The following is a 97,736-nucleotide window of genomic DNA, read 5'->3' as shown; positions in this document are numbered from 1 at the left end:
CATTTCAGAGGATAAATATCGGATGGATGTACTGGCCTCTTCCCGGCTAAAGCCGGTCCCACGTCGTCGCGCCAATATTGAGATCACTCCTGTGCGGTGCTTGCCCGCGATACAGTCGCTGCGGTTTATCAGATAAATCGCGTCGTTCTTATCGCGGGCAAGCACCGCTCCCACAGGTCATGCTCCACAACTTTAACCATTCAGCAAAAACCTCCTCACATCCCGCCTCACTTGTGGCAACTTACGCTTCATGCCACCGCAATTTGCTCACGAGGACGACCGTGCTCACACGCCCCGCTAAATCCTCATTGTCGAACCGCTTTGTTCCCGCTTCAGGCCTGGGTAATCCCCACCTGCAAACCTTGTGGGGGCCATTGTTGCGCAGGAACCTGCCGCTTGAGCGTCAGCGGGAACGGATCTGGCTTGCCGATGGGGATTTTCTCGACCTTGACTGGGCTGGCCCGCACCAGCTGGATGCGCCGCTGGTGCTGGTTCTGCATGGCCTGACCGGCTCGTCGAATTCGCCTTATGTCGTCGGTCTACAGCAAGCGATGGCCCGGGAAGGCTGGGCCAGTGTGGCGCTGAACTGGCGGGGCTGTTCCGGCGAGCCGAATCGGCTGTCGCGAAGCTATCATTCCGGAGCCAGCGAAGACCTGGCCTCGGTGGTCGCCCATCTGCGCGCATTACGCCCTTTGGCGCCGCTGTACGCGGTGGGCTACTCACTGGGCGGCAACGTGCTGCTCAAATATCTGGGTGAATCGGGGCCGGACAGCCAATTGCAGGGGGCTGTGGCGGTGTCGGTGCCATTCCGCCTGGACGAATGCGCCGACCGCATCGGCATGGGCTTTTCCAAGGTGTATCAGCGGCATTTCATGCGCGAAATGCTCACCTATGTCAGAGACAAGCAGCGACACTTCCAGCACGAAGGCATGAGCGAGGGTCTGGCGGAGCTGGCAGCGCTTGGCTCGCTGGAAAACATGCGCACCTTCTGGGACTTCGACGGTCGGGTGACCGCTCCTCTGCACGGCTTCACTGACGCCAAGGACTACTATCGCCGCGCTTCAAGCCGGTATTTCCTTGGCGATATCCGCACGCCGACGCTGATCATTCAGGCCGCAGACGACCCGTTCGTGTTCAAGCACAGCCTGCCCGAGCCGGAAGAGCTTTCACCGACGACTGAGTTCGAATTGCAGGAGAAAGGCGGTCACGTCGGCTTCGTCGACGGCTCCCTCAAGAACCCGGGCTATTACCTGGAGCGACGGATACCGCTGTGGCTGACGTCTGCTCACGACATGGGGCTTGTCGAGTCCTAACGACGTAGGACCGGCTTCAGCCGGGAAGGCGGTATTTCAGGCGACAAATAAAGTGTGGATGCACTGGCCTCTTCCCGGCTGAAGCCGGTCCCACCTCATATCCGGCTCCCTCACTACCGAGTCAATCCGGGGGCTTTGATATTCCAAATAAACCGCTTCGCGCGAGGCCACTACGCCGTTCATCTATATCGAACAGCCGATGGTCACGGCATGGTTTTGTCTGTCGAAATTTATCTGGATGCTGACACCCACGGGCCCAAACCCTCCAGGACGGAAAACCCGCAAAAGGTAACAATCGATTTTATAGATATTTCAGAGCAAGATTTTGCGCTGTCATTCGATAGATAAAAAGCTAGTCTGACATCACTACTTACAAGGTACTTGCAATGCAGTTACGCAATTCCTCCTCTCGCTACGGTCTGATCGGCATGGTGCTGCATTGGGGCGTCGCTGCAATCGTCTACGGTTTGTTTGCCCTGGGCTTATGGATGGTCGGCCTCGGTTATTACGACACCTGGCGTAAAGCCGGGCCTGACTTGCACAAGAGCATTGGCATTACGTTGTTCGCGATCATGCTGATCCGTATCGTCTGGCGCTTGCTCAGCCCTCCGCCGCCCACCTTGGCCAGTTATGGAAAATGGACTCGGATCGGCGCGCACCTCGGTCATCTGTTTCTGTATGTCGGGCTGTTTGCCGTGATGTTCGCCGGCTACCTCATTTCCACCGCCGACGGCGTTGGGATCCCGGTATTTGATCTGTTCGAAGTGCCTGCGCTGATCAGCGGTTTGCCTGACCAGGCAGAAACGGCGGGCTGGATTCATCTCTATCTGGCCTGGGTGCTCGTGGTTTTCTCGGGTCTTCATGGTCTTGTTGCACTGAAACACCACTTTATCGATCGTGATGTGACCCTCAAACGTATGTTGGGCCGCTCTTAATTGTTCAACCAAAACGGGAATAAACGCATGTTGAAGAAGACTCTCGCCGCTCTGGCACTGGGTACCGCTCTGTTGTCTGCCGGTCAGGCGATGGCCGCTGATTACACCATCGACAAAGAAGGCCAGCACGCCTTCGTCAACTTCAAGATCAGCCACTTGGGCTACAGCTTCATCTACGGCACGTTCAAAGACTGGACCGGCACGTTCAGCTTCGACGCTGCCAAGCCTGAAGACAGCAAAATCAGCATCGACCTGAAAACCGCCAGCGTTTTCACCAACCACGCTGAGCGTGACAAGCACATCTCCAGCAAAGACTTCCTGGACGTAGCGACCTACCCGGACGCGAAATTCGTTTCCACCAAAGTCGTGCCAACCGGCAAAAATGCTGACGGCAAGCTGACCGCTGACGTCACCGGCGATCTGACCTTCCACGGCGTAACCAAGCCAGTTGTGGTCAAGACTGTGTTCCTGGGCGAAGGCAAGGATCCATGGGGCGGCTACCGCGCTGGCTTCGAAGGCACCACTTCGATCAAGCGTTCGGACTTCGGCAAGATGATGGACCTGGGTCCACAGTCCGATACCCTGGACCTGGATATCAGCTTCGAAGGCGTCAAAGCCAAGTAAGCTTCCCGGTTGATCAGAACGCCGACCTCAGGGTCGGCGTTTTTGTTTGCGCGTGAAATACGCCGATCAACTGTGGGAGCGAATTCATTCGCGAAGACGGCGTCCCGAACGATAGATATGCCCCGGATGTACTGGCCTCTTCGCGAATGAATTCGCTCCCACAGGGGAAGCCGATGCGGATAATACGCACAAAAAAGCCCCGAACCAGTCGGGGCTTTTTCGTTCCGCCCTGGCTTAACCTTCGCGGTTGCGGGTCAGCAGGGCTGGTTTTTCACCGCGAGGGCGGCTTGGCAGCTGATCGAGTTGCTCAGGAGACGGGAAGCGATCGCTCTTCGACTCTTTGTGCATGATCTTCGGTTGCGGCTGGCTATCACGAGGGCCGCGAACGGCTGGCTCTTGACGGACTGGCTGATCATCGCGAGCCGGGCGGCGGTTACGCGGGTTCTCTTCGCGACGCGCCTGACCATCGCGCGGCGCACCGCTGCGTGGGCCATTGCGCTTGGCTGGAGGCGTACCAGTGGTTGCACCACCACTGCTGCGTGGACCACTTGGACGAGGACCACGAGCGGCCGGAGCCGTACCGGTTGCCGCGCCTGCGCCTGTAGCTGGAGCGCTAGGACGACGACCGCGACCCTGGTTTTTGTCCTTGTACGGGCTGACGTAATCAGCGCGATTGCCGAAGTTATCCACTTCGTCATCCAGGAACTCGTCCGGGGCACGATCTGCCGACGGGCGCGGGGCTGCCGTTGCACGTGGAGTCGAAGCGCGCTGTTCACGGCCCGGGCCACCGCCTTCACGCGGCTTCTGGGGTTCGCGAGGCTTACGGGCTGGACGCTCACCGGCAGCTGCTGCCGCTGGGGTTTTTTCCTTGCCTTTGTCCTTGCCCTTGTCTTTACGACCGCCACCACCGCCGCCGCCATTCGGGCCATCGCCACGAGGACCGCGCGGGTTACGCGGGTTGCGCACGTCTGGACGCTCGCGAACTTCCGGCTTCTCGGCTTCAACGGCTGTCATATCGAAGCCCATCAGGTCGCCATCGGCGATTTTCTGCTTGGTCATGCGCTCGATGCTTTTCAGCAGCTTTTCTTCGTCCGGAGCCACCAGGGAAATCGCTTCACCTGTACGGCCCGCACGACCGGTACGGCCGATACGGTGAACGTAGTCTTCGTCGACGTTTGGCAGCTCGAAGTTGACCACGTGCGGCAATTGGTCGATATCCAGACCGCGAGCGGCGATATCAGTAGCAACCATGATGCGTACATCGCCAGCCTTGAAATCAGCCAGGGCTTTGGTGCGCGCGTTCTGGCTCTTGTTACCGTGGATCGCCACAGCGGCCAGGCCGTGCTTATCCAGGTATTCAGCCAGGCGGTTGGCGCCGTGCTTGGTGCGAGTGAACACCAGAACCTGTTCCCACGCGCCTTGAGTGATCAAGTGCGCCAGCAGCGAACGCTTGTGGTTGGCTGGCAGGCGGAAAACCCGTTGCTCGATGCGCTCGACCGTGGTGTTCGGCGGCGTGACTTCGATGCGCTCAGGGTTATGCAGCAGCTTGCCAGCCAACGCCGTGATGTCGTTGGAGAACGTTGCCGAGAACAGCAGGTTCTGACGTTTGGCCGGCAGGCGTGCGAGGACTTTCTTCACGTCGTGGACGAAGCCCATGTCGAGCATCCGGTCGGCTTCATCGAGCACGAGGATTTCAACGTGGGACAGGTCGACGCTGCCTTGACCGCACAGATCGAGCAAGCGACCCGGGCAGGCCACCAGCACGTCTACGCCGCGAGCCATGGCCTGGACTTGTGGATTGGTGCCGACACCGCCGAAAATGCAGGCGCTGACGAACTTCAGGTCGCGGGCATACAGCTTGAAGCTGTCATGCACTTGTGCGGCCAGTTCGCGAGTCGGGGTCAGGACCAGTACGCGAGGTTGGCGCGGGCCGTGACGCTGGGATTTGTCCGGGTGACCGTTGGGGAACAGACGCTCCAGAATCGGAAGAGCGAAACCACCGGTTTTACCAGTACCTGTCTGGGCGGCAACCATCAGGTCGCGACCTTGCAACACGGCGGGAATGGCCCGCTGTTGCACCGGAGTAGGCTGGGTATAGCCCGCTGCCTCGATGGCGCGAACTAGAGCCTCGGAGAGACCGAGGGAAGCAAAGGACATGAGTAATCCTGTTTTAGTTAGAGCTTATGCTCAGAGGGAAATCTTGCCTGACGCAAAATCGCATTTAGGGACGCGATCCCGTCCGGTCCTGCGGGTCTTCAGGACATCTCGATACGTCAGCGCGTGTAAAAAAGCGCTTGAGGGCGTGATCGAGGAGCCTAATGCTAGACCGAGCATCCGGGCGTAAGCCTGGCGGGAAGGCCGGAGTATAACAGAGCAATCGCTTCGCGCTGCTTTCCTGCTGCTCAACGGTGTAGATAGCTTGGGATGTCATGGGACCGGCTTTAGCCGGGAGGGGGTCATCCGGCCAAGCCTATGTCGTGCCTGACCTGGCCTCTTCCCGGCTAAGGCCGGTCCCACGGCCGGTCCCACCAAGCTTTCTCGGGTTAACGAGGCAGCTTCAGATTGTTCCAGATCGCCAGGCTAGGATCGGCCTGGTTCAGGGTGTAGAAGTGCAGACCCGGCGCGCCGCCCTGCAGCAGACGCTCGCACATTTCAGTGATGACCTGCTCACCGAACGCTTGAATGCTCTGCACGTCGTCGCCGTAGGCTTCCAGCTGCTTGCGGATCCAGCGCGGGATTTCCGCACCGCAGGCATCGGAGAATCGCGCCAGCTTGCTGTAATTGGTGATCGGCATGATGCCCGGCACGATCGGCAGGGTCACACCTTTCTTCTGCACGCGTTCCAGGAAATGGAAGTAGCTGTCGGCATTGAAGAAGTATTGGGTGATAGCGCTGTCGGCACCAGCCTGAGCCTTGTGCACGAAGTTCTTCACGTCGTCATCGAAGTTGCGCGCCTGAGGGTGCATCTCAGGGTAGGCAGCGACTTCAATGTGGAAGTGACTGCCGGTCTCTTCACGAATGAAGGACACCAGGTCACTGGCGTAGCGCAGCTCGCCGCTGGCCATACCCATACCCGAAGGCAAGTCACCGCGCAGGGCAACGATGCGCTTGATGCCAGCATCCTTGTATTGGGTCAGCAGTGCGCGCAGGTCGTCCTTGCTGTCGCCTACGCAAGACAAATGCGGGGCAGCCGGGACTTTTACTTCGTTTTCCAGCTGCAGCACGGTGTTGATTGTGCGGTCGCGGGTCGAGCCACCGGCACCATAGGTGCAGGAGAAGAAATCGGGATTGTAACTGGCCAACTGACGAGCGACGGTCAGCAGCTTTTCATGTCCAGCGTCGGTCTTGGTCGGGAAGAACTCGAAGCTGAAGCGGCGGTCTTGGGACATGGTGGATAACCTTGGGAACTCGCAAACTTAGCGCCGCCCTCTTGTAGGAGCGCGCTTGCCCGCGATGGCGTCAGGTCAGTCAATAGATATGTCGACTATCAAAACGCATCGCGGGCAAGCGCGCTCCTACAGGGCTGCGGCCGTATCTGCGGAGCGGCTGTATAGGAGCCGCCCGCAGAAGGTCAATCAGTAACGATAAGCGTGCGGCTTGAACGGACCTTCAACGGTCACGCCGATGTAGTCGGCCTGGGTCTTGGTCAGTTTGGTTACCACGCCGCCGAAGCCGCGAACCATTTCCAGAGCCACTTCTTCGTCGAGTTTCTTCGGCAGTACTTCTACGGTCAGACGCTCGGCTTTTTGCGCCGGGGACAGATCTGCGTACTTCTGACCGAACAGGAAGATCTGCGCCAGAACCTGGTTGGCGAACGAACCGTCCATGATGCGGCTTGGGTGACCTGTGGCGTTGCCCAGGTTAACCAGACGGCCTTCGGCCAGCAGGATCAGGTAGTCGTCGTTCTGGGCATCGAATGCGCCAGGGCCGGTACGGTGAATCTTGTGAACCTGTGGCTTCACTTCTTCCCATGCCCAGTTCTTGCGCATGAAAGCGGTGTCGATTTCGTTGTCGAAGTGACCGATGTTGCAGACCACAGCGCGTTTTTTCAGCGCTTTGAGCATGTTCGAGTCACAAACGTTGACGTTACCGGTGGTGGTCACGATCAGGTCGATCTTGCCCAGCAGGGCTTTGTCGATGCTGGCTTCGGTGCCGTCGTTCTCGCCGTCGATGAACGGGGAAACCAGTTCGAAACCGTCCATGCAGGCTTGCATGGCGCAGATCGGGTCAACTTCGGTGACTTTAACGATCATGCCTTCCTGACGCAGGGACTGAGCCGAGCCCTTGCCCACGTCGCCGTAGCCGATGACCAGCGCTTGCTTGCCGGACAGCAGGTGGTCAGTACCACGCTTGATGGCATCGTTCAGGCTGTGACGGCAGCCGTACTTGTTGTCGTTCTTGCTTTTGGTCACCGAGTCATTGACGTTGATGGCCGGGATTTTCAGCTCGCCCTTGGCCAGCATGTCCAGCAGGCGGTGAACGCCAGTGGTGGTCTCTTCGGTCACGCCATGGACGCGGTCCAGGATCGCCGGGTATTTCTTGTGCAGCAGCTCGGTCAGGTCGCCGCCATCGTCGAGGATCATGTTGGCATCCCAAGGCGCGCCATCTTTGAGGATGGTTTGCTCAAGGCACCACTCGTACTCTTCTTCGGTCTCGCCTTTCCAGGCATAAACCGCGATACCGGCAGCAGCGATAGCAGCAGCGGCCTGGTCTTGAGTGGAGAAAATGTTGCACGACGACCAACGCACTTCGGCACCCAGGGCAACCAGGGTTTCGATCAGCACGGCGGTCTGAATGGTCATGTGGATGCAGCCGAGAATCTTCGCGCCCTTGAGCGGTTGCTCGCCGGCATATTTGCGGCGCAGGCCCATCAGGGCAGGCATTTCGGATTCAGCGATGATGGTTTCGCGACGGCCCCAGGCAGCCAGGGACATGTCGGCGACTTTGTAGTCGGAAAAATCTGCGGGCGTAGTTACAGCACTCATTAGAGAGTCTCCATTCGTAGTGTGCGAATGGGCGCCGTTGTGCGTTTAAGGCTCGACGGGACAACCCGGTCGAACAACGCCCCATCCGAGCCTGACAGGAAAACCTGCTGCAGCGCCCCTCGGACAGGTGGCGGGAACGGTATCAAGAGAAGATGACCGTTTTGAAACGGAGGGGATTATAGCTTTTCTTGAGCTACAAGTTGCAAGCGTCGAGCGACAAGAAGGGCCTTGGCCGCATTCAACTTGCAGCTTGCCGCTTGAAACTTGCCGCTGAGGGCTGTAACCCTATAGCCCTAACCCCACGGAGCCAGAGCCCCCCATGAATTTCCACACCCGCAAGTGGGTTAAACCTGAAGACCTCAACCCCAACGGCACGCTGTTCGGTGGCAGCCTGTTGCGCTGGATCGATGAGGAAGCGGCGATTTACGCCATCGTGCAATTGGGCAACCAGCGCGTGGTGACCAAGTACATTTCCGAAATCAACTTCGTCAGCGCCTCGCGTCAGGGCGACATTATCGAGCTGGGCATCACCGCCACGGAGTTCGGTCGTACCTCGATCACCTTGACCTGCCAGGTGCGCAACAAAATCACCCGCAAGAGCATTCTGACGGTCGAGAAGATGGTTTTCGTCAACCTCGGCGAAGACGGCTTACCCGCGCCCCACGGCAAAACCGAAATCACCTATGTGAAGGATCAGTTCAAGGAAGAGGCGATCGACGGCTGATGCCGCAACGGCCCGGTCTTATCTGAAAATGCGGTCTCCTGTGGGAGCGGTGCTTGCCCGCGATGAGGCTGGACGCGGTTCACTTGAGATCGCGCTGCCCCTATCGTCGGAATGCCGCCCAGACCAAGCACCGCTCGCACAGGGTTTTGCGTCGTCTATCAGCTTCCAGGCAAACATCGAGTCTCCCACTGAAAGATAGATCTCAGCACCATCAAGGCCGTGCCGTAGCCTTCATGAACTCGCCCAAGGGTTCGGCATAGAAACGCGCCATGTTAGTGGTGCCGTGCCCACGGGTCTCTGCGCTGGCTGGAATCAGCACCAGGCGCGCATTCTTCAACTTAGCCAAAGACGCTTGCATGGTCCCGGTTTCCGGCGGGTTGCGCTCGTCGTCTGCGCTGTTGATCGCCAGCACGGGTGCCTTGATTGCCGAGAGTTGCGGCGCTGGATCGTAATCTGCCGACGATTGCCACTGATAAATGAAGTCGTTCGCGTCACCCGGTAACGGAGCCGCCAGACGCTCATCGACCAGTTTGTCCGCCTGTGCCCGGGTGGGTGCCAGGGCCTGATAAGCCAGAGTGCCGCCGCTGGTGCCAAAGCCGAACATCACATTCGCCATGCGCAGTGAAGGCGGCGGGCTGCTGTAGTTGCCTTCGTTCCAGGCCGGGTCCTGCTTGATGGACTCGATCATCATGCGCCGCAGGATCCAGTTGCGAGCCGACATTGCCGTGGGTTGTGAGGCCATAGGCACCAGGGCATCCATCATGTCTGGCCAGCTCTGCCCCCACATCCAGGTCTGCATGCCGCCCATTGAGTTGCCCATGACCAGCCGCAAATGCTTGATGCCCAGCCCCTCAGTGAGCAGACGATATTGCGCCTGAACCATATCGGTGTAGTTGTACTGCGGGAATTTCATGCGCAAGCCATCGGAGGGCTTGCTGGATTTGCCGACGCCAATGCCGTCCGGCGCAATGATGTAGTACTTGCTGGCGTCCAGCGGCTGGCCGGGGCCAAACAGCACACCCGCGAAATCCTTGCCCAGCATGTCGCTGGCCGGCCGGTTGGTGCCATGCAGAAAGAGCACCGCCGGGTTCTTCGGATCGCCAACGGTGACGTAGCTCATCCGCAGATTGTCGAGCTTTTCACCGGTGTGGAAGGTGAAGCTGGACGCCGTCCACTCCCCTTCCACCGCCGCCGGATAACTCGCCGCATGGACCATGCCCATCTGCGCGATGATCAACAACGCAGCGCATAGGCCGCTTTTGAAACTTCGCATATCCGATTCCCCTTTTTTATTTTTATGAAGGTGCAACGGTTCTAAACAGCCTTGATCAGCCCTGGCGCGCCCGCAATTGGCGCAACCACTCAAGCCCTTCGGACGTATCGCCCTTGGGCCGATACTCGCAACCAATCCACCCGGTATAGCCCAAGCGGTCGATTTCTTCGAAAAGCCAGGCGTAGTTCAGCTCGCCCAGATCCGGTTCGTGACGATCCGGCACGCCAGCGATCTGAATGTGGCCCACGCCTGCGAAATCGCGACGCAGCTTGGAGATCACATCGCCCTCGACGATCTGGCAGTGATAGAAGTCGAACTGCACTTTCAGGTTGGCAGCGCCGACTTCCTTGCAGATGGCCTGGGCCTGATCCTGACGATTGAGGAAGAAACCCGGCATGTCACGGGTGTTGATCGGCTCGATCAGCACCGTGATCCCGGCCTGGGCCGCCTGTTCTGCAGCGTAGGCAAGGTTCTGCACATAGACAGCGTGATGGCGCTCGCGCAGGTCTTCGCTTGGCAGCAGACCGGCCATGACGTGGATCCGGTCATTGCCCAGCACGGCAGCGTATTCCAGCGCGCGGGCGATGCCGCTGCGGAATTCTTCTTCACGCCCGGGCAACGAAGCAATGCCCCGCTCGCCTGCCGCCCAATCACCCGGCGGCGCGTTGAACAGCGCCTGCACCAGCCCGTTTTCACTCAGGCGTTGTTTGAGTTCCTGAGCGCTGTAGTCATACGGGAACAAGTACTCGACCGCAGCGAAACCGTCGGCGGCAGCCGCGGCAAAACGGTCCAGAAACTCATGTTGCGGGTAGAGCATGCTGAGGTTGGCAGCGAAGCGAGGCATGTGAACTCCAGTCTTTTCAGATCAGACGAATGGCCAGATCACCAGGGTCGCGAGGAACCCGAGTGTGCCCAGAATGGTAACCAGCAAGGTCCAGGTGCGCAGGCCGTCGGCAACGTTGAGGCCGGCCAGCTTGGTGAACATCCAGTAACCGGCGTCGTTGATATGCGACATTGCCAGACCGCCACCGCCCATGGCCAGACACAGCAGCGCCAAGTGGTTCGGGGTCAGGTTCAAGGTCGCGATCAGCGGGCTGAGGATGCCGGCAGTGGTCACCAGCGCAACGGTGGTCGAACCTTGTACCGCACGCAGCAACAGCGTGAGCAGGAAGCCCAGCGCCAGAACCGGCAGACCGGTGGTGCGCAGCGCTTCGGAAACCACCGCGCCGATACCGGTATCCACCAGCACTTTACCGAACACGCCGCCAGCACCGGCAATCAGGATCACCATGGCCACACCCGGCAGCGCCGAGCCGATCACGTCGGACACCTGAGTACGGCTCCAGCCGCGACGCGAACCCAGCAACCAGGCGCACAGCAGGGTATCGAGCAGCAAGGCAACCAGCGGCGCGCCGAGCACGGTCAGAATACTGCGAAGCGTCGAGTCCACCGGCAGCATGGTGGTGGCCAGCGTACCCAGCAGAATCAAGACGATCGGCAGAAGGATCAGCGCGATGATCAAGCCAAAACCTGGCGCCGGAGCCGGTGGCAACGAAGCCGCCAGGCTGCTGGCGCTCTCTTCCAGACCCAGCTTCTGGGCGTGCGCCGCTTCGCTGGTATTGGAGTAGTCGTCGTTATGCCAAGCGGCGAGGTCGGCGTTGGTGATATGCGGGCCATAGACTTCAGCGCGAATATCGTCGGTCATCGGGTAGACCTTGCGCGTCATGCGCCCGGCAATGAAGTAGCCAATCAGGCTCAACACCGCAACCATCGGGATGCCGAACATCAACACGCGACCCAGGTCCGCACCCAGTTGCCCCGCAGCGGCAACGGCACCCGGATGCGGCGGCAGGAAGGCATGCACCGAAAGCAGCGCGGCACACATCGGCAGGGCGAATAGCAGCAGCGGTTTGCGGGCTGCACGGGCGACGCCGTAAGCCAGTGGCATGAGAATGATCACGCCGACTTCGAAGAACACCGGGATACCGACGATGAACCCGGCAACGGTCAGCGCCAGCGGGGTGCGCCGGTTACCGAAGCGTTTGATCAGGGTTTTCGCCAGCGCCTCGGCACCACCGGACAGCTCGATGATCCGCCCGATCATCGCACCCAGGGCAATGATGATCGCGATGTGGCCCAGGGTTTTGCCCATGCCGCCTTCGATGGTGGCTACCAGGTCTGCCGGTTTCACACCCGCGACCAGCGCAACGATGATGCTCACCAGCATCAACGCCACGAACGGCTGAAATTTGTACTTGAGGACCAGGAACAGCAACAGCGCGATGCCCGCGCCGGCAATCAACATAAGCATTAGTGGCGTCATACTTTTTGAGTCCTGTTGTTATTGTTTTCCGGCTTGGCCGGGGTGTTGCCAAGAGTCGCGAGTGCGGCTCCCGATCAACTGTTAAGAACTAAAACCTTGGGTGCCGAACCTGGAGCGCTAACCGCCGATAACTACCACTTCGCGCCAAACACCTCGCGCAACTCGTCCAGAGCGGCCTGATCGAGTGGCGCAGGTTTCGGGTTGGTCATCAGCCAAAGGCGGGCGGTCTCCTCCAGTTCTTCCAGGGCGTACGCGGCCTTGGCAACCGACGTCTCCCAGATCACCGGGCCGAGCCGTTCGAGCATCACGCCGCGCACACTGTTGGCCAGTTGAGCCACGCGCTGGGCGACTTTCGGCGAGCCTGGGCGCTGGTAGCCAATCAGCGGAATCTGCCCGACTTTCATCACCTGATAAGGGGTCAGGGGCGGCAGGATGTTGTCTTCCTGCCAGACGCCCGCGAGGGTCAGCGCCACCAGATGCGTGGAGTGGGTATGCACCACGCCGCCCACGGCTGGATTGCGGTCGTAGACTTCACGATGCAGCGCCAGCGTCTTGGAAGGCTTGCTGCCCGACACCCATTCACCGGCCAGGTTGACCTTGGCGATTTCAGTCGGATCAAGGCGGCCCAGGCATGCGTCGGTGGGCGTGATCAGCCAGCCATCGTCCAGGCGCGCGCTGATATTGCCAGCGCTGCCCACGGTGTAGCCGCGACCATAGAGCAGCCTGCCGATGTCGCAAATCTCTTCGCGGAGCTTGTTTTCCGGGCTCATACAGACTCTCCCGCCAGTTGCTTGAGCGCCTTGCTGAAGAAGTCACGGCCACCGAAATTGCCGGACTTGAGGGCCAGCGCCAATGGCTGCGAGCCGCTGCTGACGGTTGCCGGAACACCCGGATCAATCTGTCCACCGATCTGCAGCAATTGCACGCCCAGTGCCTGAACCACAGCACCAGATGTTTCACCGCCAGCGACCACGAAGCGGCGCACGCCTGCGTTCAGCAAGCCTTTGGCGATCTGGCCCAAGGCGTCTTCGACCATCGCGCCAGCGCGCTCAACGCCCAGCTGCTGCTGCACGGCTTTGACTTCATCCGGCGAACTGGTGGCGTAGATCAATACGGTTTCGCCAGCTTTGCGAGCGAACTCCAGCGCCTGCTCAACCACCGGACGGCCAGCAGCCAGCTCCAACGGATTGATGCGCAAAGCTGGACGTTTCGCCTCAAGCCAGGCCGCGACCTGACCGTTGGTTGCCACCGAGGCGCTGCCAGCCAACACCACTTCGCCACCAGCAACCGGCGCAAGCTGGGCAGCATCGATGTCGCGCAACTTGCCGGCCTTGCGGAAGTTACCCGGCAGGCCCAGCGCCAGTCCCGAACCACCGGTCAGCAGTGGCAAGTCGGCGCAGGCTTCGCCCAGGGTGTAGAGATCGGCATCAGACAAAGCATCAGCAATCGCCATTTTCACGCCATCGGCGCGCAGTTCGGCAATCTTGCTGCGCACGCCTTCGACGCCCTTGGCAATGCTGTCGTAGCGCAGCAGACCGACTTTCTGCTTGGTCTGCGATTGCAGCACGCGCACCAGATTGGCGTCGGTCATAGGCGTCAGCGGGTGGTTTTGCATGCCGCATTCATTGAGCAACTGGTCTTGAACGAACAGATGACCACGGAAGATCGTCCGGCCGTTTTCCGGGAATGCCGGGCAGGCCAGAGTGAAATCGCTGCCGAGCTTTTCCAGCAGGGCTTCACTCACCTGGCCGATGTTGCCAGCGGCGGTGGAATCGAAGGTCGAGCAGTACTTGAAGAAGATCTGCTCGCAGCCACGCTCGCGCAGCCATTCCAGCGCAGCGAGGGATTCCGCGACGGCTTCGGCGGCAGGCGTGGTACGGGATTTCAGGGCAATAACGATGGCATCGGCGTCCAGGCCAGCGGCCATTTCGGCCGTTGGGATGCCAATGCTTTGCACGGTGCGCATACCGCCGCGCACCAGCATGTTGGCAAGGTCAGTGGCGCCGGTGAAGTCGTCGGCGATGCAGCCCAGCAGCGGGCGCACAGGAGAATTACTCATCTAGCGCTCCTCAGGCCTGGTCTGGCTTGGCTTTCGGCAGTTCGATGCCCGGGAAAATCTTGATCACGGCGGAGTCATCTTCACGACCGTAACCGGCGCTGGAGGCCTGCATGAACATCTGGTGAGCAGTAGCAGACAGCGGCAGCGGGAATTTGCTGGTGCGGGCGGTATCCAGAACCAGGCCCAAGTCCTTGACGAAGATATCCACAGCCGACAACGGCGTGTAATCCGCTTTCAGAATGTGTGGCACGCGGTTTTCGAACATCCACGAGTTGCCGGCGCTGTTGGTGATCACTTCGTACAGAGCGTCGGCATCAACGCCTTCACGCAGGCCCAGGGCCATGGCTTCGGCGCTGGCAGCGATGTGAACACCGGCCAGCAGCTGATTGATGATTTTGACTTTCGAACCCAGGCCGTGAACGTCGCCCAGGCGATAAACCTTGCCTGCCATGCCATTGAGGATGTCTTCAGCCTTGGCGTAGGAGTCAGCCGGGCCGGAGGTCATCATGGTCATCTGGCCAGCAGCGGCTTTGGCAGCGCCGCCAGAGATTGGCGCGTCGAGGTACAGCAAGCCCTGATCCACCAGACGCTGGCCCAGTTCAACAGCGAAGGTCGGTGCAACCGTGGCGCAACCGATTACCAGACTGCCGGGACGCAGCGCCGCAATGGCACCGTTCTCACCGAACAGTACGGTTTCGGTCTGCTCAGCGTTGACGACGACAGTGATGATCACTTCACAGGCAGCGGCCATTTCAGCTGGAGATGCGCAAGCCACGCCGCCTTCGGTGGCGAACTGCTCGGTCACGCTGCTGCGCACATCACAGGCATGCACATTGAAACCACTGCGCAGCAACGAGCGGGCAATGCCCAAACCCATCGCACCCAAGCCAATAACGCCGACATTCTTGGTAGTCATGCTGTCTTCCTCGGATGGTTGCCGATGCTCGTCACTGCCAGCAATCGGTCGGAATTGTTCTGATCTGTGAATCCGATAGTGAATCAGTGAACAGATAATGTGAAGTGGTTTTTTATATTCACATGGATTCACATCCGGATCACGCTGTTGTAGGAGCGCGCTTGCCCGCGATTCGGTCTTTCTACAACTCAAGTGTTGGCTGATTTGACGCAATCGCGGGCAAGCGCGCTCCTACGGGCGCAGATCCAGGCTCGAAGCCAGTATTGGAACGGACGACATTTCTATAGGAGTGAGTTGCTCGCGATGGCGTCTGGCCAAGCAACAAATTCGTCGCAGGCACACCGCATCGCGGGCAAGCACCGCTCCCACAGGGGGGGATGCGTGACTCTTATTTTTTGCTCTTGATCTCAACCAACCGGCCATTAATGAACCGCAGGTTGCGGTACATGCCGTTGTCTGGCCAAACCTGAAATCCGTGCGACGACCGGGGTGGCGGCTCCACCTTGCTCGCGAAAGCTTCAGGTCAGGCAATGATTTATAGACAGGCACACCGCATTCGCGAGCAAGCTCGCTCCCACAGGGCTACGCGCTAGAAAGTGGAGCGGCTTACCGGCTATTTCCCACCGGCGCCAGCAACAACTCGACCCGATGCTTGCGAATGCCATCCGCCGCCGCTTCAGCCAGGGCCGCATCGCTGATGATGATGTCGAACTGTTCCAGCGCGGCGATTTTGTACATACCGAAGGTGCCGTATTTGGAGCTGGTCGCCACCAGAACGGTTTGCGAGGCAGACTGCATTGCAGCCTGTTTGACTTCGACTTTGAGCGCAGAGGGCGTCGTGGTGCCGCGCTGCAAATCCCAGGAGCTGGTGGACATAAAGGCGATGTCGGTAGCGAGCTGGCGCAACGTGGCCGCAGCCAGGCCGCCGACGCAGGAGAGGTTGGGGTGATCAAGCAGGCCGCCGGTGTGAATCACGTCCACGTTAGTGGCGTCGGCCAGTGCGTTGACGATGCCGAAATCGTTGGTGACCACGGTCATGCCCGACAGCGCCGCAATGTGCGGGACGATTTCCAGGGTGCTGGTGCCCGCATCGAGGTAGATCGTCATGTCATCGTGCAGCAGACCGGCAGCCAGTCTCGCCATGCCCTGCTTCTGCGGCAGTTCGACCACCGCTTTGGACTGATGGCTGGGTTCGCTGTGCAACTGACTGGCGATGCGCACGCCACCGGTCACCGAATACGCGCGGCCTTCCTGCTCTAACAGCGCAATGTCGCGGCGGATGGTCATGTGCGAGCAATCAAACATTTCCACCAGTTGGTGCACGCTGAGCACCTGATGCTTGCGCAACTGGCGCAGCATCAACTCCCGACGCTGGTCAGGAATCATCGGTGTGCCGCCTGTTACGGCGATCTCCTCTTTGCTGGACATGCGTGCTCCCAAGCCTCGATAAAACCGCCAGCACTCGCCAGCGGTCGTCGCATCTTAGCCAATCGAGCCATCCATGGCAGCACTAGCGGCTCAGTGATCGGTATTTAGCGTCTGCGGCTCACCACGGGTCACCGCCTTCACCAACTTGCCGATGCTCAAGCCCTGCAGCAGGATCGACGACAACACCACGATGTAGGTGATGCTCAGCAGCAGGTCGCGCTCCGGGCCTAGTGGTAAGGCCAGAGCCAGCGCTACGGAAACACCGCCGCGCAAGCCGCCCCAGGTCAGGATGCGAATGGTGCCTTTGGGCACGGTGCGCCAGCGCCGAAGCAGCAGAATGGCGGGAGCAACGGTGACGAAACGCGACAGCAGAATCGCCACCGCCAAAAGACCGGCCGCCAGCAAGTGCGACCAGGAGAACGGCAACAGCAGCAGTTCCATGCCGATCAGCGCGAACAGCAGCGCGTTGAGCATATCGTCGAGCAGTTCCCAGAAACCGTCCATGTAACGACGGGTCATTTCGTTCATCGCCAGGTTACGGCCCAGGTTGCCGATGATCAGACCGGCGACGACCATCGCAATCGGGCCTGACACATGCAGCTCAGTGGACATCGCCGAGCCGCCGATCACCAGAGCGAGAGTCAACATCACTTCGATCTGGTATTGCTCGATGCTCTTGATCATCAAGTACACCGCGTAGCCGATCAGCCCGCCGAACAGCACGCCGCCAATGGCTTCGTGGACGAACAGCATCGCCGTCTCCCCCACCGTCGGGGTTTCGCCCAATTGCGCGATGCCCAGCAACACGGTGAAAACCACAACCGCGGTCCCGTCGTTAAACAATGATTCGCCGACGATGGTGGTTTTCAGCGGTTTGGAGGCGTTCGCGGTACGCAACACGCCCAGTACTGCGATGGGGTCAGTGGGCGAGATCAACGCGCCGAACAGCAGGCAGTACAGGAAGCTCACGTGCCAGCCGAACAGGCCAAAGATCCAGTAGGCCAAGGCGCCGATCACAGTGGTGGCGATCAACACACCGAAGGTTGCCAGCAAGCCGATGGGCCAGCGGTAGCTCTTCAGGTCCGACAGATTGACGTGCAGAGCGCCTGCAAACAGCAGAAACGACAGCATCCAGTTCATCAGCAGATCACCGAAATCGATCTGGCTGATCAACTGTTGCACACGCTCTTCCAGACCCGGAAAGCCCATGAAGCTCAGGCCTTGCAGGATCAGCGAAAACATCAGAGCGGTGACCATGACGCCAATGGTGGGCGGCAGGCCGACGAAGCGGAAATTCACATAAGTGAGCAGCGAGGTGAGGCAGATAAAACCAGCAGCGAGTTCAAGCATCGGTATTCCTGTTATTGCGATTCAAAGCGTACCCGGGGGTGAGTCGATTCTTTAACGGGCAGAGGTTTGATGGGCGGCTGACGCAAGCAGACACATATTTGCGGGGAGACATTGACCGCAGACACGCCCAGGCGTTGCAAATCTGTGCCTGAAGACGGCAATCGGCTATTATCGCCATCCGTTAATGGGAATCATCCGCAGATGCAATCCGAGTTCACGCGAACCTGTGGGAGCGGTGCTTGGTCTGGGCGGCATTCCGACGATAAGGTTTCGGTGATCCATCTGAAGATCGAGTCCAGCCTTATCGCGGGCAAGCACCGCTCCCACAGGATTCAATTGAAGCCGCAGGAACTGAATGACTGAAGCTCCCCCCCTCCCCCCACGCATCCTCATCGTCGACGACCACCGCAAGATCCGCGATCCGTTGGCGGTGTATTTGCGTCGGCATTCGTTCGATGTGCGCACGGCCGAGGATGCGGCCGGGATGTGGCAGTTGCTCAAGCAGCAGTCATTCAATGTGGTGGTGCTGGACGTGATGCTGCCGGATGGCGATGGTTTTGATCTGTGCGCCCAATTGCATCGCCGCGCGAACCTGCCGGTGATTCTGTTGACCGCCCGTGATACCTCGGCAGATCGGGTGCGCGGGCTGGATCTGGGCGCGGATGACTACGTGACCAAGCCTTTCGAGCCTCGGGAACTGGTGGCGCGAATCAACAGCGTCCTGCGCCGCCGAGGGGTTGCGCCGCAACACGCAAGCTCGCTGGCAGACAGCGAACCCACCGCCGCCATGCTGCGCTACGACTTCGCTGGCTTGAGCTTTATCACTGCCACCGACATGCTGGTGCGGGCCGACAGCACTCAAGTCCAACTCAGCACCGCCGAAAGCCGGCTGCTCAGTGTGTTCCTCAGACATCCCAACCTGACCCTGGACCGCCAGCGCCTGATGGACCTGACTGCGCGCCCCGGCAACGAAGTGTTCGACCGTGCCATCGACCGGCAGATCAGCCGCCTGCGCCGCAAACTGGCGGACGATCCACTCCAGCCGCAACTCCTGCGCACCGTATGGGGTGGCGGTTACATGCTGGCCGCCGATGTCAGCGTGCAACCACTTTGAGACTGCTGAGCCGCTGCTGGCCGCGACGCATGACCCATCAGCTGGGCCTGCTTTTATTACTGGCATTGCTGGCCTCCAACGCCATTGCGATGTTGTTTCTGCAACGCACCGGGGCGCTGATCCATCCGCTGTCGCGCACGTTGACCCTTGAGCGCTTAGTCACCGCCTATCACGTTGCCCATGAGCTGTCGGCCGCCGACGCCTCGCGGGTATTGGCGACGATGGATACCGCAGACGCACGCTTCTGGATTGCCCAACAACCCGAGGTCAGCCCCTTTGATATGCACAAGGAAGAGCGCCGCCTTGCCCGCGACTTGCGCGAACGGCTGGCGTTGACGCCGGACATGCCGGTGAACATTCAGCTGGAACGCACCACCGGTGGCCCGGCTCGGGAGCAGGTATTTCTCCGTGCGGGCTGGGCACCTCTGCGGCTGCGCACCAGCCTGATTTTGCCCGACGGACAGAGCCTGAACTCCTTGCAGCACCCGGCGGGCGCCTATGAGTGGAGTCGCTTGCTGGCGTATACCCTGCCGGTGACGACCATTCCGGTGTTGCTGATCGTGATTTTCTTCATGCGCCGCGTGGTGCAGCCGGTCAAGACCCTGGCCGAAGCAACGGAACGGGTCAGCCGTGGCGAGTGGATTTCGCCTCTGCCGTTGAGCGGCCCGCAGGAAGCGCGGGATCTGACCACGGCCTTCAATGTGATGCAGGAACGGATCGCCCGCCATGTCGAGGGCCGCACGCGCATGCTGGCGGCGGTCAGTCACGATCTGAATACGCCGATCACCGAGTTGCGTTTGCAAGTGGAGTTGATCGAAGACGGGCCACTGCGTGACGACATGCTGGAAAGCCTCGACGAGCTGCGCGCCATGGTCGCCGAGACCCTCAATTTCGTGCGCGGCGATGCGGTGCAGGAGCCCACGGTGACGGTGTCCCTGAACGAGATGCTCGACGATCTGGCCCGGCGCTATCGAACTATGGAGCAGCCGGTCACGTGGCAGTCCGGCGAAGCGATCAGCTGTCGTTGCCGGCCATTGGCGCTCAAGCGGGCGCTGACCAACCTGATCGATAACGCGCTGCGTCATGCGGGAGATGCGCAAATCCATATGGTTCGCGAGGAAGGCGGGATGGTTCGGCTGGAGATTCTCGATCATGGACCGGGGATTGATCCGGCCTGGCTGACTCAGGTGTTCGAGCCGTTCGTGCAATTGGGACGTGGCGGTGCGGATGTCAGTCAAGGTGGCGGGCTAGGCCTGGGGTTGGCCATAGCCCGCGCGTGTATCCAGGCGCACGGTGGGGAACTGGCCCTGGAAAATCGGCCTCCCGCTGGTTTATGCGCCGTGGTGCGTCTGCCCGCAGCGCCTGAGCCGGCGTGAAACCCGATGGGGTGATCCACATGGTTGGAATCCTATTTCTGTTGGAGCGAGGCTTGCCCGCGAACCAGCCGACGCGGTTAAGCATGCACACCGCGTTATCGTTCTTCGCGGGCAAGCCTCGCTCCAACAAATGGACCTCAAAACCGCACTGTCGTCGAAGCCCACAGGGTGCGGCCGTAGTTCACGGTGCCGTAGGTTTCATCATCCAGGCGCTTGTCGGCCACGTTGTAGAGCGCGGCATTGAACGAGACGTTTTTGGTTAGCTCATACGAGCCGCCAAAATCAGCCGTGGTGTAGCCCGGTGACGATTCGGCGGTGATGGTGTTGCCGTACTCTTCGCCGTAGTAATTCACCGAGGCCCACAGTTGGGTCTTGTCCGACAGCTTCCAGTCGCTGCGCACATTGGCTTTCTGCTTCGGCGTCAGGGCCAACGGTGCGCCAGCGTTGGCACCGGATTTCTGCTCAGAGTCGGTGTAGGTGTAGTTGGCCTTGAGCGCCAGATCAGAAGCAACGTCCCAACGGCCGTTCAACTCAACGCCGCGAATGACCGCCTTGTCGACGTTTACCCGCTCCATGATGATGTAGCCGTTAAAGCGCTCTGCGGTGGTGACGGTGGACAGCTTGTCCTGGAAGTCGTTGTAGAACACCGTCGCGCCTGCCGACAGGTCGTTGCGGTTAGACCACAACGCCGACAGCTCATAGTTGGTGCTGGTCTCTGGCTTGAGGTCCGGGTTACCGAGCATCGCGTAAGTGTTGCGACGCAGTACGGCATAGTCCTGGATCACGGCGCGCAGTTCTGGCGCCTTGAAGCCGCGGGCAACACCGCCTTTGAAGGTCCAATCGTCGGTGGCGTTCCATACCCCGTAAACGCGCGGGCTGAAGTGCACGCCGTACTCTTCGTGATGGTCCATGCGCAGGCCGGTAGTCAACGAGAACGTATCGGTCATTGCCCATTCGTTTTCGGCGAACAGCGCTTTCTGCACCACGGAATATTCGTAATTCACCCGGTCGCCCAGGCCCTGGTTCCAGTCGGTGACGGTGGTTTCGTTCCATTGCAGGCCGGTGGTGGTGATGTTGTGCTCGGTCGGCATCACCAGTTTGGCGTCCAGTACCGAGTTCTTCACCGTAGGCTTGCGGCCCAGCACGTCGGTCTGGGTTGCGCTGGCCAGACCTTTGCGGGAGGACTCCTCCTGGGCGAACGAGATATCGGACGTCGCCCAGTCCCAACGACCCTGGTGAGAAATCGACCAGTGATCGCGGTTGTTTTCCTGCTCGCGAGTCGCCCAGTTGGCGCTCAGGCCATCGCCGTTCTTCAAGCGTGTGGCACCGGCTTCCAGCAGGATGTCATGATCGATGGTCGGGGTGAAGGCCAGGCGCGCGGTCAGGTCCTTGTGGTCGGCCTTGCTGAAACCGTTGGTGGTCTCGACATCGTCATCGGCCTGACGATCCAGATAACGACCCCAGACTTGCAGCCCCAAGGTGTCCTGAATCAACGGACCATTGAGGTAAAACTGGGTCTGCCGGGCATTGCCCTGATCGCTGTGCTGGCGTGCCGAATAATCGTAAGTGACCGAACCGCCCCACTCCGAGGTGACCTTGCGGGTAATCACGTTGATCACGCCGCCGATGGCGTCCGAGCCGTACAGCGAAGACATCGGGCCGCGCACCACTTCGATCCGCTCGATGGCTTCAGCCGGTGGAATGAAGCTCTGTTCATAACCCGAGTTGCCGTTGACCCGCGACTCACGGGCGCTCTGACGTTTGCCATCGACCAGAATCAGCGTGTAATCGGCAGGCATGCCACGAATGGAGATGTCGGTTTCGTTGGCGCCGCCGTTGACCGTGACGCCTTCTACATCGCGCAGGGCGTCAGTCAGATCGCGAAACGAGCGCTTGCGCAGTTCGTCACCGGTAATGATCGTCACCGACGCTGGCGCATTTTCCACACTCTGTTCGTAACCGGCGGCTGTTACGGTCACTTCTTCGAGGGTCAACGGCACGACGGCGCTCTGCTCGGCTTGAGCGCAGGTGCTTTGGGCGATAAGGCACGCCAGGGCGACCATCGTCATAGCGACGGCTGGCCGCAAACGAAAAACAGAATGCATGGAGCTTCCTTACGAGTCGGGCTTCGAGAAACGCAAATCGTAAGGATTCTTATTAAGAAAGGTTGGACAAGGTGTGACAGGGTAGATAACCCTGTAGGAATGGCGCCGCTCTGCCTCGGAGCACGCACAGATCCGTGGGACCGGCTTTAGCCGGGAAGGCGGCAGCTCTGCCGATGCAAATGTATTGAATGTACCGACGTCTTCCCGGCTAAAGCCGGTCCCACAAAAAAGCATTCGCAGCCTTGGGCAGCTCCTACAGACTGTGTGAATCATCTATCCTCACCGCCTTCACGCGTTCACATCAGGGAGATTCACTTGCTGGCTACGGTGTTGGTGTTGATCGCGGCGTTACTGCACGCCACTTGGAATACCCTGATCAAGTTCAGCGGTGAGCGCCTGCTGGTGATTGCCAGCATGGACTTTGTGGCGCTGCTGTTCGCGGTGCTGGCGGTGGGCTTTGTGGAGCCGCCACCTGCTGCCATCTGGCCATGGATAATTGCCTCCGCACTGTTTGAACTCCTCTACCGGTATTTGCTGATCAAGGCCTATCGCGTCGGTGACCTGGGCCTGGTCTATCCGTTGATGCGCGGGTTATCGCCATTGGTGGTGTTGGCCCTGACTCTGATTTTCGCTGGTGAACAACTTAGCACCCAGCAAATGCTCGGCATTCTGCTGATTCCATGCGGTATAGTCTGCCTGCTCTGGCAAGGTGGGGGTGGTGAGCGGCTGCCGTGGTCGCTGTTGCCGGTGGTCGCGCTGATCGGGCTGTGCATCGGCTGTTACACCTGGATTGATGGCCAAGCCCTGCAAATGGGCGCGCACCCATTGGACTATCTAGTGTGGCTGACCCTGATCAGCGCCTGGCCTTTCCCGATGCTGGCGGTGGTGTACAAACGCCCGGCGTTTACCCTGTTCTGGCGCGAGCAATGGCGGCTGGGGTTGAGTGTCGGCCTGTGCGTGTTACTCAGCTACGCTTTAGTGCTCTGGGCGATGCAATTGGGTTCGGTGGCAGAGGCAGCGGCGTTGCGCGAAGTCAGCGTGATTCTGGTGGTGTTGTTCGGGATGCGCTATTTAAAAGAACCTTTCGGTCGGCCCCGGCTCTTAGCTTGTGGCCTGGTCCTGCTGGGTATGCTCGTGATGAAACTCAAACTATAAGGATTCTGCTATGACGGTTGCTTTCTGGTGCGTATTGATCGCGATTATTCTGCCGATCATCTGTGCGGGTATCGCCAAGTTTTCGAGCGGCAAGTTCAATGGCAAGCACAATCACAACCCGCGCAATTTCCTGAACAATCTGGAAGGTCTGCCAGCCCGCGCCAATGCCGCGCAGCTGAACAGCTTCGAAGTCCTGCCCGGCTTCGCCGCCGCCGTGATCATCGCCCACATTGCCGGTAACGCGCAGCTGGTGACCATTGATGTGGTCGCGGTGCTGTTCATCACCAGCCGCCTGCTTTACATCATCTTCTATCTGGCTGATTGGGCGGCGTTGCGCTCACTGGCCTGGCTTGTCGGCCTGGGGTTGATCGTCGGCCTGTTTGTGGCCTCGGCCACGCCAATGCCTGCGTGACTGCGGCAATTCAGCGCTGGACTACGCCGATCAGTCGAGGATACTGGCCGGCGTTATCCTCGGGCTGGGTTGATCAAGATGTGGAAGAGACTGAGCGTAGTCCTGCTGACCTGCATGACGTTGAGCGCTTGCGGCGGTGTGGACCCTGACTCGCCACTGGGTCAGCGCAAGGCGATCTTCAAGCAAATGCTCAAGACCAGCGAAGACCTGGGCGGCATGCTGCGTGGACGTGTGGCGTTCGATGGTCAGCGCTTCAGCGACGGCGCCCTCAAACTTGATGGCCTCGCCCACGAACCCTGGAAGCATTTCCCACAAGTTAAAGAGGCGGATCACACCAGCGCCAAGGACGACGTCTGGCAGAAGCAAAAGCGCTTCGAGGAATTGGCCCGCTCGCTGGAGTCAGCGACCGGTGAGCTGGTAACCGCCAGCAATGAACGCCCCTTCAAAAACAGCACCCTGACACCGGCGGTGAGCAAGGTCGAAGCGGCGTGCGAGGCGTGCCATAAGGAGTTTCGCAGTTATTGATTCCATCGGGCGATGATGGACCTGTGGGAGCAAGCTTGCTTGCGAAGGCGGTATTCCAGACGCCAGAGATGTACCGACTGTTCAGCCGTCTTCGCGAGCAAGCTCGCTCCCACAGGGGCTTACGCGGCATTTCAGACGATAAATATCGGGGGCTGTACTTGACCTCTTCCCGGCGCAGTTATTGATTCCATCGGGCGATGATGGACCTGTGGGAGCAAGCTTGCTTGCGAGGCGGTATTCCAGACGCCAGAGATGTACCGACTGTTCAGCCGTCTTCGCGAGCAAGCTCGCTCCCACAGGTGCTTACGCGGCATTTCAGACGATAAATATCGGGGGCTGTACTTGACCTCTTCCCGGCGCAGTTATTGATTCCATCGGCCGATGATGGACCTGTGGGAGCAAGCTTGCTTGCGAAGGCGGTGTTCCAGACGCCAGAGATGTACTGACTGTTCAGCCGTCTTCGCGGGCAAGCTCGCTCCCACAGGGGATGTGTTATGGCGTGTGCTCAATCCTCCGGCAGGATCTCTTCCAGCTCGGTCTGGGCGTCTTGCAGTTCTTTACGAGACTCGGCCAGTTTGTCCTTACGCTTGTTGATCCGCTCCGGGTCGCCTTTGGCCATGGCTTTGTTCAGGTCGGCCTGACGGCGGCTGACCTCACGCTTGGCATCCAGCACTTTCTGTTCACGCTGTTTGAGCAACGATGCTTCCGTGCAATTGGCCTTGGTCTCGCTCAGGGCTTTTTCCAGTCCAGCCTGCTGTTCTTTGTTGCCATCAGCCTTGGCCTGTTCAAGTTTTGTACTGATCTCCTGACTCTTCGCCAGGCAGCCATTGGGCTCAGGCGCCTGCTCGGCGGCCAGCAGCGGAGTCGCCAGCAGGCCGCAGCAGGTCAGCAGGACCAGCGGGGAAAAAACTTTCATATGAACTCCTTTTGATAACCATGACGTCCGGGCGTGACAATGAAAGGCCCGGCACAAAAACTAAAACCCTTGAATACCCTGCGAGCGTAACTGCTCACTCAATGCCTGAACCTCAGGATGCGCAAAGAAGGCAACCAGTTGCGCGGCACGACCTGAGCCTACGCCCGGCTGTGCCTGCCATTGTTCAGTCGAGCGCCCGGCCAAGGCCAGCCAACCCTCGCTCAGATCGGCATCCCCCGCAGGCGGCAGCCCGATAGCCTTTAGCCACGTTGCAAACGGCTGTTGCCGGGCACCCTGCAAGCTGTCGAGTAGTTTAGCGCTGCTGCGCGCTCCGAGGCCGGGAATGTTAGCAAGCCGATCCTTATCCAGGGTCAACCAATCCACTAGGCCGTCGATTCGCCCAGCGTTTACCAGCTTCTCCCAGGTTCCCGGGCCGACTCCCACAAGCCCCAGCCCTTTCTTGCCACTGAGCCAGTTCAATCGCGCGCGGAACTGACTTTCACAGCCAGGCGTAGCACGCCAGCAACTCAGACCATGGAAATCTTCAGTCCGTGGGACCCACAGCTCGGCGCGTTCGACATTGCGTGTCACCACGCTGTCCAGACGCGGAATCGTCAGCCCCGCCAGGCTCACTGCGATCTGGTCGCCAGGACGAATATCCAGCGCCTGCCAGCGTTGCAACGAGCCCACGCTGATGCGGCTGATCTGTCGATCATCCAGGCGCACCGGCACGAGATCCAGTACCGGTGTGATTCTGCCACTGCGGCCAATGTTGAAATTGACCCGACGCACGTCAGCCAGCACTTGTGCGTAAGGGTATTTCCAGGCGGCGATCCAATAAGGAGCCTTCGCTTGCCAACGCTGTGCAGGCGGACGCTGCCCCTGACGGATGATCACCCCGTCAGTGGCAAACGGCAGCGGGTTGCGATACCAGTATTCGCGCCAGCGCTGGGCCTGAGCAAAGTTATCCAGTGGCTGGCTGTAATGGGCGCTGTCGTCAAAGCCCAGCGCTTTCAAACCGGCCATCCGCTCGGACATGGCTGCCGGCCCGGTCGGCCAATCCCAGACGAACAGCCCGATCAGTGCGGCGTCCTGCGGGCTCAACGTACTTCGAGCCAGCATCCCGGCGACTTTGCTGCGCGCGTTGACGCTCCCCGCCGATGCCTGCACATGTTCGTCCAGACGCAGATACAACTCGCCTTGCAGCACCAAGGTTTCCTGCCAGGGCAATTGCGCGGGGATTGCCGGGACCAGTCGCGCATGATGGGTCCAGTCCTGGCCGCTGATGCCATCCCCGCGACTGATGGCCTGAACCAGCTGGCCCTGCTCGTACACCAGCGTCACGGCGACGCCATCGACTTTGGGCTGGATCCACAGATCAGTGCGGCCCTTGAGCCAGGCCTGCACAGCGGCCTCGTCGAGCAACTTGGTGACACCTGTGTGCGGCACAGGGTGTGTGATCGGGCCGGTGGCGGTTCTGAGCGGGTTGTCCACCACCGCTGCAGGCTTGGCAAAGCATGAGCGCCAGAACGCCAGCCGCTGGCGTGACTGGTCGTAAAGCTCGTCGGCGATCAGGGAAATCCCTTGCCGGTGATAGCTGTCGTCCCATGCGGCGATCTGGGTCTGTAGCGAGATGATGGAGCTACGCGCCTTGGCTGGCGTCCAGTCAGGACATTGATCGGCGTGGGCGTTGAGAGCAGCGAAGGTGAAAGCAATACAGGTGAGGATTCGCAACAGCGGCAGCATCGAAGCATCCTTGCTTGGAGAGGTGTTCCAAGGCTAGCTGTCGATGGGTTGTGCACAATAGTGGGTTGGTTACGGGATATTAGGCCGACACAAACCATCTGAAGGCATGCAGAGGACTTGTGGGAGCGAATTCATTCGCGAAAAGGCCGTTAAATCCGATAGAGGTTCATCGACAGTACAGCCGCATTCGCGAATGAATTCGCTCCCACAGGATGCGCAGCACGCGTGCGTCACACAAAAAAAGGCGCGGTGATCAGCACCGCGCCTTTTTCATTTCAGCCAGAACTCAATCAGTTCTTGGCGTCCTCGGCTTTTGCCTTGGCCGCTGCTTTTTTAGCGGCTTCTTTCTTTGCCGCCTCTTTCTTGGCAGCTTCTTTTTTAGCCGCTTCTTTCTTCGCTGCTTCTACCTGCGCTGGCGTCTTCTTCGCAGGCTCGACGTGTTTGGCCGGAGCCTTTTTCGCGGGCTCGGCTTTGGCGGGCTCTGGCTTGGCCGGTTCAACCACCGGAGCAACGACCGGCGCGACTGGCGCTGGAGCCGGCGCTGGCTCGGGTGCTTTCTCGACCGGTTTGGCAACCGGCTCGTCAGCGCAACCGAACAGGCAGGAGAAGAAGCCTTTTTCTTTCGCCTTGTTATCGTCAGCAGCTTTCACTGGTTCAGGCTTCTTGGCTTCAGTTTTGTCAGACGAACCGCCGAACAGGTTGCTGAAGAAGTTGCCATTGGATTCTTTCGGCGCGTCGGCGGCTTTAGGAGGCGCGACTTTGACCGGTTCGAACGACTTGCCGGCCGCCAGATCCTGCACCTGGCTGGCTGCACGTTGGCCGGAGCGCAGTGCGCCTTCCACGGTGCCAGGGTAGAGGGTGTCGGTGTGCTCGCCGGCGAAGGCTACACGCAGCACCGGCTTTTCCCACAGGCGCCAGTACTTGCTGATCTGCCCAGGACCGAAGGCCAGATACGAACCACCGGTGGACGGGTCAACACTGTAACGACGGATTTCGTAGCCGGTGTAGGCACCGCGCGCCTGTGGGTAGAAGGTGTGCAGACGAATCAGCACCTGATCCACCAACTGCTTGTCGCCGAACGATTGCATGATGCGTGCGTTGTCACCCGACAGGTTGATCACCACGTTGGCGCCACCTTTTACTGCAGGCTCGATCCACAGCATGCCCAGGCCGGTGTTGCTGAAGATTTCACCGGACATGCGCGCCTTGCTTTCCCACACTGGCGTCTTGAACTTGAGCATGATCTGGTCGCGCCAGCCGTAGTTGGTGCCCTTGATCGCGCCCATGTGCTGAGCGTCCAGCGCCGGGGTCATCTGAATCTTGTTCAGAGCCCGCAACGGCACGGCCAGCACCACGTAATCAGCGCTGTAACCCACTGCGCCCGCCTTGACCGTCACGCCATCCTTTTCCTGGATGATCGCGGAAACTGGCGAGTTGGTCTTGATGGTCTTGATCTGTTTGGCGAAGGCTTCGGCCAATACCGCACTACCCCCCGGCAGCCGGGAAGCGCGCAGGTCACGGTCGTCGATGTCGCGATAAACCCGGGACTGTTGCGCGAAGTACAGGAGCGACAGACGCGAAGGTTCGTCATAGCGGGTACGAATCTGCTGGTTGATCAACTGACGAGCAGTTTCCGGCAGCTTCAAGCGATCCAGCCAGTTGGCGACGTTGATCTGGTCCAGGGCAAACAGGGTGCTGTTTGGAGCCGGGTTTTCCGGGTTGTCGATGGAGCGCGCCAGGTTGTCCAGGGTCTCGTCGTAGCGCTTCATGGCTTCGGCGGTGGCTGGCTGCTTCAAAGCCAGATCGGCTTTGGTGAAGTAAACACCATCAATCAGGTAACCCGGCGTACGCACGAATTCCGGCGCAGGCACGGTGGCCAGCTTGAAACGTTCCAGATACTGGTTCAGCGCAGGCTGCGCCTTGGTGTTGCCAATCCATTCGCTGGTGGCCAGACCGGAACGGCCGCCCAGACTTGGTTTGGCTTCCAGCACGGTGACCTGCCAGCCCTTGGCCTGCAGCTCGTAAGCCGCGGTCAGGCCCGCAAGACCGCCGCCAACCACGATAGCCGTATGTTGTTTTTCATTAGCGAGCGCCGAAACGCTGACCAGCCCAACTACTAAAAGCGCACAGGCGCGCAGCCAACCAGAAAGCATTCAGCAAACTCCGAAATAAAACGTAGGAAGTTTCGGAAAATGAAGCCCGAGACGTCAAAGAGCGCGAAGGATACGCCAGCCGTTGAAGGCCTGCCAGTGGTGTACATCGAGGGCTCATCAAACCTAAGAACCCGCATGATTGGAATGCTTTTTCTGTAGGAGCGCGCTTGCCCGCGATAGCGTCTAGTCAGACGATAATTTTTCGACTGAACCACCGCAATCGCGGGCAAGCGCGCTCCTACGGGGCCGGTGTTGGCCGCGTGACAGTGCTCGTACGCCCAACCAATTGGCACTAGAGGTTGTTCGATAGCCAGGCATTGCATAGGCTTGCGCGATTGTTCGTTCGCGTACCCTGCGAGCCGGAAGCCGGAGAAAGCCAATGAGCCTGAATAATCAATGGATGCAGCGCGACCTCAAGGTCTTGTGGCACCCCTGCACTCAGATGAAAGATCACGAGAGCGTGCCGCTGATCCCGATCAAGCGCGGCGAAGGTGTGTGGCTCGAAGACTTCGAAGGCAAACGCTATCTGGACGCTGTCAGTTCCTGGTGGGTGAATGTGTTCGGCCACGCCAACCCGCGTATCAATCAGCGCATCAAGGATCAGGTCGATCAGCTGGAGCATGTGATCCTCGCCGGTTTCAGCCACCAGCCGGTTATCGAGTTGTCAGAACGCCTTGTCGCGCTCACTCCGGAGGGCCTGACTCGCTGCTTCTACGCCGATAATGGTTCGTCCTGCATCGAAGTCGCGTTGAAAATGAGCTTTCACTACTGGCTCAATCGCGGCAAGCCTGACAAGAAGCGCTTCGTTACCCTGACCAACAGCTACCATGGCGAAACCATGGCTGCGATGTCGGTGGGTGACGTGCCGCTGTTCACCGAAACCTATAAGGCGTTACTGCTGGACACCATCAAGGTGCCAAGCCCGGATTGCTACCATCGCCCGGAAGGCATGGGCTGGGAGGAACACTCGCGCAACATGTTCGCCGCCATGGAACAAACCCTCGCTGAAAACCACGCCACGGTGGCGGCGGTGATCGTCGAGCCTTTGATCCAGGGCGCGGGCGGCATGCGCATGTATCACCCGGTGTATCTCAAACTGCTGCGCGAAGCCTGCGATCGTTACGGCGTGCATTTGATTCACGACGAAATCGCCGTCGGCTTCGGGCGTACCGGGACTATGTTTGCCTGCGAGCAAGCCGGCATTCGCCCGGACTTCCTGTGTTTGTCCAAGGCGCTGACCGGCGGTTACCTGCCCTTGGCGGCGGTTCTGACCACCGACGACGTGTACGACGCGTTCTACGACGACTACCCGACGCTGCGCGCCTTCCTGCATTCTCACAGTTACACCGGCAACCCGCTGGCATGCGCGGCGGCATTGGCTACGCTGGATATTTTCGAGCAGGACAACGTCATCGAGAATAACAAGGCCCTGGCCCAGCGTATGGCTACGGCCACGGCGCATCTGGTGGACCACCCAAACGTGGCCGAAGTGCGCCAGACCGGCATGGCCTTGGCCATCGAGATGGTGCAGGACAAGGCGACTAAAGCCGCCTACCCCTGGCAGGAACGCCGTGGCTTGAAAGTCTTCGAACATGCGCTGTCACGCGGCGCCCTGTTGCGTCCGCTGGGCAGCGTGGTGTATTTCCTGCCGCCCTATGTGATCACGCCGGAGCAAATCGACTTCCTGGCCGAAGTCGCCACCGAAGGCATCGACATCGCGACACGCTCCAGCATCAGCGTTGCAGTGCGCGAGAATTTCCATCCGGATTTTCGTGATCCGGGTTGAATCACTGACGATCGTAGGAGCGCGCTTGCCCGCGATGGCATTGTGTCAGCCGACAGATAAGTCACTGTTATGACGCCATCGCGGGCAAGCGCGCTCCTACAATGCAAGACCGATACCGCACTCCAAATTTCAGAGACCCACCATGAGACTGTCCCGCTTTTTCATCGACGCCCCGCTCAGCCTTGGCGAGCACGAGTTGCCTGAAGCCCAGGCCCATTACATCGGCCGGGTTCTGCGCATGGCTGAAGGCGATGCGTTGCAGCTGTTCGACGGCTCCGGCCACGAATTTCGCGGCACGCTGCTGGAAGTCGGCAAGAAGCGCGTGCGCGTTCAACTCGACGAGACCTTCGCCGGGCAGACCGAATCACCGTTGCGCATTCATCTGGGCCAGGGCCTGTCTCGTGGCGAGCGGATGGATTGGGCGATTCAGAAAGCCACCGAACTGGGCGTGACGGAAATAACCCCGATTGTCAGCGAGCGCTGCGAAGTGCGCCTCAAGGACGAACGTGCGGAAAAGCGTCAGACCCACTGGCAGCAGATCGCAATCAGCGCCTGTGAGCAATGCGGTCGTTCAGTGGTGCCGGTCATTCATCCGCCCATGCCTCTGGCGCAATGGCTCAAGAACAGCGATGCCGAGCTGAAACTGGTGCTGCACCCAGTGGCAGAACCGCTGACCAGCCACAGCAAGCCGACCACCCTGGCTTTTTTGATCGGCCCTGAAGGCGGTCTGAATGACGCGGAAGTTGACCAGGCCCAAGACGCCGGCTTCCACGCCGCCCGTCTAGGCCCACGGGTCCTGCGCACCGAAACCGCACCGGTTGTGGCATTGAGCGTGGCGCAGCAGCTGTGGGGGGATTTTTAAGCAACAACCCCCCTCGCTCCCATCAAAATTAATTCACTATCTGAATTGGAATGGTGCTTTTTGTAGGAGCGCGCTTGCCCGCGATGACGTCCGCACTGCCGACAAATAGGCTGATTTTGAAATCGCATCGCGGGCAAGGTGGAGCGCCACCCCGGTCGCTCCTACGGGTTCTGTGTCTGCTGCGCGACAGCGCTGTGTCAGGAAACTGCGAGGGAAGCGATGCTTGCCAAAGATGCTGGCCGACTCGGTCTTCAAACCGGCAAAAGCCCGACTCGCCGCCGCGCCATGGCCGGCTCTGGTCTTGCGCAGGGCAAGAACTGCCCTCGGCCCGGCTCGCCACGAGCCTGGCCGTCCCAGACAATCTCACCCCGAGCCAATGTCAGCGCAGGCCAGGCGTTCAGGCGCATGCCTGCATAAGGCGTGTAGTCGACGCGGTGATGCAACAGGTCATTGTGCAGCTCAAGATCCAGCCCCTCGTCCCATATCACCAGATCGGCATCGCCACCAATCGCAATGCTGCCTTTGCGCGGGTATAGACCATACATTCTGGCGGCATTGGTCGATGTCAGGGCCACGAACTCCTGGGCGGTAATACGCCCGCTGCACACCCCTTCAGACCAGAGCAACGCCATGCGCGTCTCGATGCCGGGGATGCCGTTGGCGATTTCCGAGAACGGAGCCTGCTCACCATGGGCGCGCTTGCCGTCTGGTCCTTCGTAGCGAAACGGCGCGTGATCCGACGAGAACACCGCGAACGAGCCATTCTGCAAACCGTCCCAGATCACTTGCTGATTGGCAGCATCCCGTGGCGGTGGGCTGCAAATACATTTGGCACCCTCGAAACTGTCATCACAACCCAGAGAATCAGCGGTCAGGAACAGGTACTGCGGGCAGGTTTCCGCATACACCTTCAACCCATGATCCTGCGCCCAGCGGATCTGGTCGATGGCTTCGCGGCCGGACACGTGGACAATCAGAATCGGTACATCCACCAGCTCGGCCAATGCGATGGCGCGGTGGGTGGCTTCACGCTCCACCAGCATCGGCCGCGAGCTGGCGTGATAACGCGGCGCCGCCAGCCCCGCGGCCAGCAAACGCTCGGTCAGCCAGGCGATGCAGTCGCTGTTCTCGGCATGCAGCATGACCATCGCCCCTTCGGCGCGAGCCACCGACAGGGTTTCAAGAATCTGCCGGTCGTCGAGCTTCAGTGCGTCATAGGTCATGTAGATCTTGAACGAGGTATAGCCCTCGGCAATCAGCTCGGGCAGTTCCCGGTTGAGCACGTCTTCGGTGGGATCGGTGACGATCAGGTGGAAGGCGTAATCGATCAGCGGCTTGCCATCGGCCCGTCGGTGATAGTCCTCGACGGCCGCACGCAGGCTCTGGCCTTTCTGCTGGCAGGCGAACGGGATCACCGTGGTTGTGCCGCCACAGGCCGCAGACCGGGTTCCGCTTTCGAAATCGTCAGCCATCACCGAACCGTCGCCCGTGGGCTGATCCAGATGCACGTGGCTGTCGATACCGCCAGGCGTTACAGAGCGTCCACCAGCATCGATCTCCCGCAGAGCACTGCCCAGGTCCAGACCCAGTGCGACGATTTTGCCGTCGCGAATGCCGATGTCACTGACGAAGGTATCTGCCGCCGTGACCACCTTGGCGTTGCGCACCACTACATCAAATCCCTGCATGGGATAGATCTCCTCAGCTGCGAGCCAGCCAGGCTTGCGCAATTTGCTCGCGGGTGGCGAACCACACGCCCTCATGGCCTTGGGCGTATTCGATAAAGCGCTTGAGCGCCCGAACCCGACCCGGACGGCCAACCATGCGCGGGTGCAGCCCCACGGACATCATGCGCAAACCGTCGGCCGACTCGTCATAGAGCACTTCGAAGCTTTCTTTCATGTATTCGAAGAAGTCCGACGCCTGCGACAGCCCGGGGGAGTTCCAGTAACGGAAGTCATTCACGTCGCTGGTATACGGCACCACCAGACGCTGCTTGCCTTCGACGTCGACGAAGTACGGCACGTCATCGTTATAAGCGTCTGAGTCGTAAAGAAAGCCGCCCTCCTCGGCTACCAGTCGCCGGGTCCGCACGCTGGCACCATACCGGCAGTACCAACCCACCGGACGCTTGCCGCAGGTGCGCTCAAACGATTCGATTGCCAGGCGAATGTGTTCGCGCTCTTCGGCTTCGGTAAGGCGAAAGACTTCTTCCCAGCGATAACCATGGCTGCACACCTCATGGCCCAGGGCGACGGCAGCCTTGGCCACGTCAGGGTTCTGTTCGAAGGCGACGGCGCAAGCGTGGAAGGTCGACGGGACGCCAGCCTTCTCGAGAATCTCGAGGATCCGCCAGATACCAACCCGAGAGCCATATTCGTACATGGACTCCATGGCCAGGTTGCGCACGCCATCGGGAAACTGATAGCTGCCCCATTCGGTCATGCTTTCCTGATCGGGGTCGCCCATGGCCAGGGAGCGCTCGGAGCCTTCCTCGTAGTTGATGACCAGGCTGATGGCCAGGCGTGCGCCGTTAGGCCAGGTGCCCTGAGGGCGGTTTCGGCCGTAACCGACCAGATCGCGAAGGGGTGAAGCCATAGAAGCAATCTCCTGCACAGGCGCAGATGGTTGGGTGCACGCAGACCGCCGAGCAGTGGCTCAGCAGTCGATATTGTTCAAAGCATCATGGTCCGGCCCGCTGAGCGACTGACCGTCGCGGAAGGCCAGGCCCATCGCCAGGGTTTGAGCCACACAGAACGCCGCCGTCAGTGAGCGAAAGCCCAGCAGTTCGGCATCGTTGACTTCAATAATGACCGCCGCACGCTGGCTGATCGGACTAAGGATGCTGTCGGTGATCGCCACGATGGGCGTGCCCGCGGCTGCTGCCTGCTGGCAGGCCTCAATGGTTTCCTGGGCATAGGGCGGAAAACTTACCGCCACCAGCACATCATCGGCGTGCAGTGCGCCGACCTGCTCACGCAACGAACCACCCAGGCCGCTGATGTGCACGGCGCGGCGACCGACCCGGCTCAAGGCATAGCTCAGGTAACTGGCCATGGGAAACGAGCGGCGCATGCCGACCACAAAGGTGGTGCGTGCCTGTTGCAGCAAAGTGATGGCCTTCTCCAGCGCCTCGACCTGCTGGCCCTCGGCCAAATGCTCCAGGGACACGATATTGGCCCGGCTGAACGCGGTGAGGATCGCGCCCACATCGGTCGGGTCTTCCAGCAACTCTTCGCCGTGGTAATGGCGGATGCGCTCGCTGAAGCTGGAAGAACCTGCCTGTTGCAGTGGCGCTTTGAACAGCCGCTGCAAGTCGCTGAAGCCGTTGAAACCCAGGGCTTTGGCCAGACGAATGAAGGCCGATGAAGCAATACCCGAGCGCGTCGCCAACGCAGCCACCGTATTGAGCGCCACGTCATGCGGATGCTCGTTGAGGTAATACGCCGCGTCACGCATGCGCGCGGTCAGGCGGTCTTGTTGCTCAACGATGGCCGCACGCAGCTCGGCAAGGGTTTGAGGTACAGGCATGGATATCGCTCGCAGAAATCAGGATTGGCGCAAATCGGTTATCGCCCGAGCCAAGTGCTCGACCAGCCGCTGCATCTCGTCGACGGTGTTGTAATGCGCGATGGAAACACGCACCACGCCGCCGTGTTGGGTCAGACCCAACTCTTCGATCAGGTGCCGAGCGTAGAAGTCACCAAAACGGATGCCGATCTGCTCGGCATCGATGCGGCGCACGATGGCTTCGGACTGCACACCCTCGACCACGAAGCTGATGGTCGGCACTCGATCCCCTGCGGTGACCCGAGGCTTGCCGATGATGCGCACGCCGGGCGCATCACGCAGGAACGCCAGCAGGGTTTCGGCGAGCAGATCTTCCTGTACTTCAAAGGCATCAAACGCCGCTTGCATCACCTGACGTGGGGTGCCGGTCGCCCCTAGTCGCCGACCGATATCCAGCAAGTAATCGCTGATACCCATGCAGCCATAGGACAGTTCGTAGTTGAGGTTGCCCGGCTGCAGCTTATAGGGGATGACTTCCTGGCCGATGAAAAAGTGATTGAGGCTTGGCAGTTCCAGCAGCGCATCGCGATGGCCCCACAACACGGCAAAGTGCGGGCCGAACACCTTGTAGAAACTGAACACGTAATAGTCAGCGCCGCTGGCTTGTACATCCACCAGACGATGGGGCGCATAGGCCACGGCGTCGACGCACAACTTGCCGCCCACGGCATGCACGCGCCGTGCGACTTCGGCGACCGGGTTGACGCTGCCGAGGATGTTCGAGGCGTGAGTCATGGCCACATAGCGGGTGCGCGAGTTGAGCAGTGCATCCAGATCTTTGAGTTCCAGGTCCAGGCTCGACGGGTCCACGGACCAGACCCGCAAGGTCGCGCCACGCTCTTCGCACAGCCGTTGCCACGGGCCGATGTTGGCTTCATGGTCGCAATTGGTGACGATGATTTCGTCACCGCTGTTGATCGACGGCGCGATGGCCCGACACAGGATCTGCAACAGATGGGTGGTCGAACCGCCCATCACGCATTCTTCAGGGTGGTAAGCGTTGATCAGTTGCGCCACGGATTCGCGGGCTTGCATCACCCGCTCGCCCGCCGAGACAGAGCCCCCGTAGGAAGCGCCCAGTTGCACGCTGCTGTTGAGCAGGTAATCACGCACCCGGTCCGCCACACGGCCGAGAACGGCGGAACCACCCGCGTTATCCAGGTAGGCGTAGCCGTCGGCCAGCATCGGGAATTGGCTACGGACATAACTCATATCGAGGGCGTTCACGTGGGCAGTCTCCAAAAAGATCAGTGGTGCAGGATGGCCTGCAAGAAGGCTTGAGTACGCGGCTCCTGAGGGGCCGTGAAGAAATCGTGGGGGTTGTTCTGTTCGATGATCCGGCCGTTCTCCATGAAGATCACTCGGTCGGCGACCTTGCGGGCAAAGCCCATTTCATGGGTGACCACCACCATGGTCACGCCGGAGCGTGCCAGGTTCTGCATCACGTCCAGCACTTCGCCGACCATTTCCGGGTCCAGGGCTGAAGTCGGTTCATCAAACAGGATCACCCGGGGCTCCATGGCCATGGTCCGGGCGATTGCCACGCGCTGCTGCTGACCGCCGGACAGCTGGCCGGGGTATTTTTCCGCGTGAGCGCTCATGCCGACCTTTTCCAGCAGCAGCCGTGCGCGCTCCTGGGCATCGCGGCGTGACATGCCGCGCACACGCACCGGTGCCAGGGCCACATTGGCCAGCACGGTCATGTGCGGATAGAGATTGAAGTTCTGGAACACCATGCCAACTTCGCAACGAATTCCGGCCAGCTTCGGGCCGCTCTCGACCCGCTGATCAGCCACGCGAATGTCGCCTTGCTGGTATTCCTCAAGCAGATTGATGCAGCGGATCAACGTGGACTTTCCGGAACCCGAAGGCCCGAGAATCACCACCACCTCACCCTGCTCCACCGACAGGTTGATGTCTGCCAGGGCCTGAAACTGCCCATAAAACTTGGCGACGCCTTCAATTTCAATGACTGCGCTCATCAGTTCTTCCTCCCGGTGCCATTACGTCGCTCAACCCAGCTCACCAATTGCACCAAAGGCAGCAGCAACAGCAGGTACATGATCGCCGCACCTACCAAAGGAGTCGGGTTGGCGGCCAGCGCCTGGGCTTGAGTCGCCTGTTTGAGCAGATCGGGCATAGCCACAACCGACGCCAACGCCGTGTCTTTCATGACGTTGATGCAGTTACTGGTCATCGGCGGCATGACGATGCGCATGGCTTGCGGCAGGATCACGTCGCGCATGGTGTTGAAAAAACTCATACCCTGAGAAGCGGCGGCTTCGAACTGGCCGCGCGGGATGGCTTCAATACCGGAGCGGAAAATCTCCGCCGAATAAGCGCATGACACCAGGGACAACGCCGCGGCCGCAGCGGCAAACGACGACAGGCGAATGCCCACGAACGGCAGCGCGTAATAGATAAGGACCAGCAGCACCAGCAGCGGTATGGAGCGCATCACGTCGATGTAAATGCGCGCCAGCAAGCGGACCGGTGCGTAGCTGTAGAGGCGCAGCATGGCCAGCAGCAAACCGCCAACCAGCCCAAGCACGATACTGACCACGCCCAGCAACACCGTCACCCCGAGGCCACGTAGCATCAGCGGCAATGCATCGACGAATACGCCCCAGTTGAAGAAAGTCTGCACCAACTCCATTGCGATTCCTTAGTGACGGCGCCGCAGCGCCAGGTTGAACAGTCAGCGTTTACTTGAGCACATCAACAACTTTGACGGTGCTGGAGTCGGCATCAGCGTCGGCGCCGAACCACTTCTTGTGCAGACCGGCGATCACGCCTTCCTTTTTCATGGCGCTGATGATGTCGTTGACCTGAGTCGCTGATTCCCAGCCCTTGGCGTGCATCAACGAATACTTCTCGCCAGTCGGGATACGAGCCACGACTTTGTATTGCGGCTTGTCCTTGATGTAGTACAGGACCGCCGGGATATCGCTGACATAACCATCCATGCGCCCGGATGCCAGATCAAGCATGGCTGGAGACAGCCCTTCGTAGCGGGAAACATCGGCAAACTTGTATTCGCCCTGATGCGCCGTGACCCACATGTCACCGGTGGACCCGGTATCAACGCCAACGACCTTGCCCTGCATGCCTTTGAGGCCATCGATGCCAGACTTGGTCAGCACCGAAAGCGACTGGTCGCTGTCGTAGTACGGCTGGGCAAACGCCACTGACTCAAGACGCTTGGGGGTGATGGTGATCGAGGAAATCGCAATATCGGCTCGCTTGGACTGCACCGCGCTGAACAGACCGTTGAAGGGGATATTGACGAACTCGACGGTCTTGCCGGCTCGCTTGGCGACTTCTTTGACGACATCGACTTCGAAACCGACGATCTCGCCTTTTGCATCCTGGAACTCCCACGGAACGTTGCCGACGTTGGCACCCACCGTCCAGTCCGCCGCCCAGGTGGAGGCCGAAAATGCGGTCGCGACCGCCAGGCTCAAGAGTACTTTCACAGTCATGTGTTGCTCCCCCGTCTCACTCGTTGCAAGAAGTCGCCAGAAGGCGTGTCGAGGAACAGACTAGGACCAAGAATCAAATAATTCAACAATTAAAATAAATGAATTAAATGCTTCACTGCGGTGCAACGCCACGCCGATTTGGTGCGCAGCTCAAGAGGCACCGGGGGCCACGAGATAGGAGTAAACCGGTGGATGAGACGAGGGAAGATGCACTGATGCGGGGCGGAGTGGAAGGCGTCAGACCGAGTCATCGTTCTTCGCGGGCAAGCCTCGCTCCAACGGGCTCATCGCTCCCCGTTGGAGCGAGGCTTGCCCGCGAAGAACGATGACTCGGTACTCCAGATAGAAACATCCTGCCAATCTATCAAGGCTCACCAATCAGCTGTTTGGACTAGCTTCTGAATCACAATTCAAAAGCTACGGATTACAGATGCGCTTCCATACCAGCCAAACACGAATAGGCAGATACAGCGAACACGGCCGGATTTACCTGATTACTTCCATAACCAAAAACCGCGCAGCTTTTTTCTCCGATTGGCGAGTCGGGAAACTTGTGGCTACGCAATTGCGAACCGCTGAGCGTGAAGCCTTGGTTACCTCCCTGGCCTGGGTGGTCATGCCGGATCATTTTCACTGGCTGATCGAGCTCAGGGAGAAATCATTGAGTGAAGTGACGGCCCGCACAAAATCCAGGAGCAATTGCGCGGTTAACAAGGCATTGGGCCGCACCGGAAGTATCTGGCAAAGAGGATTTCATGACCGGGCGATTCGTAGAGAGGAGGATTTGAAAACGATTGCCCGGTACATCGTCCTTAATCCCGTTCGCGCCGGGCTAGTCAGCCGGGTTGGTGATTACCCGCTTTGGGATGCTATCTGGGTTTAACTCGACTCTGAGACCGAGTTGCGACATTCGCGGGCAAGCCTCGCTCCAACGGATTTAGGTAATCCGTTGGAGCGAGGCTTGCCCGCGAAGAGATCAACTCGAATGCACTGACTCACCACTCGATTTCGCTTCTCTGCGCTGCTCCTCACTCGGTTCTTTAATCCGATACCAGGCCAAATACAGCGCTGGCAAAAACAGCAGGGTCAGGAGGGTGGCGATGATGATGCCGCCGATCATGGCGTAGGCCATCGGGCCCCAGAAGACTTCTCGGGCGATGGGGATCATGCCCAGGCTGGCGGCGGCTGCGGTAAGCAGGATCGGGCGGCGACGGTGCTGGGTGGCTTCGGCCACGGCGTCCCAGGGCAGATAACCGTCCCGCTCATAGGCATCAATCTGCGTCACCAGAATCACCGAGTTGCGGATGATGATACCGATCAGCGCCAATATCCCCAGAATCGCCACAAAGCCCATGGGTGTACCCGTCGGGATCAACGCCAGCACCACGCCGATCAAACCCAGCGGCGCAACGCTGGCCACCAGAAACAGCTTCTGCACGCTGTGCAACTGGATCATCAGGAACGTCGCCATGAGGAAGATCATCAACGGCACCACACTGGCAATCGGGCCCTGGGCCTTGCTGCTCTCCTCTACCGTACCGCCGGTTGCCACCTTATAACCCACGGGCAACCCGGCATTGAACTTGTCGATGTCCGGCTTCAGCTGTTTGACCAGATCGGTAGGCTGCATGTCATCAGCCACCGCCGCCTTGACGGTAATCGTCGGCTTGCGATCTCGACGCCAGACCAGCGGCTGCTCCAATTCATAACGCACTGTGGCAAACGCCAGCAGCGGAATCGAAGTGCCACCCGACGTCACGATCTGCAGATTTTGCAGGGTTTCGGGCGAGCCTCGTTCAGCGTCTTCGGCGCGGCCCACCACATTAATCAGGTAGATATCGTCGCGTACCTGAGTCACCGCCGAGCCGCTGACGATGCTGTTCATCAGTTGCGCAACATCCTCCGAAGACAAGCCCAGTTGCCTCGCCTTGTCCTGATTGATGTCGATGCGCAGCACTTTGCCCGGCTCGTTCCAGTCGTAAATCATCTCGCCGACATGCGGATTGTTATCGAGCAACGTCGCCAGCTCGATGGCGTGCTGACGCACCTTGTCGATGTTTTCACCGCTGATGCGGTATTGCAGCGGACGCCCCACCGGCGGGCCCATTTCCAGCGGTTGCACGTAGCTGCCGATGCCTACAAAATCCTCTCGCAAACGCTTGTTCAGCCGCTCGCTCAAGGCCGTGCGCTGCTCCAGGCTTTTGCTGACGATCACCAACTGCGCGTAGTAAGGGTTTTCCAGCTGCTGGTCCAGCGGCAGATAGAACCGCACTGCGCCCTGGCCGATGTAAGTGCTCCAGCGCTCAATGTCCGGATCGTCCTTGAGGGTGGCTTCCAGGCGGTCCACGACTTTGCGTGTTTCGTTGATCGAGGCGTTTTGCGGCAGGTTCAGATCGACGAGGATTTCCGGGCGATCAGAAGACGGGAAGAACTGGTTCTGCACAAACTGCATGGAAAACACCGCGCCGACAAACAGCAGCACGGTGATGATGATCGTCAGCCAGCGATTGCGCATCGCCCAGAACATGCTGTTGTTGAAGCCCCGGGCAATGCGCCCTTCCTTCTCCTTTTCATCCTTCTTCTTGATGTTGCTGCTGAGGATATGCACGCCGATCACCGGCGCGAACAGCACCGCCACCACCCAGGACACCAGCATCGCCACGGCAATAACCGCGAACAGCGTGAAGGTGTATTCCCCCGCAGAACTGGCGTTGAGGCCGATGGGCACAAATCCGGCGACGGTGACCAGGGTACCGGTCAGCATCGGGAACGCGGTGGAGGTGTAGGCGAAGGTCGCGGCCTGTTCTTTGGTCTCGCCCATTTCCAGGCGCGTGACCATCATTTCCACGGTGATCATCGCGTCGTCCACCAGCAAGCCCAAGGCAATGATCAACGCGCCGAGGGAAATCCGCTGCATGGTGATGCCGCTGTATTCCATGAACACAAAGACCATGGCCAGCACCAGCGGGATCGAGCACGCCACCACCAACCCGGCACGCACACCCAGGCTGACGAAGCTGACGATCAGCACGATCACCACCGCCTCAAACAGCGCACTGGTAAAACCGCCCACGGCTTTTTCCACCACTTCGGCCTGGTCCGACACGCTGTGCACGCCAATGCCTACTGGCAAGTCGGCGGTGGTCGCTTCCATGCGCGCATGCAGCGCCTTGCCGAAATCCTGAATATTGCCGCCCTTCTTCATGGCAATCGCCAGACCGATGGCCGGTTTGCCGTTGAAGCGGAACAAGGGCTTGGGCGGATCGGTGTAGCCGCGAGTGATTTCCGCGATGTCGCTCAAGCGATAGAAGCGATCGTTGAGGCGCAGGTTGACCGCTGCCAGATCCTTCTCGGACGCAAACTGTCCCGAGGTACGTACCGAAATTCGTTCCGGCCCGGCTTCGATCACCCCGGCAGGCGTAACCGTGTTCTGCGATTGCAGGCTTTGCACCACCTGACGCTGGTCCAGCCCCAGTGCGGCCAGCTTGCGGGTGGAGAAATTCAGGTACAGCACTTCGTCCTGCTGGCCGATCATTTCGACCTTGCCCAACCCCGGCACGTCGCGGATCTCCGCGCGCACCTGCTCCACATAATCGCGCAGCTGGCGCATGGAAAAACCATCGGCGGTGAAGGCATAGACCGAGCCATATACATCGCCGAATTCATCGTTGAAGAACGGCCCCTGCATGCCCTGTGGGAATTGGCTGCGGATGTCGTCGATCTTCTTGCGCACCTGATACCAGATCTCTGGAATATCCTTGGCGCTGGTGGTGTCATGCAGGTAAATCATCACCGTTGACTCGCCGGGCCGCGTGTAGCTTTTCACGTAGTCCAGGGAGTCCAGCTCTTCGAGCTTTTTCTCTATGCGGTCGGTGACTTGCTCCAGGGTTTCATCCACCGTCGCGCCCGGCCAGCGGGTTTGTACGACCATGGTTTTGATGGTGAAGGACGGATCCTCTTCACGCCCCAGATTCATGTAGGAAAAAACGCCCATGAGCAGTGCGACGAACATCAGATACCAGACAAACGACTGGTGTTTGATGGCCCATTCGGACAGGTTGAAACTCCCTTTCATCGTGGGCTTCCTTCATCGACTTTGACTTTCTGGCCCGGTTTCAGGCTGTTGACCCCGGCACTGACTATCAGCTCGCCGGGTTTGACACCGTTACTCAATACGAAGGTATCGTCGCTGCGGCTAACCACCTGCACCGCACGTGGGCTGACGGTCTGGTTCTGCTGATCGATGACCCAGATCTGCGTCTTGCCATCGACCTCTTGCAACGCGTTGATCGGCAACTCCGTGCGCGCCGCAATCGCCGTACTGAGGGTGACGCTGACAGCAGTGCCAAGACGGAACGCGTCTGGCGTGTCGGTCAGGGTCAGGCGAGCGCGACGGGTGCGGGTGGTGCGCTCAGCCTGGGGTTCGATTTCCCGCAGAGTGGCGGTGGTGGCGATCTGCGGATCGAGCTGGCTGGCAACCTTGAATTCGACGCCGACCGGCAATTGGTCGGCCAAGGTGCCAGGCAGGTCGATGACCGCTTCTTTGATGTCTGGTCGCGCCAGGGTCACCACTTCCTGCCCCGCTGTGACTACCTGCCCTGCTTCGGCCTGCCAGCGGGTGACCACAGCATCGTGATCCGTGCGCAACTCGCTGTAAGCCAGCTGATCCTGGGCCTGACTCAAGGCCGAACGCGCCTGCTCACGTGAGGCGTTGGTGGTTTTCAAATCGGTCTGGGCGATGTCGAGTTGCGCTTGAGCACCTACGCCGCGATCGAACAGCTCTTGCTGACGACGGGCATTGGCTTGCGCGTTGATCCACTGCGCTTCGATCCGGGCAAGATCACCCTGAGCGGCGCGCACATTGTTTTGCTGGTCAGTCGGATCAAGGGTGGCGAGCAACTGGCCTTTCTGCACTTCGCTGCCCACGTCCACATGACGCTGAGCAATGCGCCCGCCAACCCGGAAACCCAAGGTGCTTTGATAGCGCGCTTCGATGTTGCCGGCAAAGCGCCCAAGGGTTTCTTCAGAGATTGGGTTGGCCTGTACCGACACCACCGGGCGCACCGGCTCCGGCGGCGGCTCTTCTTTACTGCATGCGCTCAATACACTCAGCAGCAACAACGGCAGCAGACGCTTCATGGCTGCACTCCGGCGGTTTTCTGTTGCTCGGTGGCGGCGATTTCAACCTGCATCTCCGGGTGCAACAATTGCCCGCCCATCACCACCACTTTTTCACCGCCCTTCAAGCCGTCGGAAATGATCACCTTGCCGGTCAGATAACGCGCCACTGTAACGCCCCGCAAATTGGCCTTGCCTTGATCGTCCACCACCCAGACGGCGGGCTGCCCCAGTTCCTTGCCCAAGCCCTTGGTCAGCGCGGCCCATGGCAACTCAACGCTGGCCTTGCCCGGCGCCTGCAGGCTCACGCTGACTACCGAGCCCAAATCCATGCCCGGGGGCAGTTTTTCCAGGGCGATCTTCACTTGCAGGGTGCCGGTTTGAGCTGAGACAGCGGGGGTGACTTCCCGGACCTTGCCGACCGCCTTGATTTGTGGATCTTCCAGCAAGCTGACCACCACCGGTTGATTCCCCGCAGGGTCGGCGAACAGGGATTCATAGACGTTGAACACGGCATCGCGCTCGCCATCCCGGGCCAGCCCGAAAATCGGCATGGTGGCTTGCACTACTTGGCCGACTTCCGCCTGCCGTTCGGTGATCACCCCCGGCGCTTCGGCGATCAGTGCGGTGTAGCTCAGCTGCTCCCGAGCATTGGCCAACTGTGCCTGGGCGGCTTTGAGCGCGCTCTGGCTGCTGCGCAACGCGGCCTGGGCCGAATCGTATTCACTGCGGCTGGTGTAGCCCTTGGGCAGCAGCTTTTCCTGGCGCACCAAGGCCGCGCTGCTTTGCGTCACACGCGCCTGCTCGGCGGCGACTGCAGCTACAGCGGAATTGACGTTAGTCTGCAAATCCTTGGGATCGAGCTTGGCCAGCACCTGCCGCGCCGTGACCCGGTCGCCAACATCCACCATGCGCTGAATGATCTTGCCGCCGACCCGGAACGAAAGCTGAGTCTGCACCCGCGCCTGAATATCGCCGGTCAACGCCACCTGCGCGGCGTAATCCGCCGTCGCGACCTTCTGCACGTTAACGCGCGGGAGATTCGGCGCAGGCGGCTTTTCCTTGCCGCAGCCAGCCAGGATCGCCAACGAAAAAGTCAGGCCAAGAATCGCTAGTCTTGAGGGGGAAACAGGCATGCAGACTCCTTATACGGATGCCGTGCGCCTGCCTCGCTGCGATTGAGTGGGTAGCGCCGTGACTATGCGACTCTTAGCGTAGATGAGGGTTCCTTGGGGTGCGTGATTGGGGCATATCTGCTGAGTGCGTGGCTGGTAGGAGCCAACTTGTTGCCGAGGTTTTTTTGAGGTGTGAATTCGAGAGTTCGCTCCTAAATGCACCGAGCTTTTTGTCATGGCGGATTTCCTAGGGAATGAGACTCCAAGGGCTGTCTACTAGCAAAAATGCCAAGCCTTATCCTTTGTCTAAAACCGGCAACAGCGGCGAATGAGTCAGTCCACTGAGACCCACATGCCTACTGCTACGAACAACTTACCGTACGACCCAGAGCGAGTCATGGGTCGATACGAATGTGACTATCCTGCGTAGTAGTCAAAACTAAGCGCGACTACTAGAGGGCCAATAATAATCTCTCAGCAACCTGGTTATCTCAGGCTGGGCTTCCTGAATATTGCCACGCAGAACCCGTATTTCAGAAAGTAGATTCGCTTCACGTGTTACGTGGTTCCGAAACGCCAAAACATCTGAAGTGAATACATTATTATTCTCAAGTTTGGAAAGCCATTTAGCATTGACCTCCGCTCTCAATGCGTTACGCGTATCAGAATATATATATTGCATTGACTCAGTGGTTCCGCCAACTGAGGGTCGGCTGTGCCACTCTCGCGTCAAACCTCTCTTGATGCTCTCCTGCTGAAAGGCCCTACTTGCCTGAAGTCCTGGGTCGCCCATTGGTTCCATCGCACTTGACCAACCTCCGGATGAAGCCAATGACTTCAACCTGTCTGCTTTCGTTGACGCCACTGATCCCGTTGACCCCCTGAAAGTGGGCATACGCGACAGAGGGCCAGACCCAGATATTCCCCTCATTGCCATTGGAGTGCCTCTGCCCCTCGCACCAGCCATTAAAACCTGGCGCGTAAGAACAGTGCTCGCCTTACGGACGCTCGATAGCAGTAGTTTAGAGAGCACACCGATCAACCCACCAAAATGCCCCGTCGGATCACTCCTATTCACCGGATCCCCTACGCAATACGCATAGGCATTCAACCCACCCTCGCCAAACGGGCTCAAGCTGTCCGGGCTGTTGAAGCGCATGAGTATCGGGTTGTAGGCGCGGTAGCCATTGCCGAGTAAGTAGTGGCCGGTGACCGGGTCGGGTTGTTCGCCGTTGAAACCGGGTAGTCCTGGCAATCCAGTGACCGCTTCGCGGTGGCCGTAGGGGGCGTAGGCGATGGCGATGTCTTCGGCATGCAGCACGCTGTTTTGTATGTCGGTGGCTAAGAGTGCGCTGTTGGTCTGGTTTTTCCGAGCCAGGAGTTCGCTGTCTGAGCGCAGATAGGTGCGTTGTTCTGCACCCTGAATTTCCGTCACCAGTTGGCCCGCCTTGTAAAACCGTTGCGTAATGGCTTCGCCCAGTGGCGTGCGGGATGCGAGGCGGTCCAGCGGGTCGTAGGTGTCGCGGCTCAGGATGGATTGATGGGCCATGGCGGAGTCCCTAAGGAATCAGGTATCAAGGATCGGACCTGTATCAAGATGAGTACCTTGTGAAGGCTCGTCTACTAGCAGAAATGCTAGGTTTTGCCTTTTGCCGACAGGCGGCTCGGGCAAAGAATTGGTCTACTTGAGCCACCCGTAATAGACATATGTAATGCCCCGCTGGCAAAGACACTCGTAAAATAGCGCCTTGGCTCATCGCAGCCTTTTCACTGGGAATATCGGCAAGGAAGCAGTGATGCTCAAAACCCTCGCGGTCGCCAACTACCGGTCCATCAATAGCCTGATCGTACCGCTCGAACGCCTGAACGTGATCACCGGCCCCAATGGCAGTGGCAAGTCCAATCTATATCGGGCCCTGCGTCTGCTCAGCGAAACGGCCCAGGGTGGGGTCATCAATGCCCTGGCTCGTGAAGGCGGGCTGGATTCAACGTTTTGGGCCGGGCCAGAGAAAATCAGCCGGGCCATGCTTGCGGGGGACGTTGACGTACAGGGTGGACCGCGACAAAAGGTCAAACGCCTGCGACTCGGTTTTGCCGGGGAGGATTTCAGCTACGCCATTTCCCTGGGTCTGCCCGAAAAGACTCTCTCGGCATTTGCCCTGGACCCGGAAATCAAGAAGGAGTGCATCTGGGCCGGGCCGTTGTATCGCCCAGCCAGCCTGCTGGTGCAACGCAGCGGGCCGATGATTCGTGCACGGGAAGGCCGCGACTGGGACGTATTGGCCCAACACACGCCGGCTTCGGACAGCCTGTTCGATCAGGTGGGTAGCCTGCGCAGTTGTCCGGAGGTGCTGCAACTACGGGAAAACATCCGCGGCTGGCGCTTCTACGACCACTTTCGCAGCGACTCCGAAGCCCCGGCGCGCCGGCCACAACTGGGCACCTTTACCCCGGTGCTGCACCACGACGGCCGGGATCTGGCGGCAGCCTTGCAGACCATTCTTGAGATTGGTGACCCACAGGCGCTGCACGCTGCCATCAGCGATGCGTTCCCCGGAGCCAGTCTGAAGATCAACGTGATGCCCGGCGGGCATTTCGCCGTGGAGTTTTATCAGGACGGCTTGTTGCGCCCGTTGTCAGCGGCGGAACTGTCCGATGGCACCTTGCGCTATTTACTGCTGGTCGCCGCCCTGCTCACCCCTCGCCCGCCCACCATGATGGTACTCAACGAGCCGGAAACCAGTCTGCATCCTGATCTACTGCCTGCTTTGGCGAGGTTGATCATCAAGGCTTCACACAACTGCCAGCTATGGGTCGTTTCACACGCCAGCCGATTGATTGCCGCGCTGGAGCAGAGCCCGGAATGCAATGCCATCGAGCTTGAAAAGGTGTTGGGGCAAACCGGGATTGTGGGGCAAGGGATGCTGGATGAGCCTGCGTGGCATTGGCCGGATTGAAGAGTTGTCAGGGCATCACACTTGTTTTGCAGGCGCTGCCAGAGGCTGCGAAAGCGGTGCGCGCTGATCTTCATCTGAGTCAGGGATATCGCTTCGCGAACAAGTTCGCTTCTAAACGACCATACACTTAATGATCCTGCAATCTGAGCGGCACGAAAGCTGAGTCTGCACCCGCGCCTGAATATCGCCGTTCAATACCACCTGTGTAACTGCATCGCAAAGAAGAGATCAAGATCCTTAAGTCAATCTATTAAGACACAATTTGATTAAGTCTTCTCAATTTCAACTGTCTAAGTACCACTGCCGCATCGATCAGGTCCTTTCTAAACGATTTAAACCTCGTGAGCTCGACTTCTTTAAGCGGTGTGCCTCGGACAGTCAGATTTGTCATGATACCGAGCTGTTTCATCGGACCATTTATAAACTTCCTTGCATGTTCGTTAAATATCGAAACCTCTCTGGTGGCTGCGCCCGCAGTATTCAAGCCTGTGTAAAAGTAGTCACGATCCCTGGACCTCATGCCAAGGTTAGAACTCACCACTGGTTCGATCGCCCCTTTTTGCGCAGAGAATTGTCGCAATGACTCCGTCATGTCTGGCGCACTTTCTCTAGACGAATTCTTAACCTGCGCAACAGTGACGATATTTTTTCGTCCCGCGTTTTTTCCAGAAAGCTCCTTTGCGAATCGACTCGTTAACCCTCTCCCCAGCGTCTGAAATTGGCCAACAGCACCAAGCCCCAAAGCACCCATCACCAATCCACCTGTCACATATCCAAGAGCCTTGCTGGTTTCCGGCGCAGATTTAGCCGTTGCAACAGCAGCGATTCCCGTCCCGAGTGCTGAACCCCCCGCCAAGCCGGCAAGGCCCATCAACCACCCAAAATGCCCCGTCGGGTCACTTCGATTCACCGGATCCCCCACGCAATACGCATAGGCATTCAACCCTCCCTCGCCAAACGGACTCAGGCTGTCCGGGCTGTTGAAGCGCATGAGTATCGGGTTATAGGCACGGTAGCCATTGCCGAGTAAGTAGTGGCCGGTGACCGGGTCGGGTTGTTCGCCGTTGAAACCCGGTAGTCCAGGCAATGCGCTCACAGCTTCGCGGTGGCCGTAGGGGGCATAGGTGATGGCCATGTCTTCGGCGTGCAGCACGCTGTTTTGGGGATCGGTGGCGAGCAGTGTGCTGGCCGTCAGGTTTTTCTGGGCCAGGAGTTGGCTGCCTGTGCGCATGTAGGTGCGTTGTTCTGCTCCCTGAATTTCCGTCACCACTTCGCCCGTCTTGTAAAACCGTTGCGCAATGGCTTCGGCCAGTGGCGTGCAGGATGCGAGGCGATCCAGCGGATCGTAGGTGTAGCGGGTGAGGATGGTTTGCGGGCGCATGGCTGCTTACCTGTATATGACCAATCAAATAACGTCTGGCAGAGCTTCTGTAGAAGCGAGCTACAGCCAGGCCGATCAAGCGCTACCGCTGCTGCGGATACTTGAAGCACGGCTTCGGACACTGCTCCTGTGCCGGGCGTCAGCCAGGGCTTTCAGGTTGACCTGTTTCATTCGTGCCGCTCCCAAAGACGCCGCCCTGGCTGCGTGTTTCGCAGCCGACTTCGTCAGGACCATTGCCCTGATACGGGCGGGCACGGTAGGGATTGCAATGCTGACGGCCATAACTAACAGGAAGGTTGATTCTTTAGAGCCAGGAACCACCGCATTTAATACGCCGCTTGCCGTAAAGACGGTACTTGCCAGGATCTGGCTCACCGCCGAACGAGCTGTCAACTGTTGCGCTTGTGAAGCGGCGCCTCGACTAATAGCCTTCAATGCTGGCAGCGCAGTTTTAACACCAAGCACGGCACCAAACAGCCCTAAACCAATCCAGACATAGGAGAAAAGTTGCCGCGTATCAACTTCATGCCCACTCGGATCCCTACGATTCACAGGATCCCCCACGCAATACCCATAGGCATTCAACCCGCCCTCGCCAAACGGACTCAAGCTGTCCGGACTGTTGAAGCGCATCAAGGTCGGGTTGTAGGCGCGATAGCCATTGCCGAGCAGGTAGTGGCCAGTAACGGGGTCGGCGTGTTCGCCGTTGAAGCCGGGCGATAGCGCGACTGCGGCGTGGTAGCCGTAAGGGGAGTAAGCGATGGCGGTGTTATCGGCTTGCAGCACGCTGTGTTGTGAGTCGGTGGCGGTCAACGCGGTGCTCGCAAGTTTGCCAACCACGGTGTGTTGCGCCAGCAGTTGGCTGTCGCGGTGTAAGAAGCTGCGCTGTTCGGCGCCCTGGATCTCGGTGGCCAGCCGGTCAGCGCGATAGAAGTCCCGGGTGATTGCCTCAGCCAGCGCCGTTCGGGACGCGAGGCGGTCAAGGGGGTCGTAGGCGTAGCGGCACAGTTGGGTCTGTCGAGCCATGTCTGCAACTCTGGTGAGCAGAGATAGCTTGAGCCTGAGCTTTTCGACGGCCTTCGTCTACCTAGCAAAAATGCTAGGTTTTGTGGGCTGGGGATTTTGGTGAGGGTAAGTTACAAGCCTGACAGCGCAGACCCAACCTGTGGGAGCGAATTCATTCGCGAAGAGGCCGGTACAGTCGATAGAAGTCATCGTCTGTCATGCAGCATTCGCGAATGAATTCGCTCCCACAGGGTCAGCGCAAGCCAGAAAAAATGGATTGCAGTCCAGCTATTTAGCTACCCGCACCACCATGCGCTTCTTCGAAGAAGTAATCCTTCCAGCTCGCGGCTTTGTTTTTCAGGACGCCCAGCTCATGCAGTTTTTCGGCATAGATGTAGGTGCGTTGCGGGGCGATGGTGAAGTCGATTTCCGGATCGGCAACGATCTTCTCAACCAGCGGCAGCGGCAGCTTGGATTGCTCGACGCGGATGTAGGTCTTGGCAGCGGCAGGCTTGTCGGCCTTGATGATTTTCTCGGCTTCGGCCAGCGCGTCGTAGAAGGCTTTGTAGGTCTTCGGGTTTTCGTCGTGGAATTTCTCGGTGGTGTAGAGCACGTTGAACGTGGCCTGACCGCCCAGTGCGTCGTAAGAACTCAGCACTTTATGCACGTTGGGGTTTTCAAGCTCCTGATACTGGAACGGCGGGCTGGAGAAGTGCGAGTTGATTTCCGAGCCGCCAGCGATCAGCGCTGAGGTGGCGTCCGGATGCGCAAGGCTCACCGAGATATTGTCGAATTTCTTGAAGTTTTCGTTACCGAATTGCTTGGCGGTTTCGATCTGCAAGGTGCGCGACTGGAAGCCCACGCCCGCCGCAGGGACCGCGATGCGGTCTTTTTCCGAGAAGTCCTTGAGGGTCTTCACGTTCGGGTTGTTGGTCAGCAGGTAGTTAGGCATCGAGCCCAGCGAGGCGATGGCTTTGACATTCTGTTTGCCTTTGGTGCGGTCCCAGACGGTCAGCATCGGCGGCACGCCTGCAGATACCACGTCCAGCGCGCCAGCCAGCAGCGCTTCGTTCATAGCGGTGGCTCCGGAAATGCTGTTCCAGTCGACCTTGATGTCCAGACCTTGCTCTTTACCGTGCTTCTCGATCAGTTGTTGATCGCGCACCACGTCGAGAATCAGGTAACCGATACCGAATTGCTGGGCGATGCTGATCTTGCCTTCGGCTTGTACGCCGCTGCTGAGCAGACCAATAGTGGCTGCCAGCGCGACGAGGGCGGAGCGTTTGAAAGGGATTGTCATGGATAACCTCACAAGAATTCGAAAATTGTTAATGACTGTGGAAGCGGTCCAGACCAAGCACCGCGCAGGTAGACACGACGTGGGACCGGCTTTAGCCGGGAAGGCAGTCGATCGGTAGGGAAAAATTCAGTGCCTGTCCCGGCCTCTTCCCGGCTAAAGCCGGTCCCACGTCGTTCCATCCACTTGAGGGCGAACATAGAATCTCCCATAGGGAATGCATTTCAGCGCTGCATACCCCAGCGCTTGACGGTCAGGCGTTCGATGTTGGCGAACAGCAGGTTTTCGACCAGCAGCCCGATAAGGATCACGGCAGCCAGGCCGGCGAAAACCTTGTCGGTATACAGCTCGTTGCGGTTCTGGAAGATGTACCAGCCCAGGCCGCCTTTGCCCGAAGACGCACCGAACACCAGCTCGGCGGCGATCAGGGTGCGCCAGGCGAATGCCCAGCCGATTTTCAGGCCCGCCAGAATCGACGGCAGCGCAGCGGGGATCAGGATGTACCAGACAAACCGTAGCCCCTTGAGGCCGTAGTTGCGGCCGGCCATGCGCTGGGTTTCAGAGACACTCAGAAAACCCGCGTAGGTATTGAGCGCCAAGGCCCACAGCACCGAATGCACCAGCACGAAGATCAGGCTGTTCTGACCCAGACCAAACCACAGCAGCGCCAGTGGCAAAAGGGCAATGGCGGGCAGCGGGTTGAACATCGCCGTCAGGGTGCCAAGCAGATCACGGCCCAGTTGAGTCGAGACCGCCAACGTTGTCAGAGCAAAGGCCAGAACGATACCGATCACATAGCCTTGAATCAGCACGGTCAGGGAAACCCACACCTTGCCGATCAGCTCGCCGGACAAAATGCCGTCATAAAACGCGGCAGCGGTTTGCAGAAAGCTGGGCAGCAACAGGTCGTTGTTCTGGATCCGTGCAGCGATTTCCCAGAGGATCGCCAGCACAATCAGGATCACGCTCTTGCGCACCCAGCTCACTTGCCAGATACGCTGCGCCAGGGGGATGTCACGGGCCAGATCTTGCTGAGTGAAAGGCTCCAGCGTGACTTCGTACTCTTCACGGATGTTCATGGTGGTGCTCTCTGAAGTCTGCAACTCACCCTGTGGGAGCGAGCTTGCTCGCGAAGAGGCCGGGTCAGGCGATATTTAATCATTGCCTATCCATCAGTCTTCGCGAGCAAGCTCGCTCCCACAGGTTCATTAGTGTTAATAAGCGATACGGATATCTTGAAAATTCAGCTCTCGATCAACCGCCTGCTCTTCGCCTTCATCAAACAGCAGCCGATGAATGCGCTGAGCGGTGTGTTGGAAGCCGACGCCGCCGAGGCTTTTCAGGTCGTATTGGTGGCTGTTGATTTCTGCGCGCACGCGCCCCGGATGTGGGGACAGCAGCAAGATCCGGTTACCCACCACCAAGGCTTCTTCAATGGAGTGGGTCACGAACAACAGCGTGAATCGCACTTCTTCCCACAACTCCAGCAGTTCTTCCTGCATCTTGCGACGCGTCAGGGCATCCAGCGCGGCGAAGGGTTCGTCCATGAGCAGAATTTTTGGCTGCATCGCCAAGGCACGCGCAATCGCCACACGGGCTTTCATGCCGCCGGACAAGGTGTGCGGGTAGGCATCGGCGAAAGCGCTCAGGCCGACTTTCGCCAGGTAGTAAAGAGCGCGCTCCTGAGCTTCCTTGCGCTTGAGAGTGCGCGAGGCCAACAGCGGGAACATGACGTTTTCAATCACGGTTTTCCACGGTGGCAGCTGGTCGAACTCCTGGAACACCACAATGCGATCCGGGCCGGGTTCTGTGACTTCGGCACCAGCCAGACGGATCTGCCCTTCGCTAGGCTTGATGAAACCGGCCACGGCTTTGAGCAAGGTGGATTTGCCGCAACCGGACGGGCCGAGCAGCACGAAGCGGTCGGCCGGATCGATCTCGAAACTGACCTGATGAGTCGCCCGCACCACGCGCTCCGGGGTGCGGTATTCGAGGCTGACGTTCTGGACTTGCAACAGAGCTTCAGCGGCAGGCTGATCGACCGGTTGCGCAGGCGTGTTTGCGCTAGCCGTGCGGCTTTGCAGAACAGCATTCATTGATTAGCTCCCGGTTTCAAAACGGCGCATCGCCCTGGATGGTGGTGCGGTGCAAGCGACGACGCAGATGATCGGGTGTGCCGCCTGCCAGATGGATCAGCGAACGGTTGTCCCAGAAGACCATGTCGTTGGGTGCCCATTTGTGGCGATACACCGCTTCAGGGCGCACGCTGTGGGCGTACAGCTCATTCAGGATCTGCTGACTCTCATCTTCCGGCAGGCCGACGATGTGGGTGGTGAACCCTTCGCTGACAAACAACGCCTTGCGACCGTTCTCAGGGTGGGTGCGGACAATCGGATGGCTGACCACGACCACCTGAGCCAGTTGCTCGGCACTCAGGGTTGGCCGCCAGTTCTGGGCGTTGTGCCCGTCGCGATAACGCGAGGTGTAACTGTGAACCGCGTTGCGACCTTCAACCGCTTTGCGCAGATGCTCCGGCAGGGTTTCCCAGGCCAGGTGCATGTCGGCGAACAAGGTGTCGCCGCCTTCGCTTGGCAGTTCCTGGGCGTAGAGCATCGAACCGAGGCTCGGCAGCTCTTTGTAGGACAGGTCCGAATGCCAGTACTTGCCCGCATCGCCCAAACCGATGGGCTGACCGTTTTCCACGATGTTGGAAACGATGAGGATTTCCGGGTGGTTCGCCAGCAGGAACTGCTTGAGTACGTGGATCTGCAGCACGCCAAAACGACGGCTGAAATCAATCTGCTGTTGCGGGGTGATCTGCTGATCGCGGAACACCACCACATGGTGATCCAGATGCGCGCGATGGATGCGGGCGAAGTCGGCTTCATTCAGCGGTCGGGACAAATCCAGACCCACGACTTCCGCCCCCACGCTTGCGGCGAACGGACGCACTTCGAACGGTTGAGGCGCGGCTTGAACAGCTGATGAGGCGAGGGAGGCTGCTGACATGAACTCCGACTCCAGAAGACTGGTGGATTAGAGTTATGACTTTAAAGGTATAAGAATCGAAATTTAAATATCGTTATTGCATATGAATAGTTCGGATTGAACTAGGGGAATATCCCAGACGCACATCAATACCACGTGGGAGCGAGCTTGCTCGCGAAGACATTATTGCAGGCGCAAAAAATGTATTGAGTGTCCTTGCCTATTCGCGAGCAAGCTCGCTCCCACAGGATTGGGCCTGGCAACTCTCCGCACACACAAAAACGCCGACACTGTTACCAGCGTCGGCGTCGGGTATTGCGGTGCAGCTCAGCAATCAGAACGCAGGCAATACCGCGCCGTCGTACTTCTTGTTGATGAAGTCTTTGACTTTCTGGCTGGTCAGGGCCTTGGACAGCTTCTCGATAGCGTCGGTGTGAGCGTTATCGGTACGGGTCACCAGATAGTTCACGTAAGGCGAATCAGCGCCTTCGATGATCAGCGCGTCTTTCTTCGGGCTCAGTTTGGCTTCAAGCGCGTAGTTGGTGTTGATCAACGCCAGATCTACCTGATCCAGTGCGCGCGGCAATACAGCCGATTCCAGCTCGCGGAACTTGAACTTCTTCGGGTTGGTGGCGATGTCTTTCGGCGTCGACAGAGCGTTGGTCGGATCTTTCAAAGTGATCAGGCCATTTTTCTGCAACAGCAACAGAGCGCGACCGGCGTTGCTGCCTTCGTTAGGGATGGCGATGGTTGCGCCTTCCGGCAGGTCAGCGATGCTCTTGTACTTGCGCGAGTAACCGCCGAACGGTTCAACGTGAACGCCGACGCCAGTGACCAGAGTCGCGCCCTTACCTTTGTTGAAGCCTTCCAGATACGGTTTGGTCTGGAAGTAGTTGGCGTCCAGACGCTTTTCATTCAGTTGTACGTTTGGCTGCACGTAGTCGGTGAAGACCTTGATTTGCAGATCCACGCCTTCTTTGGCCAGATCAGGCTTGATCAGCTCAAGGATTTCCTGGTGAGGAATCGGCGTCGCACCGACCACCAGTTTCTCGGCTGCTTGAGCCACGCTTACCGAAAATACGGCCGCCAGGGCGGTCAACAGCAATGTCTTCTTCATGCAATGTCCTTAGAGAAATCGAGGTCGGTTCGCCGACAGCTCTTCAATGAGTTGCCCCCGACGCAAATGCAGTCGGGGGCGTGGAGCGGACATTACCGATATTTTTTATTCCAAGACAATACTTTTTTGGCAATTGCTTATGCTTTTTAGGATGCTTAACACTGTCAGCCTTACCGCAATCACAGCTCTCGGATGGCCATCACTCGGTTTTGGTAGGCGGTAAGGAAGTCACCAGGTTTGATATTGGGGTGCGCCAGACCTTGCGCCGCCTGCTCTGGGTTGCCACGTAGAAACGTGTCGAGAGTAGTCAGGCGCTGGTTGGACTCCCCTGTCCCCGAGGGTTGCCCACCGTCGCCGATGAGATCCTCGAGAAGGTCTTCAGCGTCAAGCCGGTAGCCAAGCCAATCCACGTGCCTGGAGATCTGCTTCGCCCGCCTCAAAGCTTTGGGCGCGGCAATAGCAACCTTCGTAGCTTTACCCACCTTCACAGCCTTGCTGAAGTTCTGCAGTGATTTCCCTTGGGGAGCTTTTATCGCCCCCTGCCGGGTTGCCGTCGCTGCTCCCTTGCCAATAAAGCGGGCTGCCTTCTGATTACCCCGAGATGCGGAAAATTTGGCGGCCTTCGCGCCTGCCAGTGAGCCAGCTGCCAGACCCATACTTAAATAACCCAGGATCTGCCCAGCATTGGAGTCAGGAGCCAATTCGGACACCACTTCACTGGCGATGCCGAAAACATCGCTGCTGATACTCATTGCGGCCATGAAAACGGCTGGACCGGTCAAGGGAGCACCCGCACCCAGAGTGATAACCGTAAGGGCAATAGCAGCCACCGAAACCGCGATACCCAGAAACGCTTTGAAGGAAAAATGCCCGGTCGGGTCGCTTCTGTTGATCGGATCCCCCATGCAATAGGCGTAAGGGTTCAGTCCGCCCGAATCAAAAGGGCTCATGCTGTCGGGGCTGTGGAAGCGCATCAACACCGGATTGTAGGCGCGGTAACCGTTTCCCAGCAGATAACAGCCGGTGACCGGGTCGGGTTGTTCACCGTTGAAACCCAGCAGACTTTGCATGCCGCTTTGAGCGACCTGCCCGCCATAAGGGGTGTAAGCGGTGCGCTGGGTGTCGTTACCGGTGACTGTTTGCAGCACGCTGTTCTGCTGGTCACAGCCCAGGAGGCTATTTACCACCGAATTTCCAGAGCGCGTGCATTGGGCCAGTACGTTTCCACCTGCTTCGATCATGCTGTGCTGCCGCCCACCCTCCAGTTGTGTTGCCAGCCGCTCATCGCGATAGATGCGGGTTGTGGCGGTGGCCCCCACTGGCTCGACGCCAATCAGGCGATCCAGAGCGTCGTACCGATAATTGATCAGAATTCCTTGTTGATTCATGCGTGCTCCTGCGCGATCGAAGCCAGGCGGCCCAGATCGTCATAAATCATGCGACGGCCACACTCGTCATTGAGCTGGTTGCCATCGCCGTCATAAGTGAATGTCGCTTGTTGTGAGGCGTAATCAGGATGGGTATGGGCGACTCGGCTCAGCTGGGTTTTGTCCAGATATTCGTACGTGTAAGTCGCGATGTTTTCGCCGCCGGTAAACCGGGTTGTCAATTGGGTAATGTTATCCAGCTGGTCATAGACATAAGTCTGGCCGTGGATGGCGTTACCGGCCGAATCAACAGGCAAGTACTTTGCACTGCACTGATACTGTTCAAGGCGTCCACGTGAGTCGTACGCAAAGGTCTCATCACGTAGCACGCTATGACCCTGTTTGAGGGTGCGTTGGACGAGCCTGTCGCTTGCATCGAACTGCTGAGTCAACTCCTCAGGTTGATTGGAATCAACGGTCAACAACCGACCTACCTCGCGCCCGAAGTCGTCGTACTCCAATTGGGTGGTCAGCTTGCGTTTAGTTTGGTTGTCGACGGTTTCAATCTTGCCGACACGGCCGAACGAGTCGTAGTGATAATCGGCGGTGACCGAGCCTTGCTTCACCTTGGAAATTCGACAGAGCGCATCGTATTGGGTCACTTGTGCAACACCTGACGCATCGGTGTACTGCATAGGCAGACCCTTGAGCGAATGGCGCTGCCCCGCACTCAGCAAACCTTGGCCATCGAGTTGGTCGCCGATGTGCTGGCCCGACAGGGAGTACATAAGCTGGTGCTGATGGTCAGGGCTAGAGGCCTCTGTCAACCTGGCATGGGTGCAGTCATAGGTAAAAGTGGCGGACAGATGGCTACTGCCTTCAACGCTGCGCTCTGTCATTTGATTGTTCAGTACTGGGTCGTACTCGTATGAAACAATTTTTCCACTGGCCGTGACACGGGTCGTTGGATTGGGTTGGGCACCCTCATAGGTAAACGTTTCTGTACGCCCGCCTACGGTGGTGCTCGTGACTCGCAGCAACCCATCGTAGGCTCGTTGACCTGCCAGATATTCGTTAACCCAGATGTGTGTCGCCAGGTTTTCAGTGCTATGCGCAACGAATTGCTTCTTGATGCAAGTCCCGTCATGCAGCTTGGTCATGATTAAACGATCGGCAAAATCGTATCCAAATCGTGTGGTGTGACCGTCAGGGTTGATTTGCTGCACGCAACGGCCCAGCCCGTCATATAGGTATTCAGTAATGCCAAGCGAGTTACCCTCGCGATCAAACCGCTCGACAGAATCGTTCTTGCCAAACACGTTTTTGGTCAACACCGTTGTGCCGGCCTTATCCAGACCTTGAGTTTGAGTCAGCAGGATAGGGTCATATGAGTCGTGCCTGATCACCCCATCGGGGCCAGTGCTCGCGTTACGATTTCCCCAGTCGTCGTAGGTGTGCCGGGTCGACATTGCATAGGGTTTGCCATCGAGCCAATCCGTGTTGACCTCCTCAATCAGTTGGCCAAGCAGGTCATAGTTGGCACGGTAAATATCACGCATTGGCGCCTTTACTGTGTCGAGATCCTGAATCTCAATGACTGACTCACGACTCATGCCGTCAAACCGGGTTACCGTCTTGGCGCCGTTGACCGCAACTGAATGGGTTTCGTACGGCTCATCCCGTATTTCGGGCAGCTTATAACTGTAAGTTTTGACCGCTTGGCCAGATGTCTCGGGCGCGACCATTTCAAGGGTTTTACGGCCGAGTCGGTCGTGGCCAGTCTTGATGGTAACCCCCAACTGCTCGACCACTTTGACCTCTGCACCGGTCGATATGTTTTGCCAGGTGGACGTGCTGCTGCTGCAACCATCGGCGGCGGTCAATGTTGTATGGGTGCACAGGGCCCCATCAATAAACTCGTAGCTATAGTCAAAAGTGGTGGTGACCCCCGTGACGGTTTCTGTTTTCTGCTTCACGCGCCCGAACCCCTTACTCATGAGATTACTTTCATAGTCCCAGGTAATGGTCACCACTGGCTCGGTCTGCCCATCCTGAATAACGGATTCTTGAGCCACAGCCAGGAACTTACCTCGTTCCGAGCTCGCCGAGGGTAATTCAACGTATCTATAGTGAGTCACCATCGTCGGAGCTGGGGCGAAGCCCGGTGCAGGTTTCAACGTTTTACTTTTCAGCCAGCGCTGTTCCCCGAATCCGTCTGCAGGACATCCATCGGAGGCCCCGACCGGATAGTATTCGAAAACTTCGACAATGCCGGTTGGAGACACTTTCTTCAGAATGTTGCCGCAATCGTCATATTCGGTCAGGGTCGTTTCAGTGCGTTCACGATTACGGATCGACGTATCGGAGTACGTCACTTCAACTTTGGCGGGAAGCTGTAAATTAGCAGGTTGATTTTTGAAATGCACATTGGCTTTGTCATGATACCGAGTACTGTTACGAGTGACTTTGCCATTCTGGGTAACCGTTTCTTCGACTTGCAAATGAAAGCGGTTATAGGTACGAACCGTCCTGCGTATCGTCTGTTTGCCCTGAACCAGATTTTCAGTCGAGCTGTACCTGTAGTCGGCATTAGCCTCATAAAGATTATCCCCGTCACCACGCCATTTAACACTCGATGCGTAACCCAGGTAGTTACTGGGTGAGTAGGTGTACTTACGAGTAATGGCTGGCTGGCCGCTGTGCGGCTCAATGGTATGCGAGGAGACGGCCGGTAACGCTCGCATCGGTGCACCGGGAGGCAGCAGTAGCCCCGACGACTGGTACCTGATCTTTTCAGTGCCGCCAGTCGGTAAATCCAGTCGTGTAATGACGTTCAAACCCGTGACGTTCTGGTATTCAAACCCCCAGGCGCCAGAGAACTTCTTGTCCGACAGCACCGTGATTTTTTGCAGCTCACCTTTTCGTTGTGTTAGCTCAATGACCAGCCTGTCCGCTGAGCTGTCGGGCCACAGCGTGATGCTGGATACTCGCGATGAGCCGTTTGAGACATCTACTGTCAGCAATCTCTGATTTTCATCACGCAGGGTACGTAACAGGCGGCCTCCAGGGACGTTGCTGTACTCCAGATAAATAGCCCGGCCTTCAGGAGAGTAAATTTTCGACACCAACCACTCACTTGAACTGGACGATGTGCTACTCAATACTTCAAGTATTCCAGACTTGTGTTCAATAAACAGGTCACGACCCGCCCGGCTGGTTTTCAGGTCTTTGATTTTCTTGTCCCTGAGAATAAAGTTCCCACTGGTGACAGCCGCCATGTGGCTTGTACCATTGGACAAACTAAGTTTCCCTGTCGTCCGGTTAAAGTTAGACAGTTGCAGACTCCAGCCTTTGCCAAAGCCCAGGTCATCACTTTGAAGTGCGCTAAACCCTAGAACCAAGGGCACAGAGGGGCCGCTCAACGCATTCGCCAAAAGCTCGGGAAGAGAAAAATTGCAACTATAGGTACCAGTGCGGGGGTCAACACCGGCATTAACAAAACTCAAAAAATTATGGGCGTTGGAATACAATCCAGACGCATTTGGAGTAGTCATAACAATTCCTTTTAATGACGCAAAAGGCGCACAGGGAGCGAGCCTATTAATCCAGCCATCTTTTAAACAGAAAAAGAGAGCCCTCAGAGAAACCAGCTGACCCGGCTTAACCAGCCCCATGGACAGCTAGCGGAAGCAGACCAGAAACTCCATACACCACCCTCAGCTTATTAAATAAAGAGACTAGTATCTCGTCACGAACTCAGCTTCACCCAAGTTTTTACACCTGTCTAGCGCACGCAATCAAAAGTAATAAACAGCCATTCAAAACGGCTCATCAATTTTAATTCAATAGATAATTAACAACTTTACCTTGAGTTTTTGGAGTCAGAATGCGTGGGATATTTTCCCTTTTTATTACAGATTTATTAAGCGCACCTGTCGCCAGAACAAAAAACGCCGCGCCTCTGGAAAGGGGGCACGGCGCGGGAACACCGGAATAGCAGGTCAACTTATGGCAAGTTTCACCCGCGCGATAGCCGCCTCAAGCGCTCGTTGCAGTGCAAAGAGTTGCTCAACCTTTGCATCAACAAGAACATTTCCTACAAGGCGCTCAATCTCTTGCAGCGGGTTCGTATCTACCGGCAGATTCAGATGCTCTGGCAGGATCTCCTCACCGCTGCTGACCAGCAATGCGAAGTGGATAACATTTTCCAGCTCGCGGGTATTGCCCGGCCAGCTGTGCGCTTCAAGAACCCGCTGCGCGGCGTCGCTGATCAGCGGCACGGCGAGGTTAAGGCGCTGGCTGTATATGCCAAGAAAATATTCGGCCAGTGGCAGGATGTTGCCTGGTTGATCACGTAAAGCAGGCAGCTCAAGGTGGCCTTCGCTGAGGTAGTGGAACAGCCGCTCATGAAACTTGCCGACGGCCACGGCTTGGGCCAGGTCGATGCTGGTGGCGGCGACCAGTCGTACGTCTACCGGGCTGGGTTGTTGCGAGCCGACGCGGGTCACTTCGTGGTTTTCCAGCGCAGCCAGCAGCTTGTTCTGGATCGGCAGCGGCAGATCGCCGATTTCGTCCAGGTACAATGTGCCGCCGTTGGCAGAGCCAAACCAGCCTGCGCGGCTACTGGCCGAACCGCTGTGTGCACCGGCGGCGTACCCAAACAGCTCGGCATCGGCATAGGTTGGGCTGATGGCGCCGCAATTGACCGAGACGAACAAACCGGTGCGGTCACTGCCACGATGAATATGGCGGGCCAGTAACTCCTTGCCGGTGCCGGACTCGCCACGAATCAGCACCGGCAGCGCGCGAGGCGCCAACTGTTCCATTTCTTCGCGCAAACGGCGGGCGCGCGGATCAATGAACACCAACGCTTTGGCGCGAATGCTCAGCGGGCTTTTTTCGGCGTCGGGGAAGGTCAGCAACGGCTGACCGAAAGGTTCTTTAAGGCTCATGGCAAACTCCCGCCTGAGCCCTTGTGATGACTCAAACGTTAACTAAGAACAGGATCTTGAGGGCAAGCGCGGAACACTCCGCACTGGATAAATTCATGCTCGACGCCGGGCGTGATGTTCCATTCGGCTTTGCAGGCGATACAGATAAGCGAAGCCCTGCTCCCAGCGACGGTGCCCCGACTTGACGTTGATATGCCCCGCCTGACTGAGAATGCAGGTTTCTGCGCCCCAATCACGGGCCATTTCCATGGCGCGCTGGGTGCTGACCGCAGCGTCGTTATCCGAGGTGACGATCTGGGTCGGGAACGGCAACAAGTCTTTCGGGATCGGCGCAAAGTTGCGCAAGGCAGGCGAGCAGCCTGGGCGTTCTACATCTGCAGGCGCGACCAGAAGAGCGCCTTGGACCTGACGCAGAGACTCCAGCGGAGCCAGCCGTGCCCAATGGGCAACGGTGATGCAGCCCAGGCTATGGGCAATAAGGATGACCGGAGTGCGCTCAGCTGAAATAGCGCGCTGCAACTCGCCCACCCAGTCTTCAAGGCGTGGTTTGAACCAGTCGGCCTGCTCCACTCGCGAGCTGTTGGGCAAGCTGTATTGCCAGTGAGTTTGCCAGTGCTCATCGCCCGACCCTTGCCAGCCTGGCACGATCAGATAGCGGATCGATTCGTTATGCATGGGGTAAGCCTCCTGCATGTTGCGTTCATGAGGCTGAGTATAAGGAAGCGGGGTGGAATAAATAAGGAATAAGAAGCTATCGATCAATAGCTAAATCGAATATACATACGCTAAAAAAAGGGGCTGTCCCCTGCCTAAGGAACAACCCCGATAAAAAAACTGCTGTGTTGACCCACCTTTCAGTGGGCAGGGTTGAAGGTACTCAACCTTTGTTACAGATATTCGTCTGTAGGAGCGTGCTCCTACGGGTACGACTTAGATTGGCAGCGGATTACCTTCCGGATGCACGGTATTCACTGCCAATGGCTGCTCCGGCAGTTCCCGTGCGACGTTCCAGACCACCACCGCAGCGATGATGTCGAACACAGCCAGTACGACGAACAGCGGGCTGTAGCCGATTTTGGTGACCAATACCCCAAACACCATGGTGAAAGCCGCTGCACCGAGGAAGCCAAGCATGCCGCGGAAGATCGCCAGGCTCTGCCAGCCAGTGGCAAACGCCGCTACAGCGCAGGCTGCGGACCAGGCCACGGCGAAAATCGCAAAGCCCATCTTTGTGCCGATGGCATCAATGATGTAGCCAGCAACCGGTTGCATCACCGCGTAGCAAATCTGCCAGGCTACGACTATGTGCGAATACTGCTCAGTGCTGATGCTCAGCTCGGTCATGAGCGTTGGCGCGGCCACGGAAAGCGTGTTGCGCGCGAGGTAGTTGACGACCAGACCGGCCATTACCAGCCCCACCATCCACCAGCGGATCCCTTTTATTTTCATCTCTTCACCTTTTGTTATTGGCTGTTATCGGAGCGGCGGCGAGTTGCTCTCGCTTAAAGACGGTTATCTACCAGCAGCCCACGGTGAGGCCGCACGCGGTTACGGGCACGGATGAACGTGAGGGGGAGTGTCCACAGGAATGAGAAACGAGGGTGCTCATTGGGATTGTTACTCTTTGTATTATTTTTATGGTTGCAAAAACCAGGTTTCGCCTAGTCATCGTATGACTATGCGGTTTATAGACACACCTTGTTACACCGTCAATGGGGCGATAGGGGGTTTAGACCATTAGCTATAGGGTGATTCGGGGATTTTCGCGGAAAGGGATTTTGCGAAGCGTCATACGACGACTAATGACTTATCAGTCACAGATTCAGTGGGAGCGCGCTTGCCCGCGATGAACGATGACGCGGAGTGTTAGTTACATCGCCATCGCTGGCCTCGTAACCTCGGTGAGCTCCTACGGGATCCGTGTTTTATCTGAAGCGCCGCGATCCTGTAGGAGCAATCGGAGGTTACGACGGTCGCGAAGCGGTGTGTCAGGTACACCGCCATCGCTGGCCTCGTAACCTCGGTGAGCTCCCACGGGATCCGTGTTTTATCTGAAGCGCCGCGATCCTGTAGGAGCAATCGGAGGTTACGACGGTCGCGAAGCGGTGTGTCAGGTACACCGCCATCGCTGGCCTCGTAACCTCGGTGAGCTCCTACGGGATCCGTGTTTTATCTGAAGCGCCGCGATCCTGTAGGAGCAATCGGAGGTTACGACGGTCGCGAAGCGGTGTGTCAGGTACACCGCGATTCGCAGCCTTCGGCAGCTCCTACAGAGGCAGATATCCACTCACCGCAAGTCAAACGCCTCATCTTCCAGTAGCGCTAACTGATAGCTGTCTTCGCCAACGTCATGAATCAGCTTCGGCAGGTAGCGCTCGTCGATTTTCGAGCGCAGGCGGTGGATGGCGACTTCGACCGGGCGCGGGTCGTTGTCGAAAATCTGTGCCGCGATCTGTGCGCGGCTGAGGATTTCGCCCTGACGGCTAGCGAGCCACTGCAGCAGAGCGAATTCTTTTTCACCCATGGAAATGCGCTGCCCGCCTCGGCTGACACGCTGCAGGGCCATGTCGATTTCCAGGTCGGCGATGCTGATACTGGCGGCATCGCCGGTGGGGCCACGGCGCAGCAGTTTGCGTACACGGCCCAGTAATTCCTCAAAGCTGAAGGGCTTGAGCAGGTAGTCATCCACGCCCAGCTCCAGACCTCGCAGCCGATCTTCGATGGCGTCCGGCGCGGTCAGAAACAACACCGGCGTAGCGCCACGCTGGCGGATCAGTTGCAGTAACTGCCAGCCATTAAGGCCAGGCAGCATCACGTCAAGGATGATCAGGTCGTAGCTTTGCTCTTCGACAAAATGGCGACCGTCGAGGCCATTAAGCGCCACATCCAGCGCAAAACCCGACTCGGCAAAGCCTTCGGCCAGTTCTTTGGCCGTCCTGGCATCGTATTCCACTAACAACAGCCGCATGACTCACCTCGATTATTCAGGCCCTCAGCATAACGACTTGGCGCGCTTGACGCTGGCTACCTTGTGCAATTTGAAGACATCAAAGACTTCCAGCTGGTCATCCCCCAGCCGCACGATCTTGCGCTGATGCAGGTCCTGCAACACGTCAAGCAGCTCTGGACGCGCCAGACCCGTGGTGCGAACCGATTGAATTTCATCCAGTGAAATCAAACGCCGGGCGTGACTCAGGTGTCCATACCCCTCGGCCAACATCAGCAGCCGCCACGCAACCCGGGCCTTGGCAGGCAGTAATGCGATGCGATCCGGGTGCAGTAAGTCGATCCCCAGCTTGACGCTGAGCAAGCTGGCGAAGGGACGCCAATGGGCCGGATTTCGCTCCAGTATTTCCAGCATCACGGCCTGAGGCACATGGAGAAAAATGCTCTGTTCCATGGAGTAAGCATCGAACCGGCGCGGCATGCCATCGAATAAAGACACCTCGCCAAACCAAAAGGGCGTGCGCACTGCTTCCAAACGCGGCGCAAGACGCTGATCACAGGCCGGCCCCATGCGCACCGAGCCTTCAAGCAGAGCATAAAACCCACAAGGTGCATCACCCTTCTGGAACAATAATTTGCCCGGCGTCCTGCGAGTCTGGCGTGCAGCGTTGAGCAGGCTATCCTGCAAGTCAGCCGGCAGATGCGAGAACCAGTAATCGTTCATCAGCCGTGACCGCCATGCAGCTCCAGTTGTCATGTTTTGCTTCCTTTTATCGTGAATCGAATCCCTTTCAAGACGAAACCGTAGCAGAATCGTTTATCGCCCAAGGAGGAATAATAATGAAAAACCTCACTGATCATCTCAGCCAATACGCGGGCTACCACCGTGACTCGCGCAATATCATCACTCACTTTGTCGGCATTCCACTGATCGTCGTGGCAGTGGCCGTCCTGCTGTCACGTCCCGGATGGATGCTGAGCGGTGTGTGGTTTTCCCCTGCTGCACTGGTGGCAGCAGCGTCCGTGGTTTTCTATCTGCGCCTTGATCGCCCGTTCGGCCTGTTGATGTGCGTACTGCTGGGGCTGTGTCTCTGGGCAAGCGCAGTGCTTGCACAGCAAGCGACCATGGTCTGGCTCAGTGCTGGGGTCGGATTGTTTGTGCTGGGCTGGATCATCCAGTTCGTCGGCCATTATTACGAAGGTCGCAAACCGGCGTTCATCGATGATGTTTCAGGATTAATCATCGGCCCGCTGTTCGTCGTGGCTGAACTGGCGTTTTTGCTGGGGATGCGCAAGCCGTTGCAGCATGCGATCGAAGAACGGGTGGGCCCGGTAGGTAGGCGGGATTTGAAGCGGGTGGTGTGAGATGGGGCTGTTTATAGGGACCTGACCTCTGATTCGGCCACGCGCAAGATCCCTTGTGGGAGCGAGCTTGCTCGCGAAGTGGCCAGTCGAGCCGAATATATTTCTGTGGGCAGGAACATTGCCTTCGCGAGCAAGCTCGCTCCCACAGGATCGGTGCATCGCACCCGTCCGGTGAGAGCCTTTATTTAAATCCCCGCAACCTTCTGCCAGACCTTCGGCTTGAAGAACAACGTCTCGCCCCGGGCCAGGCCGGTCAGGCTGTCGTGGTCTTTCACCACTTCGGCTTCGATCAGCTCGCTCTGGCCTTCGACTTTCAGGGTAATCCGCGTAGTTGCGCCCAACGGTCGAATATCGCGCACTTGCGCGGCGTGGTGGTCTTCCAGTTCGGAGCGTGACAGCGACACTTCGTGGGGCCGGAACAGCACGTGCTCCTCGCCAATGTGCAGGCGGTTGGAATCACCCAGGAAGTGATAAACGAAATCACTGGCCGGGTTTTCGTACACTTCGCCCGGTGAGCCGATCTGCTCGATCACACCCTTGTTCATGACCACGATGCGATCGGCCACTTCCATGGCTTCTTCCTGGTCGTGGGTCACGAAAACCGAGGTCAGGTTGATGTCTTCGTGCAGACGCGCTAACCAGCGACGCAGTTCTTTCCGCACTTTGGCATCCAGAGCGCCGAACGGCTCATCCAGCAGCAATACCTTAGGTTCTACCGCCAGAGCACGGGCCAGGGCGATACGCTGACGCTGCCCGCCAGATAGCTGCTCCGGGTAGCGATCTGCCAACCAGTCCAGCTGCACCATGTTCAGCAGCTCGTGGACTTTGACGGCGATCTGGCTTTCATTCGGGCGCTGGTTCTTGGGCTTCATACGCAGGCCGAATGCGACGTTATCGAACACGGTCATGTGGCGGAACAGCGCGTAGTGCTGGAACACGAAACCGACGTTGCGATCACGCACGTCATGGCCGGAGACGTCTTCGCCATGAAAGACAATGCTGCCCTGATCCGGAGTTTCGAGACCGGCAATGATGCGCAGCAAGGTGGTCTTGCCACAGCCGGACGGGCCAAGCAACGCCACCAGCTCGCCACTCTGGATGTCCAGATTGATGCTGTTCAGGGCCTTGAAGGCGTTGAAGTTCTTGCTGACATTACGGACTTCGATCGACATGAGTTATTCCTCCGCCGCACTTTGGCGCAGACGGTTAATGCGCGCTTCGCTCCACTGCTTGAGCAGCAGGATGAACAGCGCAAGGATCAGCAACAAGCTCGCCACGGCAAAGGCTGCCACGTGGTTGTACTCGTTATAGAGAATTTCGACGTGCAGCGGCAGAGTGTTGGTGACGCCGCGAATGTGCCCGGACACCACCGACACCGCCCCGAACTCGCCCATGGCCCGGGCGGTACAGAGCACCACGCCATAGATCAGACCCCATTTGATGTTCGGCACGGTCACATGCCAGAACATCTGCCAGCCGTTGGCGCCCAGCAGCCGCGCGGCCTCCTCTTCCTGAGTGCCCTGCTCCTGCATCAGCGGGATCAGTTCACGGGCCACGAAAGGCACGGTGACGAAGATAGTCGCCAGGATAATACCCGGCAGCGCGAAGACGATCTGGATGTCGTGGTCCTGCAACCACGGGCCGAAAAAGCCCTGGGCGCCAAACATCAAAACGTAGACCAGACCGGCAATCACCGGCGACACCGAGAACGGCAGGTCGATCAGGGTCACCAGGATGCTCTTACCTCGGAACGAGTATTTACTCACGCACCACGCAGCACTGACGCCGAATACCAGATTCAGCGGCACCGAGATCAATACGGCGATGACCGTCAGCTTGAGGGCCGACAAAGCATCAGGCTCAAGAATCGCCGTGAAGAATGCACCAAGGCCGTTCTTCAAACCCTGAGACACAACGATGAACAGCGGCAATCCCAGAAACAGCAGGAATACCAGCCAGCACAGGATGATCAGGATCCGCCGCGACACCGCGCTGCCACGACGGGCGGCGTTGGCTGAGGCGGCGGCTGAAACAGATGAATAGGACATGTTCTGCGCCTCCTCAGGATGGGGTTTCGATGCGCCGCTGCAGCAAGTTGATCAGCAGCAACAGAATGAAAGAAACCACCAGCATCATCACGCCAATGGCCGTCGCGCCGGTGTAATCGTACTGGTCGAGTTTGACCATGATCAGCAGCGGCAGAATCTCGGTTTTCATCGGCATATTGCCGGCGATGAAGATCACCGAGCCGTACTCACCCACGCCACGGGCGAAAGCCAGGGCAAAACCGGTCAGCCAGGCAGGCAACAACGCAGGCACCAGAATGTGCCGGAACACCTGTAACGGACGCGCGCCGAGGCAGGCAGCGGCTTCTTCGACTTCACGAGGGATATCGGCCAGCACCGGCTGCACCGTGCGCACCACGAAAGGCAGCGTCACGAAGGTCAATGCCAGCGTGATACCCAGCGGGGTGTAGGCGATTTTGAAACCCAGGTCCGTAGCGAATTGCCCCATCAACCCATTTGGCGCATACAACGCGGTCAGGGCGATACCGGCAACCGCAGTCGGCAACGCGAACGGCAAATCGATCATTGCGTCGATGATCTTGCGCCCCGGGAAGGTATAGCGCACCAGTACCCAAGCCAGCAAAACACCGATCACGCCGTTGATGACAGCGGCATAGAACGCCGTGCTGAAGCTCAGTTTCAGAGCCGCCAGCACTCGTGGCGCAGTGATGATTGCCCAGAATTGATCCCAGGTCAGCTGCGCGGCATGAATGAACATCGCCGCCAGCGGGATTAACACAATCAGACTGAGGTACACCAAGGTGTAACCCAGCGTCAGCCCGAAGCCGGGTATGACGGGGGAAATGCGTCGCGACATAAAAGTCCTTGGTTAACACATCGAAGCCGCAAGCGAGTGCGGGTCCTTCGTTCTGCAGTCAGCGAATGGCCGTTGTAGGAGCGCGCTTGCCCGCGACAAATCTGACGACCACCAAAAATGTGTCTGATTGGATGGCCTCATCGCGGGCAAGCGCGCTCCTACGGGTCCTGTGTTACTGCGCCTTATAAATCTGGTCGAACACGCCGCCATCATTGAAGAATTTCGGTTGCGCAGTTTTCCAGCCACCGAAGTCTTTGTCGATAGTCAGCAGATTCAGTTTAGGGAACTGCTTCTCGTACTTGGCAGCCACTTCTGCATCACGTGGACGGTAGAAGTTTTTTGCAGCGATTTCCTGGCCTTCCTTGCTGTAAAGATGCTTCAGGTAAGCCGTCGCGATTTCGGTGTTGCCTTTCTTCTCGGCGTTTTTGTCGACGACTGCGACCGGAGGCTCAGCCAGGATCGACAGCGAAGGTACGACAATGTCGAACTTGTCCGCGCCACCATCTTCTTTCAGTGCCAGAAAGGCTTCGTTTTCCCACGCCAGCAGCACATCGCCCTGGCCGTTGTTCACGAACGTGATGGTTGAACCGCGAGCGCCGGTGTCCAGAATCGGCACGTGCTTGAACAGCTCTTTCACGTACTCGTTAGCCTTGGCTTCGCTGCCGCCGGTCTTCAGGCCGTAGCCATACGCCGCGAGGAAGTTCCAGCGAGCACCGCCGGAGGTTTTCGGATTTGGTGTGATGACCGAAACGTCCTTCTTGATCAGGTCGCCCCAGTCCTTGATGCCTTTGGGGTTGCCCTTACGCACCAGGAACACGATGGTCGAGGTGTAAGGCGTGCTGGCATCCGGCAGGCGGGTCTGCCAGTTTTCCGGGAGGGTTTTGCCAAGCTTGGCGATTTCATCGATGTCGCCCGCCAATGCCAGGGTCACGACGTCAGCGCGCAGCCCGTCGATCACCGAACGCCCTTGCTTGCCCGAACCACCGTGGGATTGCTTGATATCGACCTTGTCGTCCGGGTGGCTTGTTTTCCAGAAGTTGATGAACTCTGCGTTGTACTCCTGATACAGCTCACGCGTCGGGTCATACGAGACGTTCAGCAACTCGTAATCCTTGGCTACAGCGGAACCGGCAAACACGGCACTGGCGAGTGCGGCCAGCGCATAACGGCGAATGGACATGGGTCAAGCTCCTGGAAATCTGTCGTGTTGTTGGCTTTTTCTGATTTTGTTGTGGCTTGTTCTGTGGGAGCGCGCTTGCCCGCGATGAACGATAACGCGCTCTTTCTGACGTACCGCGTCGCCTCAATCGCGGGCAAGCGCGCTCCTACAGGTGCAGCTAAATCTTCAGCTCGGCTTATTGCCTGGATGCTGCAAACGAAACTTCTCTTTGCGTTCGATCTGCACAACCTGTGCGTTGTGCACGGTGATTTCCACAGCCCCGAAACGCAGATCGCGCAACGCACTCTGAATCTCGCGCAGAATCGCCGCTTCGTCCTGACCGTCAACGCTACGCAGAGATGCGCTCATGATCGTGCTCCTTGAAATTGAGTTGCCTGCAGACCCGCTCGCGGGGATCTGCTATTGGCTTGGAGGCAATCTTAGAGACGCGGGGATATTCTTAAAAATACTATTTAAGAATCTAGATATAACTAAAGTGCATTTAGGCAGATATGACCTGTTGGAGCGAGGCTTGCCCGCGAAGAACGGTAACTCGATCTGTCTGATACACCCCGGGGCATGATTCGCGGGCAAGCCTCGCTCCAACGGGGCAAATCAGATAATCGGCTGGCGAAAGTCCGGGGCTCGCAGCCAATCAATCTGTTCGGCAGGCATCGGCCGGGCGAACCAGTAGCCCTGGCCCAGCTGACATCCACTGTCACGCAGGAACCCGGCCTGATCGGCATGCTCGATGCCTTCGGCCAACACCCGCATACCCATGCTCTTCGCCAGAACGATGATTGCGCAAACGATGGCGATGTCGTCCTCATCGCTGGGCAAGCCGGCAACGAAGCCTTGGTCGATCTTCAGCTTCTGCACCGGCATGCGCTTGAGGCGCAGCAGCGACGAATAACCGGTGCCGAAATCATCAATCGCCAGGCTCAGGCCCAGGTCCCGCAGGCGGTGCAGCTGTTCGATGGCTTGCTCGGGGTCTTGCATCACCGCGCTTTCGGTAACTTCCAGCTCCAGACGGGCCGGGTCCAGCCCCGTTTCCCGCAACACTTGCGCCACCTGCACATCAAGCTGACCACTGCTGAACAGTCGGCTGGACACGTTGACGGCGACGAAGGAAATATCCACCCCGGCCGTCAACCAATCGCACATCTGCTGGCAAGAGGTGCGCAGCACCCAGGCATCGATGTCGGCAATCAGACCGATTTGCTCGGCAATCGGGATGAACTCCCCTGGCTGCACCAATCCACGAACGGGGTGCTGCCAGCGCACCAGGGCCTCGACGCCCAGAATCCGACTGTCTTGAAGGCTGTGAATCGGCTGGTAGAACACCCGCAGCTCGTGTTGCTCGATAGCCCGGCGCAACTCGCTGGCCAGTTCCACACGTTGTTGCGCGTGGGCGGTCAGCTCTTCGGTGTACAAGGCATACCCCTCGCGACCGTCGCTCTTGGCTTTGAAGAGTGCTGAATCGGCATTGCGCAGCAGTTGCTCGGCGTTCGACGCATCGCTGGGAAACAGGCTGATACCGACGCTGGCACTGATAAACAATTGCTGGTTTTCCAGCACAAACGGGGTTTTGAAACCATCAAGAATGCGCTGCGCATAACCTGCGGCCTGAATCACTTGCTGACAGTTTTCCACCAACAGTCCGAACTCATCGCCGCCCAGCCGGGCAATGGTAATTTCGGTATCGAACAACGACTGAATGCGCTGCGCCACGGCCTTGAGCACTTCATCGCCGACGTTATGTCCGAGGCTGTCATTGATGTTCTTGAAATGATCCAGGTCGATCAGCAGCAGCGCACAGCCGTGTTTGATTGAGCGGGCATAACTCAGCGCCTGAGCGGTGCGGTCGGTGAAAAGAAGGCGGTTGGGCAAACCCGTCAAAGGGTCGTAATGGGCAAGCTGCTGCAACTCGTGTTCCGAGCGCTTGATGGCGGTAATGTCGGAAAATACCGCAACGAAGTGTTTGATCGCCCCGCCGTTATCTTTGACGCTGCGGATGCTTTGCCACTGTGGATAAATTTCGCCACTTTTGCGCCGGTTCCATATCTCCCCGCTCCACTGCCCTGCACTGAGGATGGAGCGGTACATCTGTCGATAGAACTCAGGCCCGTGGCGACCGGACTTGAACTTGTTGGGGGTCAGGCCTACGACTTCATCGAGCTGGTAACCGGTAATTTCCATGAACGCCCGATTGACGTGCACGATCTGCCCTTGCGCATTGGTGACCAACACGCCTTCAAGGGTGCTGTCGAACACCGCGGCGGCCAGACGCAGACGCTCATGATCTTCGCGCTGCTGACGCACGCTGAGGTCCACGCCTATGAATCGCAGCAATCGAGTACGGGAAATGAAGATCAAAACCGCGCTGATGAGTATCCAGACATAACCACTCATCTGTTTGGCAAATCCCAACTGACTAGGATCTGCGATCAAATCAGGGAGCAGGACGTCGCACACGACCAACCATAGAATGGACACCGCCCCGTAAAACAGGGTGATTCGTACCGCATCACGGGATGATTCTGTCATAAGAAAGCTAAAAACCTTACGAAAGGGCAGGATTATAGGATAAGAAACATCTGGCGACTCTTATCTGAAAGGGCGACTGGTTTTATCTGGTGGCTAAGTGATAATGCGCACTGCTGATTTTTTCTTCACAAGCAACATTTCGAGGGCCATACAGCCTATGTGGTACAACGGTTTGCTCGACCTTTCAGTCTGGCAGTTGGTGGCAGTCACCTTGGCGATAACCCATGTGACCATTGTCGCCGTTACAATTTACCTGCACCGCTACTCCGCCCACCGCTCCCTGGAGCTGAATGCGGGCCTCAAGCACTTTTTCCGTTTCTGGTTGTGGCTGACCACAGCGCAGAACACCCGCGAGTGGACAGCTATCCATCGCAAACACCACGCAAAATGCGAAACCGTTGATGACCCGCACAGCCCGGTCGTCAAAGGCCTGTCCACCGTGTTGCGCAAAGGTGCAGAACTATACCGCGCCGAAGCGGAAAACCCGGACACCTTGCGCATCTACGGCAAGAATTGCCCGGAAGACTGGATCGAGCGCAAGGTCTATACGCGGTTCCCGTTGTTGGGCATTGCGATCATGGCCGTTATCGATGTGGCGCTGTTCGGCGCGCTGGGCGTCACCGTCTGGGCCATTCAAATGATGTGGATCCCTTTCTGGGCCGCAGGCGTGGTCAACGGCCTGGGTCATGCCGTGGGTTATCGCAACTTCGAATGCCGTGACGCTGCAACCAATCTGGTGCCTTGGGGCATCATCATTGGCGGCGAAGAGCTGCACAACAATCACCACACTTACCCGAACTCGGCCAAGCTGTCGGTCAAGAAGTGGGAATTCGACATGGGCTGGGCGTGGATCAAAGTGTTCAGCGCCTTGCGTCTGGCGAAGGTGCAGCGGGTTGCCCCCATTGCCCACCGCGTCGAGGGCAAAGGCCATATCGACATGGACACCGCCATGGCGATCCTCAACAACCGTTTCCAGATCATGGCCCAATACCGCAAGCTGGTGATCGGCCCGCTGGTAGCTCAAGAGCTGGCCAAGGCCGATGCGTCGGTGCGTCATCAGTTCCACCGCGCCAAGCGTTTGCTGTCCCGTGAGACCAGTCTGCTGGATGACAAGCATCACCTGCGCATTCAGACCATGCTGGAACACAGCCATGCCCTGAAGGTGATTTACGAGAAACGCCTGGCCCTGCAGCAGATCTGGGTCAAGACCAGCAGCAATGGGCATGACATGCTCGCGGCCATGAAAGATTGGATCCACGAAGCCGAGGCCAGCGGCATTCAGTCCCTGCGCGATTTCGCCGATCAACTGAAAACCTACTCGCTGCGCCCCGCCAACGCGTAACACCACTGATCAGCGCGCCCGTACTTCGGGCGCGGCTGATTTGAACTTCGACCCGTAAATCCAATCTGAACAACAGCCCATAACATAATGGGAAATGTTGTGGCTGTGCGCCGCACTTCTTCTTGAGATGCAGTGCCATGGACAAGCAGAACCCCCCGTTATCGAATCCCTCCCCAGAAATGCAAGCCGCCGAAACGATGCTGGCGCTTATGCACGCCCAGGCTGAGGTCGCGCGCCTGAGCGAGCGCGAGCAGCTGTTCAGCTCGCTGCTAGTGAGCGTCAACGCTGTGCTGTGGGCATTTGACTGGGCCACCCAGCGCATGATCTACGTCAGCCCGGCCTACGAGCGTATCTTCGGCCGTTCGGCGGGTTTGCTGCTGGCGGATTTTGGCGAGTGGCGCGACAGTATTTATCCCGATGACCTGAATTACGCTGAGCGCAGCTTGAATGAGGTCATCGAGAAAGGCGCCATTGAGGATCGCGAATACCGGATCATTCGCGCTGACGGCGAAGTACGCTGGCTCAGTGATAAATGCTTTGTCAGCCATCAGACCGACGCCGGTCATCGTTTGATCGTGGTGGGGATTGCCGAAGACATTACCGAGAAGAAACAGCTCGAAAGCGAACTGCAACGCTTGGCGACCACCGACGTGCTCACCCAGAGCAGCAATCGCCGGCATTTTTTCGAGTGTGCCCAGCGCGAGTTCGAACTGGCACGCTTGCATGGCACGCCCATGGCCTTTCTGCTGCTCGACATTGATGACTTCAAGCTGGTCAACGATACCTACGGGCATCAGGAAGGTGACGTGGTCTTGCAGCGCATTGCCGAATGCGGCAGGTCGACGTTAAGGCGTGGCGATCTGTTTGGACGTATTGGTGGCGAAGAGTTCGCAGCCATCTTCGTTGGCTGCGCGCCTGATATGGCCAAACAGATTGCCGAACGTTTACAACGGGAAATCCAGCGCTTGAGCTTCCAGCGTGGCGACAAGACATTTGGCATCACTGCCAGCCAGGGCCTGACCACGCTGGGTGAATCCGACCCCAGCCTGGAAACCCTCTACGGCCGCGCCGACGCCGCCATGTACCAGGCCAAGCGTCAGGGCAAGAACCAGATCGTATTGGTTTAAGCCCGGAATGCTTGCCCTGTAGGAGCGACCGGGGTGGCGCTCCTACAGATCACCAAACCCGTTCGAGCCAGGCTTGCCCGCGAATCAGACGCCGAGGTGTATCAGACAGACCGCGATCTTTTGTGGGAGCGGTGCTTGCCCGCGATAAGAGCACCTCGGTCTGTCAGGTCAAGGCTCCCACGGATCACCAAACCCGTTGGAGCCGGGCTTGCCCGCGAATCAGACGCCGAGGTGTATCAGACAGACCGCGATCTTTTGTGGGAGCGGTGCTTGCCCGCGATAAGAGCACCTCGGTCTGTCAGGTCAAGGCGGCATCGTTCGTCGCGACCAATTGCGGGCCTACAGGTTTGGCGTTTCGGCTGAATCGTTTTCCTCAGCCTCGGCAGCTACATCCGGCTCCGGCGCGCCATCCAGCAAATCCAACTCATCGTTCTCTTCAACCACCGGCAGCGCTTCAACCACCAGCGGCGCCAGCAGGCTCGGGTCGGTCACACCGGTCAGTTTCTTGCGCAAGCGCTGCAAGTCAGACACGGTCATTTTCAACAGTCGCGCGGGTTTGGTTTTGACCAGCGAAGTGACGCTGTCCTGATCACCCAAACGCGCCATGTGGCCCGCCAGGTTCATGACCAACACTTCCCGGGTGTTAACGCCCGTGTTGTATTGATAAACCGCCGCGATCAGCTCCCGCAACTCGAGTGGCAAGCGCCAGCGAGTGCGCAGGGCCGAGCCGAACGCCGCGGAGTATTTTTCCAGAGACTTGGTGATCTGCTCATCATTGAGAGTGCCGCCTGCCTGTAACCATTCCTGCAAACAGCCCACCACAGCCAGATCACCCAGCGATTGCAGCAATCCTGCGCAGAAACAGCGATCGGCATCCACTTCAAGCATGCCCGCCAGAATGCGGCCGTATTCGGCAGTCCGTTGTGACAAGCTCCAGAACTCGTTGGCGCGGGCCAGCAACGCGGCATTGCTCAGCACCGACATGCGCTTTTTCGCCAGTCCCGAAATGATCTGCGTGCTCTGCACCGCTCCCAATACTGCCAATGCCGAGCGCAACGTTTGCACCGGATTGCCCAAATGCTGTGCGGCAATATTGGCCGAGGCGATCAACAGTGCAGTGATGTGGGGATCGTTGCGCAATTCCTGCTCAAGCAAGGTAGCGTCAACGCCCGCGGGCCCCTTGCTGAGCTTGATGGCCGTCGCCACATCGACAAACAAGGGCGCCCCGTCGGCGGACTCCCGACGTTTGTCGAGAAACTTACCCAGGGTCTCGCCTGGTGCCAGCCCAGGAGCGGCGCCAGGAATGGGGCACGCCAGCAACAGGCCTTGCACACGCGCACGCAGCTTTTCAGTATCCAGCGGTTTGGTCAGATAAGCCGTCGGGGCCAGCGGCAGCACCTCGCGCACGCTGGCGCTGTCACTGCGATTGCTGATCAGGATAAAGGGCGTGGCAGGCTGACGTTTCAATCCGCGAACGGCGCGCAGCAGGCTTAAACCGTCGAGCAACGGAAGCTCTCTGGCCGCGATGATCAAATCAGGGTTGTACTTTTTCAGCCACGCGACGGCCTGTTTACCGTCGCTGCAGATCTCAAGCTCAATATCCCCGCGCACGCCCTGTACCAACTCACTGAGCGTTTCACGAACCCATGGGTCGGATTCGGCAATCAATACGCGAGGTACCGGTACATCTACGGCCGTCATCAGGACTCTCTCATCGAACAACGCATCAATCTGAACTGGAAAAATCTATTGGGAGGAGCTGCTCAAGGCTGCGAATGGCCTTCACATCTGTTCGCAGCCTTCGGCAGCTCCTACATAATCTTTCCGACAACAACGCACCCACCTTAGCCAATGCATTCGTTCGGATATAGCTCAAAAGCCCGGATACACCTCTAAAAATGCAAAAAAACCCGCCGAAGCGGGTCTTTTTTGTCCGTTTGGTCATAATTTAATCAATTACGACCCCGGCGATTTTCAAGCCAGCTCGGCGAAACACTCTTCGAGAATGGCCAAGCCTTTGTCCAGTTGTTCGTCCGGCGCAGTCAACGGAACCAGCACGCGCAACACGTTGCCGTAAGTGCCGCACGACAGCAGGATCAGACCCTTGTCACGTGCCTTGGCAACCACCTGCGCTACGGCAGCAGCATTAGGCTTATGCGTATCGCCATTTTCGAACAGCTCTAGGGCGATCATCGCACCCAGGGCGCGGACTTCGCCGATCACTGGATACTTGGCTTGAATCGCCTTGAGGCCAGTCACCAGACGCTCGCCCACCGCTTTGCAACGATCCAGCAGGTGCTCTTCTTCGAAAACCTGCAACACCGCCAGCGCAGCGGCGCATGCCACCGGGCTACCGGCGTAAGTGCCGCCCAGACCGCCTGGAGCGATGGCGTCCATGTATTCCGCCTTGCCGCACACACCGGCCAACGGAAAACCGCCCGCGATGGATTTGGCGAAAGTTGTCAGGTCGGCAGACACGCCCATTTGCTCCATGGCGAAGAAGGTGCCGGTACGACCCGCGCCGGTCTGCACTTCGTCAGCGATCAACAGGATGCCGTGCTTGTCACACAGTTCGCGCAGGCGAGCCATGAAGGCTTTCGGCGCCACGTAGAAACCACCTTCGCCCTGAACCGGCTCGATGATGATGGCGGCAATGTCTTTAGGCTCGGCGTCGTTCTTGAAGATGCGCTCGATGCTGGCGATGGAATCGTCAACGCTGATGCCGTGCAGCTCGCACGGGTACAGCGCACGGAAGATACCGCCGGGCATCAGGCCCATGCCGGCCGAGTAAGGCACGACTTTGCCGGTCAGGCCCAGGGTCATCATGGTGCGGCCGTGGTACGCGCCGGTGAAGGCGATCACGCCAGCGCGGCCAGTAGCGGCGCGGGCGATTTTCACAGCGTTTTCTACCGCTTCGGAACCGGTGGTGACCAGCAGGGTTTTCTTGGCGAAATCACCTGGGACCTTGGCGTTGATTTTTTCGCACAGCTCAACATACGGCTCGTAAGCCAACACCTGGAAGCAGGTGTGAGTCAGCTTGGTCAGTTGCTCTTGCACGGCAGCGATGATTTTCGGGTGCAGGTGACCGGTGTTCAGTACTGCGATGCCGCCAGCGAAGTCGATGAATTCACGACCTTCAACGTCGGTAACGGTAGAGTTCTTGGCCGAAGCGGCGAAGATCGGGTGGATCTGGCCAACACCGCGTGGAACAGCGGCTTCACGGCGTTGCATCAATTCTGCGTTTGTCTGACTCATGGTTTCCTCATTCGCCGCTCATCGGTCGGCGTAGTTCAAGGATCAAGTGGCTGGGGTCAACGGCGGCAGCATACGATGATCGACTGTCGCGGCCTCCCGGCCACCAAAATGGTTTTGGTGCTACTAACACCTGCGGAACGTCGCTCTCGCGCCCCGCAGGTAGCAATATCCTGCCTTAGACGCTCAGGCAGAGGTATTTGATTTCCAGATAATCTTCGATGCCGTACTTGGAGCCTTCACGGCCCAGGCCCGACGCCTTGATGCCGCCGAACGGCGCAACTTCGTTGGAGATCAGGCCGGTGTTGATACCCACCATGCCGTACTCCAGAGCCTCAGCAACGCGGAACACGCGGCTCATGTTCTGGGCGTAGAAGTACGACGCCAGACCGAACTCGGTGTCGTTGGCCATAGCGATCACTTCGGCTTCGTCTTTGAAGCGGAACAACGGCGCCAACGGGCCAAAGGTTTCTTCCTTGGCAACAGCTGCATCTTTGGAGACGTTGACCAGAATCGTAGGCTCGAAGAAGTTGCCTTCCAGACTGTTGCCACCGAACAGCACTTTCGCGCCTTTGCTTACGGCGTCAGCGATGTGCTCTTTGACCTTGCTCACAGCCTTGTCGTCGATCAGGGGGCCAGTGGTGGTGCCCTCCTCCAGACCGTTACCGATCTTGAGTTTGCCGACTGCGACTTTGAGCTTCTCGGCGAACGCATCGTAGACCGCGTCCTGCACGTAGATCCGGTTGGCGCAGACGCAGGTCTGGCCGTTGTTGCGGTACTTGGAAATGATCGCGCCCTCGACGGCCTTATCCAGGTCCGCATCGTCGAACACGATAAACGGCGCGTTGCCGCCCAGCTCCAGAGAAACCTTCTTGATGTCTTTCGAGCATTCAGCCATCAACTGACGACCAATCTCGGTCGAGCCAGTGAAGGACAGCTTGCGCACGATCGGGTTGCCAGTCAGTTCGCTGCCGATATCGCCAGCGCTGCCGGTGACCACGCTGAACACGCCAGCCGGGATGCCCGCGCGTTCGGCCAGCTCAGCCAGCGCCAGCGCAGAGTAAGGCGTCTGCGAAGCAGGCTTGAGCACCATGGTGCAGCCAGCAGCCAGGGCCGGGCCGGCTTTACGGGTAATCATCGCCGCCGGGAAATTCCACGGAGTGATGGCAGCGGTCACACCAATCGGCTGCTTGAGCACGATCAGACGCTTGTCCGGCTGGTGGCCCGGAATCACGTCGCCATAGACGCGCTTGGCTTCTTCGGCGAACCACTCAATAAAGGAAGCGGCGTATGTGATCTCGCCCTTGGCTTCAGCCAGCGGTTTGCCCTGCTCCAGAGTCATGAGACGCGCCAGGTCGTCCTGGTTCTCGATCATCAGTTCAAACCAGCGACGCAGCTTATTACCACGCTCTTTGGCGGTCAGCGCACGCCAGGCTGGCAGCGCCTTGTCGGCGGCTTCAATGGCACGACGGGTTTCCGCCGCGCCCATTTTCGGCACAGTGCCGAGGATCTCGTTGGTTGCCGGGTTGTTGACCTTGATGGTCTGCCCGCTGTCTGCATCCAGCCACGCGCCATTGATATAGGCTTGCTGGCGAAACAAACTGGAATCTTTAAGCTGCATGTCGGCCTCCGCTTTGATATACCGAAAACGCACCGCACGACGGCGGAGCAAAATTATTGATGGCGTCCAAGAGGACACTCATCATCCATTCGCCGCCGGCCCCCGCAGTGCAAGGCTGCCAAAGTGTAGAAGAACCGGGCAAGAGCGTTTGAAATCTCAAACGAATCCTAGGGACTGCTGGGGTAAAGGACAATAGCCTGTTCGAAAAAAAGAACGCTTTCGATCCGTTGCCTGACATTTTCAGATCAGCGTCAGCTAAACACCCGGAAACGTGTGAAATCAACAACAGCACTCACCACCATGGACGCCCGCTAACCAGATGAGTATCATGGCGCCCGCATTGCACCAGTAGCTCAGCTGGATAGAGTACTGCCCTCCGAAGGCAGGGGTCATGGGTTCGAATCCCGTCTGGTGCACCATCTTCTTGTTTCACGCTGTCGCTGACAGTGTCGAAACAGCCAACAAAGCCCGCCATGTGCGGGCTTTGTTGTTTCTGGCTATCCATCCCGCCCCCAATAGCTTCACGCCGTGTATGCCACGTGTATGTTTTGAGATTCATTGAATTGGAGGCATGCACGCATTGAAGCATATTGAAATCAAACGCCGTTCACTGGCCGACGCTACTCTTTCAGGCTTGGAGCTAGAGGGTGCGGCGTCGGGAACAAGACGGTAACGGCTTGTATTTGAGGGGCAAAGCCGACGGGCAGAAGTACTGCGAGTTCCATCAGGATTCGCCGTGCAGCCGTCAGCCTTCGTCGTTAAGGACTCCTGCCATCCGCAGTTCTACTTCATCACGAGTAGCGGCCCATGCGGGCACGGTATCGAGCAGACGCTGCTGCCAAGCGACCAAATGCACAAACTCCTCGAAGGGGGCGCCGGTGCGTTCGCACTGCGAAAAAGGTGCTGCAATATCAATGTCCGCGAGGGTCAGCGCGTTACCTACGATGAACGCTCGGGTCGCCAGGCGGGAGTCGAGAACTGCCGCAGCGTTGCGAATGTTGCTCATCGCCAACTCGACGATCGCCTCGTTCCCTGGCTTGCCCATGAACTTCGCGCCTGCCCATTCATTGAAGAGCAGGGTGGAGAAAATCCGCCATTGCTCACCAGACCAGAACATCCATTGCAGGACTTCCCACTTTTCCAAAGGGGTCCGGCCAAGGAGGTCGGAGTTCGTCTTTTCGGCAAGGTACAGATTAATGGCTGATGCTTCCCAAATGACGGTATCGCCGTCCTGAAGCACGGGAGTGAGGCCATGCGGATTCAGCTTCAGGAATTCAGGGGTATGACTTTCGCCCATGAACAGGTCGACATTCATACGCTCAATCTCGACGCCCAAGACTGCGGCAACAGTAGTGACGCGACGCAGGCTTCCGGAGCCGGGATCGCCGTAAACTTTGATGGACATTGTTTCCTCACTTATCGATGTTGGTAGGTGACGAAAACAAGGTAAACCTTTTCGCTGGACAAAATTATACTGCCCGCTGGCAAAACACTTATTTGGAATATGAATGACTGATCGGTGGCTTGAAGTCGAAGTTTTCATTCGCGTAGCGGAGTCTGGAAGTTTCTCCCGTGCCGCTCAGGAGCTTGAAATGTCACAGCCATCGATCTCTCGCATCGTCACGAGACTGGAAGCTCGACTCGGCGTGAAGCTCTTGCTCCGCACCACCCGAAATGTGGCGCTCACTGAGGCCGGCGCAGCGTTCCTTGAGCGTGCTCGCCAAGCTGCTGCCGACCTGGAGGACGCGGAGGATGCGGCTCGAGGCATTGATTCCTTGCGTGGCACTATCCGTCTTGCGGTACCTATCGTGTACGGCGCCCGAGTAGTCATTCCCGCGTTGTCTGGTTTCCTTGAGCGGCACCCAGAGCTGCGAGTCGAGATCACCATGCGAGATGAGCGGCAGAACCTGGTAGCAGCCGGAGTAGACATGGCCATCCGGATGGGCACGCTTGAGGATTCTACTTTTGGAGCGAAGCAACTCGCATCAGTGGCGCGAATGCTAGTGGCGTCGCCTGCATACCTCGCCAAGAGAGGGGTGCCAGAAGTCCCTGAAGACCTAGCCTTTCATGACGCACTCCTGCATGAGCAAAGCTTTCCAGAGAAAACTACATTGAAACTGTTCAAGGCAGGCGCTGAGCGGGTAGTGGCGTTGCGTGGACGAGTCAAGATCGATGCAGCACCCGGCATTCTCGCTGCTGCAATGGCCGGTCTTGGCATCGCGAACGTGACAACAATCATGTCAGCCCAAGAGCTATCGGACGGCACCCTTATTCAACTGTTGCCCGACTACCAGCTAGAGCCTCTGAAGGCGTTTGCCGTTTTTCCGTCGGGACCCAAGCCTTCGGCCAAGGTGCGGGCTCTGGTAAGCCACCTCATTGCCGTATTAGGGAATCAGTGAGCCAAGTTCCGGCTCTCACCATTTTCTTGTTTCATGCGATCGCCGACGGTCCCCAAACAACCAACAAAGCCCGCCATGTGCGGGCTTTGTTGTTTTTGCCTCGGGGCGATCCTGCCCCACTCAAAGCCCAGCCTTACGGCTTCGCAATATCCGTTCGAGACAACGCCGGGGATTGCTTGGGCAGCGTATCCCTTAGTTGCTTGACCTGGGCTGCGTTGACCGCTGGTGCCTGGTTACCCCAGCTGTTGCGGATAAAGGTCAGTAGCTGGGCCACTTCTTCATCCGACAAGCGCCATGCGAAACCGGGCATTCCTAGCTCTGACGGCGCAGTTGCAGTGGCCGGCAATTTGCTGCCTGCCAACACTAGACGGATCATCGACACCGGGTCTGCGGAGAGTACCGACGAGTTTCCGGCGATTTTGGGGAATACCCGTTCATAGCCCTCGCCGTTGGTGCGGTGGCATGCGGCGCAGTTATCTACGTACAGCTCTGCACCGCGACTGCCTTCCTGGCCGGCAGCCAAGGCCTTGGCTGTGGCGGGGTCGGCGTTGAAGCTGGAGACCTGATGTTCGCTCGCAGGGAGCGTTTTCAGATACGCGGCCATGGCCTGGAGATCACCGTCGTTGAGGTATTGAGTGCTGTGCATCACCACATCGCCCATCGCTCCGCCCAATACAGCATGGGTGGTGCTTCGGGCGCTGCGCAAGGTTGCGACGATGTCGGCTGTGCTCCAGCTGCCCAGACCGTCCGCGGGATTGCCCCGCAGATTGACCGCCAGCCAGCCATCGATCACTGGCCCGCCTGACAGGTAGAGCGGACTCGACTCGTCGAGGGCTTTTTCCTGCAAGGTCAAAGCGCGTGGCGTGTGACAACTGCCGCAGTGGCCGAGGCCTTGCACCAGGTAAGCCCCGCGTGCGACTTGTGCATTGCCGTAACGCTCAGGCTTGAAGGCGATAACGTCTGGGTCTGGCGCAAAGACCTTGCGCCAGATTGCCAGCGGCCAGCGCATGGACAACGGCCATGGCACATCGTTGGCGCGGTTTTCAGCGTTGACCGGGGTGACCCCGTGCATGAAGTACGCATACAACGCCCGCATGTCATCGTCGTTGATCCTGGCATACGCCGGATAGGGCATGGCAGGGTACAGGCTATCACCGTTGGCGGCGATGCCATGGCGAATGGCGCGGTCAAACTCATCCAGCGAATAAGCACCAATGCCGGAGGCTTTATCGGGCGTGATATTGGTGCTGTACAGCGTGCCGATCGGCGACGCGATCGGCAGACCACCCGCGAACGGTTTGCCGCCTTTGACGGTATGACACGCCGTGCAATCCCCGGCATCGGCCAGGGAACGGCCTTTTTCAATCAAGGCCGCCTGCTCTGCCTCAGGGGCAGCTTGCAGGGCCCGTGTGTGGGTCGGCCAGAACGCGAAGACCAACGCGGCGACCGACACCAGCACGCCCAATGCAATCAGGCTCAGGAGAAGCTTTTTCATAGGGTCTCTCCTTATGCCTGAACCAGCGGGCCGGGGTTTTTGAGGTACTGCTCGCGAATGGCCTTGGCAGACCAATACGCCAGCGCCCCCACCATGCCGGTCGGGTTATAGCCGTTGTTTTGCGGAAACGCATTGGCTCCAATGGCAAATACGTTGTGCACATCCCAAGACTGCAAATAACGATTGAGCGCCGAGGTTTTCGGATCAGACCCCATGATGGCGCCACCGCAGGTGTGAGTGCTTTGGTACTTGGTGATGTTGTAGTGCTCGCCCGGCTTCTTCGCATCGCCTGCCACAGCGGTCGGATTGAGGATCTTCGACATCTCCAGCGCCTTGCCGACCAGGAACTGCGACGCCTTGATTTCGTTGTCGTGCCAGTCGAAATTCATGCGCAGCAGCGGTCGGCCAAAGCCGTCCTTGTAAGTCGGGTCCAGGCTCAGATAGTGCTGACGGTAGGACATGCAAGCGCCCTGCACTTCGAAGTAGAACGAGTGGCGGAACGCATCACTGGCTGCCTGCTTCCATTGCGTACCCCAGGCCGGGGTGCCTGGCGGCACGTTGATCCCACGTACCGGGCCGGCGCCGGGTTGGCGAGCCCAGATGATGCCGCCGCCGACGAAACCAGCCTTGGCATTGTCCAGCTGGTTGCCGTTGAGGTTATCCATGGTGGTACCCGCGCCGCCGATACCGATGAACTGGTTGGCCTGCACTTCCTTGCCGAAGAACAGCACCACTCGGTTCAGATTCTGATACGAGTAATTGCGGCCGATAGTCCCTTCATTGGTGTGCGGGTCGTAAGCCTTGCCAATGCCTGAAAGCAGCATCAGATGCACGTTGTATAACGAGAATGCGCACAGCAGGACGATGTCAGCCTGTTGCTCGACTTCACGCCCTTGAGCATCCAGATAGGTAACCCCGGTGGCCTTCTTGCCATCGCTGTCCAGGTTGACCTTGAGGACCTGCGCATTGGTGCGCAATTCGAAGTTCTTGCGTGGGCGCAACACCGGCAAGATGCTGATGTTCGGGCTGGCTTTGGAGTAGTTCAGGCACCCGTAATCGCTGCAGAAGCCGCAGGCGTTGCACGGCCCCATCTGACAGCCGTACGGGTTCACGTAAGGCCCGGACGCATTGGATGCCGGAATCGGATACGGGTCCCAACCCATCTCCCGAGCGCCTTTGTAGAACATTTCTGCGCCAAGGTAATTGGGGTTGGGACCCAAAGGAAACTCACGGGAGCGGGAGCCCTCGAACGGGTTGCCTCCCACCTGCTTGGCACCTTGAATGACACCGGCTTTGCCAGAGGTGCCACAGACGTATTCGAAGTGATCGAAGTGCGGTTCAAGCTCCTCGTAGGTGACCGGGAAATCCTGAATGGCCATGTCGCTGGGGATGAAGCCCGCGCCATATCGCTGCTCGATATTGCTACGCAGCTTGAAGTCTTCAGGCAGCGCCCGAAAGTGGCAGCCAGACCAGTGACTGCCCGCGCCACCCACGCCAGTGCCGGGCTTGAATGAGCCCATCTGACGATAGGGCACGGCGGTCGAGGTCAGGTTGTGCCGCGCGGTAACGGTTTCCTGGGACAGGCTTTGCAGGTAGCGACGATGCACCGAACCCTCCAGCTCATCGACGACTTTTGGATAAGCGAAATCGGGCTGGGTGTCACGATCAGCACCGCGCTCAAGCACCACAACATTGAGGCCTGCATCGGTGAGTTCCTTGGCCATGATGGCCCCGGTCCAACCCATGCCGACAATCACGGCATCTACTTTTGGTTTGACGTTCGCCATGCTCAACCCCTCCGCCCGGCAAGATCTACCGGCGGTAGCGGGTATGGCCTGTCACGCACGGTCACCCAATCCATATAGTCAGCGCGCATGCCGGGATATCCGATCATCTTCCACGCGCCCATGTTTTTGTTGCCGCCGTGGGAAGGGTCCGCGAAATAGCCGTTGCGCACTTCGTTGAGCAAATTGGTGAAAAACAGCTTGGAGGAGATGTCTTCCAGTGCCAGCTTGCCGCTCTCGGCACTCTTGAGCAGTTCTTCCTGCTGAGCCGTCGAGAGTTGAGCAAAGGTCTTGCCGGAGAATGCCTTCACACAGCTGGCATCGAAGGCTTTGATACCGACCCGCAGTGTCTCGCGCAACGTCAGACGCCCCTGATAACCAAACTCGGGAGCCGCCTCGACAAAGGGCCCCTGCATGTACCAGATGCCACCGTTGGCGTAAGGCGTCTGCATATGCCGATCAAGAAACTCGGGAACACCCAGTTCAACGGCGCCAGGCCCTACCTGATCAGAGGGGATCAGGCGGTCGCAGGCGGCGATCAGAAACGCCCACTCTTGCGGGGTGAAAAAAGTCGGTTTGTAATCCGTGGCCGCGGGCGAAACTTGCGCGGCTGATTGTGCGTCGCTGGCTGGGGTCTGGGCAAAGGTGTTGCCGGATAGACCGGTACTGGCCAGCGTGACAACGGGGATCAGCGTTAACGACTTGCGTAAAAAGTCGCGACGCCCGGGGGAGGTATCTTTATCGGACATTGTTGATTCACTCCAAGGTCTAACCACGAATGCGATGCCGCTTCTTTTTTCTTATAGTTAGCCACGTCAGGTGGCAATTGGATTGCCACCTAATAATGATCAAGCTAACGATTTAGGCGTTACTAAAACAGCTAACGCCATGCATGAACAGCCCTATAAAGGCTTAACCGATTCATCAAATCTTGAACTGGCGGACCAGGGTATTCAGCTTGCTGCCCAGCAATGAAACCTCGCCCATGGTGCGCGAGCTCTGCTCGGTTTCTTCTGCCAGGTTTTCAACCGCGCCGGCGATCTGATGCACGCTGCGGTTAATCTCTTCGGCAACTGACGTCTGCTCTTCTGCTGCACTGGCGATTTGCGCATTCATTGCGTTGATCGTGCCGATAAGGCCAGAGATGGACTCTAGCGACGCGCCGACTTCGTTGGTCTGCTGATTAGCACCCTCTCCTGCGGCTGTCGAACGCTGCATTGCAGCTACAGAAGCGGTGGTACCCGACTCAAGGCGAGTGATCATGCCCTGGATTTCCTGGGTGCTTTGCTGGGTACGGCTGGCCAGCGCACGAACTTCATCGGCAACCACGGCAAAACCACGACCGGCCTCACCGGCGCGCGCGGCCTCAATGGCAGCATTGAGCGCCAGCAGGTTGGTCTGATCGGCGATGGAGCGAATCACGTCGAGCACTGAAACAATGGAACGTACGTCATTTTGCAGGCTGTCCAGGCTGGTGCCGCTGGAGCGAATATCGGACACCAATGCGTTCATACCCTCAATGTTGTTGTCGACAACTTTGCGCGCAGCCTGGCCCTGCTGATCGGTCTCGGCTGCAGCTTCGGCAGCACGCTGGGCGCTCATGGCGACTTCCTGCGCGGCAGAAGACATCTCGTTGATCGCGGTAGCGACTTGATCAGTCTCGTTGCGCTGACGCTGCATCGCTTGCTCGGAGCGCAAGGTTTGCTGCGTTGCCTGATTGACCAGACTGTCCAGGTCGGTGGTCATTTGAGCGACTTCACGCACCATACCGTGGATCTTGTCGACGAAGCGGTTGAACGAGGCCGCAAGATCACCCAGTTCATCGTTGCTGTTGACTGCCAGCCGGTGGGTCAGATCGCCATCGCCCGCTGCGATGTCATCAAGATTAGTCTTGAGCACGCGCAGCGGACGCACCACGCCATTGGCCGTCCAGATACCCGCCGCGGCGGTGATCAGAAGCAACACAAGTGCGACGAGGAAAATACCGCTGAGCAAAGCGCGGGTTCGTTCTGTAACCGAAGCTTGCTCCACCAGCATGGCGGCTTCGATGTCATCCATATTGATGGCGCTGCCTAGCACCAGGTCCCATTTTTCCAGATAAACCGTGTAACCGAGCTTGGGTACCAAAACGCTTTCCTGACCCGGCTTGGGCGCGAAATAGTCGACGTAATGCTTACCGTTTTTGGCCACTTCAACGAAGGTCTGGTAGTGGTATGAGCCATCCGGGTCCTTGGTGTCCCAGAAGCTCTTGCCGACGCCCGCCGTGCTGTCACCGCGAAAAACCCTGACGCCCTTGCTGTCGTAGGCGAAGAAGTAACCTTCATCTCCAAATTTCACTGGCTTGAGGATATCCAGTGCCTTGTCCCGCGCCGCCATGTCACCCTTGGCCGATGCATCGTGTAAAGGTTTGATCGTGGTCAGCGCGACGTCTACATAGTTCTTCAGCACCTCACGATTGCGCTGGACGAGACTCTCACGGGTCTCGAGCATTTCATGGTCGGCACTGCGCTGCAGCATCCACGATGCAAGCCCACTGACGATCAGAGCGAATAACAAAGCGGGGACGATGGCTAAGCACAACAGTTTGCGTTTGACGGTAAGCTTCATCAGCGAAATACCCTTCGAGTTGTTATGGTTTTTAAGAGTGTCGGCTATTCTGGTTACATCTTGAAGAAAACAAAAGATTGACGTCAAAATAATATCGAACTAACCGGCGCCACTGGTGTCGTGCGAAAGTCCGAATGCTGCCCAACACTCCCGGTCCCACGTCGCATTTCAGCTTGCGGGCAGCCGTAGAATTTCCAACAACCCCAGCTAACCCGCAGGAGCGCGCTTGCCCGCGATACAGACGCTGCGGTGAATCAGGCACACCGCGTTAAAGTCATCGCGGGCAAGCGCGCTCCCACTGGATCGAGTGATAGTCTGTGGTGCCTTCCTACAAGCTCTGGGCTGTTAATTATTTGAGCGATATGACCAGAGCGATTGTTGACGACGCTTTATAGGGCAGTGCCGCCTGGGGGCTGATCTGAACGGGGTATATAAAGGCTTCATGCAGTGCGACGGCCTGTTTATGGGTCATGTCCTGTACACTGCATGGCCTTGGCGGCCTCGCAACAACTGGCTGCACCCTTTATCAGTACAAGCGTCTGGATTCCCGGCCATGCAGAAAGAAACAGAAATCAAACTCCGCGTCAGCCGCGAAACCCTCGCTGCACTGCGCGAACACCCGCTATTAAAGAAGCGCAACAAAAGTGGCTGGGAACGCGTAGAGCTTTCGAACCAATACTTCGATACCCCGGAACGTGATCTGGCCAACGCCAAGGTTGCCCTGCGTCTGCGCCGTGATGGCGACAAGATTATTCAGACCATGAAGACTCGCGGCCAGAGCGTCGCCGGGTTTTCCGAGCGTAACGAGTACAACTGGGATCTGCCCAAAGCCAAGCTGGACCTGAAAAAGCTAGATGGCGATTGCTGGCCTGAGCAACTGGCTGAGCTGGACAAGAAGACCATCAAGCCGCTGTTCACCACTGATTTCGTGCGCGAACGCGCCGAGATTGCCTGGGGCCGTGGCAAAACCAAGGTGGTGATCGAAGCCGCCCTGGATCTGGGCCATGTGGTCGCAGGCAAGCAGAAAGAAGAAATCTGCGAGCTGGAGCTGGAGTTGCGCGAAGGCGACCCGGCGGCATTGCTGGAACTGGCTGCCGAGCTGGCCGCCACCCTGCCGCTGATGCCGTGCGATATCAGCAAGGCTGAGCGCGGTTATCGTCTGTTTGATGCCAACAGCTATTCATTGAGCCTGCCTGCGCCGCAACTGCAACCCGAAATGCCGCTGGACGACGCTTACGCTGCGCTGGCCTGGCATTTGTTGGGCAGCAGCCAGCGTCTGGCTGAGCAGTATCGCTTCAACGGCCATTGGCGTTTGCTGCAGGATTGGGTCGCGTTGCTGGCCGAACTGCGCGCGCTGACCGGCAGCCTCGGTCAAGCCGCTCCGCGCAGTACCAGCAGCGAATTGCGTTCGTCGCTGGATGCGCTGCTCGAAGACTGGCGCCCGCTGGTTCAGGCCGGCCAGGAAGACGGCGATGTGCGTGGCGCTGCTCACGAGCAGTTCATTGAAGAGTTGCAGGATCCGCGCTGGGGTCTGTTCTCGCTGAACACCTCGCGCTGGTTGCTGGCCCGCAGCTGGACGCTGGAGCGCAACAACCGTGGCAATCGCCAGGGCGCCGCGCAGCTGGACAGCTGGTTGCCACGTTTGCTGGCTGATGAAGCTACGGCTTTGCAGCTGGGTCGATATCAGCAACAGCCGGAAGACCTTGCCGAGCAGTTGCCACGTATCGAGCGCATCCAGGCCTGGCTGCACCACGCCCGTGGCGCGCTGGACCTGCCGGAACTGGATCGTCTGTATGGCGAGCTGAACAAGCTGGTACAACTGGCTGAACTGCCGATCAGCGACGAAGTGCTGGATGCGCGCGTGCAGCAGACCATCGTCGTGTTCCAGAGCCGGGCGTGGAAGACGTTGTTGCGGTTGTAAGGGCTGCAATTTCAGTCGAGTACAAACCCTGTGGTTGCGTGGCTTGGTCTGGGGCGGCAATCCGACGATAAGGCTGGATGCGGTTCACCCTAGAATCGCGGTGCCCTTATCGCGGGCAAGCACCGCTCCCACAAGAGTGATCAATAGTGGCGCGACGACGTGGGACCGGCTTTAGCCGGGAAGAGGCCAGTACATCCATCCGATATTTATCGTCTGAAATGCCGCCTTCCCGGCTAAAGCCGGTCCCACGTCACATCCGCTTGCGAGCAAACATAGAATCTCCCACGCATTTCCCTGTTGGAGCGAGGCTTGCCCGCGAAGAACGAAAACGCGGTTGGCCTGACAGACCGCAGCGACTGATTCGCGGGCAAGCCTCGCTCCAACGGGCGAATCCCCCCGCCGGATAAGGGCTTTCGTTACGCCCCCTGCTCCACCGACCCAATGAAGTTCGCCAGCTCCGGCGTGCGCGGGTTGGCGAAGAGGATTTTCGGGTCGCCTACTTCGTGCACCTTGCCTTGGTGCATGAACACCAGCTTGTCGCCGACTTCCCGTGCAAAGCGCATTTCGTGGGTGACCATGATCAGGGTCATGCCGTCGGCAGCCAGGCTGCGCACCACGCTGAGTACTTCGTTGACCAGTTCCGGATCCAGCGCTGAGGTGATCTCATCGCACAGCAAAACCTTGGGCGACATAGCCAAAGCTCGGGCAATGGCTACGCGCTGCTGTTGACCGCCGGAGAGCCGATCCGGAAAGGCGTCGAACTTCTCCCCCAGCCCGACCCGCTCAAGCATTTGCTCGGCGAGTTTCTTCGCCTCCGCTTTCGACTTTTTCTGTACGACTTGCGGCGCGAGCATCACGTTTTCGCCGACGCTCAAATGCGGAAACAGGTTGAACTGCTGAAAGACCATGCCGACTTTCTGTCTGAGTGCTCGCAGATCGGCCCGGGCGGCGTCCAGGTATTCACCGTCGACTTCAATAACACCGTCGTTGATTGATTCCAGTCCGTTCAAGGTGCGCAGCAAGGTGCTTTTGCCCGAGCCGCTACGGCCGATGATCGCGACGACCTGGCCTTCTTCGACGGTCAGGTCAATGCCCTTGAGCACGTGATGGTCGCCGTAATATTTATGCAGCGCGGAAATTCTAAGCAGATGCATGCAGTTTCCTTTCCAGGTAGCGGGCACTGAGCGACAAGGGGTAGCAGAGCATGAAGTAGCCCAGAGCCACGAAGCCATAGACCATGAAGGGCTGGAACGTAGCGTTGGCGAGCATGCCGCCGGTTTTGGTCAGTTCGGTAAAACCGATGATTGAGGTCACCGCCGTGCCTTTGACCACCTGCACGGAAAACCCCACGGTGGGCGCAACGGCGATGCGCAGCGCTTGCGGCAGGATCACGTAGCGCAGTTGCTCCAATGGCGACAGCGCGAGACTGGCAGACGCTTCCCACTGACCACTGGCAATCGACTCGACGCAGCCGCGCCAGATCTCGGCGAGGTAAGCGCTGGTAAACAGGGTCAAGGCCAGGGCAGCGGCAGCCCAGGGCGAAATATCTACGCCCATCAAGGCCACGCCGAAGAACACTAGAAACAGCTGCATCAACAGCGGCGTGCCCTGAAAAAGCTCGATGTAGATCTTCGCGATCACGCGCGGCGCATTGAGCTTGGCGATGCGCATCCACATCACCAGCAAGCCGATCACACCGCCGCCAATGAAAGCCACCAGCGACAACGCCAAGGTCCATTGCAGGCCAGTGAGCAGGTTGCGCACCACATCCCAGAGGGTGAAATCCATCAGCCTTTCCTCGAAATGTAGCGACGCCCGATCCAGGCCAGAAACTGGCGAACCAGTAACGCCATAAAGAGGTAGATCAGGGTGGTGACGATGTACGTCTCGAACGCACGGAAGTTACGCGACTGAATAAAGTTGGCGTAGAAGCTCAACTCCTCGGTGGCAATCTGAGAGCAAACGGCCGAACCGAGCATGACAATAATGATCTGGCTGCTGAGCGCCGGCCAGACCTTGCCCAGCGCCGGGATCAGAATCACATAGCGAAACGCTTCGAAGCGCGTCATCGCCAGCGCCGCTGCGGCTTCCAGTTGACCGCGAGGGATCGCCTGAATGCCTGCGCGGATAATCTCGGTGGAATATGCCCCGAGATTGATCACCATGGCGAGAATCGCCGCCTGCCATTCGGAAATCTGCACGCCCAGGGACGGCAGACCGAAGAAGATGAAAAACAACTGCACCAGAAACGGCGTGTTGCGGATCAACTCGACGTAAACCCCGAAAATCGCCGAGAACGGCTGAATCTTCCAAGCCCGAACGATAGCGCCAAAGATGCCCAGGCTCACCCCGAGCAAGTTGCCAATGGCGGTCAACTCCAGGGTAAACAGCGCCCCGCGCAGCAGCAGATCGGCATTCTGCATGACCGGTGCAAAGTCAAAGTGGTAAGCCATTGGCGGACCCCGAAATCAGAAAACGATTATCAAAGATCAACGGCTCAGAGGTCAGCTGGCAGTGGCTGCTTGAGCCAGGTCTGGGAGTTTTTCTCCAGCGCACCGTCTTTTTTGCCGGCATCGATGATTTCGTTGACCTTGGCCAGCAACGTCGCCTCACCTTTGTTCACGCCGACGTAAACCGGGGAGTCCTTGAGCTTCACTTTCAAGGCAGGGATGCGTTTTGGGTTCTTCTCGCTGATGGCGACCATGACCACGTTGCCGCTGGCAATCAGATCGGTCTGACCGGCCAGATACGCAGCGATGGTGGAATTGTTGTCTTCAAAGCGTTTGATGGTGGCTTCTTTCGGGGCCACGGCGGTCAGCTCGATGTCTTCAATGGCACCACGAGTCACGCTGATGGTTTTGCCTTTGAGGTCGTCAACGCCGGTGATTGCAGCCTCAGGTGGGCCGAATACTGCCAGGTAGAAAGGCGCGTAAGCCTTGGAGAAGTCGATGACTTTCTCGCGATCCGGGTTTTTGCCGAGGCTGGAGATGACCAAGTCCACCTTGCCGGTGGTCAGGTACGGAATACGGTTGGTGCTATTGACCGGGGTGAGTTCAAGTTTGACCTTCAGTTGGTCAGCGATCAGCTGTGCAGTGTCGATGTCCAGACCACGAGGCTTCATGTCCGGGCCTACCGAGCCAAACGGCGGGAAGTCCTGCGGGACGGCGACTTTCAGGGTGCCCCGTTTCACGACGTCATCCAGCCCGTCAGCATGGGCAGGTGCCTGGCTCAGCATGAGGCTGGCAAACAGGGCAGTAAGCAGAGCGCTGTAACGCTTGGTCATAGGAAGACTCCGTGATGGGGCGAGAGGTTTGTCTGTCATCGTCAGTGCACAGCTCATGCCATACGACGATCTTCAACGGCAAACCAAGGGCTCGGCGGCGATTTCGGTCTTACTGGTCTGACCAGCTGGCTTATCAGGCGCACTGCTTTGGAGCAGTAAAAAGCGGCACCGCTCCAGGCCTGGGCGCCGCTTGCCGGATCTGGAATATGGGCATACAAGGGACTTTTACTGGACTGACTGGCCTGAACAGTGATGCCTCATAGCCCGCTCGCCGTACCCGAATCAGCCCTGAGGGCAATCCGCAAATTGATTGTCGAGCAAGGCTATCAGCCCGGCGAAAGCCTGCCGTCGCAGCGGGACCTGGCCGTTTTGCTTGGCGTGAGTCGGGCGTCGCTGCGCGAGGCTTTGTCGTCGCTGAGCGCCCTTGGCGTGGTCAGCGTGCAGCCCGGCAAAGGCGTATTCGTGCAGGCGATTTCTGAACCAGAACAGCGCACTGCCGGTTTTTCCTGGCCTTTCGACAGCCAGGTGTCGCCAGCGGACACCTTTCAGCTGCGTTATGCACTGGAGGGCTTTGCTGCGGGCATGGCCGCCGTGACCTTGACCGCCGATGAGCGCGACGTGCTGGAAGACAACGTAGAGGCCATGCGTCTGGAATTGCGGGCCGAGGATTTCGAGGCGGCGTCGCGGCTGGACTTCGAATTTCACCGGCACATCCTGGTCGCCAGCGGCAATCAGGCCATGCTCGGGATCATTACGGCAGGTGCGGACATCTTTCTGGAAAGCCAGAAAATGCCCTTCATCCGCCCCACACGGGCCATGGAAACCTGGCAGGAACACCGTAAAATCCTCCGCGCCCTGGCCCGCCACGCTTCGGGTCCGGCGCAAAAAGCCATGCATGAACACATACGTGGCGCCGCGCTGCGCACTGGCATCGTCTTCGTTTCGCCAGCAAGCTAGGCCGTTACTCCGCCGGGAATAGCCCGTCGTCCGGACGCGCATGGGACCCGTAGGAGCGCGCTTGCCCGCGATGCAGTCGACTAGGTCTGCCTGTCACACCACGTTATCGTTCATCGCGGGCAAGCGCGCTCCTACAAGTAAGCATTTCAATTCAGATAGTCATTTCATGGTTGATGGCCCTGCTTTGGTCTCCCCTATAACCAGACTCATGGACCTCTATAGCCAGACTCAATCAAGCCCAGCTTCCTGAACGGGGCAAGGCCCGCTATGATGGGCCACGTTTTTTAGCCTACTAACTCGGAGAACTCCATGAGTAGCGACCTTATCAAGCACGTCAGCGACGCCAGCTTCGAAGCCGATGTCCTCAAGGCTGAAGGTGCTGTACTAGTTGATTACTGGGCTGAGTGGTGTGGCCCTTGCAAAATGATTGCCCCGGTTCTGGACGAAATCGCCGAAACCTATAAAGGCAAGCTGACTATCGCCAAGCTGAACATCGACGAGAATCAGGAAACCCCGGCCAAGCATGGCGTGCGTGGTATCCCGACGCTGATGCTGTTCAAGAATGGCAACGTCGAAGCCACCAAAGTGGGTGCGCTGTCGAAGTCTCAGTTGGCAGCGTTCCTCGACGCTAACATCTGATGTATCAAAGCCCTGCAAATTGCGGGGCTTTTTTTCAGGCCTCATACTAGACGGCCTGAAAATCAAGTGGTACATTCGGCTCCGCAACGGCTTCTCCGTTGCCCCCTGCTAGCCGTCGCCGACGCTCTCCTTTCGATTTAGTACGCGATCCTGTCGCCTTCTCTGCGGCGCGGCCTCATTAAGCCCAACAGCTTAATTTTTCCCCTCCTACATGATTACGTCATTCCCCTATGAATCTGACTGAACTCAAGCAAAAGCCGATTACCGATCTGCTCGAAATGGCCGAACAGATGGGCATAGAAAATATGGCCCGTTCGCGCAAGCAGGATGTGATTTTCTCCCTGCTGAAAAAGCACGCCAAAAGCGGCGAGGAAATTTCCGGTGATGGCGTGCTGGAGATCCTCCAGGACGGCTTCGGTTTCCTGCGCTCTGCAGACGCTTCCTATCTCGCCGGCCCAGACGATATCTATGTCTCGCCTAGCCAGATCCGCCGCTTCAACCTGCGTACTGGCGACACCATCGTCGGCAAGATCCGTCCACCGAAAGAAGGTGAGCGTTATTTCGCTCTGCTCAAGGTCGACACGATCAACTACGACCGTCCGGAAAACGCGAAGAACAAGATCCTCTTCGAAAACCTGACGCCGTTGTTCCCGACCATCCGCATGAAGATGGAAGCCGGTAATGGTTCCACTGAAGACCTGACCGGCCGTGTGATCGACTTGTGCGCACCGATCGGTAAAGGCCAACGCGGCCTGATCGTTGCTCCGCCGAAAGCGGGCAAGACCATCATGCTGCAGAACATCGCGTCGAACATCACGCGTAACAACCCGGAAGTGCATCTGATCGTTCTGCTGATCGATGAGCGTCCGGAAGAAGTAACCGAAATGCAGCGCACCGTGCGCGGCGAAGTGGTTGCCTCGACGTTCGACGAACCACCAACCCGTCACGTACAGGTTGCTGAAATGGTGATCGAGAAGGCCAAGCGCCTGGTCGAACACAAAAAAGACGTAGTGATCCTGCTCGACTCCATCACTCGTCTGGCTCGTGCCTACAACACCGTCATCCCTAGCTCCGGCAAGGTATTGACCGGTGGTGTCGATGCCCACGCCCTGGAGAAACCGAAACGTTTCTTCGGCGCAGCACGGAACATCGAAGAAGGCGGCTCGCTGACCATCATCGCCACCGCGCTGGTTGAAACCGGCTCGAAGATGGACGAAGTGATCTACGAAGAATTCAAAGGCACCGGCAACATGGAACTGCCTCTGGATCGCAAGATCGCCGAGAAGCGTGTGTTCCCGGCCATCAACATCAACCGTTCCGGTACCCGCCGCGAAGAGTTGCTGACCGCCGATGACGAGCTGCAACGTATGTGGATCCTACGCAAACTGCTGCACCCGATGGACGAAGTCGCTGCTATCGAGTTCCTGATCGACAAGCTGAAGCAGACCAAGACCAACGACGAGTTCTTCCTGTCGATGAAACGCAAGTAACAGGCAGAACCGCAGCACAAAAAATGGCGCCCTCATCGGCGCCATTTTTTTTGAATGAATACCGTTGGAGCGAGGCTTGCCCGCGAAGAACGATATCGCGGTGTGTCTGACTGAACGCGGTAGCTGATTCGCGGGCAAGCCTCGCTCCAACAGGTGATGCACTTCAAAGCTGCTACAAACCCCCAGAGCAGGTACGATACGAACCTATTTTATAGGTGGCCGGGTTAATGAAATTCAAGGATCTACGGGATTTCGTGCAGCAGCTTGAGCAGCGCGGAGAGTTGAAACGCATTCAGATGCCCATTTCCCCAGTACTGGAAATGACTGAAATATGTGATCGAACCTTGCGCGCCAAGGGCCCGGCACTGCTGTTTGAAAAACCGGTGGGCTTCGATATCCCCGTGCTCGGCAACCTGTTTGGCACGCCAGAGCGCGTGGCTATGGGCATGGGCGCTGAAGAAGTCGGCGAGCTGCGGGAGATCGGCAAGCT

The 97,736-nt window shown here is 58.4% G+C and carries 78 protein-coding genes, 1 tRNA gene, 3 pseudogenes and 1 riboswitch (1 of these 83 running past the window's edge); of the genes and pseudogenes, 23 read left to right on the top strand and 59 right to left on the bottom strand.

From position 1 onward, the window contains the following. Positions 1-281: 281 nt before the first annotated feature. The 3 genes from IV01_RS23120 (at position 282) to IV01_RS23130 (ending at position 2,872) form a co-directional block, all read left to right on the top strand. On the top strand, positions 282-1,313 hold the full coding sequence (locus IV01_RS23120) for a hydrolase (protein WP_032625264.1): 1,032 nt from the start codon (positions 282-284) through the stop codon (positions 1,311-1,313). Between the two features lie 386 nt (positions 1,314-1,699). Then, positions 1,700-2,248, top strand: a complete 549-nt coding sequence (locus tag IV01_RS23125) for a cytochrome b (protein WP_032625261.1) — start codon at positions 1,700-1,702, stop codon at positions 2,246-2,248. Positions 2,249-2,275: 27 nt separating this feature from the next. Continuing rightward, a complete protein-coding gene (locus IV01_RS23130) occupies positions 2,276-2,872 on the top strand; it encodes a YceI family protein (protein ID WP_032625259.1) in 597 nt (198 codons plus the stop codon). Between the two features lie 234 nt (positions 2,873-3,106). On the opposite strand, the gene IV01_RS23135 is transcribed toward IV01_RS23130, so the two are convergent. The 3 genes from IV01_RS23135 to ahcY all read right to left on the bottom strand — a co-directional run bounded on the left by IV01_RS23135 (position 3,107) and on the right by ahcY (position 7,857). Continuing rightward, on the bottom strand, positions 3,107-5,029 hold the full coding sequence (locus tag IV01_RS23135) for a DEAD/DEAH box helicase (RefSeq protein ID WP_032625256.1): 1,923 nt from the start codon (positions 5,027-5,029) through the stop codon (positions 3,107-3,109). A gap of 386 nt (positions 5,030-5,415) precedes the next feature. Beyond that, on the bottom strand, positions 5,416-6,261 hold the full coding sequence (gene metF / locus IV01_RS23140) for a methylenetetrahydrofolate reductase [NAD(P)H] (RefSeq protein WP_032625254.1): 846 nt from the start codon (positions 6,259-6,261) through the stop codon (positions 5,416-5,418). Between the two features lie 186 nt (positions 6,262-6,447). Continuing rightward, entirely contained in the window at positions 6,448-7,857 is a 1,410-nt protein-coding gene (gene ahcY, locus IV01_RS23145; protein WP_032625252.1) for an adenosylhomocysteinase, read from the bottom strand. A 22-nt stretch (positions 7,858-7,879) separates the two neighbouring features. Further along, positions 7,880-7,984, bottom strand: a riboswitch (S-adenosyl-L-homocysteine riboswitch). Positions 7,985-8,176: 192 nt separating this feature from the next. On the opposite strand from ahcY, the gene IV01_RS23150 reads away from it, so the two are divergent. Continuing rightward, on the top strand, positions 8,177-8,581 hold the full coding sequence (locus tag IV01_RS23150) for an acyl-CoA thioesterase (protein WP_032625250.1): 405 nt from the start codon (positions 8,177-8,179) through the stop codon (positions 8,579-8,581). Positions 8,582-8,792: 211 nt separating this feature from the next. Here IV01_RS23150 and IV01_RS23155 read toward each other — a convergent pair whose 3' ends face one another. From IV01_RS23155 to IV01_RS23190, 8 genes are all read right to left on the bottom strand, one after another. Next, on the bottom strand, positions 8,793-9,854 hold the full coding sequence (locus tag IV01_RS23155; RefSeq protein WP_032625247.1) for an alpha/beta fold hydrolase: 1,062 nt from the start codon (positions 9,852-9,854) through the stop codon (positions 8,793-8,795). Positions 9,855-9,909: 55 nt separating this feature from the next. After that, complete coding sequence (gene otnI, locus IV01_RS23160) at positions 9,910-10,698, bottom strand: 2-oxo-tetronate isomerase (RefSeq protein ID WP_032625245.1); 789 nt, start codon at positions 10,696-10,698, stop codon at positions 9,910-9,912. Positions 10,699-10,719: 21 nt separating this feature from the next. Next, positions 10,720-12,177, bottom strand: coding sequence for an SLC13 family permease (locus tag IV01_RS23165; protein ID WP_032625243.1), 1,458 nt, complete (start codon positions 12,175-12,177; stop codon positions 10,720-10,722). 131 nt (positions 12,178-12,308) lie between these two features. After that, positions 12,309-12,947, bottom strand: a complete 639-nt coding sequence (locus IV01_RS23170; RefSeq protein WP_032625240.1) for an aldolase — start codon at positions 12,945-12,947, stop codon at positions 12,309-12,311. Next, complete coding sequence (otnK, locus tag IV01_RS23175; protein ID WP_032625238.1) at positions 12,944-14,236, bottom strand: 3-oxo-tetronate kinase; 1,293 nt, start codon at positions 14,234-14,236, stop codon at positions 12,944-12,946. The genes IV01_RS23170 and otnK overlap by 4 nt, the downstream gene beginning before the upstream one ends. 10 nt (positions 14,237-14,246) lie before the next feature. Then, complete coding sequence (gene ltnD, locus IV01_RS23180) at positions 14,247-15,197, bottom strand: L-threonate dehydrogenase (protein WP_267872302.1); 951 nt, start codon at positions 15,195-15,197, stop codon at positions 14,247-14,249. A 561-nt stretch (positions 15,198-15,758) separates the two neighbouring features. After that, on the bottom strand, positions 15,759-16,580 hold the full coding sequence (locus IV01_RS23185; protein ID WP_032625235.1) for a DeoR/GlpR family DNA-binding transcription regulator: 822 nt from the start codon (positions 16,578-16,580) through the stop codon (positions 15,759-15,761). Between the two features lie 90 nt (positions 16,581-16,670). Then, positions 16,671-17,930 (bottom strand): cation:proton antiporter, encoded by a 1,260-nt coding sequence (locus IV01_RS23190; protein WP_032625232.1) that lies wholly within the window; start codon positions 17,928-17,930, stop codon positions 16,671-16,673. Between the two features lie 355 nt (positions 17,931-18,285). Between IV01_RS23190 and IV01_RS23195 the strand changes: the two genes are divergently transcribed. Both IV01_RS23195 and IV01_RS23200 read left to right on the top strand, forming a co-directional pair. After that, a complete protein-coding gene (locus tag IV01_RS23195) occupies positions 18,286-19,044 on the top strand; it encodes a response regulator transcription factor (RefSeq protein ID WP_032625230.1) in 759 nt (252 codons plus the stop codon). A 29-nt stretch (positions 19,045-19,073) separates the two neighbouring features. Continuing rightward, positions 19,074-20,420: an ATP-binding protein gene (locus IV01_RS23200; protein ID WP_032625229.1), complete on the top strand. Its 1,347-nt coding sequence runs from the start codon at positions 19,074-19,076 to the stop codon at positions 20,418-20,420. A gap of 137 nt (positions 20,421-20,557) precedes the next feature. Here the strand turns inward: IV01_RS23200 and IV01_RS23205 are convergent, their stop codons facing one another. Beyond that, positions 20,558-22,525, bottom strand: coding sequence for a TonB-dependent receptor domain-containing protein (locus IV01_RS23205; protein ID WP_032625227.1), 1,968 nt, complete (start codon positions 22,523-22,525; stop codon positions 20,558-20,560). A gap of 315 nt (positions 22,526-22,840) precedes the next feature. Here IV01_RS23205 and IV01_RS23210 point away from each other — a divergent pair, with 315 nt between their 5' ends. The 3 genes from IV01_RS23210 (at position 22,841) to IV01_RS23220 (ending at position 24,617) form a co-directional block, all read left to right on the top strand. Beyond that, positions 22,841-23,680, top strand: a complete 840-nt coding sequence (locus tag IV01_RS23210; RefSeq protein WP_032625224.1) for a DMT family transporter — start codon at positions 22,841-22,843, stop codon at positions 23,678-23,680. Between the two features lie 10 nt (positions 23,681-23,690). After that, positions 23,691-24,092 (top strand): MAPEG family protein, encoded by a 402-nt coding sequence (locus IV01_RS23215; RefSeq protein ID WP_032625221.1) that lies wholly within the window; start codon positions 23,691-23,693, stop codon positions 24,090-24,092. A 78-nt stretch (positions 24,093-24,170) separates the two neighbouring features. Beyond that, on the top strand, positions 24,171-24,617 hold the full coding sequence (locus IV01_RS23220; protein ID WP_032625219.1) for a c-type cytochrome: 447 nt from the start codon (positions 24,171-24,173) through the stop codon (positions 24,615-24,617). A 505-nt stretch (positions 24,618-25,122) separates the two neighbouring features. Here IV01_RS23220 and IV01_RS23225 read toward each other — a convergent pair. The 3 genes from IV01_RS23225 to IV01_RS23235 all read right to left on the bottom strand — a co-directional run bounded on the left by IV01_RS23225 (position 25,123) and on the right by IV01_RS23235 (position 29,432). Continuing rightward, positions 25,123-25,533: a DUF1090 domain-containing protein gene (locus IV01_RS23225; protein ID WP_032625216.1), complete on the bottom strand. Its 411-nt coding sequence runs from the start codon at positions 25,531-25,533 to the stop codon at positions 25,123-25,125. Between the two features lie 60 nt (positions 25,534-25,593). Further along, positions 25,594-27,279, bottom strand: coding sequence for an NAD-dependent DNA ligase LigB (gene ligB / locus IV01_RS23230; protein ID WP_032625214.1), 1,686 nt, complete (start codon positions 27,277-27,279; stop codon positions 25,594-25,596). Positions 27,280-27,569: 290 nt separating this feature from the next. Beyond that, a complete protein-coding gene (locus IV01_RS23235; protein ID WP_032625212.1) occupies positions 27,570-29,432 on the bottom strand; it encodes a flavin monoamine oxidase family protein in 1,863 nt (620 codons plus the stop codon). Positions 29,433-29,811: 379 nt separating this feature from the next. Here IV01_RS23235 and IV01_RS23240 point away from each other — a divergent pair, with 379 nt between their 5' ends. Together IV01_RS23240 and IV01_RS23245 are read left to right on the top strand one after the other, a co-directional pair. Next, positions 29,812-31,218: an adenosylmethionine--8-amino-7-oxononanoate transaminase gene (locus IV01_RS23240; protein ID WP_032625211.1), complete on the top strand. Its 1,407-nt coding sequence runs from the start codon at positions 29,812-29,814 to the stop codon at positions 31,216-31,218. 142 nt (positions 31,219-31,360) lie between these two features. Further along, the gene (locus IV01_RS23245) at positions 31,361-32,080 is read left to right on the top strand and encodes a 16S rRNA (uracil(1498)-N(3))-methyltransferase (RefSeq protein ID WP_032625209.1); all 720 of its coding nucleotides are present in this window, start codon (positions 31,361-31,363) and stop codon (positions 32,078-32,080) included. 251 nt (positions 32,081-32,331) lie between these two features. On the opposite strand, the gene hydA is transcribed toward IV01_RS23245, so the two are convergent. Genes hydA through IV01_RS23275 form a run of 7 tightly spaced genes read right to left on the bottom strand, consistent with a single transcriptional unit; the run spans position 32,332 to position 39,132 of the window. Beyond that, positions 32,332-33,768, bottom strand: a complete 1,437-nt coding sequence (gene hydA / locus IV01_RS23250; RefSeq protein ID WP_032625207.1) for a dihydropyrimidinase — start codon at positions 33,766-33,768, stop codon at positions 32,332-32,334. Between the two features lie 13 nt (positions 33,769-33,781). Then, a complete protein-coding gene (locus IV01_RS23255; RefSeq protein ID WP_032625205.1) occupies positions 33,782-34,678 on the bottom strand; it encodes an allantoinase PuuE in 897 nt (298 codons plus the stop codon). A 60-nt stretch (positions 34,679-34,738) separates the two neighbouring features. Continuing rightward, positions 34,739-35,611 (bottom strand): MurR/RpiR family transcriptional regulator, encoded by an 873-nt coding sequence (locus IV01_RS0124495; protein ID WP_032625203.1) that lies wholly within the window; start codon positions 35,609-35,611, stop codon positions 34,739-34,741. Between the two features lie 18 nt (positions 35,612-35,629). Then, complete coding sequence (locus IV01_RS23260) at positions 35,630-36,877, bottom strand: cysteine desulfurase-like protein (protein ID WP_154232167.1); 1,248 nt, start codon at positions 36,875-36,877, stop codon at positions 35,630-35,632. A gap of 20 nt (positions 36,878-36,897) precedes the next feature. Beyond that, complete coding sequence (locus IV01_RS23265) at positions 36,898-37,632, bottom strand: amino acid ABC transporter ATP-binding protein (RefSeq protein WP_032625200.1); 735 nt, start codon at positions 37,630-37,632, stop codon at positions 36,898-36,900. Further along, the gene (locus IV01_RS23270; RefSeq protein WP_032625198.1) at positions 37,632-38,306 is read right to left on the bottom strand and encodes an amino acid ABC transporter permease; all 675 of its coding nucleotides are present in this window, start codon (positions 38,304-38,306) and stop codon (positions 37,632-37,634) included. The genes IV01_RS23265 and IV01_RS23270 overlap by 1 nt, the downstream gene beginning before the upstream one ends. Positions 38,307-38,355: 49 nt before the next feature. After that, positions 38,356-39,132: a transporter substrate-binding domain-containing protein gene (locus IV01_RS23275; protein ID WP_050507259.1), complete on the bottom strand. Its 777-nt coding sequence runs from the start codon at positions 39,130-39,132 to the stop codon at positions 38,356-38,358. Between the two features lie 430 nt (positions 39,133-39,562). On the opposite strand from IV01_RS23275, the gene IV01_RS23280 reads away from it, so the two are divergent. Further along, positions 39,563-40,015 (top strand): REP-associated tyrosine transposase, encoded by a 453-nt coding sequence (locus IV01_RS23280; protein WP_032625197.1) that lies wholly within the window; start codon positions 39,563-39,565, stop codon positions 40,013-40,015. Between the two features lie 93 nt (positions 40,016-40,108). Here IV01_RS23280 and IV01_RS23285 read toward each other — a convergent pair whose 3' ends face one another. From IV01_RS23285 to IV01_RS26605, 4 genes are all read right to left on the bottom strand, one after another. Further along, entirely contained in the window at positions 40,109-43,207 is a 3,099-nt protein-coding gene (locus IV01_RS23285; protein ID WP_032625195.1) for an efflux RND transporter permease subunit, read from the bottom strand. Continuing rightward, positions 43,204-44,271 carry an efflux RND transporter periplasmic adaptor subunit gene (locus tag IV01_RS23290; RefSeq protein ID WP_032625193.1) on the bottom strand — a complete coding sequence of 356 codons (1,068 nt, stop codon included), beginning with the start codon at positions 44,269-44,271 and terminating at the stop codon, positions 43,204-43,206. The genes IV01_RS23285 and IV01_RS23290 overlap by 4 nt, the downstream gene beginning before the upstream one ends. Continuing rightward, positions 44,268-45,386 (bottom strand): efflux RND transporter periplasmic adaptor subunit, encoded by a 1,119-nt coding sequence (locus tag IV01_RS23295; protein ID WP_032625191.1) that lies wholly within the window; start codon positions 45,384-45,386, stop codon positions 44,268-44,270. Before IV01_RS23295 ends, IV01_RS23290 begins: the two co-directional genes overlap by 4 nt. 418 nt (positions 45,387-45,804) lie before the next feature. Beyond that, entirely contained in the window at positions 45,805-46,914 is a 1,110-nt protein-coding gene (locus IV01_RS26605; RefSeq protein ID WP_154232166.1) for an RHS repeat-associated core domain-containing protein, read from the bottom strand. A gap of 247 nt (positions 46,915-47,161) precedes the next feature. Between IV01_RS26605 and IV01_RS23300 the strand changes: the two genes are divergently transcribed. Continuing rightward, positions 47,162-48,322 carry an AAA family ATPase gene (locus IV01_RS23300; RefSeq protein WP_032625189.1) on the top strand — a complete coding sequence of 387 codons (1,161 nt, stop codon included), beginning with the start codon at positions 47,162-47,164 and terminating at the stop codon, positions 48,320-48,322. 250 nt (positions 48,323-48,572) lie between these two features. Here the strand turns inward: IV01_RS23300 and IV01_RS25815 are convergent, their stop codons facing one another. The 14 genes and pseudogenes from IV01_RS25815 to IV01_RS23350 form a co-directional block, all read right to left on the bottom strand. Further along, a complete protein-coding gene (locus IV01_RS25815) occupies positions 48,573-49,703 on the bottom strand; it encodes an RHS repeat-associated core domain-containing protein (RefSeq protein ID WP_050507258.1) in 1,131 nt (376 codons plus the stop codon). A 75-nt stretch (positions 49,704-49,778) separates the two neighbouring features. Then, complete coding sequence (locus IV01_RS26075; protein ID WP_080290182.1) at positions 49,779-50,729, bottom strand: RHS repeat-associated core domain-containing protein; 951 nt, start codon at positions 50,727-50,729, stop codon at positions 49,779-49,781. 271 nt (positions 50,730-51,000) lie between these two features. Then, positions 51,001-52,008, bottom strand: a complete 1,008-nt coding sequence (locus IV01_RS23305; RefSeq protein WP_032625187.1) for an ABC transporter substrate-binding protein — start codon at positions 52,006-52,008, stop codon at positions 51,001-51,003. Between the two features lie 221 nt (positions 52,009-52,229). Next, a complete protein-coding gene (locus tag IV01_RS23310) occupies positions 52,230-53,084 on the bottom strand; it encodes an ABC transporter permease (RefSeq protein ID WP_032625185.1) in 855 nt (284 codons plus the stop codon). A 135-nt stretch (positions 53,085-53,219) separates the two neighbouring features. Continuing rightward, entirely contained in the window at positions 53,220-54,101 is an 882-nt protein-coding gene (locus tag IV01_RS23315) for an ABC transporter ATP-binding protein (protein ID WP_032625183.1), read from the bottom strand. Between the two features lie 16 nt (positions 54,102-54,117). Continuing rightward, positions 54,118-55,014: a TauD/TfdA dioxygenase family protein gene (locus IV01_RS23320; RefSeq protein ID WP_032625182.1), complete on the bottom strand. Its 897-nt coding sequence runs from the start codon at positions 55,012-55,014 to the stop codon at positions 54,118-54,120. 313 nt (positions 55,015-55,327) lie between these two features. Beyond that, a complete protein-coding gene (locus IV01_RS23325) occupies positions 55,328-56,110 on the bottom strand; it encodes a MetQ/NlpA family ABC transporter substrate-binding protein (RefSeq protein ID WP_032625181.1) in 783 nt (260 codons plus the stop codon). A 179-nt stretch (positions 56,111-56,289) separates the two neighbouring features. Then, the gene (locus tag IV01_RS0124475; RefSeq protein ID WP_050507257.1) at positions 56,290-57,498 is read right to left on the bottom strand and encodes an RHS repeat-associated core domain-containing protein; all 1,209 of its coding nucleotides are present in this window, start codon (positions 57,496-57,498) and stop codon (positions 56,290-56,292) included. Then, positions 57,495-61,031, bottom strand: coding sequence for an RHS repeat domain-containing protein (locus tag IV01_RS23330; protein WP_195758732.1), 3,537 nt, complete (start codon positions 61,029-61,031; stop codon positions 57,495-57,497). The genes IV01_RS0124475 and IV01_RS23330 overlap by 4 nt, the downstream gene beginning before the upstream one ends. A 447-nt stretch (positions 61,032-61,478) precedes the next feature. Further along, the gene (locus IV01_RS23335; RefSeq protein ID WP_032625177.1) at positions 61,479-62,429 is read right to left on the bottom strand and encodes a sigma 54-interacting transcriptional regulator; all 951 of its coding nucleotides are present in this window, start codon (positions 62,427-62,429) and stop codon (positions 61,479-61,481) included. A 93-nt stretch (positions 62,430-62,522) separates the two neighbouring features. Beyond that, positions 62,523-63,104: an alpha/beta hydrolase gene (locus IV01_RS23340; RefSeq protein WP_032625175.1), complete on the bottom strand. Its 582-nt coding sequence runs from the start codon at positions 63,102-63,104 to the stop codon at positions 62,523-62,525. 429 nt (positions 63,105-63,533) lie between these two features. Next, positions 63,534-63,851, bottom strand: a pseudogene (locus tag IV01_RS27340) (MFS transporter); the annotation flags it as partial. 865 nt (positions 63,852-64,716) lie between these two features. Next, the gene (locus tag IV01_RS23345) at positions 64,717-65,397 is read right to left on the bottom strand and encodes a response regulator (RefSeq protein ID WP_032625174.1); all 681 of its coding nucleotides are present in this window, start codon (positions 65,395-65,397) and stop codon (positions 64,717-64,719) included. Between the two features lie 24 nt (positions 65,398-65,421). Next, entirely contained in the window at positions 65,422-66,132 is a 711-nt protein-coding gene (locus IV01_RS23350; RefSeq protein WP_032625172.1) for a Crp/Fnr family transcriptional regulator, read from the bottom strand. 83 nt (positions 66,133-66,215) lie between these two features. Between IV01_RS23350 and IV01_RS23355 the strand changes: the two genes are divergently transcribed. Next, positions 66,216-66,740 (top strand): DUF962 domain-containing protein, encoded by a 525-nt coding sequence (locus IV01_RS23355; protein ID WP_032625169.1) that lies wholly within the window; start codon positions 66,216-66,218, stop codon positions 66,738-66,740. A gap of 185 nt (positions 66,741-66,925) precedes the next feature. On the opposite strand, the gene IV01_RS23360 is transcribed toward IV01_RS23355, so the two are convergent. The 6 genes from IV01_RS23360 to dibA form a co-directional block, all read right to left on the bottom strand. Further along, positions 66,926-67,912: a sulfate/molybdate ABC transporter ATP-binding protein gene (locus IV01_RS23360; protein WP_032625167.1), complete on the bottom strand. Its 987-nt coding sequence runs from the start codon at positions 67,910-67,912 to the stop codon at positions 66,926-66,928. Positions 67,913-67,915: 3 nt separating this feature from the next. Beyond that, positions 67,916-68,788 (bottom strand): sulfate ABC transporter permease subunit CysW, encoded by an 873-nt coding sequence (gene cysW / locus IV01_RS23365; RefSeq protein WP_032625165.1) that lies wholly within the window; start codon positions 68,786-68,788, stop codon positions 67,916-67,918. Positions 68,789-68,801: 13 nt separating this feature from the next. Then, positions 68,802-69,623, bottom strand: a complete 822-nt coding sequence (gene cysT, locus IV01_RS23370; RefSeq protein ID WP_032625163.1) for a sulfate ABC transporter permease subunit CysT — start codon at positions 69,621-69,623, stop codon at positions 68,802-68,804. Positions 69,624-69,795: 172 nt separating this feature from the next. Further along, entirely contained in the window at positions 69,796-70,803 is a 1,008-nt protein-coding gene (locus IV01_RS23375) for a sulfate ABC transporter substrate-binding protein (protein WP_032625162.1), read from the bottom strand. Between the two features lie 165 nt (positions 70,804-70,968). Further along, on the bottom strand, positions 70,969-71,151 hold the full coding sequence (gene oscA / locus IV01_RS23380; RefSeq protein ID WP_032625160.1) for a sulfur starvation response protein OscA: 183 nt from the start codon (positions 71,149-71,151) through the stop codon (positions 70,969-70,971). Between the two features lie 246 nt (positions 71,152-71,397). Next, a complete protein-coding gene (gene dibA / locus IV01_RS23390; RefSeq protein ID WP_032625156.1) occupies positions 71,398-73,329 on the bottom strand; it encodes a phosphodiesterase DibA in 1,932 nt (643 codons plus the stop codon). A 157-nt stretch (positions 73,330-73,486) separates the two neighbouring features. Here dibA and desA point away from each other — a divergent pair, with 157 nt between their 5' ends. Together desA and IV01_RS23400 are read left to right on the top strand one after the other, a co-directional pair. Further along, the gene (gene desA, locus IV01_RS23395) at positions 73,487-74,671 is read left to right on the top strand and encodes a delta-9 fatty acid desaturase DesA (protein WP_032625154.1); all 1,185 of its coding nucleotides are present in this window, start codon (positions 73,487-73,489) and stop codon (positions 74,669-74,671) included. Positions 74,672-74,808: 137 nt separating this feature from the next. Next, positions 74,809-75,798, top strand: a complete 990-nt coding sequence (locus tag IV01_RS23400; protein WP_032625153.1) for a GGDEF domain-containing protein — start codon at positions 74,809-74,811, stop codon at positions 75,796-75,798. A 339-nt stretch (positions 75,799-76,137) separates the two neighbouring features. Here IV01_RS23400 and IV01_RS23405 read toward each other — a convergent pair whose 3' ends face one another. From IV01_RS23405 to gabD, 3 genes are all read right to left on the bottom strand, one after another. Next, positions 76,138-77,499 carry an HDOD domain-containing protein gene (locus IV01_RS23405; protein WP_032625152.1) on the bottom strand — a complete coding sequence of 454 codons (1,362 nt, stop codon included), beginning with the start codon at positions 77,497-77,499 and terminating at the stop codon, positions 76,138-76,140. A 273-nt stretch (positions 77,500-77,772) separates the two neighbouring features. Beyond that, the gene (gene gabT / locus IV01_RS23410; protein ID WP_032625149.1) at positions 77,773-79,053 is read right to left on the bottom strand and encodes a 4-aminobutyrate--2-oxoglutarate transaminase; all 1,281 of its coding nucleotides are present in this window, start codon (positions 79,051-79,053) and stop codon (positions 77,773-77,775) included. Positions 79,054-79,228: 175 nt separating this feature from the next. Then, positions 79,229-80,671: an NADP-dependent succinate-semialdehyde dehydrogenase gene (gene gabD / locus IV01_RS23415; RefSeq protein ID WP_032625146.1), complete on the bottom strand. Its 1,443-nt coding sequence runs from the start codon at positions 80,669-80,671 to the stop codon at positions 79,229-79,231. A 342-nt stretch (positions 80,672-81,013) separates the two neighbouring features. Here gabD and IV01_RS23420 point away from each other — a divergent pair. Beyond that, positions 81,014-81,090: transfer RNA gene (locus IV01_RS23420), tRNA-Arg, on the top strand. A 326-nt stretch (positions 81,091-81,416) separates the two neighbouring features. Here the strand turns inward: IV01_RS23420 and IV01_RS23425 are convergent. Further along, positions 81,417-82,076 (bottom strand): glutathione S-transferase family protein, encoded by a 660-nt coding sequence (locus IV01_RS23425; RefSeq protein WP_032625145.1) that lies wholly within the window; start codon positions 82,074-82,076, stop codon positions 81,417-81,419. Between the two features lie 103 nt (positions 82,077-82,179). Here IV01_RS23425 and IV01_RS23430 point away from each other — a divergent pair, with 103 nt between their 5' ends. Continuing rightward, entirely contained in the window at positions 82,180-83,070 is an 891-nt protein-coding gene (locus IV01_RS23430) for a LysR family transcriptional regulator (protein WP_032625143.1), read from the top strand. Between the two features lie 133 nt (positions 83,071-83,203). Here IV01_RS23430 and IV01_RS0124465 read toward each other — a convergent pair whose 3' ends face one another. The 5 genes and pseudogenes from IV01_RS0124465 to IV01_RS27330 form a co-directional block, all read right to left on the bottom strand. After that, entirely contained in the window at positions 83,204-84,565 is a 1,362-nt protein-coding gene (locus IV01_RS0124465; RefSeq protein ID WP_032625142.1) for a cytochrome c, read from the bottom strand. A gap of 11 nt (positions 84,566-84,576) precedes the next feature. Further along, positions 84,577-86,352, bottom strand: coding sequence for a GMC family oxidoreductase (locus IV01_RS23435; RefSeq protein ID WP_032625141.1), 1,776 nt, complete (start codon positions 86,350-86,352; stop codon positions 84,577-84,579). Between the two features lie 2 nt (positions 86,353-86,354). After that, the gene (locus tag IV01_RS23440) at positions 86,355-87,098 is read right to left on the bottom strand and encodes a gluconate 2-dehydrogenase subunit 3 family protein (protein WP_032625139.1); all 744 of its coding nucleotides are present in this window, start codon (positions 87,096-87,098) and stop codon (positions 86,355-86,357) included. A 175-nt stretch (positions 87,099-87,273) separates the two neighbouring features. After that, a pseudogene (locus tag IV01_RS27335) lies at positions 87,274-87,870 on the bottom strand (methyl-accepting chemotaxis protein); the annotation flags it as partial. Between the two features lie 261 nt (positions 87,871-88,131). Continuing rightward, a pseudogene (locus IV01_RS27330) lies at positions 88,132-88,839 on the bottom strand (cache domain-containing protein); the annotation flags it as partial. A 670-nt stretch (positions 88,840-89,509) separates the two neighbouring features. On the opposite strand from IV01_RS27330, the gene IV01_RS23450 reads away from it, so the two are divergent. Next, complete coding sequence (locus tag IV01_RS23450; RefSeq protein WP_032625136.1) at positions 89,510-90,877, top strand: inorganic triphosphatase; 1,368 nt, start codon at positions 89,510-89,512, stop codon at positions 90,875-90,877. Positions 90,878-91,293: 416 nt separating this feature from the next. Here the strand turns inward: IV01_RS23450 and IV01_RS23455 are convergent, their stop codons facing one another. Genes IV01_RS23455 through IV01_RS23470 form a run of 4 tightly spaced genes read right to left on the bottom strand, consistent with a single transcriptional unit; the run spans position 91,294 to position 94,160 of the window. Continuing rightward, positions 91,294-92,031 carry an amino acid ABC transporter ATP-binding protein gene (locus IV01_RS23455; protein ID WP_032625134.1) on the bottom strand — a complete coding sequence of 246 codons (738 nt, stop codon included), beginning with the start codon at positions 92,029-92,031 and terminating at the stop codon, positions 91,294-91,296. Next, positions 92,018-92,668, bottom strand: coding sequence for an amino acid ABC transporter permease (locus IV01_RS23460; protein ID WP_195758733.1), 651 nt, complete (start codon positions 92,666-92,668; stop codon positions 92,018-92,020). Before IV01_RS23460 ends, IV01_RS23455 begins: the two co-directional genes overlap by 14 nt. After that, a complete protein-coding gene (locus IV01_RS23465; RefSeq protein ID WP_032625130.1) occupies positions 92,665-93,330 on the bottom strand; it encodes an amino acid ABC transporter permease in 666 nt (221 codons plus the stop codon). The genes IV01_RS23460 and IV01_RS23465 overlap by 4 nt, the downstream gene beginning before the upstream one ends. A 44-nt stretch (positions 93,331-93,374) precedes the next feature. After that, positions 93,375-94,160: a transporter substrate-binding domain-containing protein gene (locus IV01_RS23470; RefSeq protein WP_032625128.1), complete on the bottom strand. Its 786-nt coding sequence runs from the start codon at positions 94,158-94,160 to the stop codon at positions 93,375-93,377. Between the two features lie 252 nt (positions 94,161-94,412). On the opposite strand from IV01_RS23470, the gene IV01_RS23475 reads away from it, so the two are divergent. The 4 genes from IV01_RS23475 to ubiD form a co-directional block, all read left to right on the top strand. Beyond that, positions 94,413-95,117 carry a FadR/GntR family transcriptional regulator gene (locus IV01_RS23475; RefSeq protein ID WP_032625126.1) on the top strand — a complete coding sequence of 235 codons (705 nt, stop codon included), beginning with the start codon at positions 94,413-94,415 and terminating at the stop codon, positions 95,115-95,117. Between the two features lie 309 nt (positions 95,118-95,426). Beyond that, entirely contained in the window at positions 95,427-95,756 is a 330-nt protein-coding gene (gene trxA / locus IV01_RS23480) for a thioredoxin TrxA (RefSeq protein ID WP_003177349.1), read from the top strand. 230 nt (positions 95,757-95,986) lie between these two features. Continuing rightward, entirely contained in the window at positions 95,987-97,246 is a 1,260-nt protein-coding gene (gene rho, locus IV01_RS23485; RefSeq protein WP_032625122.1) for a transcription termination factor Rho, read from the top strand. Between the two features lie 227 nt (positions 97,247-97,473). Next, positions 97,474-97,736 carry the start of a 4-hydroxy-3-polyprenylbenzoate decarboxylase gene (gene ubiD, locus IV01_RS23490; protein WP_032625120.1) on the top strand. The gene runs 1,204 nt beyond the window's last position, so the window shows 263 of its 1,467 coding nt (coding positions 1-263); it begins with the start codon at positions 97,474-97,476; the stop codon falls past the right edge of the window.

The organism is Pseudomonas syringae, from assembly GCF_000737245.1.
GTDB classification, from domain to species: Bacteria; Pseudomonadota; Gammaproteobacteria; order Pseudomonadales; family Pseudomonadaceae; genus Aquipseudomonas; species Aquipseudomonas syringae_J.
This window is presented reverse-complemented; position numbering and strand designations above follow the sequence as displayed.

Bases quoted from the DNA above. Each gene is read 5' to 3' on its own strand.
- IV01_RS23125 (WP_032625261.1), top strand. From the start codon at position 1,700: ATGCAGTTACGCAATTCCTCCTCTCGCTACGGTCTGATCGGCATGGTG.
- IV01_RS23130 (WP_032625259.1), top strand. From the start codon at position 2,276: ATGTTGAAGAAGACTCTCGCCGCTCTGGCACTGGGTACCGCTCTGTTG.
- IV01_RS23135 (WP_032625256.1), bottom strand. From the start codon at position 5,029: ATGTCCTTTGCTTCCCTCGGTCTCTCCGAGGCTCTAGTTCGCGCCATC.
- metF (WP_032625254.1), bottom strand. From the start codon at position 6,261: ATGTCCCAAGACCGCCGCTTCAGCTTCGAGTTCTTCCCGACCAAGACC.
- ahcY (WP_032625252.1), bottom strand. From the start codon at position 7,857: ATGAGTGCTGTAACTACGCCCGCAGATTTTTCCGACTACAAAGTCGCC.
- IV01_RS23150 (WP_032625250.1), top strand. From the start codon at position 8,177: ATGAATTTCCACACCCGCAAGTGGGTTAAACCTGAAGACCTCAACCCC.
- IV01_RS23155 (WP_032625247.1), bottom strand. From the start codon at position 9,854: ATGCGAAGTTTCAAAAGCGGCCTATGCGCTGCGTTGTTGATCATCGCG.
- otnI (WP_032625245.1), bottom strand. From the start codon at position 10,698: ATGCCTCGCTTCGCTGCCAACCTCAGCATGCTCTACCCGCAACATGAG.
- IV01_RS23165 (WP_032625243.1), bottom strand. From the start codon at position 12,177: ATGACGCCACTAATGCTTATGTTGATTGCCGGCGCGGGCATCGCGCTG.
- IV01_RS23170 (WP_032625240.1), bottom strand. From the start codon at position 12,947: ATGAGCCCGGAAAACAAGCTCCGCGAAGAGATTTGCGACATCGGCAGG.
- otnK (WP_032625238.1), bottom strand. From the start codon at position 14,236: ATGAGTAATTCTCCTGTGCGCCCGCTGCTGGGCTGCATCGCCGACGAC.
- IV01_RS23185 (WP_032625235.1), bottom strand. From the start codon at position 16,580: ATGTCCAGCAAAGAGGAGATCGCCGTAACAGGCGGCACACCGATGATT.
- IV01_RS23190 (WP_032625232.1), bottom strand. From the start codon at position 17,930: ATGCTTGAACTCGCTGCTGGTTTTATCTGCCTCACCTCGCTGCTCACT.
- IV01_RS23195 (WP_032625230.1), top strand. From the start codon at position 18,286: ATGACTGAAGCTCCCCCCCTCCCCCCACGCATCCTCATCGTCGACGAC.
- IV01_RS23200 (WP_032625229.1), top strand. From the start codon at position 19,074: ATGACCCATCAGCTGGGCCTGCTTTTATTACTGGCATTGCTGGCCTCC.
- IV01_RS23205 (WP_032625227.1), bottom strand. From the start codon at position 22,525: ATGCATTCTGTTTTTCGTTTGCGGCCAGCCGTCGCTATGACGATGGTC.
- IV01_RS23215 (WP_032625221.1), top strand. From the start codon at position 23,691: ATGACGGTTGCTTTCTGGTGCGTATTGATCGCGATTATTCTGCCGATC.
- IV01_RS23220 (WP_032625219.1), top strand. From the start codon at position 24,171: ATGTGGAAGAGACTGAGCGTAGTCCTGCTGACCTGCATGACGTTGAGC.
- IV01_RS23225 (WP_032625216.1), bottom strand. From the start codon at position 25,533: ATGAAAGTTTTTTCCCCGCTGGTCCTGCTGACCTGCTGCGGCCTGCTG.
- ligB (WP_032625214.1), bottom strand. From the start codon at position 27,279: ATGCTGCCGCTGTTGCGAATCCTCACCTGTATTGCTTTCACCTTCGCT.
- IV01_RS23235 (WP_032625212.1), bottom strand. From the start codon at position 29,432: ATGCTTTCTGGTTGGCTGCGCGCCTGTGCGCTTTTAGTAGTTGGGCTG.
- IV01_RS23240 (WP_032625211.1), top strand. From the start codon at position 29,812: ATGAGCCTGAATAATCAATGGATGCAGCGCGACCTCAAGGTCTTGTGG.
- IV01_RS23245 (WP_032625209.1), top strand. From the start codon at position 31,361: ATGAGACTGTCCCGCTTTTTCATCGACGCCCCGCTCAGCCTTGGCGAG.
- hydA (WP_032625207.1), bottom strand. From the start codon at position 33,768: ATGCAGGGATTTGATGTAGTGGTGCGCAACGCCAAGGTGGTCACGGCG.
- IV01_RS23255 (WP_032625205.1), bottom strand. From the start codon at position 34,678: ATGGCTTCACCCCTTCGCGATCTGGTCGGTTACGGCCGAAACCGCCCT.
- IV01_RS0124495 (WP_032625203.1), bottom strand. From the start codon at position 35,611: ATGCCTGTACCTCAAACCCTTGCCGAGCTGCGTGCGGCCATCGTTGAG.
- IV01_RS23265 (WP_032625200.1), bottom strand. From the start codon at position 37,632: ATGAGCGCAGTCATTGAAATTGAAGGCGTCGCCAAGTTTTATGGGCAG.
- IV01_RS23270 (WP_032625198.1), bottom strand. From the start codon at position 38,306: ATGGAGTTGGTGCAGACTTTCTTCAACTGGGGCGTATTCGTCGATGCA.
- IV01_RS23275 (WP_050507259.1), bottom strand. From the start codon at position 39,132: ATGACTGTGAAAGTACTCTTGAGCCTGGCGGTCGCGACCGCATTTTCG.
- IV01_RS23280 (WP_032625197.1), top strand. From the start codon at position 39,563: ATGCGCTTCCATACCAGCCAAACACGAATAGGCAGATACAGCGAACAC.
- IV01_RS23285 (WP_032625195.1), bottom strand. From the start codon at position 43,207: ATGAAAGGGAGTTTCAACCTGTCCGAATGGGCCATCAAACACCAGTCG.
- IV01_RS23290 (WP_032625193.1), bottom strand. From the start codon at position 44,271: ATGAAGCGTCTGCTGCCGTTGTTGCTGCTGAGTGTATTGAGCGCATGC.
- IV01_RS23295 (WP_032625191.1), bottom strand. From the start codon at position 45,386: ATGCCTGTTTCCCCCTCAAGACTAGCGATTCTTGGCCTGACTTTTTCG.
- IV01_RS26605 (WP_154232166.1), bottom strand. From the start codon at position 46,914: ATGGCCCATCAATCCATCCTGAGCCGCGACACCTACGACCCGCTGGAC.
- IV01_RS23300 (WP_032625189.1), top strand. From the start codon at position 47,162: ATGCTCAAAACCCTCGCGGTCGCCAACTACCGGTCCATCAATAGCCTG.
- IV01_RS25815 (WP_050507258.1), bottom strand. From the start codon at position 49,703: ATGCGCCCGCAAACCATCCTCACCCGCTACACCTACGATCCGCTGGAT.
- IV01_RS26075 (WP_080290182.1), bottom strand. From the start codon at position 50,729: ATGGCTCGACAGACCCAACTGTGCCGCTACGCCTACGACCCCCTTGAC.
- IV01_RS23305 (WP_032625187.1), bottom strand. From the start codon at position 52,008: ATGACAATCCCTTTCAAACGCTCCGCCCTCGTCGCGCTGGCAGCCACT.
- IV01_RS23310 (WP_032625185.1), bottom strand. From the start codon at position 53,084: ATGAACATCCGTGAAGAGTACGAAGTCACGCTGGAGCCTTTCACTCAG.
- IV01_RS23315 (WP_032625183.1), bottom strand. From the start codon at position 54,101: ATGAATGCTGTTCTGCAAAGCCGCACGGCTAGCGCAAACACGCCTGCG.
- IV01_RS23320 (WP_032625182.1), bottom strand. From the start codon at position 55,014: ATGTCAGCAGCCTCCCTCGCCTCATCAGCTGTTCAAGCCGCGCCTCAA.
- IV01_RS23325 (WP_032625181.1), bottom strand. From the start codon at position 56,110: ATGAAGAAGACATTGCTGTTGACCGCCCTGGCGGCCGTATTTTCGGTA.
- IV01_RS0124475 (WP_050507257.1), bottom strand. From the start codon at position 57,498: ATGAATCAACAAGGAATTCTGATCAATTATCGGTACGACGCTCTGGAT.
- IV01_RS23330 (WP_195758732.1), bottom strand. From the start codon at position 61,031: ATGACTACTCCAAATGCGTCTGGATTGTATTCCAACGCCCATAATTTT.
- IV01_RS23335 (WP_032625177.1), bottom strand. From the start codon at position 62,429: ATGAGCCTTAAAGAACCTTTCGGTCAGCCGTTGCTGACCTTCCCCGAC.
- IV01_RS23340 (WP_032625175.1), bottom strand. From the start codon at position 63,104: ATGCATAACGAATCGATCCGCTATCTGATCGTGCCAGGCTGGCAAGGG.
- IV01_RS23345 (WP_032625174.1), bottom strand. From the start codon at position 65,397: ATGCGGCTGTTGTTAGTGGAATACGATGCCAGGACGGCCAAAGAACTG.
- IV01_RS23350 (WP_032625172.1), bottom strand. From the start codon at position 66,132: ATGACAACTGGAGCTGCATGGCGGTCACGGCTGATGAACGATTACTGG.
- IV01_RS23355 (WP_032625169.1), top strand. From the start codon at position 66,216: ATGAAAAACCTCACTGATCATCTCAGCCAATACGCGGGCTACCACCGT.
- IV01_RS23360 (WP_032625167.1), bottom strand. From the start codon at position 67,912: ATGTCGATCGAAGTCCGTAATGTCAGCAAGAACTTCAACGCCTTCAAG.
- cysW (WP_032625165.1), bottom strand. From the start codon at position 68,788: ATGTCCTATTCATCTGTTTCAGCCGCCGCCTCAGCCAACGCCGCCCGT.
- cysT (WP_032625163.1), bottom strand. From the start codon at position 69,623: ATGTCGCGACGCATTTCCCCCGTCATACCCGGCTTCGGGCTGACGCTG.
- IV01_RS23375 (WP_032625162.1), bottom strand. From the start codon at position 70,803: ATGTCCATTCGCCGTTATGCGCTGGCCGCACTCGCCAGTGCCGTGTTT.
- oscA (WP_032625160.1), bottom strand. From the start codon at position 71,151: ATGAGCGCATCTCTGCGTAGCGTTGACGGTCAGGACGAAGCGGCGATT.
- dibA (WP_032625156.1), bottom strand. From the start codon at position 73,329: ATGACAGAATCATCCCGTGATGCGGTACGAATCACCCTGTTTTACGGG.
- desA (WP_032625154.1), top strand. From the start codon at position 73,487: ATGTGGTACAACGGTTTGCTCGACCTTTCAGTCTGGCAGTTGGTGGCA.
- IV01_RS23400 (WP_032625153.1), top strand. From the start codon at position 74,809: ATGGACAAGCAGAACCCCCCGTTATCGAATCCCTCCCCAGAAATGCAA.
- IV01_RS23405 (WP_032625152.1), bottom strand. From the start codon at position 77,499: ATGACGGCCGTAGATGTACCGGTACCTCGCGTATTGATTGCCGAATCC.
- gabT (WP_032625149.1), bottom strand. From the start codon at position 79,053: ATGAGTCAGACAAACGCAGAATTGATGCAACGCCGTGAAGCCGCTGTT.
- gabD (WP_032625146.1), bottom strand. From the start codon at position 80,671: ATGCAGCTTAAAGATTCCAGTTTGTTTCGCCAGCAAGCCTATATCAAT.
- IV01_RS23425 (WP_032625145.1), bottom strand. From the start codon at position 82,076: ATGTCCATCAAAGTTTACGGCGATCCCGGCTCCGGAAGCCTGCGTCGC.
- IV01_RS23430 (WP_032625143.1), top strand. From the start codon at position 82,180: ATGACTGATCGGTGGCTTGAAGTCGAAGTTTTCATTCGCGTAGCGGAG.
- IV01_RS0124465 (WP_032625142.1), bottom strand. From the start codon at position 84,565: ATGAAAAAGCTTCTCCTGAGCCTGATTGCATTGGGCGTGCTGGTGTCG.
- IV01_RS23435 (WP_032625141.1), bottom strand. From the start codon at position 86,352: ATGGCGAACGTCAAACCAAAAGTAGATGCCGTGATTGTCGGCATGGGT.
- IV01_RS23440 (WP_032625139.1), bottom strand. From the start codon at position 87,098: ATGTCCGATAAAGATACCTCCCCCGGGCGTCGCGACTTTTTACGCAAG.
- IV01_RS23450 (WP_032625136.1), top strand. From the start codon at position 89,510: ATGCAGAAAGAAACAGAAATCAAACTCCGCGTCAGCCGCGAAACCCTC.
- IV01_RS23455 (WP_032625134.1), bottom strand. From the start codon at position 92,031: ATGCATCTGCTTAGAATTTCCGCGCTGCATAAATATTACGGCGACCAT.
- IV01_RS23465 (WP_032625130.1), bottom strand. From the start codon at position 93,330: ATGGCTTACCACTTTGACTTTGCACCGGTCATGCAGAATGCCGATCTG.
- IV01_RS23470 (WP_032625128.1), bottom strand. From the start codon at position 94,160: ATGACCAAGCGTTACAGCGCTCTGCTTACTGCCCTGTTTGCCAGCCTC.
- IV01_RS23475 (WP_032625126.1), top strand. From the start codon at position 94,413: ATGCCTCATAGCCCGCTCGCCGTACCCGAATCAGCCCTGAGGGCAATC.
- trxA (WP_003177349.1), top strand. From the start codon at position 95,427: ATGAGTAGCGACCTTATCAAGCACGTCAGCGACGCCAGCTTCGAAGCC.
- rho (WP_032625122.1), top strand. From the start codon at position 95,987: ATGAATCTGACTGAACTCAAGCAAAAGCCGATTACCGATCTGCTCGAA.